Source organism: Agrobacterium sp. lyk4-40-TYG-31, from assembly GCF_030209855.1.
In the GTDB taxonomy this organism is placed as follows: Bacteria; Pseudomonadota; Alphaproteobacteria; order Rhizobiales; family Rhizobiaceae; genus Agrobacterium; species Agrobacterium vaccinii.
On the sequence record NZ_JARVRE010000008.1, the window covers coordinates 114183 to 214276 of the forward strand.

102 protein-coding genes and 1 riboswitch (1 of these 103 only partly in view) are annotated in these 100094 nt (G+C 57.2%); of the genes, 69 read left to right on the forward strand and 33 right to left on the reverse strand.

All coding sequences use genetic code 11. The annotated features are described in order from the left end of the window. Nucleotides 1-154: the end of a bifunctional adenosylcobinamide kinase/adenosylcobinamide-phosphate guanylyltransferase gene (gene cobU / locus QRN55_RS16310; RefSeq protein WP_284777500.1), read on the forward strand. The gene continues 371 nt to the left of window position 1, outside the view; only the last 154 of its 525 coding nucleotides appear in the window; the start codon falls outside the window, past its left edge; it ends in the stop codon at nucleotides 152-154. A gap of 104 nt (nucleotides 155-258) precedes the next feature. Further along, nucleotides 259-768, forward strand: a complete 510-nt coding sequence (locus tag QRN55_RS16315) for a GNAT family N-acetyltransferase (RefSeq protein WP_284777501.1) — start codon at nucleotides 259-261, stop codon at nucleotides 766-768. On the opposite strand, the gene QRN55_RS16320 is transcribed toward QRN55_RS16315, so the two are convergent. Beyond that, on the reverse strand, nucleotides 750-1178 hold the full coding sequence (locus QRN55_RS16320) for a DUF1294 domain-containing protein (RefSeq protein ID WP_502871338.1): 429 nt from the start codon (nucleotides 1176-1178) through the stop codon (nucleotides 750-752). The two genes, QRN55_RS16315 and QRN55_RS16320, sit on opposite strands and share 19 nt — an antisense overlap. A gap of 56 nt (nucleotides 1179-1234) precedes the next feature. Between QRN55_RS16320 and gatB the strand changes: the two genes are divergently transcribed. The 5 genes from gatB to QRN55_RS16345 all read left to right on the forward strand — a co-directional run bounded on the left by gatB (nucleotide 1235) and on the right by QRN55_RS16345 (nucleotide 4991). Continuing rightward, complete coding sequence (gene gatB, locus QRN55_RS16325) at nucleotides 1235-2737, forward strand: Asp-tRNA(Asn)/Glu-tRNA(Gln) amidotransferase subunit GatB (protein ID WP_284777502.1); 1503 nt, start codon at nucleotides 1235-1237, stop codon at nucleotides 2735-2737. Between the two features lie 213 nt (nucleotides 2738-2950). Then, complete coding sequence (locus QRN55_RS16330) at nucleotides 2951-3448, forward strand: GNAT family N-acetyltransferase (RefSeq protein ID WP_284777503.1); 498 nt, start codon at nucleotides 2951-2953, stop codon at nucleotides 3446-3448. A 5-nt stretch (nucleotides 3449-3453) separates the two neighbouring features. Next, on the forward strand, nucleotides 3454-3918 hold the full coding sequence (locus QRN55_RS16335) for a GNAT family N-acetyltransferase (protein WP_502871339.1): 465 nt from the start codon (nucleotides 3454-3456) through the stop codon (nucleotides 3916-3918). A gap of 109 nt (nucleotides 3919-4027) precedes the next feature. Continuing rightward, nucleotides 4028-4426 (forward strand): NADH:ubiquinone oxidoreductase subunit NDUFA12, encoded by a 399-nt coding sequence (locus QRN55_RS16340; RefSeq protein WP_112499905.1) that lies wholly within the window; start codon nucleotides 4028-4030, stop codon nucleotides 4424-4426. A gap of 127 nt (nucleotides 4427-4553) precedes the next feature. Beyond that, nucleotides 4554-4991, forward strand: a complete 438-nt coding sequence (locus QRN55_RS16345; RefSeq protein WP_284777505.1) for a DUF2155 domain-containing protein — start codon at nucleotides 4554-4556, stop codon at nucleotides 4989-4991. Nucleotides 4992-5173: 182 nt separating this feature from the next. Here QRN55_RS16345 and aat read toward each other — a convergent pair whose 3' ends face one another. The 7 genes from aat to QRN55_RS16380 form a co-directional block, all read right to left on the reverse strand. Then, nucleotides 5174-5785, reverse strand: a complete 612-nt coding sequence (aat, locus tag QRN55_RS16350; protein ID WP_111838268.1) for a leucyl/phenylalanyl-tRNA--protein transferase — start codon at nucleotides 5783-5785, stop codon at nucleotides 5174-5176. Nucleotides 5786-5788: 3 nt separating this feature from the next. Next, on the reverse strand, nucleotides 5789-7132 hold the full coding sequence (gene accC / locus QRN55_RS16355; protein ID WP_111838269.1) for an acetyl-CoA carboxylase biotin carboxylase subunit: 1344 nt from the start codon (nucleotides 7130-7132) through the stop codon (nucleotides 5789-5791). Nucleotides 7133-7143: 11 nt separating this feature from the next. Next, nucleotides 7144-7626, reverse strand: a complete 483-nt coding sequence (gene accB, locus QRN55_RS16360; RefSeq protein ID WP_111838270.1) for an acetyl-CoA carboxylase biotin carboxyl carrier protein — start codon at nucleotides 7624-7626, stop codon at nucleotides 7144-7146. A gap of 28 nt (nucleotides 7627-7654) precedes the next feature. Continuing rightward, a complete protein-coding gene (gene aroQ / locus QRN55_RS16365; RefSeq protein ID WP_284777506.1) occupies nucleotides 7655-8092 on the reverse strand; it encodes a type II 3-dehydroquinate dehydratase in 438 nt (145 codons plus the stop codon). Nucleotides 8093-8292: 200 nt separating this feature from the next. Continuing rightward, on the reverse strand, nucleotides 8293-9420 hold the full coding sequence (locus QRN55_RS16370) for an S-(hydroxymethyl)glutathione dehydrogenase/class III alcohol dehydrogenase (RefSeq protein ID WP_233123398.1): 1128 nt from the start codon (nucleotides 9418-9420) through the stop codon (nucleotides 8293-8295). Between the two features lie 85 nt (nucleotides 9421-9505). Then, nucleotides 9506-10405 carry a DMT family transporter gene (locus tag QRN55_RS16375; protein WP_284777566.1) on the reverse strand — a complete coding sequence of 300 codons (900 nt, stop codon included), beginning with the start codon at nucleotides 10403-10405 and terminating at the stop codon, nucleotides 9506-9508. 169 nt (nucleotides 10406-10574) lie between these two features. After that, a complete protein-coding gene (locus QRN55_RS16380) occupies nucleotides 10575-11762 on the reverse strand; it encodes a flagellar biosynthetic protein FliO (RefSeq protein WP_284777507.1) in 1188 nt (395 codons plus the stop codon). A 358-nt stretch (nucleotides 11763-12120) separates the two neighbouring features. Between QRN55_RS16380 and cckA the strand changes: the two genes are divergently transcribed. The 7 genes from cckA to QRN55_RS16415 all read left to right on the forward strand — a co-directional run bounded on the left by cckA (nucleotide 12121) and on the right by QRN55_RS16415 (nucleotide 20771). Further along, the gene (cckA, locus tag QRN55_RS16385) at nucleotides 12121-14721 is read left to right on the forward strand and encodes a cell cycle histidine kinase CckA (RefSeq protein ID WP_284777508.1); all 2601 of its coding nucleotides are present in this window, start codon (nucleotides 12121-12123) and stop codon (nucleotides 14719-14721) included. A gap of 96 nt (nucleotides 14722-14817) precedes the next feature. Then, nucleotides 14818-15534 carry a helix-turn-helix transcriptional regulator gene (locus QRN55_RS16390; RefSeq protein WP_284777509.1) on the forward strand — a complete coding sequence of 239 codons (717 nt, stop codon included), beginning with the start codon at nucleotides 14818-14820 and terminating at the stop codon, nucleotides 15532-15534. 187 nt (nucleotides 15535-15721) lie between these two features. After that, a complete protein-coding gene (gene clpS, locus QRN55_RS16395) occupies nucleotides 15722-16075 on the forward strand; it encodes an ATP-dependent Clp protease adapter ClpS (protein WP_111838275.1) in 354 nt (117 codons plus the stop codon). A gap of 10 nt (nucleotides 16076-16085) precedes the next feature. Continuing rightward, nucleotides 16086-18587 carry an ATP-dependent Clp protease ATP-binding subunit ClpA gene (clpA, locus tag QRN55_RS16400; RefSeq protein WP_284777510.1) on the forward strand — a complete coding sequence of 834 codons (2502 nt, stop codon included), beginning with the start codon at nucleotides 16086-16088 and terminating at the stop codon, nucleotides 18585-18587. 72 nt (nucleotides 18588-18659) lie between these two features. Continuing rightward, complete coding sequence (locus QRN55_RS16405) at nucleotides 18660-19415, forward strand: AzlC family ABC transporter permease (protein ID WP_284777511.1); 756 nt, start codon at nucleotides 18660-18662, stop codon at nucleotides 19413-19415. Further along, nucleotides 19412-19753: an AzlD domain-containing protein gene (locus tag QRN55_RS16410; RefSeq protein ID WP_284777512.1), complete on the forward strand. Its 342-nt coding sequence runs from the start codon at nucleotides 19412-19414 to the stop codon at nucleotides 19751-19753. The genes QRN55_RS16405 and QRN55_RS16410 overlap by 4 nt, the downstream gene beginning before the upstream one ends. A gap of 70 nt (nucleotides 19754-19823) precedes the next feature. Continuing rightward, nucleotides 19824-20771 (forward strand): phosphatase PAP2 family protein, encoded by a 948-nt coding sequence (locus QRN55_RS16415; protein ID WP_284777513.1) that lies wholly within the window; start codon nucleotides 19824-19826, stop codon nucleotides 20769-20771. A 9-nt stretch (nucleotides 20772-20780) separates the two neighbouring features. Here the strand turns inward: QRN55_RS16415 and QRN55_RS16420 are convergent, their stop codons facing one another. From QRN55_RS16420 to QRN55_RS16435, 4 genes are read right to left on the reverse strand one after another with little or no spacing between them, the layout of a single operon-like run. Further along, nucleotides 20781-21203, reverse strand: a complete 423-nt coding sequence (locus QRN55_RS16420) for an HIT family protein (RefSeq protein WP_284777514.1) — start codon at nucleotides 21201-21203, stop codon at nucleotides 20781-20783. 28 nt (nucleotides 21204-21231) lie between these two features. Beyond that, nucleotides 21232-22422 (reverse strand): GNAT family N-acetyltransferase, encoded by a 1191-nt coding sequence (locus QRN55_RS16425; RefSeq protein WP_284777515.1) that lies wholly within the window; start codon nucleotides 22420-22422, stop codon nucleotides 21232-21234. Beyond that, nucleotides 22419-23159, reverse strand: coding sequence for a glycerophosphodiester phosphodiesterase (locus QRN55_RS16430; protein ID WP_284777516.1), 741 nt, complete (start codon nucleotides 23157-23159; stop codon nucleotides 22419-22421). The genes QRN55_RS16425 and QRN55_RS16430 overlap by 4 nt, the downstream gene beginning before the upstream one ends. Further along, nucleotides 23156-23626: a RidA family protein gene (locus tag QRN55_RS16435; RefSeq protein ID WP_284777517.1), complete on the reverse strand. Its 471-nt coding sequence runs from the start codon at nucleotides 23624-23626 to the stop codon at nucleotides 23156-23158. Before QRN55_RS16435 ends, QRN55_RS16430 begins: the two co-directional genes overlap by 4 nt. 115 nt (nucleotides 23627-23741) lie before the next feature. On the opposite strand from QRN55_RS16435, the gene QRN55_RS16440 reads away from it, so the two are divergent. The 18 genes from QRN55_RS16440 (at nucleotide 23742) to QRN55_RS16525 (ending at nucleotide 41215) form a co-directional block, all read left to right on the forward strand. Next, nucleotides 23742-24584, forward strand: a complete 843-nt coding sequence (locus QRN55_RS16440; RefSeq protein ID WP_502871340.1) for a cell envelope integrity EipB family protein — start codon at nucleotides 23742-23744, stop codon at nucleotides 24582-24584. 193 nt (nucleotides 24585-24777) lie between these two features. Beyond that, complete coding sequence (rpsB, locus tag QRN55_RS16445; RefSeq protein WP_111838283.1) at nucleotides 24778-25545, forward strand: 30S ribosomal protein S2; 768 nt, start codon at nucleotides 24778-24780, stop codon at nucleotides 25543-25545. Nucleotides 25546-25796: 251 nt separating this feature from the next. Next, nucleotides 25797-26723 carry a translation elongation factor Ts gene (gene tsf, locus QRN55_RS16450; protein WP_112499919.1) on the forward strand — a complete coding sequence of 309 codons (927 nt, stop codon included), beginning with the start codon at nucleotides 25797-25799 and terminating at the stop codon, nucleotides 26721-26723. A gap of 298 nt (nucleotides 26724-27021) precedes the next feature. Continuing rightward, nucleotides 27022-27744: a UMP kinase gene (gene pyrH / locus QRN55_RS16455; protein ID WP_111838285.1), complete on the forward strand. Its 723-nt coding sequence runs from the start codon at nucleotides 27022-27024 to the stop codon at nucleotides 27742-27744. A gap of 65 nt (nucleotides 27745-27809) precedes the next feature. Then, the gene (frr, locus tag QRN55_RS16460; RefSeq protein ID WP_111838286.1) at nucleotides 27810-28367 is read left to right on the forward strand and encodes a ribosome recycling factor; all 558 of its coding nucleotides are present in this window, start codon (nucleotides 27810-27812) and stop codon (nucleotides 28365-28367) included. 62 nt (nucleotides 28368-28429) lie between these two features. Beyond that, complete coding sequence (locus QRN55_RS16465; RefSeq protein ID WP_112499921.1) at nucleotides 28430-29173, forward strand: isoprenyl transferase; 744 nt, start codon at nucleotides 28430-28432, stop codon at nucleotides 29171-29173. Beyond that, the gene (locus QRN55_RS16470) at nucleotides 29173-30006 is read left to right on the forward strand and encodes a phosphatidate cytidylyltransferase (RefSeq protein WP_284777518.1); all 834 of its coding nucleotides are present in this window, start codon (nucleotides 29173-29175) and stop codon (nucleotides 30004-30006) included. Before QRN55_RS16465 ends, QRN55_RS16470 begins: the two co-directional genes overlap by 1 nt. A 47-nt stretch (nucleotides 30007-30053) precedes the next feature. Continuing rightward, nucleotides 30054-31181 (forward strand): RIP metalloprotease RseP, encoded by a 1128-nt coding sequence (gene rseP / locus QRN55_RS16475; RefSeq protein WP_502871343.1) that lies wholly within the window; start codon nucleotides 30054-30056, stop codon nucleotides 31179-31181. A gap of 200 nt (nucleotides 31182-31381) precedes the next feature. Beyond that, on the forward strand, nucleotides 31382-33730 hold the full coding sequence (bamA, locus tag QRN55_RS16480) for an outer membrane protein assembly factor BamA (RefSeq protein ID WP_233123379.1): 2349 nt from the start codon (nucleotides 31382-31384) through the stop codon (nucleotides 33728-33730). A gap of 49 nt (nucleotides 33731-33779) precedes the next feature. Continuing rightward, the gene (gene lpxD / locus QRN55_RS16485) at nucleotides 33780-34844 is read left to right on the forward strand and encodes a UDP-3-O-(3-hydroxymyristoyl)glucosamine N-acyltransferase (RefSeq protein WP_233123377.1); all 1065 of its coding nucleotides are present in this window, start codon (nucleotides 33780-33782) and stop codon (nucleotides 34842-34844) included. Continuing rightward, entirely contained in the window at nucleotides 34837-35304 is a 468-nt protein-coding gene (gene fabZ / locus QRN55_RS16490) for a 3-hydroxyacyl-ACP dehydratase FabZ (RefSeq protein WP_062589693.1), read from the forward strand. The genes lpxD and fabZ overlap by 8 nt, the downstream gene beginning before the upstream one ends. Next, nucleotides 35301-36113, forward strand: coding sequence for an acyl-ACP--UDP-N-acetylglucosamine O-acyltransferase (gene lpxA / locus QRN55_RS16495; RefSeq protein ID WP_111838292.1), 813 nt, complete (start codon nucleotides 35301-35303; stop codon nucleotides 36111-36113). Before fabZ ends, lpxA begins: the two co-directional genes overlap by 4 nt. A gap of 3 nt (nucleotides 36114-36116) precedes the next feature. After that, nucleotides 36117-36983 (forward strand): LpxI family protein, encoded by an 867-nt coding sequence (locus tag QRN55_RS16500; RefSeq protein ID WP_284777520.1) that lies wholly within the window; start codon nucleotides 36117-36119, stop codon nucleotides 36981-36983. Further along, entirely contained in the window at nucleotides 36980-38167 is a 1188-nt protein-coding gene (gene lpxB, locus QRN55_RS16505; protein ID WP_111838294.1) for a lipid-A-disaccharide synthase, read from the forward strand. Before QRN55_RS16500 ends, lpxB begins: the two co-directional genes overlap by 4 nt. 164 nt (nucleotides 38168-38331) lie before the next feature. Next, nucleotides 38332-39111, forward strand: coding sequence for a transporter substrate-binding domain-containing protein (locus QRN55_RS16510; protein ID WP_111838295.1), 780 nt, complete (start codon nucleotides 38332-38334; stop codon nucleotides 39109-39111). Nucleotides 39112-39178: 67 nt separating this feature from the next. Further along, nucleotides 39179-39850: an amino acid ABC transporter permease gene (locus tag QRN55_RS16515; protein WP_111838296.1), complete on the forward strand. Its 672-nt coding sequence runs from the start codon at nucleotides 39179-39181 to the stop codon at nucleotides 39848-39850. Next, complete coding sequence (locus tag QRN55_RS16520; RefSeq protein ID WP_111838297.1) at nucleotides 39847-40506, forward strand: amino acid ABC transporter permease; 660 nt, start codon at nucleotides 39847-39849, stop codon at nucleotides 40504-40506. The genes QRN55_RS16515 and QRN55_RS16520 overlap by 4 nt, the downstream gene beginning before the upstream one ends. After that, the gene (locus tag QRN55_RS16525) at nucleotides 40484-41215 is read left to right on the forward strand and encodes an amino acid ABC transporter ATP-binding protein (RefSeq protein ID WP_111838298.1); all 732 of its coding nucleotides are present in this window, start codon (nucleotides 40484-40486) and stop codon (nucleotides 41213-41215) included. The genes QRN55_RS16520 and QRN55_RS16525 overlap by 23 nt, the downstream gene beginning before the upstream one ends. 10 nt (nucleotides 41216-41225) lie before the next feature. On the opposite strand, the gene QRN55_RS16530 is transcribed toward QRN55_RS16525, so the two are convergent. Both QRN55_RS16530 and gltA read right to left on the reverse strand, forming a co-directional pair. Further along, nucleotides 41226-41579 (reverse strand): cupin domain-containing protein, encoded by a 354-nt coding sequence (locus tag QRN55_RS16530; protein ID WP_284777568.1) that lies wholly within the window; start codon nucleotides 41577-41579, stop codon nucleotides 41226-41228. 114 nt (nucleotides 41580-41693) lie between these two features. Next, complete coding sequence (gene gltA / locus QRN55_RS16535) at nucleotides 41694-42983, reverse strand: citrate synthase (protein ID WP_111838299.1); 1290 nt, start codon at nucleotides 42981-42983, stop codon at nucleotides 41694-41696. 259 nt (nucleotides 42984-43242) lie between these two features. Between gltA and QRN55_RS16540 the strand changes: the two genes are divergently transcribed. After that, nucleotides 43243-45720 (forward strand): ComEC/Rec2 family competence protein, encoded by a 2478-nt coding sequence (locus QRN55_RS16540; RefSeq protein WP_502871341.1) that lies wholly within the window; start codon nucleotides 43243-43245, stop codon nucleotides 45718-45720. A gap of 116 nt (nucleotides 45721-45836) precedes the next feature. Here the strand turns inward: QRN55_RS16540 and QRN55_RS16545 are convergent, their stop codons facing one another. Then, entirely contained in the window at nucleotides 45837-46517 is a 681-nt protein-coding gene (locus QRN55_RS16545) for a glutathione S-transferase family protein (RefSeq protein WP_284777521.1), read from the reverse strand. A gap of 423 nt (nucleotides 46518-46940) precedes the next feature. Then, nucleotides 46941-47660: a transcriptional repressor LexA gene (gene lexA, locus QRN55_RS16550; protein ID WP_112500028.1), complete on the reverse strand. Its 720-nt coding sequence runs from the start codon at nucleotides 47658-47660 to the stop codon at nucleotides 46941-46943. Nucleotides 47661-47935: 275 nt separating this feature from the next. Here lexA and kdsA point away from each other — a divergent pair, with 275 nt between their 5' ends. From kdsA to lipA, 11 genes are all read left to right on the forward strand, one after another. After that, nucleotides 47936-48784, forward strand: coding sequence for a 3-deoxy-8-phosphooctulonate synthase (gene kdsA / locus QRN55_RS16555; RefSeq protein ID WP_284777522.1), 849 nt, complete (start codon nucleotides 47936-47938; stop codon nucleotides 48782-48784). A gap of 227 nt (nucleotides 48785-49011) precedes the next feature. Then, the gene (eno, locus tag QRN55_RS16560) at nucleotides 49012-50286 is read left to right on the forward strand and encodes a phosphopyruvate hydratase (RefSeq protein WP_284777523.1); all 1275 of its coding nucleotides are present in this window, start codon (nucleotides 49012-49014) and stop codon (nucleotides 50284-50286) included. Between the two features lie 144 nt (nucleotides 50287-50430). Next, entirely contained in the window at nucleotides 50431-50748 is a 318-nt protein-coding gene (locus QRN55_RS16565; RefSeq protein WP_111838302.1) for an FtsB family cell division protein, read from the forward strand. A 151-nt stretch (nucleotides 50749-50899) separates the two neighbouring features. After that, on the forward strand, nucleotides 50900-51946 hold the full coding sequence (gene pdhA, locus QRN55_RS16570) for a pyruvate dehydrogenase (acetyl-transferring) E1 component subunit alpha (protein WP_112499935.1): 1047 nt from the start codon (nucleotides 50900-50902) through the stop codon (nucleotides 51944-51946). An 18-nt stretch (nucleotides 51947-51964) separates the two neighbouring features. Then, nucleotides 51965-53392 (forward strand): pyruvate dehydrogenase complex E1 component subunit beta, encoded by a 1428-nt coding sequence (locus tag QRN55_RS16575; RefSeq protein ID WP_284777524.1) that lies wholly within the window; start codon nucleotides 51965-51967, stop codon nucleotides 53390-53392. Nucleotides 53393-53403: 11 nt separating this feature from the next. Beyond that, nucleotides 53404-53691, forward strand: a complete 288-nt coding sequence (locus QRN55_RS16580; protein WP_162694399.1) for a hypothetical protein — start codon at nucleotides 53404-53406, stop codon at nucleotides 53689-53691. 2 nt (nucleotides 53692-53693) lie between these two features. Continuing rightward, on the forward strand, nucleotides 53694-55073 hold the full coding sequence (locus QRN55_RS16585; protein WP_284777525.1) for a pyruvate dehydrogenase complex dihydrolipoamide acetyltransferase: 1380 nt from the start codon (nucleotides 53694-53696) through the stop codon (nucleotides 55071-55073). Nucleotides 55074-55133: 60 nt separating this feature from the next. Then, nucleotides 55134-55778 (forward strand): SGNH/GDSL hydrolase family protein, encoded by a 645-nt coding sequence (locus QRN55_RS16590; RefSeq protein ID WP_284777526.1) that lies wholly within the window; start codon nucleotides 55134-55136, stop codon nucleotides 55776-55778. Between the two features lie 62 nt (nucleotides 55779-55840). Further along, nucleotides 55841-57286 carry a dihydrolipoyl dehydrogenase gene (gene lpdA, locus QRN55_RS16595; RefSeq protein WP_112499938.1) on the forward strand — a complete coding sequence of 482 codons (1446 nt, stop codon included), beginning with the start codon at nucleotides 55841-55843 and terminating at the stop codon, nucleotides 57284-57286. A 79-nt stretch (nucleotides 57287-57365) separates the two neighbouring features. Next, complete coding sequence (locus QRN55_RS16600) at nucleotides 57366-57614, forward strand: GlsB/YeaQ/YmgE family stress response membrane protein (protein ID WP_042619429.1); 249 nt, start codon at nucleotides 57366-57368, stop codon at nucleotides 57612-57614. 30 nt (nucleotides 57615-57644) lie between these two features. Beyond that, entirely contained in the window at nucleotides 57645-58616 is a 972-nt protein-coding gene (lipA, locus tag QRN55_RS16605; RefSeq protein ID WP_077121025.1) for a lipoyl synthase, read from the forward strand. A 250-nt stretch (nucleotides 58617-58866) separates the two neighbouring features. Here the strand turns inward: lipA and QRN55_RS16610 are convergent, their stop codons facing one another. The 3 genes from QRN55_RS16610 to QRN55_RS16620 all read right to left on the reverse strand — a co-directional run bounded on the left by QRN55_RS16610 (nucleotide 58867) and on the right by QRN55_RS16620 (nucleotide 60884). Beyond that, complete coding sequence (locus QRN55_RS16610) at nucleotides 58867-59799, reverse strand: DMT family transporter (protein WP_284777527.1); 933 nt, start codon at nucleotides 59797-59799, stop codon at nucleotides 58867-58869. A gap of 62 nt (nucleotides 59800-59861) precedes the next feature. Continuing rightward, on the reverse strand, nucleotides 59862-60602 hold the full coding sequence (locus tag QRN55_RS16615) for an AraC family transcriptional regulator (RefSeq protein WP_284777528.1): 741 nt from the start codon (nucleotides 60600-60602) through the stop codon (nucleotides 59862-59864). Nucleotides 60603-60701: 99 nt separating this feature from the next. Continuing rightward, the gene (locus QRN55_RS16620) at nucleotides 60702-60884 is read right to left on the reverse strand and encodes a hypothetical protein (RefSeq protein WP_111838309.1); all 183 of its coding nucleotides are present in this window, start codon (nucleotides 60882-60884) and stop codon (nucleotides 60702-60704) included. Between the two features lie 137 nt (nucleotides 60885-61021). Here QRN55_RS16620 and QRN55_RS16625 point away from each other — a divergent pair, with 137 nt between their 5' ends. Both QRN55_RS16625 and QRN55_RS16630 read left to right on the forward strand, forming a co-directional pair. After that, the gene (locus QRN55_RS16625) at nucleotides 61022-61591 is read left to right on the forward strand and encodes a P-loop NTPase family protein (RefSeq protein ID WP_284777529.1); all 570 of its coding nucleotides are present in this window, start codon (nucleotides 61022-61024) and stop codon (nucleotides 61589-61591) included. 9 nt (nucleotides 61592-61600) lie between these two features. Then, nucleotides 61601-62050, forward strand: coding sequence for a type II toxin-antitoxin system RatA family toxin (locus tag QRN55_RS16630; RefSeq protein WP_284777530.1), 450 nt, complete (start codon nucleotides 61601-61603; stop codon nucleotides 62048-62050). On the opposite strand, the gene QRN55_RS16635 is transcribed toward QRN55_RS16630, so the two are convergent. Both QRN55_RS16635 and QRN55_RS16640 read right to left on the reverse strand, forming a co-directional pair. Beyond that, on the reverse strand, nucleotides 62038-62541 hold the full coding sequence (locus tag QRN55_RS16635; RefSeq protein ID WP_284777531.1) for a CinA family protein: 504 nt from the start codon (nucleotides 62539-62541) through the stop codon (nucleotides 62038-62040). The two genes, QRN55_RS16630 and QRN55_RS16635, sit on opposite strands and share 13 nt — an antisense overlap. Then, a complete protein-coding gene (locus QRN55_RS16640) occupies nucleotides 62538-63725 on the reverse strand; it encodes a bifunctional 2-C-methyl-D-erythritol 4-phosphate cytidylyltransferase/2-C-methyl-D-erythritol 2,4-cyclodiphosphate synthase (RefSeq protein ID WP_284777532.1) in 1188 nt (395 codons plus the stop codon). Before QRN55_RS16640 ends, QRN55_RS16635 begins: the two co-directional genes overlap by 4 nt. Nucleotides 63726-63966: 241 nt before the next feature. On the opposite strand from QRN55_RS16640, the gene dusB reads away from it, so the two are divergent. The 9 genes from dusB (at nucleotide 63967) to QRN55_RS16685 (ending at nucleotide 76120) form a co-directional block, all read left to right on the forward strand. After that, nucleotides 63967-64983 carry a tRNA dihydrouridine synthase DusB gene (gene dusB / locus QRN55_RS16645; protein WP_284777533.1) on the forward strand — a complete coding sequence of 339 codons (1017 nt, stop codon included), beginning with the start codon at nucleotides 63967-63969 and terminating at the stop codon, nucleotides 64981-64983. Beyond that, the gene (locus QRN55_RS16650) at nucleotides 64980-66128 is read left to right on the forward strand and encodes a two-component system sensor histidine kinase NtrB (protein WP_284777534.1); all 1149 of its coding nucleotides are present in this window, start codon (nucleotides 64980-64982) and stop codon (nucleotides 66126-66128) included. Before dusB ends, QRN55_RS16650 begins: the two co-directional genes overlap by 4 nt. After that, nucleotides 66125-67576, forward strand: coding sequence for a nitrogen regulation protein NR(I) (ntrC, locus tag QRN55_RS16655; RefSeq protein ID WP_111838314.1), 1452 nt, complete (start codon nucleotides 66125-66127; stop codon nucleotides 67574-67576). The genes QRN55_RS16650 and ntrC overlap by 4 nt, the downstream gene beginning before the upstream one ends. A 148-nt stretch (nucleotides 67577-67724) precedes the next feature. After that, nucleotides 67725-69995, forward strand: a complete 2271-nt coding sequence (locus QRN55_RS16660; protein ID WP_284777535.1) for a sensor histidine kinase NtrY-like — start codon at nucleotides 67725-67727, stop codon at nucleotides 69993-69995. Next, on the forward strand, nucleotides 69985-71349 hold the full coding sequence (gene ntrX / locus QRN55_RS16665; protein WP_111838316.1) for a nitrogen assimilation response regulator NtrX: 1365 nt from the start codon (nucleotides 69985-69987) through the stop codon (nucleotides 71347-71349). The genes QRN55_RS16660 and ntrX overlap by 11 nt, the downstream gene beginning before the upstream one ends. Nucleotides 71350-71387: 38 nt before the next feature. Beyond that, on the forward strand, nucleotides 71388-72764 hold the full coding sequence (trkA, locus tag QRN55_RS16670; RefSeq protein WP_112499946.1) for a Trk system potassium transporter TrkA: 1377 nt from the start codon (nucleotides 71388-71390) through the stop codon (nucleotides 72762-72764). A gap of 187 nt (nucleotides 72765-72951) precedes the next feature. Next, nucleotides 72952-73194 carry an RNA chaperone Hfq gene (gene hfq / locus QRN55_RS16675; RefSeq protein ID WP_003496145.1) on the forward strand — a complete coding sequence of 81 codons (243 nt, stop codon included), beginning with the start codon at nucleotides 72952-72954 and terminating at the stop codon, nucleotides 73192-73194. A 199-nt stretch (nucleotides 73195-73393) separates the two neighbouring features. Continuing rightward, on the forward strand, nucleotides 73394-74722 hold the full coding sequence (gene hflX / locus QRN55_RS16680) for a GTPase HflX (protein WP_284777536.1): 1329 nt from the start codon (nucleotides 73394-73396) through the stop codon (nucleotides 74720-74722). A 210-nt stretch (nucleotides 74723-74932) separates the two neighbouring features. Then, complete coding sequence (locus tag QRN55_RS16685) at nucleotides 74933-76120, forward strand: GGDEF domain-containing protein (RefSeq protein WP_284777537.1); 1188 nt, start codon at nucleotides 74933-74935, stop codon at nucleotides 76118-76120. Nucleotides 76121-76135: 15 nt separating this feature from the next. On the opposite strand, the gene mazG is transcribed toward QRN55_RS16685, so the two are convergent. Both mazG and QRN55_RS16695 read right to left on the reverse strand, forming a co-directional pair. Then, nucleotides 76136-76969 (reverse strand): nucleoside triphosphate pyrophosphohydrolase, encoded by an 834-nt coding sequence (gene mazG / locus QRN55_RS16690; RefSeq protein WP_284777538.1) that lies wholly within the window; start codon nucleotides 76967-76969, stop codon nucleotides 76136-76138. Between the two features lie 22 nt (nucleotides 76970-76991). Beyond that, the gene (locus QRN55_RS16695; RefSeq protein ID WP_284777539.1) at nucleotides 76992-77579 is read right to left on the reverse strand and encodes a deaminase; all 588 of its coding nucleotides are present in this window, start codon (nucleotides 77577-77579) and stop codon (nucleotides 76992-76994) included. Between the two features lie 233 nt (nucleotides 77580-77812). Between QRN55_RS16695 and cysG the strand changes: the two genes are divergently transcribed. The 5 genes from cysG (at nucleotide 77813) to QRN55_RS16720 (ending at nucleotide 82733) form a co-directional block, all read left to right on the forward strand. After that, the gene (cysG, locus tag QRN55_RS16700) at nucleotides 77813-79273 is read left to right on the forward strand and encodes a siroheme synthase CysG (RefSeq protein ID WP_284777570.1); all 1461 of its coding nucleotides are present in this window, start codon (nucleotides 77813-77815) and stop codon (nucleotides 79271-79273) included. Further along, a complete protein-coding gene (locus tag QRN55_RS16705) occupies nucleotides 79266-79580 on the forward strand; it encodes a DUF2849 domain-containing protein (RefSeq protein ID WP_111838322.1) in 315 nt (104 codons plus the stop codon). The genes cysG and QRN55_RS16705 overlap by 8 nt, the downstream gene beginning before the upstream one ends. An 8-nt stretch (nucleotides 79581-79588) precedes the next feature. Continuing rightward, complete coding sequence (locus QRN55_RS16710; RefSeq protein ID WP_284777540.1) at nucleotides 79589-81259, forward strand: nitrite/sulfite reductase; 1671 nt, start codon at nucleotides 79589-79591, stop codon at nucleotides 81257-81259. 11 nt (nucleotides 81260-81270) lie between these two features. Continuing rightward, nucleotides 81271-81777, forward strand: a complete 507-nt coding sequence (locus tag QRN55_RS16715; protein WP_284777541.1) for a DUF934 domain-containing protein — start codon at nucleotides 81271-81273, stop codon at nucleotides 81775-81777. Between the two features lie 143 nt (nucleotides 81778-81920). After that, the gene (locus tag QRN55_RS16720; RefSeq protein WP_284777542.1) at nucleotides 81921-82733 is read left to right on the forward strand and encodes a ferredoxin--NADP reductase; all 813 of its coding nucleotides are present in this window, start codon (nucleotides 81921-81923) and stop codon (nucleotides 82731-82733) included. A 51-nt stretch (nucleotides 82734-82784) separates the two neighbouring features. On the opposite strand, the gene QRN55_RS16725 is transcribed toward QRN55_RS16720, so the two are convergent. Beyond that, nucleotides 82785-84050 (reverse strand): MFS transporter, encoded by a 1266-nt coding sequence (locus QRN55_RS16725; RefSeq protein WP_173997172.1) that lies wholly within the window; start codon nucleotides 84048-84050, stop codon nucleotides 82785-82787. Nucleotides 84051-84191: 141 nt separating this feature from the next. Between QRN55_RS16725 and QRN55_RS16730 the strand changes: the two genes are divergently transcribed. Continuing rightward, the gene (locus tag QRN55_RS16730) at nucleotides 84192-84695 is read left to right on the forward strand and encodes a hypothetical protein (RefSeq protein ID WP_045230455.1); all 504 of its coding nucleotides are present in this window, start codon (nucleotides 84192-84194) and stop codon (nucleotides 84693-84695) included. 58 nt (nucleotides 84696-84753) lie between these two features. Here the strand turns inward: QRN55_RS16730 and gcvP are convergent, their stop codons facing one another. The 4 genes from gcvP to QRN55_RS16750 form a co-directional block, all read right to left on the reverse strand. Next, a complete protein-coding gene (gcvP, locus tag QRN55_RS16735) occupies nucleotides 84754-87618 on the reverse strand; it encodes an aminomethyl-transferring glycine dehydrogenase (RefSeq protein ID WP_284777543.1) in 2865 nt (954 codons plus the stop codon). After that, nucleotides 87618-87980, reverse strand: coding sequence for a glycine cleavage system protein GcvH (gcvH, locus tag QRN55_RS16740; protein WP_284777544.1), 363 nt, complete (start codon nucleotides 87978-87980; stop codon nucleotides 87618-87620). The genes gcvP and gcvH overlap by 1 nt, the downstream gene beginning before the upstream one ends. 15 nt (nucleotides 87981-87995) lie before the next feature. Next, a complete protein-coding gene (gcvT, locus tag QRN55_RS16745) occupies nucleotides 87996-89135 on the reverse strand; it encodes a glycine cleavage system aminomethyltransferase GcvT (protein ID WP_284777545.1) in 1140 nt (379 codons plus the stop codon). A 149-nt stretch (nucleotides 89136-89284) separates the two neighbouring features. Continuing rightward, nucleotides 89285-89372: riboswitch (glycine riboswitch) on the reverse strand. 116 nt (nucleotides 89373-89488) lie between these two features. Beyond that, complete coding sequence (locus QRN55_RS16750; protein WP_284777546.1) at nucleotides 89489-89674, reverse strand: DUF3008 family protein; 186 nt, start codon at nucleotides 89672-89674, stop codon at nucleotides 89489-89491. 130 nt (nucleotides 89675-89804) lie between these two features. Between QRN55_RS16750 and QRN55_RS16755 the strand changes: the two genes are divergently transcribed. Both QRN55_RS16755 and QRN55_RS16760 read left to right on the forward strand, forming a co-directional pair. Next, complete coding sequence (locus tag QRN55_RS16755) at nucleotides 89805-90209, forward strand: hypothetical protein (RefSeq protein ID WP_284777547.1); 405 nt, start codon at nucleotides 89805-89807, stop codon at nucleotides 90207-90209. A gap of 86 nt (nucleotides 90210-90295) precedes the next feature. Then, on the forward strand, nucleotides 90296-91282 hold the full coding sequence (locus tag QRN55_RS16760) for a copper chaperone PCu(A)C domain-containing protein (protein WP_284777548.1): 987 nt from the start codon (nucleotides 90296-90298) through the stop codon (nucleotides 91280-91282). 52 nt (nucleotides 91283-91334) lie between these two features. Here the strand turns inward: QRN55_RS16760 and QRN55_RS16765 are convergent, their stop codons facing one another. Continuing rightward, nucleotides 91335-91622, reverse strand: coding sequence for a hypothetical protein (locus QRN55_RS16765; protein WP_233123326.1), 288 nt, complete (start codon nucleotides 91620-91622; stop codon nucleotides 91335-91337). Nucleotides 91623-91836: 214 nt separating this feature from the next. On the opposite strand from QRN55_RS16765, the gene crcB reads away from it, so the two are divergent. The 6 genes from crcB (at nucleotide 91837) to QRN55_RS16795 (ending at nucleotide 96658) form a co-directional block, all read left to right on the forward strand. Beyond that, the gene (gene crcB, locus QRN55_RS16770; protein ID WP_284777549.1) at nucleotides 91837-92214 is read left to right on the forward strand and encodes a fluoride efflux transporter CrcB; all 378 of its coding nucleotides are present in this window, start codon (nucleotides 91837-91839) and stop codon (nucleotides 92212-92214) included. Nucleotides 92215-92276: 62 nt separating this feature from the next. Beyond that, complete coding sequence (locus tag QRN55_RS16775; RefSeq protein WP_111838333.1) at nucleotides 92277-93269, forward strand: RluA family pseudouridine synthase; 993 nt, start codon at nucleotides 92277-92279, stop codon at nucleotides 93267-93269. Further along, complete coding sequence (locus QRN55_RS16780; RefSeq protein WP_284777550.1) at nucleotides 93266-93922, forward strand: HAD-IA family hydrolase; 657 nt, start codon at nucleotides 93266-93268, stop codon at nucleotides 93920-93922. The genes QRN55_RS16775 and QRN55_RS16780 overlap by 4 nt, the downstream gene beginning before the upstream one ends. A 12-nt stretch (nucleotides 93923-93934) precedes the next feature. Further along, nucleotides 93935-94738: an ATP12 family chaperone protein gene (locus tag QRN55_RS16785; RefSeq protein ID WP_284777551.1), complete on the forward strand. Its 804-nt coding sequence runs from the start codon at nucleotides 93935-93937 to the stop codon at nucleotides 94736-94738. A 63-nt stretch (nucleotides 94739-94801) separates the two neighbouring features. Beyond that, nucleotides 94802-95293, forward strand: coding sequence for a hypothetical protein (locus tag QRN55_RS16790; protein ID WP_284777552.1), 492 nt, complete (start codon nucleotides 94802-94804; stop codon nucleotides 95291-95293). Between the two features lie 54 nt (nucleotides 95294-95347). Further along, entirely contained in the window at nucleotides 95348-96658 is a 1311-nt protein-coding gene (locus QRN55_RS16795; RefSeq protein ID WP_284777553.1) for an alpha/beta hydrolase family protein, read from the forward strand. 9 nt (nucleotides 96659-96667) lie between these two features. Here QRN55_RS16795 and fghA read toward each other — a convergent pair whose 3' ends face one another. The 4 genes from fghA to QRN55_RS16815 all read right to left on the reverse strand — a co-directional run bounded on the left by fghA (nucleotide 96668) and on the right by QRN55_RS16815 (nucleotide 99942). Continuing rightward, nucleotides 96668-97501 (reverse strand): S-formylglutathione hydrolase, encoded by an 834-nt coding sequence (gene fghA / locus QRN55_RS16800; protein WP_284777554.1) that lies wholly within the window; start codon nucleotides 97499-97501, stop codon nucleotides 96668-96670. Nucleotides 97502-97527: 26 nt separating this feature from the next. Continuing rightward, complete coding sequence (locus tag QRN55_RS16805; RefSeq protein ID WP_284777555.1) at nucleotides 97528-98187, reverse strand: DUF1345 domain-containing protein; 660 nt, start codon at nucleotides 98185-98187, stop codon at nucleotides 97528-97530. A gap of 18 nt (nucleotides 98188-98205) precedes the next feature. After that, a complete protein-coding gene (locus QRN55_RS16810) occupies nucleotides 98206-98652 on the reverse strand; it encodes a YaiI/YqxD family protein (protein ID WP_284777556.1) in 447 nt (148 codons plus the stop codon). Nucleotides 98653-98865: 213 nt separating this feature from the next. Then, nucleotides 98866-99942: a catalase family protein gene (locus QRN55_RS16815; protein WP_284777557.1), complete on the reverse strand. Its 1077-nt coding sequence runs from the start codon at nucleotides 99940-99942 to the stop codon at nucleotides 98866-98868. Between the last annotated feature and the right edge of the window lie 152 nt (nucleotides 99943-100094).

The window sequence follows — 100094 nt, forward strand, 5'->3', positions numbered from 1 at the left end:
CGTGTCCAACGAGGTTGGGCTTGGGATCGTGCCGGAGAACCGGATGGCCCGGGAGTTTCGCGACCATGCAGGGCGGTTGCATCAGCAGATCGCAGCTGTGGCTGGGGAGGTCTATTTTATTGCGGCAGGGCTGCCTTTGAGGATGAAGGGGTAGGAAGGACGCTGATACATCGCGCTACATTATGTAGCGGAATGTGCGGTCAGACCCAGTCATCGAACCCACACAACTCCGAATCATCCCCAAAACAGAGAAACCGCGTGATCCATATTCGCCCTGCGAGAGAGACGGATGCAGCAGTGCTGGCGGCCATTGGGTTGCGGGCTTGGGCGGAGGCGACTGCGGTGATTGGTGTGACGGAAGCGTTGCGGGAAAATGCGCGGTATGCTTTCGAGAATTTCACCCATGCATCATGGGCCGCGATCACGGTGGCCGAGGCAGGCGGGGGCATTGTCGGCTGGGCAGCGCGGGAGCATTTTGACGATACGATTTCCGATTTCTGGGTCGATCCACCGCACCAGCGTCAGGGTGTCGGCGCGGCGCTTCTGGTCGAGATCGAGCGGCAGATCGTGGCGCGCAATTTCCCCTCGGCAAAGCTGGAAAGCCACGCCCAGAACGAACGTGCCGTCCAGTTTTTCCGCAAGCACGGCTACTGCGTCAGCTGGTTTTCCATGAAATACTCCACCCGGCTCGATCGGGACGTGCAATCCATCGGCCTCGAAAAGCAGTTCGTCCACATCAGCGATGACAGTTACGGCTTCGATTTTTGAACCGCCTTCTCAGCCGCGATAAACAACCTCTCGGGCCATTGCGGCATGATGACGAGCGAAAGTGCGACGCCGACATGAAGGATTGCGATGGACAGTAGAATGCTGCGGAACGGTTCCTTGCGCGTCTTGTGGCGCAGCAGGCGTTGCGCCAAGATCGCCCCAGCCGTGCCGCCCAGAAAGGCCAGCCACAACAGCGTGCTTTCGCGCACGCGCCATTCGCCATTTCGCGCCGCTTCCTTATCCCACCAGAAGACCAGGAAAACGAAGAGGTTAAATGCAATATAAGTGCCGAGGAGCAAACCGAGAATCATCATGTGCGCGATTAAACCTTGAATTGTAAAAAAAATGGTATTCTCTCGCCTCGAAATCTCATGCCGATGATGCCTTTGGCGCGACAAGCCTTGCGCCAAGGTGCCAATTGCTCTACCTCACCAAAGACAGACATTCCGTATATTAAGAGCTTGATATGACCCTTGTAGACGTGCGCACACCAGACCCGAAACGCTTCATTCCCGGCGCGACCGGCGATTGGGAAATCGTCATCGGCATGGAGGTTCACGCTCAGGTTCTCTCCAATTCCAAGCTGTTTTCCGGCGCGTCCACCACATTTGGCAATGCGCCGAATTCCAACGTCTCGCTGGTCGATGCCGCCATGCCCGGCATGCTGCCCGTGATCAACGAGGAATGCGTGGCGCAGGCCGTGCGTACCGGTTTGGGCTTGAAGGCACAGATCAACAAGCGCTCGATCTTCGACCGCAAGAACTATTTCTACCCAGACCTTCCGCAGGGCTACCAGATTTCGCAGTTCAAGGACCCCATCGTCGGTGAGGGCCAGATCGTCATTTCGCTCGGGCCGGACCGTCAGGGCAATTTCGAGGATATCGAAATCGGCATCGAGCGTCTGCATCTGGAGCAGGATGCGGGCAAGTCGATGCACGACCAGCACCCGACGATGTCCTATGTGGACCTGAACCGTTCCGGCGTGGCGCTGATGGAAATCGTCTCCAAGCCCGATATGCGCTCGTCTGACGAAGCCAAGGCTTATATGACGAAGCTGCGCTCCATCGTACGCTATCTCGGCACCTGCGATGGCAACATGGACGAAGGCTCCATGCGCGCTGACGTCAATGTCTCCGTGCGCAAGCCGGGCGAGGACTTCGGCACGCGCTGTGAAATCAAGAACGTCAACTCCATCCGCTTCATCGGTCAGGCCATCGAGTACGAGGCCCGTCGCCAGATCGCCATTCTGGAAGATGGCGGCTCCATCGATCAGGAAACGCGTTTGTTCGATCCCGGCAAGGGCGAGACGCGCTCCATGCGCTCCAAGGAAGACGCGCATGATTATCGCTACTTCCCCGACCCGGACCTGCTGCCGCTGGAATTCGACGATGCCTATATCGAGGCTCTGAACAAGGATTTGCCGGAACTGCCCGATGACAAGAAGGCGCGCTTCGTCAGTTCGCTTGGCTTGTCGGTCTACGATGCGTCTATCCTCGTCTCGGAAAAGGCGATTGCCGATTATTACGAGCTCGTCGCCGAGGGGCGCGATGGCAAGATTGCCGCCAACTGGGTCATCAACGATCTGCTCGGCGCGCTGAACAAGGCGAGCAAGGGTATCGAGGAAACACCTGTTTCGGCCGATCAGCTGGGCGGTATCATCGATCTCATCAAGGCCAACACCATTTCCGGCAAGATCGCCAAGGACTTGTTCGAAATTGTTTGGAACGAGGGCGGCAACCCGGCGGAGATCGTGGAAAGCCGTGGCATGAAGCAGGTCACCGACACCGGCGCCATCGAAAAGGCCGTGGACGAGATCATTGCTGCCAACCCGGATCAGGTCGAGAAGGTCAAGGCCAAGCCGACGCTTGCTGGCTGGTTCGTCGGTCAGGTCATGAAGGCCACTGGTGGCAAAGCCAACCCGCAGGCTGTTCAGGAACTGGTCAAGGCGAAGTTGGGTATCGAGGAGTAAGGCCGCTGGCCGGGACCATCTCGGCGAGCAGTTGGAGACCGAAAACATCGCTTCCGTCATCCTCGGGCCTGTCCCGAAGATCTAACGAACCACAACATCAAACGTGGTCAGATCCTCGGGACAAGCCCGAGGATGACGTTGAGTGGAGTGAGAGGTCGAATACGATTAGGCCGGGATTGCTCCCGGCCTTTGCATTCTCAGACGGAGCAAGACGTGTTTTTCATTCGGACAGCCAATGAACGCGATGTCGAGGCCGTGAGGGCACTGCTGGCCCGCACGTGGCACGCCACCTACGATACGCTCTACGGTGCGGAAAAGACCGCAGCACTCATTGCCGACTGGCATTCGCCCGCCGCGATGAAGGAGCGTATCCAGAAAAAGGGTGGCGAGTTTCTGGTGGCGGATGACGGCAAGCGCATTGGCGGCATGGGCTATGCGGCCATGTCGACCAGGATGGTGAAAACGGCGCTGCTGCACCAGCTCTACGTCGATCCGCTGTTTCAGCGTCAGGGCGTCGGTCGCGATATGTTTGCCGAGCTTGAGACTTGCTTTCCCGATGCGGACATCATGCGCCTTGAAGTGGAGCCACGGAACAAAGCCGCGATTTCGTTCTATGAGGGCGTCGGTTTCGTTGAGGTCGATCGCGTCGAGCGCATGGCAGGTGTCGAGGGTTTGCCCGGCATCGTCATGGAGAAAACGCTATCCCGATGAACACCATGGTTGAGAATCTCACCATCCGCTTTGCTCGCGAGGACGACATCCCGGCGCTGGCCGCCATGTTCGCCGCCGATGATATCGGCGGTCACGGCGATACTGCTGATCGATCGGCCATGCCCGATTATCTCGCGGCGTTTCATGCCATCGAGGAATCCTCCAACGAGACGCTTTATGTCGCCGAACTGGACGGCGAGGTCGTCGGCACGTTTCAGACGGTGATTCTGACCAAGCTGGTCGGGCGCGGCGCGACGTCGATGAAGATCGAAGCGGTGCAGACGCGAGCGGATATGCGCGGTCGCGGCATCGGCGCGATCATGATCCGCCACTGCATCGAGGATGCGAGAGAGCGCGGCGTCAAGAACGTCCAGTTGATATCTAACAAGGCACGGGTGGATGCGCACCGCTTTTATCAACGGCTCGGCTTCCAGCAGCGCCATCTCGGCTTCAGCATGACGCTGAAATAGCGTTCGCAGCACGGGAAATACTGGACAATTGGCCCGTGGAGCGGCATAAGCTTTTGCTGTGCAGCGCACATCACGTCGTCGCGGTGCACTCAAGCCTGAGGAATGGATAATGAAGACTCTCCTGACGCAAATCTTCACTTGGTGGAACGGCCAGACAATCGGAACGCGCTTTCACACATGGCGTTTCGGCAAGAAGGTCGGCACGGACGAGTTGGGCAATACCTATTACGAAGGCGGCACCACATCATGGGGCATGCCACGTCGCTGGGTCATCTACAACGGCTACGCCGAAGCCTCTGCGATCACGCCCGGCTGGCATGGCTGGATGCATTATCGCACCGACGTTCCGCCGAGCCAGGAAAACTATGCCGCTCGCGAATGGGAAAAGCCGCATGTGCCAAACCTGACCGGCACATCGAAGGCCTACCGCCCGCAGGGTTCTCTGGCCGTTGCTGGCGAACGTCCACGCGTGACTGGCGACTACGACGCCTGGACGCCCGGCAACTGATCGCGGTGCGGGTCCGCTGTGATGTGCGCTCTTCGCATTGAAACGCCACCCGCTTTCGCCACATTCCGCCTGTAGGCGTTGAGCCCGCGCCCGATGGTGCGGGAAATCTTTCTGGAGACGGTTCGACATGGGAAAATTCACGCGGGAAACCTCTTTGCGTGCACTGGCTGTTTCATTGTTGACGCTCGTGCCCATGACCGCCGTGTTCAACCCAGCCTCCGCCGCCCGAATTGAAAACCGCGTCGCCGTCTTTTCCGGCATCGACAAGATCACCGGTCGTATCACGTCGTTTGATGTCTATTTGAACGAAACCGTCCAGTTCGGCGCGCTTCAGGTCACCCCGAAGGTCTGCTATTCGCGAGACGATACCGAAGCGCAGAAGATCGATGCCTTCATCGAGGTCGATGAAATCACTCTCGACCGCAAGATCAAGCGCATCTTCACAGGCTGGATGTTCGCCGACAGCCCAGGCCTCAACGCCGTCGAGCATCCGATCTATGACGTCTGGCTGACCGGCTGCAAGCAGGAATCGGATGTGCCTGCACCGTCTACTGCCAGCAAGTAACTCTATGTTTCCCCTCATTCCTGTGCTCGTCACAGGAATCTAGCTAGCCCAAGTCCTTGGGCTATGGGAGTCTTCCATCGCGCAGACGCGCGATGACTGGATTCCTATGACAATCACAGGAATGAGGGAAGCTGAGGTTCTTGCCGGGAACCGTGCCTGATTCTGGCGTCTTCTTGAATTCGCTAAAAATCCACGTTCTCAACTTCGACAGCCCGCTCCAGCATCTTTGCATACTCCGCCTTCGGCACATCGATGGCGCCAAAAGTCTTGAGATGTTCGGTGGTGAATTGCGTGTCGAGGAGTGTGAAGCCTTTGTTGCGCAGATGCTCGACCAGATGGACGAGGCAAATCTTCGAGGCATTGGTGCGTCGGGAGAACATGCTCTCGCCGAAGAAGGCTGAGCCCAAGGATACACCGTAAAGACCACCGACAAGTTCGTCGCCTTCCCATGCTTCGACGCTGTGGGCGTGGCCAATTTCGTGGAGTTCGACATAGAGCTTGCGGATCGTCTGATTGATCCATGTGCTGGGACGATCCGGCGCTTCTGCGGCGCAACCCGCCATCACGCCTTCGAAATTCGTGTCTAAGCGGATGTCAAAGGGGCATTTGCGGATAGCCTTGGCAAGGCTCTTGGAAACGTGGAAATCATTAAGCGGGATGATGCCCCGCATTTCCGGCTCGACCCAGAAGAGTTCTGGATCGTCAGCCGAATCGGCCATGGGGAACAGGCCGATGGAGTAGGCGCGCAGCAGAATATCGACATCGATGTCGTTGTTTCTGCCGCGCCGTCCCATGTCTTACTTCGCGTCACCGGCCAGATATTTTTCCAGCCAGTGAATGTCGTAATCGCCTTTCAGAATATCTTCGTTTTGCAGAAGGTCCTGAAACAGCGGCAGGGTGGTCTTGATACCGTCTACCACGAATTCGTCGAGCGCGCGGCGAAGGCGGCGAATGCATTCGTCACGGTTGCGACCATGTACGATGAGCTTGCCGATCATGCTGTCGTAATATGGCGGTATCTTGTAGCCCTGATAGGCACCGGAATCGACGCGAACGCCGAGACCGCCGGGTGTGTGGAAGTAGGTCAATGTGCCAGGAGATGGCACGAAGGTGCGCGGATCTTCGGCGTTGATGCGGCATTCGATGGCATGGCCACTGAATGTCACCTGATCCTGTGTTACGGAAAGGCCCTGACCGGAGGCGACGCGAATCTGCTCCTGCACGAGGTCCATGCCGGTGATAGCTTCCGTAACCGGATGCTCCACCTGAAGACGGGTGTTCATTTCGATGAAATAAAACTCGCCATTTTCGTACAGGAATTCGATCGTACCGGCGCCACGATACTTCAGCTTGCGCATGGCATCGGCGCAAATCTCGCCGATCTTCATGCGCTGCTCAACGGTGAGTGCTGGTGAGTTGGCCTCTTCCAGAACCTTCTGGTGACGGCGCTGCAACGAGCAATCGCGTTCACCCAAATGGATGGCCTTGCCTTCACCATCGCCGAACACCTGCACTTCGATGTGCCGTGGCTTGCCGAGGTATTTTTCCATGTAGACGGCGTCATTGCCGAAAGCGGCAAGCGCTTCGGAGCGGGCCGTGGAAACAGCTTCCTCGACTTCCGATTCGTCCTTGGCGACCTTCATGCCGCGTCCACCGCCGCCAGCGGTTGCCTTGATGAGAACAGGGAAGCCGATCTTGCGAGCGATCTCCAGCGCGTTCTCAGGCTTCACTTCGCCGTCAGAGCCGGGAACGACGGGAATGCCGAGTTCCTGCGCGGTCTGCTTGGCGGTGATCTTGTCACCCATGATGCGGATGTGATCTGCGGTCGGCCCGATGAAGGTAATGCCGTGCGCGTCGAGAATATCGGCGAACTTGGCGTTTTCAGAAAGGAAGCCGTAGCCGGGGTGAACGGCATCCGCACCGGTGATTTCGCAGGCAGCAACGATCTGGTGGATGTTGAGGTAGCTATCACGCGATGGTGGCGGTCCGATGCAAACGCTCTCATCGGCGAGGCGCACATGCATGGCATCCGCGTCAGCCGTGGAGTGGACGGCAACCGTTGGAATGCCGAGTTCCTTGGCGGCGCGCAACACGCGAAGGGCGATTTCGCCGCGATTGGCGATAAGGATCTTGGATACCATGAAATCAGCCCTTATTCGATGACCACGAGGGCTTCACCATACTCGACTGGCTGCGAGTCGTTGACGATGATTTCCGTGACCTTACCCGACTTCGGTGCAGGAATCTGGTTCATGGTCTTCATGGCTTCAACGATCAGAAGCGTCTGGCCTTCCTTGACGGTGGCGCCGACTTCAACGAAAGGACGCGCGCCGGGGGCGGACGACAGGTAAGCCGTGCCGACCATGGGCGATGTCACGGTGTTGGCCGGGTTGCGGGCAGGTGCGGCTGGCGCGGCATTGCCGGGCGCAACTGCGGGTGCGGCAGCAGGGGCTGCGGCGGGAGCAGGGGCATACTGCGCAGGTGCGGTTGCGTAAACAGGTGCGGGCGCGGCGCGCGAAACGCGGATGCGCAAATCGTCCTGCTCGACCTCGATCTCGGAAAGGTCGGTGTCGTTGAGAATGTTCGCGAGGTCGCGGATCAGTTCCTTGTCGATACCGTTTTTCTTTTCAGACATGACAAACCCTATTTCTGATTGTTTCTTTTTATGCCGTGAGATTTTTCAAGGCGTTGAGCGCCATGATGTAGCCATAAGGCCCGAAGCCGCAAATCATTCCCTTTGCAGCGGGCGCTATCATCGATTTATGGCGGAATTCCTCACGTGCGTGGATGTTGGAGATGTGAACTTCCACCACGGGCACGGAGATGGCTCTGATCGCATCATGCATGGCAATGGACGTATGGCCATAAGCACCGGGATTGATGACGACGCCGACGGCGCGTTCTCCAGCCTCATGCAGCAGATCGACGAGCGCGCCCTCGTGGTTGGACTGGTGGCACTCGACTGCAAAGCCCAGCTCTTCGCCAGCCTTGATGCAATCGTTCTCGATGTCTTTCAGCGTCTTGCCGCCATAAATGCCCGGCTCACGTTTTCCCAACATGTTGAGATTAGGTCCGTTGAGGACGAAGATCGTGTTGCTCATTTGTCGTTCCGCTAAAAAATCAGCGCCACCTATAGACCGCGCGACCGCGAAGGAAAAGCCCCGAAGCGCGTAAAGCGCTGGTTGTCCTTAATCTTCTGGCGTTTATGGGGTGTTTTGAAGTGGATGACGCAATGCACTGCGTTGTGACCGACACGGCAACGCCCTTCGACCGTCAAGGCCAAAGGGCGTTGGTTGATCGATCAATAGACGACGACGCCGCGAATGCTTTCGCCGGAATGCATCATTTCGAAGCCCTTGTTGATGTCTTCGAGCGGCATGGTGTGGGTGATCATCGGGTCGATCTGGATTTTGCCTTCCATGTACCAGTCGACGATCTTCGGCACATCCGTGCGACCGCGCGCGCCGCCAAAGGCGGTGCCCATCCATGTGCGGCCTGTGACGAGCTGGAAGGGACGCGTGGAAATCTCCTGACCAGCACCGGCCACCCCGATGACGACGGACTTGCCCCAGCCGCGATGCGAGGATTCCAGTGCTTGCCGCATGACTTTGGTATTGCCGGTGCAATCGAATGTGTAATCCGCGCCGCCGATCTGGTCTGCACCACGCTTCGTCAGATTGACGAGGTAAGGCACGATATCGTCGCCCGCATCCTTCGGATTGACGAAGTGCGTCATGCCGAAGCGCTCGCCCCATGCCTTCTTGTCATTGTTGAGATCGACACCTATGATCATGTCGGCGCCAGCGATCTTCAGGCCCTGAATGACGTTGAGACCGATACCGCCCAGACCGAACACGATCGCCGTGGAGCCGATTTCGACCTTGGCGGTGTTGATGACGGCGCCGATACCGGTGGTGACGCCGCAACCGATGTAGCAGACCTTGTCGAATGGAGCGTCCGGGTTGATTTTAGCGACCGCGATTTCCGGCAGAACCGTGTAATTCGCGAAGGTCGAGCAGCCCATATAGTGGTGGATTTTGTCTTTGCCGATGGAAAAGCGGCTGGTTCCGTCAGGCATGACGCCCTGGCCCTGGGTGGAGCGGATGGCGGTGCAGAGATTGGTTTTGCGCGACAGGCAGGACGGGCATTCGCGGCACTCGGGCGTGTAGAGCGGAATGACGTGGTCGCCCTTCTTGACCGAGGTGACGCCGGGGCCGACATCGACCACGATGCCTGCACCTTCATGACCGAGAATCGCCGGAAACAGGCCTTCTGGGTCAGCGCCCGAAAGCGTGAAATCGTCCGTGTGGCAAAGGCCGGTCGCCTTGACCTCGATCAAGACCTCGCCGGCGCGCGGGCCTTCAAGCTGTACCGTCATGATTTCGAGGGGCTTGCCTGCCTGAACAGCGACTGCGGCGCGAACGTCCATTTTCGTCTCCTGATATTATTCGTTTTATTCGAAAAGACTTTTGCCCGACCTCGGCGACAGGAACAAGGGCGGTGGGCGACATTCGTCACACTTCTGCGACATCCACGATGGTTGGCCTTGCGGCGCGCCGCTCTCTCCAGATGATGAACAGGCCTGACGCGACGATGATGAAAATGCCCACCCATTTCGACGCCGTGGGGAAATCGGCGAACAGCACATAGCCCAACACCGTTGCCGAAATGATCTCGAAATATTGAAAGGGTGCCAGAAGCGATACCGGCGCGAGACGGAAGGCCTTGACGACGAGGAGGTGCATGTAGCCGGAGATGGAGCCGAGCAACACCAGAAGCACGAGGCCATGGCCCCAACCGGGCAACGACATTTCGAAATTCACATCGCCAAACCCGTGGCCGATCAAAAGAGCCACGCCCATGAAAACCGTACCGGCGATACCCGCCATCGTTTGCATAACCAGCGGGCTATCGGCATCGCCCATTGCGCGGTTGAGGAAGAGGTAGAGTGTAAAGAGGAAGGCGCAGGCAACGGGTAGCAGCGAGGTCCAACCGAAAACCTCGAAGCTTGGCTGAATGACGATCATCGCGCCGATGAAACCGACGGCAATGGCGCTCCAGCGCATCCAGCCGACTTTTTCGCCCAGAAACAGCGCGGACATCATGGTCAGCAGGAAGGGTTCGACGAAATAGATGGCGAAGACATCGGCCAGCGGCATGTATTTGACCGCAGCGAAAAAGGCGAGGCTGGCGGCGGCATGCAACACTCCGCGCAACAGGTTGAGCCATGGCCGTTTGGCAGAAAGCAGCGCGCGGGGCGACATGATGAGCAGCAAGGGCAGGGTACAGACGAGCTGGAAGAAGAAACGATAGAACGTTACCTGCGCCGGTGACATGCCTTCGCTGGTGGCCATATATTTGGCAATGGCGTCCATGACTGGCAGCACGATCATGCATGCCGCCATGATGAGCATGCCTTTAAGCGCCGCAGAACCAGTTGCCGAATAGTTCACGTGATCACCCTTTGTTCCCCGTCGCGATCTTGATCAGAGTCGCGAGAGGATGGCAACCGACATCACATATGGAAAGGCCCGCCGAGAGGCGGGCCGAATGCGTAAGCGATCCATGAGTAAGAAGATGCCGTTACTTGTCGCGAGTAACGGCCATTTCACCGAAGATGCGGGCCATTTCCTTCTGAACATCGCTATCGGCAGCGCCATCCGATACGGGCGGCGAGACGGTCTGCTGCGGTTCTGTCGGCCATGTCGGCTCGATATTGATTTTGGGTCTGATGTCGGAGGTGATATCGGGCGTGGCAGCGGCGTTCTTGGCAATTTCGGCCTCGAGGAAGCTCTCGAAATCGCTGGTCAGCTGATCGCCGAAGACGGGACCGTCGTCGCCTGGTGCCAGCGGCTCTGGTTTGGCAATCGAGGCTGTGGCTGCGATGGGGGCGGCAGTGGTGAATGTGGGAAGGACGCGCTCGCGGGCGGCATCCAGAAAGTCTCCCGCATTGTTCTGGTCGATGACCGGCTCTCTGGAAGCGACCGGTTCCGGCGCGATGTCAGGTGCGACCGCAGCGGGCTGCGGTGGAGCGACCGGAGGGTGCTTTACGACTGGCTCGACGGCGAGCGATGCTGCGGTTACGGCTGGTACAATGGGTGCCGTCATTGCAGGTGCGATCGGCTCCTTGGCAACGACACGCGGGGCGGGAGCCACTGGCGGCGCCGGACGCTGAGGAGCGGCGACCGGCTGTGCTGCTGCCACAGGTGGGGCCGGTGGTGTAACTGGCCGAGGTGCTGGCGCTGGCGTGGGAGCAGGCCTTGGGCTTGGCGTTGGTGCGGGTGGTGGCTGGACGGCGGCAGGGGCTGGGCGCAATTCGGGCTGGGGTGCAGGGGCTGCCGCAGGAATGACGGGTGCAGGACGGCTTTCCTCTTCCTTAACGGTGGGAAGGGCACGCGTGCGGCTTGGCGGAATTGCTTTTTCGACTGGTGGCGCTGGCAGCATGTCATCCTGCGGGTCGCGCACGTCCTTCATGAAGGGAATGGCGCCAATGCCGCTTTCAATGACGATATCAGTCGGGCCGCCGATCATGACGAGATGTTCGACATTGTCGCGGCGCACCAGCACCAACCTGCGCCGGGCATCCACCGCTGCGGCATCCAGCACCTGCAAGCGCGGCTGACGGGTCTTGCCACCACGAATGAAAGGCGACGAGCCGCCGCGTCTGCGAATGAGCCACAGGATGATCGCCAGAGCCAGAAGTGCCACGCCGACACCGACAACAGCAACGATGAGGTTGTTGCCGTATGTGCCGATAAAATCTTCCATCATCGAGCCAGTCCCTCTTGCATTTTGTGGGGCAAATGATTGCCTTGTCTGAATTTTTCAAGCCGGTTGAAGCGAAAAGACGATTTTTTTCCGTCAAGTACAAGTTTTTATGCTGCGTACGCCACCAAATTGCGGTGCGTTTCAATCAGCGACAACGTTTTGACGTGGCAAAGGTGCCACGCAGATGGCCATATCGCATCCAAAACCTTGCATTCGCTGTGTATTGGCAAAGGTTTATGGTGATGCGGAGCTTTTTGACATTTCAGCGAATTGCTACAAGGGATAGACAAAAGCGATTCCATCAGGGGCATTTGTGTTCTGATGTGCGAGGATCGGCAAAACTGCAAGGGTTAGAGCCTCCATGACCAAGGTCAGCCAAGCCAGCGACAATGACTTTCCGTTGGTGGACAGGCGCGCCAGATCCGGCACCCTGTTGCGCATCCTGCTGTTGGCCCTCGTCCTCGTGGCTGCCGCTGTCGGTTTCGTCTATTTCAAGGACTCGCTGGAAAACGAAGTCGTACTCGGCATTCTCGGCGTGCTGGCCATGCTCGGCATCTTCTTTCTGGTATCGTCTGCCATCGGTTTCATCGAGGTCATGCCGCAATCGCAATCCGATGGCATGGCGCGCCGGTTTTTATCGTCCCATCCCGATGGCACGCTGATCACCGACCCCAAGGGGCGGCTGGTTTACGCCAATGCCACCTATTGCCAGATGACCGGCGCGACCAAGGCCACAGACATCCAGAGCCTCGAGACGCTGCTGTCGCGGGACCGGGAATCGACGGAAGCGCTCTATCGCCTCATCAACGGCTTGCGTGATGGTAACGACGGTTACGAGGAATTCCGGCTGCTGAAGCCGTTGAGTGCCAATACGTCGCAGGCCGGGCCGCATTGGTACCGGCTCAAAGCCCGGCTGTTGAGGGACACGAGCGACAAATCCCTCCACGTGTTTCAGATTGCCGACATCACCACCGAGCGGGAAGATCAGGAGCGGTTTTTCCGCGAGCTGCAGAATGCAATCGATTATCTCGATCATGCGCCTGCCGGGTTCTTCTCTGCGGGCAAGAAGGGCGAGATCGTTTATCTTAACGCCACGCTGTCCGAATGGCTGGGCATCGATCTGGCGCAGTTTTCGCCCGGTTCGCTGACGGTTTCAGATATCGTCGCGGGTGAGGGTATGGCGCTGATCGAATCCGTTCAGCCGCAGGCTGGATCGAACCGCACCGAAATGCTGGATCTGGATATGCGCCGGGTCAACGGCCAGAGCATGCCAGCCCGTCTCGTCCATCAGGTCACCGGCACGCGCGACGGTGCACCGGGCGAAAGTCGGACCATCGTGCTGATGCGCGCCAAGGGCAAGGCGAACGCCGAGTCGGCCTCGGCCATGCGGTTCACCCGCTTCTTCAACAACACGCCGATGGCCATTGCCTCGCTGGATGGCGATGGCCGAATTCTGCGCACCAATGCGCCGTTCCTGAAACTGTTTTCTGGCGTCGTCGGTCGTGACGATATCGACAATGGCGTGGTGCTGGATGCCGTGCTGCACGACAACGACAAGCCGAAGCTGTTGCAGGCCATCGATGCCGCTAAGGACCGCCAAGGCGATATTCCACCGTTCGATTCCCGCCATCCGACCGATGAGGCGCGGCATTTCCGCTTCTATGTTCACGCCGTGATCGACCAGGACGATGAGGCGCCGGAAGAGGTTGCCATTGTTTACGCCATTGAGGTGACCGAGCAGAAGGCGCTCGAAACGCAGATGGCGCAGACACAGAAGATGAATGCAGTGGGCACGCTGGCTGGCGGCATCGCGCATGACTTCAACAACGTGTTGACCGCCATTCTTCTGTCGTCCGACCATCTGCTGCTCCAGGCGCGGCCTGCCGATGCCAGCTTTGCCGACCTGATGGAAATCAAGCGGAACGCCAACCGCGCTGCCGTTCTCGTGCGCCAGTTGCTGGCGTTCTCGCGCAAGCAGACGATGCGCCCGGCCGTGCTGAACCTGACCGACGTCATCGGCGATCTGCGCATGCTGGTGGACCGGTTGATTTCCGGCACCAATGTCAAGCTGGAGGTGGATTACGGGCGCGATCTGTGGCCTGTGAAAACCGATCTGTCGCAGTTCGAGCAGGTGCTGATCAACCTCTGCGTCAACGCCCGTGATGCGATGCCGGATGGTGGCAAGATCAAGATAATGACCCGCAACATGTCTGCGGAAGAAGTCGTCGCGCTGGGACGTTCGGATATTCCGTCCGAAGACCTCGTGATGATCGAGGTTGCCGATACCGGCACCGGTATTCCGCCGGAGATCATGGACAAGATTTTCGAGCCGTTCTTCACCACCAAGGAAGTGGGCAAGGGCACGGGGCTTGGCCTTTCGATGGTATATGGCATCGTCAAGCAGTCCGGCGGCTACATCTACCCCGATTCGGAAGTGGGCAAGGGCACGGCCTTCCGCATCTTCCTGCCGCGCCACATCATCGAGGTGGTGCATCAGACGGAAGAGGAAATTGCGGCTCGCGGCATCGCCGATGCGGCGGCTGCCAAGGATGCGGCGGCCAAGGAAGAGCTTCTCGACCTGACCGGCAAATCCGCCGTCGTTCTCCTGGTCGAGGACGAAGAGGCGGTGCGCCGTGGTGGCAAGCGCATGCTGGAAACCCGTGGCTACACCGTCCACGAAGCCGGGTCCGGTACAGAGGCGTTGGAAGTTCTGGAAGAGCTGGACGGCAAGGTCGATATCGTTGTCTCCGACGTCGTGATGCCGGAAATGGACGGTCCGTCGCTGCTGCGGGAGCTTCGCAAGACCTATCCCGACATGAAGTTCATCTTCGTATCGGGGTATGCCGAGGATGCATTCGCGAAGAACCTGCCAGCCGACGCCAAGTTCGGTTTCCTGCCCAAGCCATTCTCGCTGAAGCAGTTGGCCGTGGCCGTGCGCGAGATGCTGGATGGCGAAAATTGACAGGCTGCAGCTGCCCGATTAGGCTTTCTGATAGAGCGCCGAACTGACCCATAGGTCGTTCGGCCAATCCCCATCCACCCGGATGGGGTTCTTTTGATGCAGAGGTATGAAATCAGCCAGGACCTTCTCATCAGACTGCAAAAAGCCGACACGATGGACGATGTCGCGCTGTTGCTGACCGAAATTCAGAACATGTTCGGCTTTCGTTATTATTGCGTGTTCGAAACGGCGCGTGTGGAGGAGGAAGAGCCGATATCCTTCCTCTTCCCATCCAACATGCCGGTTGACCTGTTCTACAAGATCGATGAGCGCGTGGCGGCCTTCGCTGAACGGCTTTTCAAGCATCTACCCGGTACTCTGGGTCCAACCCCCTGGGATTTGAGCGAGGATGAAGCCTGTGGCGAGATCGACCCGGATCACGCAGCATTTTATCGTTCCGTTGGTTTCACCGTGGGGATCAGCTTTTCCGCCCTTGGCGTTTCATCCCTGCCGCGCCTGATAGGCTTTGCAGGAGACCGACCACACCCTGATGTGGATGAGGTCGAGCGGATGAGCATGCTGATGTTTCACATGCATATGCGCCTCACCGCGATCGGGCGTGCGCGAACGGAGAAGAGGCAACCTCTTTCCGGTCTTGAAAAGCAGATTCTTTTTCTGGCCGCAGAAGGCGAAAGCTTTGAGATTATCGCTGCAGAAGTGGCTCTCTCCAGCATAACGATAGGCTATCTGATGGAGTCGATTTGCCGGAAGATGGAGGTATCGACCTTCGAACATGCGGTTGCTGTCACGCTGCGGCGCGGCCTGTCGCGATGAGGAGGGCTTGCGCGCGCCATTGCTTCGCGCTTCTCTTCACACTTTCGTCGCCTGTGAACGTATTAGTGATTGCAGTGCGGCAAAGGGGGCTTAAAATCACCATTGGACGACCTAAATATAGGTGAGCGAAATTCTGGCTCGTATCCCAAAAAGACCGGTGCGAGTGCGATCTGGAGAATGAAGTAAGATGATCGCTAAGCCGATCGACATGCAGGGCGACGGTGAAGGGGAAGATGGCGGTGCCAACCGCGGAACGTCTGTTATTACCCGCACCAAACCGAAGACAAAAAAGCCTAATCTCTACCGTGTTCTTTTACTGAACGACGACTATACTCCCATGGAATTCGTCATTCACATTCTGGAGCGTTTTTTCCAGAAGGACAGGGAAGGGGCTACCCGCATCATGTTGCATGTACACCAGCACGGTGTCGGCGAATGCGGGGTATTTACATATGAGGTCGCAGAGACAAAAGTAAGTCAGGTCATGGATTTCGCCCGACAGCACCAGCATCCGCTTCAGTGCGTCATGGAAAAGAAATGAGGATCGCAACGTGCCAACTTTTTCCCCGAGTCTAGAGAAGGCGCTGCATCAGGCACTGACCTTTGCAAATGAGCGTCATCATGAATATGCGACGCTCGAGCATTTGTTGCTGGCGTTGATAGAGGATGCGGATGCGGCAGCCGTAATGGGTGCCTGCAACGTTGATCTGGATGCGCTTCGTAAAACCGTGGTCGATTATGTCGACAACGAACTGTCCAATCTGGTGACGGGTTACGATGAGGATTCCAAACCCACTTCCGGGTTCCAGCGGGTTATCCAGCGTGCCGTCATTCACGTGCAGTCGTCCGGGCGTGAAGAGGTCACCGGCGCCAATGTGCTGGTCGCGATCTTTGCAGAGCGCGAAAGCCACGCCGCCTACTTCCTGCAGGAGCAGGAGATGACGCGCTACGACGCCGTCAACTACATCTCACACGGCATCGGCAAGCGCCCTGGGACCTCTCAGACCCGGTCGCCCCGTGGTGCCGAGGACACCGAGAACGAAGCAAAGCCTGCACGCAACGGTTCCGAAGAGGACAATGCCGCGCCGAAGAAGCAGCCGGATGCACTGAAAGCATACTGCGTGAACCTGAACGACAAGGCGCGTGGTGGCAAAATCGATCCGCTCATTGGTCGTCATGCCGAGGTCAACCGCACCATTCAGATCCTGTGCCGTCGCTCCAAGAACAATCCGCTTTATGTGGGTGATCCAGGCGTTGGCAAGACTGCCATCGCCGAAGGTCTCGCCAAGCGTATCGTTGAGGGCAAGGTGCCTGAAGCGCTGAAGAACGACACGATTTTCTCGCTCGATATGGGCACGCTTCTGGCGGGTACACGTTATCGCGGCGACTTCGAAGAGCGGTTGAAACAGGTCGTCAAGGAACTTGAAGAGTTTCCGGGTGCGGTGCTGTTCATCGATGAAATTCACACCGTAATCGGTGCCGGTGCGACATCGGGCGGCGCAATGGATGCGTCCAACCTGCTGAAGCCTGCGCTTTCATCCGGTGTGATCCGTTGCATCGGCTCGACGACCTACAAGGAATATCGCCAGTTCTTCGAAAAGGATCGCGCGCTCGTTCGTCGCTTCCAGAAGATCGATGTCAACGAGCCGTCCATCGAAGATGCGATCGAGATCATGAAGGGCCTGAAGCCCTATTTCGAAGATTACCATCACCTGCGCTACACCAACGACGCCATCAAGGCGGCTGTCGAGCTTTCGGCCCGCTATATCTCTGACCGTAAGCTGCCAGACAAGGCAATCGACGTGATCGATGAGACCGGTGCCGCGCAGATGCTGTTGCCTGCTTCCAAGCGTCGCAAGCTGATCACCGAAAAGGAGATCGAGGTTACGATTGCCACGATGGCGCGCATTCCGGCCAAGACCGTTTCCAAGGATGACGAGATGGTTCTCGCCAATCTTGAAAAGGAATTGCGCTCGGTCGTTTATGGTCAGGATATCGCGATCGAAGCACTGTCTACCGCAATCAAGCTCGCCCGCGCGGGTCTGCGCGAACCCAACAAGCCCATCGGCTCCTACGTCTTCTCGGGCCCAACGGGCGTGGGCAAGACGGAAGTCGCCAAGCAGCTTGCGGCGTCCCTCGGCGTGGAGATGCTGCGGTTCGATATGTCGGAGTATATGGAGCGTCACACCGTGTCGCGTCTCCTGGGTGCACCTCCCGGCTACGTCGGATTCGACCAGGGTGGACTGCTGACCGATGGTGTCGATCAGCATCCACATTGCGTGGTGTTGCTGGACGAAATCGAGAAGGCGCATCCTGACATCTACAACATCCTGTTGCAGGTCATGGACCATGGCTCTCTGACCGACCACAACGGCAAGAAGATCGACTTCCGCAACGTCATTCTGATCATGACGACCAATGCGGGTGCGTCCGAAATGGCGAAGTCGGCCATCGGCTTCGGCTCGTCCAAGCGTAGCGGTGAGGATGAAGAGGCGCTCAACCGCCTGTTCACGCCGGAATTCCGCAACCGTCTGGATGCGATCATTCCGTTCTCGCCGCTGCCGACTGCAGTTATTCACAAGGTGGTGCAGAAGTTCGTCATGCAGTTGGAAACGCAGCTTTCCGAACGCAACGTCACCTTCGACCTGCATGAGGATGCCATCGCTTGGCTGTCTGAAAAGGGCTACGATGAGAAGATGGGTGCGCGTCCGCTCGGTCGCGTCATTCAGGAACACATCAAGAAGCCGCTGGCCAACGAGATATTGTTCGGCAAGCTCAAGAAAGGCGGCGTTGTTAGCGTCAGCATAGGCAAGAAGGAAGACGGCACGGACGGTTTGAAGCTAGACGTGCTGCCTGAAACAGCACCGGTTAAGCCGAAGCCGGAAGCCGAGTTGAAGGCCGCGAAGTCTCCGGGCAAGGCCAAGAGCAAGGCGAAAGCCGCCAAGGTCGAGAAAGAGGACGAGGTGGTGGCCGCCGACACGGACAAGGCAGCGGAAGAGGCTAAGCCTCGCCGTAAGACCAACACCGTTCCCAAGGTGCCGAAAAAGAAGTAATCGGTACCATAAGACTGACAAGTGCCGGGCTTTATGCCCGGCACTTTATTTTTATCTATACCGGATAACGACATGCCTTTAGAACACCCTGCGGAGCCCATCTATCTCTGGTTTTTCAGAGGCATGAAGGGCATTTTCTCGCTGCCATCGCTCATTCTCATGACCTCGTTCGTTGGCTTCAGCGCTTTTGCTCTGGAGTCCGGGGTGCCGCGCGGTGAGGCCGTGTTCATGACGCTCACCATCTGGGCGCTTCCAGCCAAGATGATCCTGATCGGTGCGATGACCAGCGGCGCGGGGCTGGCGACCTGCTTTCTGGTGGTGACGCTGTCTTCCATCCGTATGATGCCGATGGTGGCCTCCATCGTGCCGGAAATGCGCACCGCAAAGACACCCACATGGGTGCTGCTATTTCTCTCCCATTTCGTCGCCATCACCGCTTGGGTCTTTGCCACGCAGAACCTGAGCAAGGTGCCGCGCGAAGCGCGGGTTGCCTGGTTCGCAGGGTTCGGCATGACCTTGACGCTGGTGAACGCCGTTATCGTCGCCGTTTGCTACGGTCTCGTCGCTGCCTTTCCGCCGCTGGTCGCGGGGATTCTGTTCTTTCTGACGCCCGTTTATTTCGTGTCATCCATCTGGGCATCCGCCCGACACACGGTGGTCAAAGTGGCCTTCATCATCGGCGTGATCGCTGGGCCGCTGTTTGCGGTCATCGAGCCGGAATTCGATATTCTCTATGCCGGTATCGGTGGCGGCACGCTGGCCTACCTGATCGACCGTTTCTGGTTTCGCCGCAAAATCGAGCACGTGACCGTGGAGGGCGAACCATGATCCCGGACGCATGGTGGGCACCCTACCTCTTCATCGCGATTGCTGGCTGGCTCGCCACCGATCTCTGGCGATGGCTGGGCGTGATCGCGGGCAATCGGCTGAAAGAGGGCTCCGAAGTCCTGAACTGGGTCCGCGCGGTCGCCACGGCCCTCGTCATGGCCGTTACCGCAAAGCTGATCGTGTTTCCCACCGGCGTACTGGAGCAGTCTCCGATGTGGCTGCGGATAGGGGCTGCTGGGCTGGGGTTTGCGGCTTTTCTAGCAAGCGGCCAGAAAGTGTTCGTTGGCGTCGTGGCGCCGTTAGTCGTTCTGGCGGCTGGAATGTTGTTTTTAATATAATGGTGATGAATTTCGGCGAATGATCGATTAGTTCATTTTCACTATTATTTTGAACAACAACGTGGCCCGAATGTTTCTTTTGCCGATTGAGCGTTTGTTATTTGCCGTCATTTTCTTACTGGCTTGTTTCGATGGGTTCTTCATCTATCGGAAATCCATCGACGTAGACGTTTTGGGCTACGCCGTCAGCCTGGCGACCGGCATTTTGCCGATTATCATAGGACAATATTACCGGTATCGTGGCAGGGACGCGCGGCTGGCAACCGTGCTGACCGCGTCGGGGCTCTACGTGCTTTTCACGATCTTCGCGTCGATGTTCAACTATGTCTTTCTGCCGATCTCATTTCAGCCGATCGATGAGGTGTTGATGCGCATCGACGCTGCTGTCGGCTACAGTTGGCCCGCCATCGTCACATGGGCTGCGACCTATCCCATAGTGGGGAAGGCGCTCTACGTCGTCTATATGACGACCCTCCCGCAACTGCTCGTCATCCTCATCATGCTGGGTTTTACGGGTAAGGAAAGGATGCTGTATTGTTTTCTTCTGACCGGCACGATTGGCGCCATTGTCAGCATCTGCTTCTGGGTGATCTTCCCCACCTTCGGCGCGAAAGCCTACCACACACTACCAGAGTGGGTGACGCTTGCCATTCCGCTGGCGGTCACCCCGGAGTATGGGCGTGAATTGATGCGGTTGGGTGCGGAAGGCGCTGGTTATCTCTCACCATCCAATATTCTTGGACTGATCGGCTTTCCGTCATTCCACATTTTCATGGCGCTGATGTCTGTCGTCTTCGTGCCAAGACATATCTTTTTCGTCGTCACGATCGGTATTTTAAACGTGCTGATGCTACCAGCCGTGCTGGTGCAGGGCGGGCATCATCTGGCGGATGTATGGGGCGGAATCGCTTGTTTCGCCGTAGTCTATCCGATCTCGCGTGGCATTGTTAACGCGCTCGCGAATACCGCAACATCCGGCCTGTCGCCTGAAAGAATGGTCGGTGTCACGGTTGATTGACCGTGGAGTTCAAAGCGCGGCCTTGATTTTCTCCGCGTGCTCTTTCAGCAAAGCGCCATCGGCCATTGCACCGCTATGGGGTTTGAGCGGTTCGTTTTCCTTGCGGGGGACGATGTGGAAATGCAGGTGGAAGACGGTCTGGCCTGCTGCGGGTTCGTTGAACTGCGCGATGTAGACACCATCCGCATCGAAGGCCTGTTTTGCGGCGACGGCGAGTTTTTGGACCACGGCGATGGTTTTCGCCAGCACTTGAGGGTCGGCATCCAGCATGTTGCGTGAAGCTGTCTTGGGGATGACGAGGAGATGGCCGGGTGCTTGCGGCATGACATCCATGAAAGCAAGCGTATCGTCGTCTTCGTGAACCTTTACGCAGGGAATTTCGCCGTGCAGGATTTTGGCGAAGATATTGTCGGTGTCGTAAGCTGCCGTCATGGGAATTCTCCTCGAAATGCTGTTGTCCTTAGTCGTCGGTTTCCAGACGCTCGCCTTTGCGGAATGGGCTGTGGTCGTCAAGATAGCCGCTGATCTCTTCCACTTCGCTACGCTCCCGCTCCAGATAATCGGCAATTGCGCGCCGCAGGCCCGGATGCGTGATGAAGTGGGCCGAATGGGTGGTGACGGGGGTGTAGCCGCGTGCCAGCTTATGCTCGCCCTGCGCGCCAGCCTCCACACGCTTCAGGCCCTTCGCCAGAGCGAAATCGATGGCCTGATGGTAGCAGACTTCGAAATGTAGGAAGGGGTGGTCTTCGATGCAGCCCCAATGGCGACCGTAAAGCGCGTCTCCACCGATGAAGTTGATGGCGCCTGCAATGTAACGGCCCTCGCGCCTGGCCATGATCAGCAGGACGTCCTCTGCCATGCGTTCGCCGATCAGCGAGTAGAACTGGCGGGTGAGGTACGGTCGGCCCCATTTACGGCTGCCAGTGTCCATGTAGAATTTGTAGAACTGGTCCCAGATGTCTTCGGTCAGATCGCTGCCGGTAAGCCAGTCGATTTCGATGCCGTTTTCGAGTGCTGCGCGGCGTTCTTTTTTCAGGCCCTTGCGCTTGCGAGACGCGAGCGCATCGAGAAAATCGGCGTGGTCGCGGTAGCCGTTGTTGATGAAATGAAATTGCTGGTCGGTGCGGGGAAGAAAGCCTTCGCCCAGCAAAGCGTCGATGTCACCATTCGGTGCGAATGTGACGTGTGCCGAGGATACGCCGATTTTCTCGGTGACCTGCCGCAGGCCTGACGCCAATACTTGCCGAAAGGCCGCGTCATCGATCCCGCTGGTCAAAAGCCGTGGTCCGGTTGCGGGCGTGAAGGGCACGGAGCATTGCAGCTTCGGATAATAATTGCCTCCAGCCCGCTCCAGCGCATCCGCCCAGCCATGATCGAAGACATATTCGCCCTGGCTGTGGCTTTTAAGGTAGGCCGGTATCGCGCCCACAAGTGTTCCATCACCCGTTTCAAGCAGCAGGTGATGGCCGCGCCAGCCGGTCTTGGCCGCCGCAGAACCCGATTGCTCTAACGATGATAGAAAGGCATGCGATATGAAGGGGTTGTAGGTATCCGTTCGCGTAGATTTCGACGTGCCTGAAAGCCCGCTCCAGCTTTCCGGGTCGATGTCCGCGAAGGACTGCTCTACGCGAATGGAATATTCTTGGCTCATGCGCTGGCCGTAGGTCCCTGTTTCGGATCGAAACCTTCGAACGTCATCTGGTCAGCATATTTATAGGTGGTCGCGCGGGCATTTTCATCCATGACCGTCCATGTAATCACAGGAAGCCCAAGTTTTCTCTGTGCCTCGATGAAGCTGTTGGGCAGATGGGCCCAGGCGTAGGAAATGAAATCGAGGCCGATCTGCATGGCTTCATCGTGCTTGAAGAAGTCTTCGGGCTTTGAGCCTTCGGCGGTCAGACCCAGCGGCCAAGGCGACCCGGCAGTCTTGAGGTCTTTCAGCAGATGGTGATCGAAGCTCATCAGCGCCACATGACCTTCATAGCCCTCCAGCACCTCCAGCACCGCCTCGGCAAAGCCGTCATCGACGCCAGCGCCTTGGCGGCCCTTGAGTTCCAGAACAAGCGGAACCTTTCCAGCACATAGCTTCAAGAGCTGCTTGAGCGTGGGAACGCGGTCCTTGGTCTGGCCGACCGAGAGGAGGCCGAGTTCACCGGAAGTGCGTTCCCGCACATCGCCCTTGATGCCGGTCAGGCGCGTCATTTCGTCATCGTGGAAGACAACAGGGACACTGTCGGATGCCAGTTGCAGATCGCATTCGATGGCGTAACCGGCTTCGATGGCACGCGAGAACGCTGTCAGTGTGTTTTCCCAGACCGTCTTGTTCTGGTCGTGATAGCCGCGATGGGCAACGGGCTGTGCCGTCAGCCAGGAAAGTTTCAGTGTCATACGTCGATTTCCACGATGGCGTCGATTTCTACGGAGGCGTTGAAGGGCAGGGAGGCCATGCCGACAGCAGCGCGTGCGTGCTTTCCGGCATCACCCAGCACATTGGCTATGAGATTGGACGCACCATTGATAACCAGATGCTGTTCGGTGAATTCGGGAACTGAAGCGACGAAACCGTTGAGCTTCAGCACGCGGCGGACTTTCGACAGATCGCCATTCAGAGCGGCCTTAACCTGTGCAAGAATGTTGACCGCGCAAAGTTCGGCTGCGCGCTGGGCGGTTGCAACATCGACATCGCGACCGACATGGCCCGTGACCGCAATCTTGCCGGATTCCATGGGCAACTGGCCTGAAATATACAGCAGATTGCCGCTGATGGTGAACGGCACATAGTTCGCAGCCGGTGCAGCGGCAGCGGGCAGGGTGTAGCCCAGTTCTTTAAGGCGAGCTTCGATTGCATCCGACATTTTCGTCTCCGCTTTTGTTGTAAATCTTTCAAAAATCCGGCAGACAGAGCATGATGTCCGAAAGCCGGGCGGTTGCTTGTACAATATGAGCGGCGAGTCCAACAGGAGATATTGAATGTTTGTCAGGAACCTCGTCATTGCCCTTGCTTCTGGCACCTTCCTGATGGTGCCCACGGTTGCCGGTGCTGTGCCTGCCGCGGTGCCAAACCTGATCTCACATCGTGCTGTCTACGATCTCGAACTGAAGGACGCGTCCGACCGCTCGGGCATCGAAGGCATGACCGGCAGAATGGTCTATGAGTTCACCGGCTCCTCCTGCAAAGGCTACAAGACCGACTTTCGCTTCGTCACCCAGATCAGCACAGGCGATACCGTGCGGATGACGGACCAGCAGACGACGACGTTCGAAGATCCGGGCTCCAAGAAGTTCACTTTCGAAACCAAATCCTTCACGGACGATAAGCTGGACAAGGAAGTCACCGGGTCCGCAGCCGATTCGAACGGCGCGATGACTATCGACCTGACCAAGCCAGACGCCCGCAAGATCGATCTGGTCGCTGGCGAGTTTCCGACCGAGCATATGTTTCAGGTCATCGAGAATGCTAAGCTTGGCAAACGCATCTTCGAGTCGCGCGTTTTCGATGGTTCCGATGATGGCGATGAAAGCCTGATCACCTCCACACTTGTGGGTAAGCAGCAGACGCCAGCTGATGGCGACGCGGATGCGGGCAAGGCAGGAGATTTTGCGAAAACTCCGTTCTGGCCGGTGACCATTGCCTATTACAACGACAAGAGCGGTACCGATTCGCTGCCGATCTATCGCATGTCCTTCAAACTCTACGAGAACGGGATTACCCGTGACCTGACGATGGACTATGGCGATTTCGTTTTGACGGGAAAACTCGCAAAACTCGATATTCTCCAGCCTGAAAGCTGCGAGAACAAGCCGATGCGTTGATCGACGCGCCGATCGATTTCGTCTTTTTCCGCATAATTGCTTGCTTTCTATCGAAACTGGCTGTATGCGGCACACCATTCCACACGCGAAGCTTGGGATGTTCCGGGAGAAATCCGGATCGTTCCGCCCGGTGGTGCCATCTTGATGGCGCTGTTTGCTTCGCGGGGGTTCAACCGGAAAAGGATAACTAGGCATGGCATTGCCCGATTTCTCTATGCGTCAGCTTCTGGAAGCTGGCGTTCACTTTGGTCACCAGACACATCGCTGGAACCCAAAGATGAAGCCGTACATCTTCGGCGACCGCAGCAACATTCACATCATCGACCTGGCGCAGACGGTTCCTTTGCTGTCGCGCGCCCTTCAGGTCGTGTCCGACACGGTTGCCCGTGGTGGTCGCGTTCTGTTCGTTGGCACGAAGCGTCAGGCTTCTGAAATCATCGCAGACAGCGCAAAGCGCTCCGCTCAGTACTACGTCAACTCGCGTTGGCTCGGCGGCATGATGACCAACTGGAAGACGATTTCGAACTCGATCCAGCGCCTGCGCAAGGTCGACGAAATCCTCAACTCCGACGCTTCCGGCTACTCCAAGAAAGAGCGCCTGAACCTTGAGCGCGAACGCGAAAAGCTTGAAAAGGCTCTCGGCGGTATCCGCGATATGGGCGGCGTTCCTGACCTGATGTTCATCATCGACACCAACAAGGAAAAGATCGCAATCGAAGAAGCCAAGCGTCTTGGCATTCCGGTCGTTGCAATCATCGACTCCAACTGCGACCCGGACCAGATCGATTTCCCGATCCCCGGTAACGACGACGCATCGCGCGCCATTTCGCTGTATTGCGATCTGATCGCTCGCGCTGCCATCGACGGTATCGCACGTCAGCAGGGCTCTTCCGGTCGCGACATCGGCGCTTCCGAAGAAGCTCCGATCGAGCCTGCGCTCGAAGACGAAGCTGGCGCCTGATAGTCGGCCTTTGGGCGGCATCTTGATGCCGCCTCACCAATCAGGATCTGACAAGGCCGTTCTGGACTAGAAAGTTCGACGGCCTTGTTCGTTTAAATCGCGCAGTCCTCCAGGGCATGGGCGCGGTTTTTTGAAGTTTCGTGGTGGCTGTTTCATCAGCCTGTCACAGTTCCGGGTACATTCGTTCCCAAAATCCGATTTCGGTCGGGCCGCAATCGCGCCGTGACCGACGAACCGACAAGAGGCACACAATGAGCGAAATCACAGCCGCAATGGTTAAGGAACTGCGCGAGAAGTCCGGCGCAGGCATGATGGATTGCAAAAAGGCGCTGGCCGAAACCGGTGGCGACATGGAAGCTGCAATCGACTGGCTGCGCGCCAAGGGTATCGCCAAGGCTGACAAGAAGTCTGGTCGTACGGCTGCTGAAGGTCTCGTCGGTATCGCATCTGCCGGCCACAAGGCTGTCGTTGTCGAAATCAACTCCGAAACCGACTTCGTTGCTCGTAACGACGCTTTCCAGGACATCGTCCGTGGCGTTGCTTCCGTTGCGCTGACGACAGACGGTACGGTTGATGCCGTTGCTGCTGCGACTTACCCAGCGACCGGCAAGACCGTTGCCGACACCATCAAGGACGCAATCGCCACCATCGGCGAAAACATGACGCTGCGCCGTTCGGCTCTGCTCGAAGTCGAGCACGGCGTTGTTGCGACCTACGTTCACAACGCTGCTGGCGACGGCATCGGCAAGCTCGGCGTTCTCGTCGCGCTGAAGTCCGAGGGTGACAAGGCTGTTCTGACATCCATCGGTCGTCAGGTTGCCATGCACATTGCTGCGACCAACCCGCTCGCCATTCGTGCTGAAGAAGTCGATGCTGCTGTTGCTGAACGCGAACGCAACGTTTTCATCGAGCAGGCTCGCGAATCCGGCAAGCCAGAAGCCATCATCGAAAAGATGGTCGATGGTCGTATGCGCAAGTTCTTCGAAGAAGTCGCTCTTCTGTCGCAGGCCTTCGTCATCAACCCTGACCTCACAGTTGGTGATGCCGTCAAGGAAGCTGAAAAGGAAGCTGGCGCGAAGATCGAAGTCGTCGGTATGGCTCGCCTGCTGCTCGGCGAAGGCATTGAAAAGGAAGAAAGCGACTTCGCTGCTGAAGTTGCTGCGGTCGCCAAGGGCTGATCTCTTTACCCTAGCGCATCGGCACAAAAATCGAAGTCGATTTTTGTAAAGCACGATGCGTAGATTCAAAGGGTTAGAGCGTCCTTTGTGCGTCCGAAAAGGACGCACGGCGCTCTAATACTGGAAAACTACGGGGCATCGCGTGACAACGCGGTGCCCTTCGTGTATCGGCGATGCGGTTATATCCTGCAGCACTTTGGGATCGTTCAGATTCGTCCGTGCTGTGGTTTCTCAAGTTTCCGCATGTCGTCACTGCAAACTGTGCATGGCCGTGCGCGACATGTTTGAAGGAGTCATGATGTCTTCCAAGCCGCTTTATAAACGTGTTCTTCTCAAGGCGTCGGGCGAAGCCCTCATGGGCAATCAGGGTTTCGGCATCGATGTTGCCGTCGCAGACCGCATTGCCTCCGACATTGCCGAGGCGAGAGCCATGGGCGTCGAAGTGGGTGTCGTCGTGGGTGGCGGTAATATTTTCCGCGGTGTGGCCGTTGCCTCCAAGGGCGGCGACCGCGTGACTGGCGACCACATGGGCATGCTGGGCACCGTCATCAACGCGTTGGCGCTCGCGACCTCTCTGCGCAAGCTGGATCTCGACACCGTCGTTCTCTCGGCCATCGCCATGCCGGAAATCTGCGAGAGCTTCTCGCAGCGCGCAGCCGTGCACCATCTGTCGCAGGGCCGCGTCGTGATTTTCGCAGGTGGCACAGGCAACCCGTTCTTCACCACCGATTCCGCCGCTGCGCTGCGCGCCGCCGAAATGGGTGCGGAAGCGATCTTCAAGGGTACGCAGGTGGACGGCATCTATTCCGCCGACCCGAAGAAAGACCCGACAGCGACCCGTTTCGAGGAACTGACGCATTCGGAAGTGCTGGGCAAGGGGCTTGCGGTCATGGATGTCGCGGCCGTTGCCCTGGCGCGCGAAAACCACATTCCGATCATCGTCTTCTCCATCCACGAGAAGGGCGGTTTTGCGCAAATATTGACGGGTGGCGGTCGCAAGACCATCGTGCACGACAAGTAACATACGGCGTTGATTCCGCGCTGTGACATTGAGGCCCTCTTGGCCAGAACTGATGGAGTATGAAAATGAGTGGTATTGACCTCAACGATATCAAGCGCCGCATGGACGGCGCCATCAACGCCTTCAAGAGCGATATCGCTTCGCTGCGCACGGGTCGCGCATCTGCCAACATCCTGGACCCGGTGACCGTTGACGCCTATGGCTCGCGCGTCCCGCTGTCGCAGGTGGCCAACATTACCGTGCCGGAAGCGCGCATGCTGGGCGTCAACATCTGGGACAAGTCGATGGTGGGTGCCGTCGACCGCGCAATCCGCGAGTCCAACCTCGGCCTCAACCCGATTGTGGATGGCCAGAACCTGCGCATTCCCCTGCCGGAGCTGAACGAGGAGCGCCGCAAGTCGCTCGTCAAGGTCGCGCATGATTACGCGGAAAAAGCAAAGGTTGCCATTCGCCACGTTCGGCGCGATGGTATGGACGGTCTGAAAAAAGCCGAAAAGGATGGTGACATCGGTCAGGATGAAAGCCGTGCACAATCCGACAAGGTTCAGAAGATGACGGATGACACGATTTTGGATATTGATCGCTTGCTTGGAGAGAAAGAAAGAGAAATCATGCAGGTATAGTCTGCCGTCAGGCCACTGCAGATTTTATCTTTTCATTCCGCGCTGCTTTACACTGGATCGAGATGTCGGACATTAAACGTTCCTCACACCCTGAGCATGTTGCCATCATTATGGATGGCAACGGGCGTTGGGCAAAGCAGCGCGGACTTCCGCGCATCATGGGCCACCGCCGTGGGGTGGAGGCTGTGCGCGAAACCGTGCGCGCCGCTGGCGAATGCGGGCTCAAATATCTGACGTTGTTCGCCTTCTCCTCGGAGAACTGGCGCCGGCCCGAATCGGAAGTCAGCGATCTGTTGGGGCTTCTCAAGGCCTTCATCCGTCGAGATCTGGCCGATCTGCACAAGGAAAATGTGCGGGTTCGCGTCATTGGCGACCGGGAAAGTCTGAAGGACGATATCCGCAACCTGCTGATCGAAGCCGAGCAGATGACGGCGGAAAATACGGCTCTGACGCTGATCATTGCCTTCAATTACGGGTCTCGCGATGAAATCGCCCGCGCTGCCGCCTCGCTTGCACGCGATGTTGCCGCCGGTCTCATCGATGCGTCCGATATCGATCCCGACGCCATTGCTGCGCGTCTCGATACCGCTGGGATGCCCGATCCCGATCTCATTATCCGCACCAGCGGTGAAGAGCGGCTCTCCAACTTCATGTTGTGGCAGGCTGCCTATTCGGAATTTCTGTTCATTCCCGACTTCTGGCCGGACTTCGACCGCAAGACGTTTTTCTCGGCCATCGACCAGTATATGACGCGTGACCGCAGGTTCGGCGGCCTGTCCGGTCAAGTCGCTCTGGCGGGTGCCTGATGAGCCGGGAACTAAGGCTGCGGATCATCTCCGCCATCGTGCTCGCAGCCGTTATTCTGACGGCCACGTGGTACGGCGGCATGATGTTCCGTCTCGTGGCGGGCCTTCTTGCGCTGCTGATCTATTACGAATGGAGCACCATCACCAAGCTGTCCGACACCAATCCGACTGGCTATGCCTGGGGCTGGTTTTCCGTGGCGGTGATGAGCGGCAATACGATCTTCGGGGAATCGTCGCTCGATTTGCCTCTGCTGTCAGGCTTTGCGCTGACGGCGGCGCTTTTTCCAGTGTTGCGAGGGAAGAACTGGTGGCTGGTGGGCGGCATCGTCTATGCGGGCCTTAGCGGTATTTCTCTAGCAGCCATACGGGGCGATGAGTTGACGGGCTTCGCAGCCATGGTCTTCGTCTTCGCGATTGTCTGGGCCACGGATATTCTGGCGTATTTCGTTGGGCGCGCCATTGGCGGCCCGAAGCTCGCACCGGCGATCTCTCCCGGCAAGACCTGGTCCGGTGCCATTGGCGGCACGGTATCCGGCGTGCTGGCGGGTGCGGCGGTGGCTGCGACCTATCACGGTCGCGTCAGCATGATCGTTTTAGGAATGGCGCTGGTGCTATCCGTATTCAGCCAGATCGGTGATCTCTTCGAATCATTCATCAAGCGCCGTTTCAAGGTCAAGGATTCCAGCAATCTCATACCCGGTCACGGCGGCTTTATGGACCGGGTTGACGGTCTTGTTTTTGCCTGCTTTACCGTATTCCTCATTGCTGTTGTTCACGCGGCGATAACCGGTGATGTGCCAGGGTCGGGCGGCGGAATTCTGCCGGGGTTCTGACGGTAGCGTTGAACAGGCAATAGCGAAAGGCTGGGTTGGGTATGGATATGATAACGGCGACGGTTGGGTTCTTGACCGGGTACATAGTGCCGTTCATTCTCGTCCTCTCTCTCCTCGTTTTCGTTCACGAGATGGGTCATTACCTCGTCGGGCGCTGGTGCGGCATTCGATCCACAGCTTTTTCGGTTGGTTTCGGGCCTGAACTGATCGGCTTTACCGACAAGCGCGGAACGCGGTGGAAGATTTCCGCCATTCCCCTCGGTGGCTATGTCAAATTCTTCGGAGACGAGGATGTTTCCAGCAAGCCGGACAGCGACAGCCTTTCCGGACTGACGCTGGAAGAGCGGGCGCAGACCTTGGCAGGCGCAAAGTTGTGGAAAAGAGCAGCGACGGTCGCTGCTGGCCCGATCGCGAATTTCATTTTGGCGATTCTCATATTCGCGGCGCTTTTCACCATCTATGGCCGCATGATCTCAGATCCTATCGTGTCCGAAGTACGCGAAAACAGTGCCGCGCAGACCGCTGGCGTTCTGCCAGGCGACCGGCTGGTGGCAATCGACGGTGAAAACGTCAAGACATTCGAGGATGTCCGCCGCTATGTGGCGGTCCGTCCGGCAACGCCGATCACGGTCACTGTGGAGCGCAACGGACAGCAGCTCAACCTGCCGATGGTGCCGACTCGCACCGAGACGACGGACCAGTTCGGCAACAAGATGGAACTGGGAATCATCGGCATTGTAACCGATCAGACCCGTGGAAACTTCAGGCATGTGACCTATTCGCCGGGCGAAGCGCTGGTTGAGGGTGTCCGCGAGACGGGTCATGTCGTAACCGGCACATTCGCCTATATTGGCAACCTCGTGACAGGCCGCATGAATGCCGACCAGTTGGGTGGACCGGTGCGTGTTGCGCAGGCGTCAGGACAGATGGCGTCGCTCGGTTTTGCCGCCGTTATCCAGCTTGCAGCCTTGCTTTCGGTTTCCATCGGCCTTCTCAACCTGATGCCTGTGCCGGTTCTGGACGGGGGGCATCTGGTGTTTTATGCTATCGAGGCGATCCGTGGCAGACCGCTAGGTACAGGTGCGCAGGAAGTCGCTTTCCGTATCGGTCTTGCCATGATTTTCAGTTTGATGGTATTTGCCACATGGAATGATATCAGCAGCTTGATCGGCTGAATCGGGCTTTTTAGTCTGTTTATTAAGGGGGCGTTTACCTTGTTTTGAAGCCAAAGTGGCGATTGAGCCACGGTTGCTTGCGAAGTAAACAGAAATTAACGGTCGGGCTTGCTTGTAGAGGAAAAGCAGGTAAAACGACGCAGATGGCCGGAGTCGGGTTCCGCCCGCTGAGGGACAACGGGAAAAGGTAAGAATTGAAAATGAAGGCTGGTTCAAGATTTTTGAACGCGGTGTCGGCGGTTGCGCTGTCTGCTGGTGTTTCTTCGGTCGCAGCTCTGGGAGTGCTTGCTTCTTCCGGTGTTGCAAATGCAGCAGTGATCCAGCGTGTGGATGTGCGGGGCGCTGAACGCTCTGGTGCGGATGCCGTGCGCTCCAACATCACAATTGCTCCCGGTCGGAACTTTTCCAACGCAGATATCGATGAGTCGGTGAAGCGTCTTTACGCGACCGGTTACTTCTCCAACGTCAGCATGAGCGTTTCCGGTAGCACGCTGGTCGTGACGGTGCGTGAAAACAATCTGGTCAATCAGGTCGTGTTCAACGGCAACCGCAAGATCAAGGACGACAAGCTTCAGGGCATCGTGCAGACACAGTCTCTCGGTCCATACGACCAGACACTGGTAACGGCTGATATCGCCCGCATCAAGGAAGCCTACGCTGCCATCGGCCGTAGCGACATCCAGGTCACGACACAGGTCGTTCCCGTTGGTCAGGGTCGCGTCAACCTCGCTTTCGTCATCAACGAAGGCGAGCGCACGAAGATTGCCCGCATCGACTTCGTCGGCAACAATGCCTACAGCGACGGTCGCCTTGCTGCGGTTCTCAACACCAAGAAATCTAACATGCTGTCATTCCTGACGCGTAAGGATGTCTACAATGAGGACAAGTTGCGCGCTGACGAAGAAGCGTTGCGCCAGTTCTATTACAACCGTGGTTACGCCGACTTCCGCGTAACGGGCTCTGATGCCGTTCTGGACGAAGCAAGCAACGAATACACAATCACCATCACGGTGGACGAAGGTCAGCGTTACGCATTCGGTAACGTCGGCGTCGAGTCGACCGTTCCAGGTGTCGATGGTTCGGAACTGCAGGGCCTCGTTGAGACACGCTCTGGCTCCAACTACAGCGCCAAGGAAGTTCAGCAGAGCATGGAAGCGATTTCCAAGCGCGTCTCTGCTGAAGGCTATCCATTTGCACGAGTAACACCACGCGGCGACCGCGACATGTCTGGCAACACCATAGGTGTTACCTACATCGTCGATCAGGGCGAACGCGCTTACGTCGAGCGTATCGAAATCCGCGGCAACACACGTACGCGTGACTATGTTATCCGCCGCGAATTCGACATCAGCGAAGGCGACGCCTTCAACCAGACCGTTGTGTCAGCCGCTAAGCGTCGTCTTGAAGCTCTCGGCTACTTCTCCAAGGTCAACATCAGCACGTCTCAGGGCAGCGCCCCGGACCGCGTTGTGATCGTGGTGGATGTCGAAGATCAGGCAACTGGCTCCTTCGGTATCGGTGCTGGCTACTCGCAGAATGACGGTGCGCTTCTCGAAGCGTCTATCGAAGAAAAGAACTTCCTCGGTCGCGGCCAGTACATCCGTATTGCCGCAGGTGCTGGTCAGGATGACGCGCGTAGCTACAACCTGTCCTTCACCGAGCCTTACTTCCTCGGCTACCGCCTTGCAGCAGGTTTCGACCTGTTCAAGAGCCAGAGCTCGAGCGAAGATTACTACGATTACGATGAGCAGGGCTTCGCACTTCGCGTAACAGCTCCGATCACCGAAAATCTGGCGACGACGTTCAAGTACACTTATAAGCAGATCAAGTATGATGGTCGTGGTGATTACGACGCAGTTGATGGCGCAGGTAATTACGTTAATCTAGCGAGCCCGTATGTTGACCTGATCAACGGTGGAAACTGGACCCAGTCCATTATCTCGAACACACTGGCCTATAACAGCCTGGACGATCGCAACATGCCGCGCGAAGGCTGGCAGGGTGCGTTGACCAATGAGTTTGCAGGACTTGGTGGTGACTCCGAGTACTACAAGATTTACGCCAAGGCTCGTTACTACCACACGCTGTCTGACGAATATGACATCATCGGCTCGCTGACAGGTCAGGCTGGTTATGTTGCGCCGACAGGTGACAACCTGCTTGTCTTCGATCAGTTCAAGATCGGTGGTCGTGTAATCCGCGGCTTCGAGAACGACGGTATCGGTCCGCGTATCGGTGACGATGCGATCGGTGGCACGACATACTTTGCTGCTTCTGCGGAAGTTACCGCGCCTATGCCGGGTGTTCCTGAGGACTTTGGTCTTCGTCTCGCAGGCTTCGTTGATGCCGGTACGCTTTACGGCAACAAGGTTCGTACCGCCGCCACGGAAAATGTTCAGGACGACAGCTCGATCCGTGCATCCGCTGGTATCGGTATCATGTGGGCTTCACCGTTCGGTCCTCTGCGTGTAGACTACGCAGTGCCGTTCATGAAGGAAGACTACGACGAAGTGCAGAATTTCCGGTTTGGCATGTCCAACACTTTCTGATATCGGCAGTCCAGAACTGCGAGTTTGAACGTTCTGGAGTATCTGGTTGATGGAATATAATGATTTTTTTCCGCCCCATGATGGCATGCGATTGAAAGATATCGCAGACCGTCTTGGGGCGGAACTGTCTGATGAGGCTGCTGGAGATCGCGTCGTGCGGTCCATATCGCCGGTGTATCGGGCAAAGTCCGACCAGCTTTGCTACATTCTTTCCCGCAAGAACCGAGACGAACTGCTGACGTGCGAAGCGGCTGCCGTTATATGCGATGAGGCGTTGCGAAAGCTCGTTCCAGACCACATTCCAGCGCTCATCTCGAAGAACCCCCATACGATTTTTGCCCAGGCCGGAGCTCTGTTGCATCCTTTGGCGATGAGGCCATCTCCTGTCGTTGGCAATCTCTCGGGAATATCGCCTGCGGCTCACATCGATCCCTCGGCGAAAATCGAAGGCGATGTTGTCATCGAACCTTTTGCGGTGATCGGTGCCAACGCCAATATCGGCACAGGTACGCGGATCGGGGCAGGGGCGATTATTGGTGCCGAGGTTCAGATCGGGCGTGATTGCACTATCGCTGCCGGTGCGAGCATTCTGTCCGCCCTGGTCGGCAATAGTGTCATCATTCACAATGGTGCGCGCATCGGGCAGGACGGATTTGGCTATGCGCCCGGTCCCCGCGGGATGTTGAAAATCGTGCAGATCGGTCGCGTCATCATTCAGGATCATGTAGAGATCGGTGCGAACACGACAATCGATCGCGGCACGATGGATGACACTGTGATTGGTGAAGGCACCAAGATCGATAATCAGGTGCAGATCGGACATAATGTTCGCATTGGGCGCCACTGCGGCATCGTCAGCAAGGTCGGTATTGCGGGCAGCACCCGGATTGGCGATGGCGTCATGATTGGTGGTGCAAGCGGCATCAATGGACATATCAACATTGGCGACGGCGCGCAGATTGCCGCCATGAGTGGTGTCGTTGCCGATGTGCCTGCTGGAGCGAAATACGGCGGTGTACCGGCGCGGCCTATCAAACATTTCCTTCGTGATATGGCAGAGTTGCTGGCGCGCGCCGAAGAGCGAGATAAGAAGACAGGAGACAAAAATGTCTGAAGAAACAAAGACGACGCTCGGCGCGGCTGACATCCTCGAAGTCATGAAGCTGCTGCCGCATCGTTACCCGTTTTTGCTGATCGACAAGATCATCGATATCGATGCCGACAATTCGGCAACGGGCATCAAGAACGTTACGGTCAACGAGCCCCATTTCACGGGACATTTCCCTGATCGTCCGATCATGCCGGGCGTTTTGATCGTGGAAGCCATGGCACAGACGGCGGGTGCGATCTGTGCGCGCAAGCAGGGCGATGGCGGCCATCTCGTCTACTTCATGACCATCGACAATGCGCGCTTCCGCAAGCCCGTCATTCCCGGCGACCGGCTGGAGATTTACGTGGTCAAGCAACGTCAGCGCGGCAATGTGTGGAAATTCCATTGCGACGCCAAGGTCGATGGCGTTCTCGTTGCGGAAGCCGATATCGGCGCGATGATGATCCCCGAGGATCAGCAATGAGCACAGTTGCGGCTTCGGCGCAAATTCATCCCATGTCATTTGTCGAAGACGGTGCGGTCATCGGCGAAAATGTCGTCATCGGGCCGTTCTGCCATGTCGGGCCGAAGGTGACGCTGCATGAGGGTGTGCAACTCGTCAGCCACGTTGTCGTGCTCGGCTGCACCACGGTCGGCAAGGGTACGACCATCTGGCCATCTGCCGTCATCGGCGGTGATTCCCAGAGCGCACATCACAGCGCCGTCGATACGACGCTGGTGATCGGTGAGAATTGCACCATTCGCGAGGGTGTGACGATGAACACCGGCACTGTGGAGCATGGTGGCACGACTGTCGTCGGCGACAATAATCTGTTTCTGGCCTACGCGCATGTGGCGCATGATTGCCGGCTGGGCAATAACATCATTCTGTCCAACAATGTCATGCTGGCGGGCCATGTGACCGTGGAAGACCGTGCCATTCTGGGCGGCGGTTCGGCCGTGCATCAGTTCACGCGCGTTGGACGTCAGGCCTTTATCGGTGGTCTCTCTGCCGTCAGCTATGATGTCATTCCCTATGGCATGCTGAACGGCAATCCCGGCATTCTCAGCGGTCTCAACATCGTTGGTATGACCCGGGCTGGCATCGAGCGCGCCGAGATTCACAAGGTGCGCCGCGCCTACAAGCAAATCTTCGAGAGCGAAGGCAACGTGCGCACCAATGCGGCGGCTGTTCGCGAAGACTATACGGATTGCCCGCAGGCGCTTGAGATCATCGACTTTATCGCTGCTGCAAACGACCGGGCCATTTCTTCGCCCAACCGCGGCAAATAATCCGTGTCTGCGGGTGCGGGGCGTCTCGCCATCATCGCCGGTAGCGGTTTCTTTCCCTATTATGTGGCGGAGGCCGCAGAACTGGCGGGGGAAACGCCCTTCATCATCCGCCTCAAAAACGAGGCTGATCTGGACTGGTCGCATTTCGACAATATCACGATCAGCGTCGGCGATGTTTCCAGCCTTGGCCGCGTGCTGTCAGAGCGGAAGATAGACCGTGTGGTTTTATCCGGCGGGGTTTCGCGCAGGCCGGAATGGCGCGAAATCAGACCAAATCTGAAAATGGTCGCGAAAATGCCCTCCATCATTCGCACACTGTTATCCGGCGGCGATGATACCGTTCTGCAAATGGTGATCGGCTTGATCGAAGCGCAGGGCGCGCGAGTGATCGGTGCCCATGAAATAGCGCCGGGATTGCTGGCAACCACCGGTTCTCTTGGCAAGATCACACCCAGCGACGATGATCGGCGTGACATTGCAAAAGCTGCAAAAGCGGCCCTTGCGCTGGGTGCGTTGGATGTGGGGCAGGGCGCGGTTTCCGTGGGCGGACGTCTGGTGGCGCTTGAGGGCGTCGAAGGCACGGATGGCATGCTGGCGCGCGTTGCGTCGCTGCGCGCAGAAGGGCGTATTTCCAGCCGCAGAAAAGGCGTTCTCGTCAAGCTGTGCAAGCCACAACAGGATATCCGCGCAGATCTACCCACCATCGGCCCTTCGACCGTTCAGAACGCCGCGAAGGCGGGGCTTGCCGGGATTGCTGTGGAGGCGGGCAGGGCATTCGTGCTGGATCGTGACGCGATGCTGGAGGCGGCGGATGCCGCAGGTCTGTTCGTCTGTGGGATCGATACGGGTATTTCAGGAGACATGATGTGACGGAAGCTGTGTTGAAACTTGGCGTCATCGCAGGCGAAGTTTCCGGCGACTTGCTGGGTGCCGATCTCATCCGGTCGCTGAAGGCGCAATATGCCGGACGAGTCGAGCTGGTTGGCGTGGGTGGCGAGGGGCTGGCGGGCGAGGGCCTTGTTTCGCTGTTCGACTATTCCGAATTGTCGATCATGGGTTTTACCCAAGTGCTGAAAAAGCTGCCGCAACTGATATCACGCATCAAGGAAACGGCCAACGCCATTGTCGCCGCGCGCCCGGATGTGTTGCTGATCATCGATAGCCCCGATTTTACCCACCGGGTGGCCAAGCGCGTCCGCAAGGCTATACCGGATATGCCGGTTGTCAATTATGTGTGCCCGAGTGTGTGGGCGTGGAAAGAGCAGCGCGCCACTGCGATGCTGTCCTATGTCGATCACGTTCTGGCGCTGCTGCCATTCGAGCCTGAGACAATGCGGCGTCTGGGTGGCCCGCCGACGACCTTTGTCGGTCATCGCCTGAGTGTGGACGCAGATCTGCTGCGTGTCAGGGCTCTGCGTGCCGAGCGAAACGTCCCACAGGCGACTGAGCCGAGAACGATTCTTTTGCTGCCCGGTTCACGGTCTACGGAGACCACGCGTCTGATGGAGCCTTTCAAGGATGCGGCAAGTGCATTTGTGGAGCGCAACGGTCCAACGCGGTTCGTGTTGCCGACTGTGACGCGGCAGGAAAGCCGCATTTGCGAACTGGCAGCATCATGGCCTGATCATACGCGCCCCGAGATAGGCGTCGGCTCGGACTTCAAATGGCAGGCGTTTGCGCAGGCGGATGCGGCCATTGCAGCGTCCGGCACTGTCATTCTGGAGCTTGCGCTTGCGAATGTGCCTGTGGTGTCCGTCTACAAAACCGACTGGATTTTCACGATGCTGAGTCGGCGCATCAAGACATGGACGGGTGCCTTGCCGAACCTGATCGCGGATTACGCGGTGGTGCCGGAATATATCAACGAGGTCGTGCGGGCTGGCTCCATGCTGCGCTGGGCCGAGCGCCTTTCATCAGACACGTTGCAGCGACGCGCCATGCTGGAAGGTTTTGCGCTGGTGCAGGACCGTCTGCATACGGAGCGACCGCCGGGTGAGGTAGGAGCCGAAATCCTGCTCTCGATCTTTGAAAAAACGCAAACTAGACATGTGTGATCTCAAACAGTGCGATCAACACGGTTGAGTTGACTAAAAAATAGTCAAATGACCATTTCGGCATCCCTTGAGTGTCCGAGTTTCCTGAGAAAACCTGAGTGGCACGGGCATTGCTTACTTAAAGCATAGGCAATGTGCCCTCAAACTCTCAAGGGAATTTCAGAATGTTTAATAGACGGGCTTTTCTGGTCGCTATCGCCGCTATCGCAAGTTTCACGACGCCCGTTCTGGCCGATGCGCTCGGTGATATCGCATCGCGCGGCACGATCCGTGTCGCCGTGCCCCAGGATTTTCCGCCATTCGGCAGTGTCGGCATCGATATGGCGCCGCGCGGTTATGACATCGACGTGGCAAATCTGATCGCGGAGAAGATGGGTGTGAAGGTCGAACTCGTGCCCGTGACCAGCGCAAACCGCATCCCCTATTTGCAGACCAACAAGGTCGATCTGGTTGTTTCCAGCCTCGGCAAGAATCCTGACCGGGAGAAGGTCATCGATTTCTCCGTTGCATATGCGCCATTCTTCAACGGCGTTTTTGCACCTGGCAGCGTTAAAATCGAAAAGGCGGAAGACCTTGCGGGCAAGACAATCGGCGTGACGCGTGGTGCGGTGGAAGATCTGGAGCTGACGAAAATTGCGCCTGCCGATGCCACCATCAAGCGTTACGAGGACAATAACGGCACGATTTCCGCCTTCTTGTCCGGTCAGGTCGAGACCGTTGCGACCGGCAACGTCGTCGCCGCCGCTATTCTGGAAAAGAACCCGCCGAAGCGGCCAGAGCTGAAATTCCTGATCAAAAATTCCCCTTGCTTCATCGGCCTGAACAAAGAACAGCCAGCGCTTCTGGGAAAGATCGACGCCATTATCACTGCTGCGAAGGCGGACGGAAGCCTCAATGCAATTGCCCAGAAATGGTTGAAGACCGATCTGCCGAAAGACCTTTGAGGCTTTCGAGTGCGCGCCCTGTAACTGACGGGGCGCGCTTGTCTTCTTTACACCGAAAGGAACACTCGTGCATTACGCATTCGAGTTCGGGTGGCTGTTCGAATATTACCCCGTGATCGTGAAAGGCGTGCTTATTACGCTCCAACTGATTGCGATCGGTGGTGTTCTAGGCATTGCGCTCGGTATTTTCTGCGCCTGGGTTCGGGCACTGGGTCCGACATGGCTGCGACCGCCCATCGCGCTTTATGTGGAGTTGATCCGCAATACGCCATTTCTGATCCAGCTTTTCTTTATCTTTTTCGGCCTTCCGTCGCTGGGATTGCAACTGACCGAATTGACGGCTGCCAACATAGCCATGGTCGTCAATCTGGGTGCTTATAGCTGCGAAATCATTCGCGCTGGCATTCAGGCAACGCCGAAGGGACAGTTCGAAGCGGGCGCAAGCCTTGCCATGACGCGGTTCGAGACGTTCCGGCATGTGGTGCTGGTGCCTTCGCTGCAACGCATCTGGCCAGCGCTTTCGTCGCAGGTCGTCATCGTCATGCTCGGCTCTTCGGTGGTATCTCAGATTGCTGCCGAAGACCTGACCTTTGCGGCCAACTTCATCCAGTCCCGTACGTTCCGAGCTTTTGAAGCCTATATGGTTTCAACGGTCATCTATCTCGCACTGGCAATTCTTCTGCGGCAGATATTGCTTGTCGTGGGCGGGTTTATTTTTCCCAGAAGGAGCGCCCGATGATAGAGTTTTCGACCTGGGATATTTTGCGAAACCTGCTTCTAGCCGCGCGCTGGACGATATTGCTGTCGCTCGTTTCCTTCATCGGCGGTGCCTTTGTCGGGCTCTTGCTTCTCTTCATGCGCATTTCAAAAAAGAAATCGCTGCGGGTTTTCTCCAAATATTACGTAGAGCTTTTTCAGGGCACACCGTTGCTGATGCAGCTCTTCATCGCCTTCTTTGGGCTAGGCCTGGTGGGTATCGATGTTCCGGCCTGGCTTGCCGCAGGCATCACACTCATTCTCTGGGCGGCAGCGTTTTTGACGGAAATCTGGCGCGGTTGCGTTGAGTCGGTTCAGAAGGGGCAGTGGGAGGCGTCTGCCAGCCTTGGCATGGGGCGCCTGCAGCAGATGCGTTACGTCATTTTGCCTCAGGCAATGCGCGTGGCGATACCGCCGACCGTTGGTTTTGCCGTGCAGGTCATCAAGGGAACGGCTGTCACATCGATCATCGGTTTCGTGGAGCTTTCCAAGGCCGGAACGGTCGTGACCAACGCCACCTTCCAGCCCTTCACCGTCTATGGCCTCGTCGCCCTCATTTATTTCGCGCTGTGCTGGCCTTTGTCGAAAAGCAGCCAGATCCTCGAAAGGAAGCTCAATGTCGCTCATCGAAATCACTGAAGTCCGCAAGAGCTACGGCACGAATGAAGTCTTGAAGGGCATCAATCTCGATATCGAGCCGGGCGAAGTCATCGCCATCATCGGCAAAAGCGGGTCGGGAAAATCCACATTGCTCCGCTGCATCAACGGTCTGGAAGCCCTTTCTTCCGGTGCTATCTCTGTCGCGGGCGCGCAGTTTCTGGATGACGAAATTCACCTGAAAGCGCTGCGTCTGAAAGTCGGGATGATCTTCCAGCAGTTCAACCTGTTTCCGCACCTGACCGTCGGCGGTAACGTCATGCTGTCACAGACCGTCGTCAAGAAAACGCGCAAGGCGGAAGCGGAAACAATCGCGCGCAAGATGCTGGAACGGGTTGGTCTGGCGCATAAATTCGACGCCTACCCGGATGAGCTTTCCGGCGGGCAACAGCAACGCGTGGCCATTGCCCGGGCCCTTGCCATGCAGCCGACAGCGTTACTGTGTGACGAGATCACCTCGGCGCTCGACCCCGAACTTGTCGCGGAAGTTCTGGCCGTGGTGCGGGAACTGGCGGCGGAAGGTATGACGCTGGTCATGGTCACCCACGAAATGAAATTCGCCCGCGATGTGTGCTCGCGCGTGGTCTTCATGCACGAAGGCCGCGTTCATGAAATTGGCCCACCCGAGGAGGTGTTTACGGCACCCAAGACGCCGGAGCTGAAACAGTTTCTGGGCGTAACGGCGCATTGATTTTGGATGTTCAGTCCAGGTCTTCCTGAATGAAAACATCTGCGACATGGATGTCGGTCGTTTCCAAAGGGCCGGGTCCAAGATTGATGTATTTGTGGGGAATATTGGCGGGTCCGAACAGGACCTGCCCTTCAGAGGCGCGGATTTCCTGATCACCGATTGTGAAAAGCGCGTTGCCCTTCCGCATGATGAAGATTTCATCATAGGGGTGTTTGTGAAGGCACGTGCCTTTGCCCACTTCGTTCACGGTGTAGAACATGACGGAGGCGTTGGTTCCGAAAGTGCGGCCTTCAAACTCGCCCTGCCAGAAGTCCTCACCATCGCTCCAGTCAGATCGATTCAATATCTGCGGTCGTTTTTCCATCATGACTGGCCTTTGCTGATGTCTTCGTACGACTTTGACAAAGGACGCGGGTATCGGCAAACAAAAAAAGCCGGGCGTGAGCCCGGCTTCTTTTTTCGTAATGGATATCCGCGCTTAGCGCTTGGACACAGGCGTGTAGTCGCGCTTTGCTTCGCCGGTGTAGAGCTGGCGAGGGCGACCGATGCGCTGCTGTGGATCTTCGATCATTTCGTTCCACTGAGCAATCCAGCCCACGGTGCGGGCGAGAGCAAAGAGAACGGTGAACATGGTCGTGGGGAATCCAAGCGCCTTCAGCGTGATGCCGGAGTAGAAATCGACGTTTGGATAGAGCTTCTTTTCGACGAAGTAAGGGTCGGAAAGGGCGATCTTTTCCAGCTCGAGCGCGACCTGCATGATCGGATCATCCTGGTTGCCCGTGGCTTCCAGCACTTCGTACATGGTCTTCTGCATGATCTTGGCGCGCGGATCGTAGTTCTTGTAAACGCGGTGGCCAAAGCCCATCAGGCGGAATGGATCGTTCTTATCCTTGGCGCGGGCGATGTATTCAGGAATACGATCGACCGAACCGATTTCGTTCAGCATGTTGAGCGCTGCTTCGTTTGCACCGCCGTGGGCAGGGCCCCAGAGGCAGGCGATACCGGCAGCAATACAGGCGAACGGGTTTGCACCAGAAGAACCGGCCAAACGAACGGTCGAGGTGGACGCGTTCTGCTCGTGATCGGCGTGGAGAATGAAGATGCGGTCCATGGCGCGGGCCAGGACAGGGTCAACCTTGTAGTCTTCGCAAGGCACAGCAAAGCACATGTTAAGGAAGTTGGATGCGTAATCCAGATCGTTCTTTGGATACACGAACGGCTGACCGATGTGGTACTTGTAGGCCATTGCCGCAATCGTCGGCATCTTCGCGATCATACGCAGCGAAGCGACCATGCGCTGGTGCGGATCGGTAATATCTGTGGAGTCGTGATAGAACGCGGAGAGCGCGCCGACCGTGCCGCACATGACAGCCATCGGGTGCGCGTCGCGACGGAAGCCGGTGAAGAAGCGGCTCATCTGCTCATGCACCATTGTGTGGCGCGTTACGCGTGTGTCGAAGTCTTTCTTCTGTGCAGTTGTCGGCAGTTCGCCGTAAAGCAACAGATAGCAGGTTTCGAGGAAGTCGCCCTGTTCGGCCAGTTGCTCGATAGGGTAACCGCGGTGCAGGAGCACGCCTTCGTCGCCATCGATATACGTGATCTTGGATTCGCAAGAGGCGGTCGACGTAAAGCCGGGGTCGTAGGTGAAGGTGCCGGTGTTCTTATACAGCGTTCCGATATCTACGACCTTGGGTCCGATCGTGCCTTCTCGTACAGGGAGATCGACCTTATTATCGCCGAGTGTCACTGTTGCGCTAGTTTCCGTCATACCATACCTCCGAAATATGCAGGCGATGCGGGGTGACGCATCAGCCAGTTAAGCGTCAGCGATTTAGCTATATGATCCGAGCCATAAAGCCAAGCTATCCAACGGCCAAATTGTGCATTGCGACACGCCAATATCCCGAAATGGAGCATTTCTACGGCATAGTGTTTCATTCTAGGTCAATGCTTTCTTAACTCAGCAACAGGTTGCAATCTTTTCTTGGGGGTTGCAAACTAAGGGCTGCGGCAAGGGGCGCCGGGCTTTGAACACACAGGACGAAAAACAGCATTTCCGCCTGGCGGAAACGAGCTCCGTTGCGCATGCGGACCTCGATGATTTGCTGTTGCCGCTTCACACGTCGCGTCGTGAAGTGGCCTTGGAAACGGGGCAGGGAGCTGCCCGGGGTTGGTCGGTTCGTGCTCTCAAACAATGGATCATCACCTGTGCCGAGCAGGAGGTGATGCACCGCCAAGACTTTCTGTTCGTGCCCGTCTTCATCGCGTTGGGGGCTGCGCTATGGTTCGGTCTGCCCGCGACACCATCACGCTGGTTTTTGATGTTTCTCGCGGTTGGCATCGGTGCATTGGCCGCAGCCATGTTGCACCGCCCGGGCACTGCCTCTGCAATTTTAAAAGCCACTACTCTCGTTGCTGTTGGCATGCTGCTGGCTGATCTTGAAGCGCGGCGCTTGGGCACCATCATTCTCGACACACCAGTGACCACGACGATTACCGGGACCGTGGAGCGGCGTGAATTGGATGCGAGGGGTAACTGGCGATATGTCGTGGTTCTGGACGCGACATCAGGCCCGAAACTTTCCCGCCCACCGCAGAAAGTCTCGCTGGCATCACGCAGCCGTCATGAGGCGGTGGCCATTGGTGGTGTGATCACCGGAAAGGCGCGGCTATCGCCGCCCTCGGGCCCGGCGCTGCCGGGGCTCAACGACTTCGCCTTCGCTTCATATTTCAATGGAATAGGCGCGACGGGTTTCTTCTACGGTGTGCCGAAGACATTGCCTGACAAGCAAAAGTCCACAACGTGGACGGGGGCAGCGGATGCGTGGCTCTACAAGCTCAGAAGCGATATTGCGCAACGCATTCGTGACCTGATCGGCGGCGACGCTGGCGCGTTCGCTGCATCGATCATCACCGACGAAAGGCGCGCGATTTCCAATGAGACGATGGAAGCGCTGCGCGTTTCCGGGTTGGCGCATATAGTTGCCATTTCAGGGCTGAACATGGCGCTGGCCGCCGGTATCTTTTTTGTCGGCATGCGAACCGCATTCAGCCTTTTTCCCGCTTTTTCGCAGCGCTGGCCCGTGAAGAAAATCTCCGCATTTGCGGCGCTGTTGATGACGCTCGCCTACTATCTCATCTCTGGGTTTGCCGTATCGGCAGAGCGGGCGTGGTTGATGATGTCAGTCATGCTGATCGCGGTGCTGGTGGACAAGCCCTCGATCAGTCTCAGAAACATCGCGCTTTCCGCCATCGTCATCATCGTTCTGTCACCGCATGAGGTGATGGGTCCGAGTTTCCAGATGTCGTTTGCGGCGACGCTGGCACTGGTGTCCGGCTACGCCTTCTGGAGCAGGTGGCGAGGCGACCTCGAGCAGCGGATACTATCCCGTCCACCATGGTGGCTGTCATTGGCGGCCAAGGCTGGTACGATCATAGGCGGTGTCGTGGCGACGTCACTGATCGGTGGCATCTCGACTGCTGTCTACTCCATCGAGCATTTTCACCGGATCACGACATATGGGCTGGCGGCCAATCTGGCGGCTACGCCTGTCATGTCGTTGATCGTCATGCCGTTTGCGCTGATCGGCATGCTGTTGATGCCGTTTGGGCTCGACGCTCCCTTTCTGAAGGTCATGGGCTACGGCATGGCACTGGTGATCGATATCGCAATGACTGTCTCCAGTTGGGGTGGCGATGCGACGATCGGGCGCCAGAATGGCTGGTTTCTCGCCGTATCCACGACAGGTTTTTTGCTGTTGGCACTTCTACGCACTCGTCTGGCACTTATAGGCTTGCCGTTCATTGCCGCCGGGTTTGGATTGTTGGTCGTAGAGCAATGGCGAGCAAGGCCAGATTTGCTGATCTATGAGGACGGTTCGCTGGTCGCGCTACTGACTGAGGATTCGGTCGCGACGACAAAGCAGCGGGCCTCGGGTTTCATCTATGATCAATGGGTGAGGGCGCTGCCCCTATCGCAGCGGTATGACCCGCCCGACATGCTGGAAACCGCAAAGTCACCTGATGGTGACGAGGCTGATGCCGACGAGCGACCTGCTACACACCGCGCTGGTTTGAGCGAGAAAGACAAGGCGAAAGCAGCAGAGGAGATGCGAAATGCGCTTTCCAAACCAGAGCGCTTCACCTGCCAGAAGGATAGCTGGTGCGTTGCCAAATCCCGAACCGGCGTTGCTATAGCCGTGATCTTCGACTCTGCACTGAATGGAACTGCCTGCGAAATCGCCGACCTGATCGTAACGACACGACGCGTCTCTTTTAGCGAATGCTATTCCGGCGCCATACTCATCAGCCAAGACACATTGCGCCGAACCGGCTCGCTGGAAATCTGGCTTGGCGACAAGAGTGACCCCGTCGTGAAAGCGCAGGCCGCAATGCAGGGTGTAGATCGGTTCTGGACCATGCACCGGAGCTATGACTGGCGCGAACGAGATTTCGACACGTTCCTTCCGCCGCATATCAAGACGATGTTGTCGACTTCGCGGTGATTACGCTTGGCTCGAAAGGTGCAGGTTTAAATGCTTCGGCTAAATCCTTCAAATCCTCGTTTCCTCTGGAAAACTAAGCCGCAGCGTGCGCTCGTGATAGGAGGTTTATCCAGAGATCACGGCTTGGAGCGCAAATCCGCGAGCCATTCTCCGGTGGCCTTGGCTTCCGCCTCGTGTTCCGCATCGCGCCACGGTTCCAGCAAAGCGGCATCTTGCCATTCCTGCATCGCTGGCAGGGCGAGAAGCCGGTTCTTGTAAGCCTCTGACTCGGGAGACAAGGCTGTTGCATAGGTCTGAAAGCGGAAGGCGACGGGACAGAAAAACGCGTCGACCGCCGTAAATGCTTCTCCTGCCAGGAATGGCCCACCAAAGGATGTCAGACCTTCCTGCCAAAGTGCGTCGATACGAGAGATGTCTTTTCGCAAAGCTTCACCGATCGCGGTTGGCTGTATGCGAAGACCGACATGCATCGGATGCTCGTTGCGCAATGTCTGGAAGCCGGAATGCATTTCTGCCGCTGCAGAACGGGACCATGCCCGCGACCTCGCATCACCAGCCCAAACGCCAATGTGCTGTTCGGCCAGATATTCTGTTATCGACAACGTATCCCATACGACAAACTCGTTTTCGACGAGGCAGGGTACTTTGGCCGTTGGCGAAAACACTGCGAAATCCTGTGCTGAATTGCCGAAGGGCGTGAGTTTCTCGCTGAAGGGAATATCGAGTGTTCGCATCAACACCCATGGCCGCAGTGACCAGGATGAATAGTTCTTGTTGGCTATGTAAAGATCGTACATCTCAAAATCCCTCGTTGCGCATACCGTGTTAGCGTGGGAAAATTCTCCAATACAGACGATCTACGCGATGGCGATCTTCAAATTATTTGATGTTTTGTCATTTGCTCAAGCGAGTGCCTTTCCAGCATCGCGCTGAGATCGGAAAACCTTATATTCCGCTGCTCAACCGCATTCATCACCACTAAAAACGTCATGCTCAACTCGTCATAGACTATCGAAAATGGCGCAAGATTCAAAAGATGATGATCCGGCTAATGATTTCCGGTTTTTGAAAACCGTCCTGAGCGAGTTATCCGTCTAAAACACGCATAATATGCCGGTCCGACCTCAAGCGAACCTCGACCACTAAGCATCAAGCGTCGCAAACACCGAAAATTGGAAACACCAAGGCGGGGCAGATAATCAAATCTGCCCCGGCAGATCTCAGTGATAGCGGCGGATCAGGCCAACGAGTTTGCCCTGAATTTTCACCCTATCAGGTCCGAAAATACGGGTTTCATAGGCAGGGTTCGCGGCCTCGAGCGCAATCGACGCGCCTTTGCGACGGAAGCGTTTCAGGGTCGCTTCTTCCTCATCCACCAGTGCGACAATGATATCGCCCGGATTTGCCGTGCTCGTATCGCGGATGATAACCGTATCGCCATCGAAGATGCCTGCTTCGATCATCGAATCACCTTTGACTTCAAGCGCGTAATGCTCGCCCGCACCCAGCATATCCATGGGCACGACGACATCATGCGTGTTGTTCTGGATTGCCGAAATCGGTACGCCCGCAGCAATCCGTCCCATAACCGGTACACTCACCGAATCGGGGTTGCGATCGTTTGCGGCAGCGGGAGGCGGCGGCTGCACGGGCTGCGGTTTGCCGAGGCTGCCTTCGATGACGCTGGGTGAAAAGCCTCGCTGCGGCTTGTTCTGCGGTGAATATGATTCGGGAAGCTTGATGACTTCGAGCGCGCGGGCGCGATTCGGTAGCCGGCGAATGAATCCGCGTTCCTCTAGCGCTGTAATCAGCCTGTGGATGCCGGACTTGGAGGCAAGATCGAGCGCATCCTTCATTTCATCGAAGGACGGCGGCACGCCGGACTCTTTCATTCGCTCATGAATGAAGAGAAGCAGTTCCTGCTGTTTGCGCGTGAGCATGGAGTAAACACCCTTGGAGCTTTGAGGCTTAGATTCGTGAAACAAATACAGAACGAACACTATATGTTCCACATGTGTTCTGCAATCCCCAATAGTCATCCCAAATCATTTAAGAGATCGTTGACAGATGTCCTGTGGGTGTTCTGCCACGCCTGCCACGTCATGCCGTGACTTCGCTGCTGCTTGCTGCTAAGTGCGTGGCGAGTTTTGAGAGATTGCAGGATGGTTCGGCGGCGTTTGCTGCGAAGCGTCGCTTTTGTATCAGGGGAATCATCATGAGTGTGACGAATAATCTGAAAGTGGTTTCCGGCGAGGGTGCTGGCGCAGTCTCTTTTTCCAACACCGAGCGTTTCTCGCTGATCGCTGGCCCGTGCCAGATGGAAAGCCGCGATCACGCCTTCATGATTGCAGACACGCTGGCTGAGCTTTGCAGCAAGCTGGGTATCGGTCTGGTCTACAAATCCTCTTTCGACAAGGCGAATCGCACGTCGCTCTCCGGTCAGCGCGGTATCGGCATCGATAAGGCGCTTGAGATTTTTTCGGAGCTGAAAAGCCAGTTCGGATTTCCGGTTCTCACGGATATTCACAACGAGGAACAGTGCGGCATCGTCGCGCCTGTCGTGGATATCCTTCAGATTCCGGCATTTCTCAGCCGCCAGACTGACTTGCTGGTGGCGGCTGCAAAGACCGGTCGCGTCATCAACGTCAAGAAGGGTCAGTTTTTGGCCCCTTGGGACATGAAGAATGTGCTGGCGAAGCTGAACGATAGCGGCAATCCGAACGTACTGCTCTGCGAGCGCGGGGCCTCGTTCGGCTACAATACGCTGGTTTCCGATATGCGTTCGCTTCCCATCATGGCATCGCTAGGTGCGCCCGTGGTGTTCGATGCCACGCACTCCGTGCAGCAGCCTGGCGGGCAGGGTGGTTCCAGCGGCGGTCAGCGGGAGTTTGTTGAAACGCTGTCTCGTGCTGCCGTGGCCGTGGGCGTTGCTGGTCTTTTCGTGGAGACGCATGAGGACCCTGATAATGCGCCGTCCGACGGGCCGAACATGGTGCACCTCAAGGATATGCCGAAGCTTCTGGAAAAACTGCTGGCCTTTGACAATATCGCCAAGGCTGCGTGACGGCTTTTGGCCTTAATCGATTTTTATGAGAAGGAAGGCGTCTGGAAGAGGGTGCCGTCATTGTAAATTCTTGTACGTCGTCTACAGCGGCGGAAGAAACTCAAATCGAGTCGCCATTTCCGTCGCCCTGTTTATCGCGCCGCTCAACCGAAAAGCGCTTCACAGGTTTCGGGATGCACTCTAAAACAGGCATCTGAAATTCCTGTTCCAGTCCCAAGGGAGAGATCATGACAGCCATTACCGATATCATCGCACGCGAAATCCTCGACAGCCGTGGCAACCCCACCGTTGAAGTCGATGTCTATCTGGAAGACGGTTCTTTCGGTCGTGCGGCGGTTCCATCGGGCGCATCGACAGGCGCACACGAAGCCGTTGAACTGCGTGATGGTGGCAAGCGCTACCTGGGTAAGGGCGTCGAGAAAGCTGTCGAAGCCGTCAACACCGAGATTTTCGACGCTCTGGGCGGTTTCGATGCCGAGAGCCAGATCCATGTCGACCAGACGCTGATCGAGCTCGATGGCACGCCGAACAAGTCACGCCTCGGCGCCAACGCGATCCTCGGCGTCTCCCTGGCTGTCGCCAAGGCTGCGGCCGAAACGACCGGCCTGCCGCTTTACCGCTATGTTGGCGGCCCGAACGCGCATCTGTTGCCCGTGCCGATGATGAACATCATCAATGGTGGCGCGCATGCCGACAATCCAATCGACTTCCAGGAGTTCATGATCATGCCGGTTGGCGCGGAAAGCATCCGTGACGCCGTGCGCATCGGCGCGGAAATCTTCCACGTTCTGAAAAAGGAACTGTCGGCACAGGGCTTCAATACCAACGTTGGTGACGAAGGCGGTTTTGCGCCGGGCCTGAAGAGTGCGCCTGAAGCTCTCGACTTCATCATGAAGTCAGTCGAAAAGGCTGGTTACAAGCCAGGCGACGACGTTGCTCTGGCGCTCGATTGCGCCTCGACCGAGTTCTTCAAGAACGGCAAGTACGAGATGCAAGGCGAGGGCCGTACGCTCGAGCCGGAAGCCATGGCCGACTACCTTGCAGAACTAGCCGCAAAGTATCCGATCATTTCCATCGAAGACGGCATGGCTGAAGACGACTGGGACGGCTGGAAGTATCTGACCGACAAGATCGGCTCCAAGGTGCAGTTGGTCGGCGACGATCTTTTCGTCACAAACTCCGCGCGCCTTCGTGACGGTATCAAGATGGGCGTTGCCAACTCCATCCTCGTCAAGGTCAACCAGATTGGTTCGCTGACGGAAACGCTCGACGCGGTCGAAACCGCGCACAAGGCTGGCTACACCGCCGTCATGTCGCACCGCTCAGGCGAAACGGAAGATTCGACGATTGCCGATCTTTCGGTTGCGACCAACTGCGGACAGATCAAGACCGGTTCGCTTTCGCGCTCCGACCGTCTGGCCAAGTACAACCAGCTGATCCGCATTGAAGAAATGCTCGGCCCACAGGCAGCTTACGCTGGCCGTTCGATCCTGCGTGGCTAAGGCTTTCTATACAGATTTAAAAAAGGCTCGCTTCGGCGGGCCTTTTTTGTGCGCTGCGGTGGGCGACGGAGTTAAGGTCAACGGATGGTTAAACAAATGCGGCTATGGTGATGGCAGTAACGCGTTTGAAGGCTGTTCAAGAGTATGTGGACCAAGCATCACAAGAAGAGACGTTTTGGCCGTCTGGTCGTTCCGGCAATCACCGTCGCATTTCTTTCCTATTTCGGATATCATTGTGTCCATGGCGACTTTGGTCTTCAGGCCACGGAACGTCTGGAGCGTCAGCGTCTGGCGCGCACCGTCGAGCTTGCGAAGCTGACCAAGGCACGCGTCTCGTTAGAGCGCCAGGTCGAGCTGATGAGCGATGGTTCGCTGGAGCGCGACATGATCGATGAAATCTCGCGTTATCAGTTGAATATGTCACGCAGCGACGAAATCGTGATCATGAATACATATTTCTGATTAACTTGATATCGGTTAATCCAGTTTTTTAATTTATTCACAGCAACTTACCAGAATATGAGCCATGCGTTTATGGCATTGCTGGTTCGCTTTTTCTTGCATATGGTGCGTCCCAATCCAACCATTCTAATGGCAACTCAGGGAGGGATGAATGGCGCCGCGAAAAACCGCGACCGTATCCGGCCGCAAGACTACGGCAAAGACCGCCACCAAGGAATTCACCGGCAAGAATACGCCGGACTTTGGTAAAGACGAAGAGTTGCACGCCTATCGTGAAATGCTTCTGATCCGCCGATTCGAAGAAAAGGCCGGCCAGCTTTACGGCATGGGCTTCATCGGTGGTTTCTGTCACCTCTACATAGGGCAGGAAGCTGTCGTCGTCGGCATGAACATGTCGCAAAAGGAAGGCGATCAGGTCATCACCGCTTACCGTGATCACGGCCATATGCTGGCTGCTGGCATGAGCGCACGCGGTGTTATGGCCGAGTTGACCGGACGTAGCGGCGGCTTGTCCAAGGGCAAGGGCGGCTCCATGCACATGTTCTCCAAGGAAAAGCATTTCTACGGCGGCCATGGCATCGTGGGAGCTCAGGTTTCTCTGGGAACCGGTCTCGCCTTCGCAAACAAGTACCGCGGCAATGACAGTGTTTCCGTTGCGTACTTCGGTGATGGTGCTGCCAACCAGGGCCAGGTCTATGAGAGCTTCAACATGGCTGCTCTCTGGAAGCTGCCGATCATCTATATCGTCGAAAACAACCACTATGCGATGGGTACGTCCACGGCTCGCGCCACGGCGCAGTCCAACTACTCGCTGCGTGGCTCCGGCTTCGGCATTCCCGGCGTACAGGTCGATGGCATGGACGTTCGTGCTGTTAAAGCTGCTGCTGATGAGGCGCTTGAGCACTGCCGTTCCGGTAAGGGTCCGATCATTCTGGAAATGCTGACCTATCGTTATCGTGGTCACTCCATGTCTGACCCGGCAAAGTACCGTTCCAAGGACGAAGTGCAGAAAATGCGCGCGGAACATGACCCAATCGAGCAGGTCAAGGCGCGGCTCCTTCAACAGGGCTGGGCCACTGAGGATGAACTCAAGGCAATCGACAAGGATGTTCGTGACATCGTGGCTGACAGCGCCGAGTTCGCCCAGAACGACCCGGAGCCGGATGTTTCCGAGCTCTACACCGACATTCTGCTCTGATTTGGGAAGGGAGATAACATGCCTATAGAAATTCTCATGCCCGCCCTTTCCCCAACCATGGAGGAAGGCACGCTTTCCAAGTGGCTGAAGAAAGAAGGTGACAACGTTTCCTCCGGCGACGCGATTGCTGAAATCGAAACCGACAAGGCAACGATGGAAGTCGAAGCCGTGGATGAAGGCGTCATCGGCAAGCTGTTGATCGAAGCTGGGACCGAAGGCGTCAAGGTCAACACGGCCATTGCCGTGCTGCTTCAGGACGGCGAAAGCGCTGACGATCTTTCTGCGTCTTCCGCACCGAAGAAGGAAGAGCCGAAGGCAGACGCTGCCAATTCCGGTTCTGACGCTGCTGGCGGCAAAACCCGCGAAGCCAGCGAAGAGCCTTCTGCCGACAAGGAAGCTGCGAAGGTTCCGGCAGCACCAAAGATCGAAGTTGCTGCCGACCCGGATATCCCTGAGGGCACCGAGTTCGTAACACAGACGGTGCGCGAAGCACTGCGTGATGCGATGGCTGAAGAAATGCGTTCCGACGAGAACGTTTTCGTCATGGGTGAAGAAGTCGCCGAATACCAGGGCGCCTACAAGATCACTCAGGGTCTTCTGCAGGAATTCGGCGCCAAGCGCGTTATCGACACTCCGATCACCGAACACGGCTTTGCCGGTATCGGCGTCGGTGCAGCGATGACGGGTCTGCGCCCGATCGTCGAGTTCATGACGTTCAACTTCGCCATGCAGGCGATCGACCAGATCGTCAATTCTGCTGCCAAGACGCTCTACATGTCTGGTGGTCAGATGGGTGCGCCGATGGTGTTCCGTGGTCCGTCGGGCGCTGCTGCCCGCGTGGCTGCCCAGCACTCGCAGTGCTATGCCGCATGGTACAGCCATATTCCGGGCCTCAAGGTCATTATGCCCTATACGGCTGCTGACGCGAAGGGTCTCTTGAAGGCTGCGATCCGCGATCCGAACCCGATCATCTTCCTCGAAAACGAAATTCTGTATGGTCAGAGCTTCGAAGTTCCGAAGATGGATGATTTCGTTCTGCCAATCGGCAAGGCGCGCATTCACCGCAAGGGCAAGGATGCGACCATCGTTTCCTTCGGTATCGGCATGACCTATGCCATCAAGGCTGTTGCGGAACTCGAAAAGCTCGGCATCGATGTCGAACTGATCGACCTGCGCACCATCCGCCCGATGGATCTGCCAACGGTGATCGAATCCGTCAAGAAGACCGGTCGTCTGGTGACGGTGGAAGAAGGCTTCCCGCAGTCATCTGTCGGTGACTTCATTTCCAACAGCGTGCAGCGCGCCGCATTCGATTACCTCGATGCGCCGATCCTGACGATTGCTGGCAAGGACGTTCCGATGCCTTATGCTGCGAACCTTGAAAAGCTGGCTCTGCCGAATGTTGACGAAGTCATTCAGGCCGTCAAAACCGTCTGCTACAAATGAAGGAGGAGAATTTGGGTAAAATCAAACACATCCTCCCGGCCGGTGAAAACTGGTATCGTGTTGTAGGGTCCAAGGATGCGCCTCAGTTCGAGCGCATCGTTTTTTGGGCTGTGATCAATGACGGTGAGGGCGATGTCGTCGCCGGTGTCCCGCGTGAGGATATCGGCGTCATCGGCGCCGTGAGCGACTGGCTGAGTGATGTTGCGGGATATATCGAAGTCTCGCCGTCGCAGCTAAGTTCGCTGGCAGAAAAACCTGAAGAATTGGAACAGTACAATCTCGTTTGGGGGGAGGGCTAGTCATGCCTATCAACATCACAATGCCTGCCCTTTCGCCAACCATGGAAGAGGGAAATCTCACCAAGTGGCTGGTCAAGGAAGGCGATAAAGTTGGTCCCGGCGACGTGATTGCCGAGATCGAAACCGACAAGGCGACCATGGAAGTGGAAGCCGTGGATGAGGGCATCGTTGCTAAGCTGGTCGTTCCGGCAGGCTCGGAAGCCGTCAAGGTCAATGCTGTGATCGCAATCCTTGCTGCAGAAGGCGAAGATGTGGCTGACGCTGCCAAGGGCGGTGGCGCTGCACCTGCAAAGGCCGAAGCTCCGAAGCAGGAAGCTGCGAAGGCTGACGCGCCGAAGGAGACAAAGACCGAGGCCGCTCCTGCCAAGGCTGAAAAGCCTGTGGCTGATCAGGGCCCGGCGCCATCGACGCCAGCACCAGTCTCCAAGGATGGCGAACGCATCTTCGCTTCGCCTCTGGCACGTCGTCTGGCCAAGGAAGCCGGTCTTGATCTGTCTGCTGTCTCCGGTTCCGGCCCGCACGGTCGTATCGTCAAGACCGACGTTGAAAAGGCGGCTGCTTCCGGCGGTGCGAAGGCTGCTCCGGCTCCTGCACCATCCGCTGGCACTGCTGCTCCGGCTCCTGCCAAGGGTCCTTCGGACGAAAACGTGCTGAAGCTGTTTGCGGAAGGCTCCTACGAGCTTCTTCCACACGACGGTATGCGCAAGACGATTGCCTCGCGCCTGACCGAGTCGACGCAGACCGTTCCGTCCTACACGGTCTCGATGGAATGCGAACTCGATGCGATGCTGAAGCTGCGCGCCGAGATCAATGCGTCCGCACCGGTGAAGAAGACGGAAAAAGGCGAGGTTCCGGCCTTCAAGCTTTCCGTCAACGACTTCATCATCAAAGCGATGGCGCTTGCTCTGCGTGACGTCCCGATGGCGAATGCATCGTGGACATCGACGGCCCGCGTTCTGCACAAGCATGCAGACGTTGGCGTTGCCGTGTCGATCCCCGATGGTCTGATCACGCCAATCGTGCGCAATGCCGAGACGAAGACGCTGTCTGCGATCTCCAACGAGGTCAAGGATCTCGCCAAGCGTGCGCGTGACAAGAAGCTGAAGCCGGAAGAATACCAGGGCGGCACCACATCCGTGTCCAACCTCGGCATGTTCGGCGTCTCATCCTTCACCTCGATCGTCAATCTGCCGCAGGCATCCATCGTGTCTATTGGTGCTGGCGTCGAAAAGCCGGTTGTGCGTGGTGGCAAGATCGAAGTGGGTACGGTCATGACCGCCACCTTCGCCTTCGACCACCGCGTCATCGATGGCGCGCTGGGCGCAGAACTCGCATCTGCCTTCAAGCGCTACATTGAAAACCCGATGGGCATGCTGGTGTAAAAAAACGCTGAGCCGGAAGCCGGGTAACGGTTTTCGGCTCGCTCCATTCGCGAGGCTGACATGACGAAAACCGTTCTTTGCTATGGCGACAGTCTGACCTGGGGTTTCGACGCCGAAAATCTTGGTCGTCATGCCTTTGAAGACCGCTGGCCGAGCGTTTTGCAAAAAGCGCTGGGAACGGATGTCAATGTCATTGCCGAAGGGCTGAACGGTCGGACCACGGCTTACGACGATCATCTGGCGGATTGCGACCGCAATGGCGCGCGCATCTTGCCGACGCTGCTGCACAGTCATGCCCCGCTCGATCTCGTCATCATCATGCTGGGCACGAATGATCTGAAGCGCGGTATCGGCAGCGGTAACGCTGTTGGTGCGGTGAAAGGTGTCGAGCGGCTTATCAATCTCGTGCGCAGCCACGTCTGGTCGTTCGATGACGAGCAGCCGGAAATCCTGATCGTGTCTGCTCCGCATATTTGCGAAACAGGCAATGAGATGTTTGCGGCCATGTATGCCGGTGCCATCGAGCAATCGCAGATGATGGGCTCGCTCTATCGCGATCTGGCGGATGAGAAGGGCTGCGGGTTCTTCGATGCTGCCTCCGTTGCGGTGACGACGCCCGTTGATGGCGTTCATTTGGATGCAGAAAACACACGTGCGATTGGAAGAGGCCTCGAGCCCGTCGTTCGCATGATGCTTGGACTTTAAAAGAAATCGACTGAGGCTGCGGCATGGTTTCGCCCTCGGGAAGACAAAGGCAGGAAACAGACATGGCTCAGTCTTATGACGTCATCATTATCGGTTCGGGTCCGGGCGGTTACGTCACGGCCATCCGCGCTGCGCAATTGGGCCTCAAGACGGCGATTGTCGAGCGCGAGCATCTGGGCGGCATCTGCCTGAATTGGGGCTGCATTCCCACCAAGGCGCTGCTTCGCTCTGCCGAAGTTCTGGATAATTCCAACCATGCCAAGAATTACGGCCTAAAGCTGGAAGGCACGATTACCGCCGACGTCAAGGAAGTCGTCGCCCGTTCGCGTGGCGTGTCTGCGCGCCTCAATGGCGGCGTGGCGTATCTCATGAAGAAGAACAAGATCGACGTCATCTGGGGCGAGGCAAAGTTGACCAAGGCGAACGAGATTGTCGTTGGCAAGATTTCCAAGCCTATCGTCCAGCCGCAGAACCCTGTTCCGAAGGGCGTTCTCGGCGAGGGCACCTATACCGCCAAGCACATCATCGTCGCCACGGGCGCCCGTCCACGCGCATTGCCCGGCATCGAGCCGGATGGAAAGCTGATCTGGACCTATTTCGAAGCGATGAAGCCGGATTTCATGCCGAAATCCATCGTCGTCATGGGCTCCGGTGCCATCGGCATCGAGTTCGCTTCGTTCTACCGCTCCATGGGCGTGGATGTGACCGTGGTGGAACTGATGGCCAATGTCATGCCGGTGGAAGACGCTGAGATTTCGGCCTTTGCCCGCAAGCAGCTTGAAAAGCGCGGCCTGAAGATTATCACCGAAGCCAAGGTCTCCAAGGTCGAGAAGGGTTCCGACTCGATTACGGCGCATGTGGAAACCAAGGATGGCAAGGTGCAGAAGATCACGGCTGATCGCCTGATTTCGGCTGTTGGTGTACAAGGCAACATCGAGAACCTTGGTCTGGAAGCGCTCGGCGTCAAGACGGATCGCGGCTGCGTGGTCATCGACGGTTACGGCAAGACCAATGTTCCCGGTCTTTATGCCATCGGCGACGTTGCTGGCCCACCGATGCTGGCTCACAAGGCCGAGCATGAGGGTGTGATCTGCATCGAAAAGATTGCTGGTCTGCCGAATGTTCACGCCATGGACAAGCTGAAAATCCCTGGCTGCACCTATTGCAACCCGCAGGTCGCGTCGGTCGGTCTGACGGAAGCCAAGGCGAAGGAGCAGGGCCGCGAAATCCGTGTCGGTCGTTATTCCTTCGCAGCCAACGGCAAGGCGATTGCACTGGGTGAGGATCAGGGCATGGTCAAGACCATCTTCGACAAGAAGACCGGCGAGTTGATCGGCGCGCATATGGTTGGCGCGGAAGTGACCGAACTCATTCAGGGCTTCGTCGTTGCCATGAACCTGGAGACGACGGAAGAAGAACTGATGCACACGATCTTCCCGCATCCGACGCTGTCGGAAATGATGAAGGAAAGCGTGCTGGACGCCTATGGACGTGTGCTGAACGCATAACTACCAGGCGATACCCGGCATTGCCTTGGCAAACCGGGTATACCATATGTCGTTGAAGGATGGTTGACGGGAGCTCGAAATGGAAAGTGTAGGGTGGATAGCAGCCATCATCATCGGCGGTCTGGCCGGTTGGCTGGCAGGCAAGCTCATGGATATGCGTTTCGGCATTTTCATGAATATCGTGCTGGGCATTGTCGGTTCGGTCGTGGCGGTTGCCGTGCTGCGTACATTTGACGTGTTTGTGCAGGACAGCAGGCTCGGCTATTTCGTCACATCTTTCTTGGGCGCAAGCCTTCTGTTATTCCTCGCCAAGCTGGTCAGGCGTTAAACCGTTCAAAACGGTAGAAGCAGGTTTATAATGGTCACTATTCTCGACAGGACAGCGTTGGACGAAAAGCGCATCCGCCACCCGGAAAAGGCGCATCGTCCCGACACCGAAGTCATGCGTAAGCCGGAATGGATTCGCGTGAAAGCGCCGACGTCCAAGGGCTATCACGAGACGCGTGAGCTGGTGCGCTCTCACAAGCTGGTGACGGTGTGTGAGGAAGCTGGCTGTCCGAATATCGGCGAATGCTGGGAAAAGAAGCACGCGACCTTCATGATCATGGGTGAAATCTGCACCCGCGCCTGCGCCTTCTGCAACGTCTCGACCGGCAAGCCGAATGCGCTGGATATGTTTGAGCCAGAAAACGTTGCCAAGGCCGTCAAGCAGATGGGCCTCTCCCACGTCGTCATCACATCTGTTGACCGTGACGATCTGGCCGACGGTGGTGCGGAGCATTTCGAGAAGGTGATTTGGGCGATCCGCGCATCTTCGCCGAACACGACCATCGAAATCCTGACACCGGACTTCCTGAAGAAGCCTGGTGCGTTGGAACGTGTGGTGGCCGCCAAGCCCGATGTGTTCAACCACAATATGGAAACAGTGCCTGGCAACTATCTCACGGTTCGTCCCGGCGCGCGTTACTTCCACTCCGTGCGGCTGTTGCAGCGCGTGAAGGAACTGGACCCCACCATGTTCACAAAGTCAGGCATCATGGTCGGCCTGGGTGAAGAGCGCAACGAAGTGCTTCAGCTTATGGACGATCTGCGCACCGCAGACGTGGATTTCCTGACCATTGGCCAGTACCTCCAGCCAACCCGCAAGCACCACAAGGTCGAAGCCTATGTGACGCCGGAAGAGTTCAAGTCCTATGAGACGATTGCCTATACAAAGGGCTTCCTGATGGTGTCTTCCAGCCCACTGACACGCTCGTCGCACCATGCGGGCGATGACTTTGAGCGGCTGCGGGCGAACCGTGAGCGGAAGTTGTTGGCTGCGGCTGAGTGAGGCAACAGTGGCCCCAAGGTGCATGCTAGCAGCCTTTTAGGTGAAGGGGCTTCGGCGCAACGCAGCAACCCTCATCCTGAGGTGCCCCAAAGGGGCCTCGAAGGACGTGGGTTGCGGGCCGCATGGTTGAGTTCTTGGTCGGGATGCTTCGAGGCTTAGGCCTGCGGCCAAAGCACCTCAGCATGAAGAAGGAATATGCCACGCGCTCAGCAGAAGTAATTGCTGACAACTAGCTGGTACTCTCGCCACATCACCCATGCACCTTCGCCGGTCGATGCGCCTGCATGCACAGCAACACACTCACCACAACGGACACAATCGCCGCGCTCTCGATCAGCGTCGGCCCGCGCTGTTCCCATATGAAGCCATAGAGCAACGCAAACAGCGTCTCGAACAGAATCATCTGCCCCACCATCGTCAGCGGAAGCAGGCGGCTCATACGGTTCCACAGTGCGTTGCCGAAGATGGACGCGGAGATGCCCAGGCCGATGGCGACGGCGGTGAATTGCAGCCAGTCCGAACCGCTGTGGACATCTGCGCTGAAGCCGAAGGCAGGGATGGCGAGGGTCAAGGCCAGTCCACCGGTAACCACGCCGGTCATCAGATTCCATTCGTCGGCGCTGACATCATGCAGGCGCGTCAGCCACCGGGCATTGCCGACAGCGAAGGCCGTCCAGGATGCCAGCGCGCCGAGAGCGCAGGCGAGACCGATGATCTTGGTAAGATCGAAACCACCTTGCCCCTCTGAGAGGGACTGCCAGGATATCCCGAAGATGCCGATTGCTCCGAAAAGAAGCGACGGCCATAGGCGTTTCAGGGATACTGCTCCGTGATCGCGACTTCCGATGATGGTGACGGCTACGGGCAGAAAGCCGATGATGATCGAGGTGAAGGCCACGCCGCTGAGCTGCACCGCGGTCGAGATGAAGACGTAATAGACGATGTTGCCGATGAGGCTCAGCCACCCCAACGCGATCCATTCCGCCTTGCCGAAACGCGACGCGACACGACGGATTTTCGGGGCGATCAGGATCAAGGCTATGACGCCGTAGGTCAGGTATCGCGCGGTCGAAAGCTGCAAGGGCGTGAAGCCATCAGGGATCAGCTTGGGAGCCAGAAATATTCCACCCCAGAGCGCACCCGCCAGCATGCCAAAAAATACGCCGAGACCAGTCTTGTTCATGCCATGCCCATTCGTTGCCAGGCGTTATCTGCCACGGCGTTGAGGGGCTGTCTTGACATAAACTACTGCGGCTGCGCCGAAAATTCGCGACGATAGGCGGCGGGCGTGGTGCCCATCGCTTTCTTCATGGCGCGGGTGAGGGCGGTTTGATCGGCAAAACCGGCCCTGTCGGCAATTTCGGCAATCGGCAGCGACGAGTTCGCCAAAAGTTCGCGAATTTTCGTCATGCGGATATCGGCCAGCCAGAGATGCGGCGTTTCATCGAACTGCTCACGGAAGACGGCGTGCAAACGGCTGACGCTGATATCCGCTTGGTCTGCCATGCGCTCCAGGCTCCACGGCATGAAGGGGTCGATTTCCACGAGCGCCTTCAGCACTGAGAGCCGATATTTGAGATCGGGGCTTTCGTCCGAAAGGCTCGCAATCAGGATCGGCGCCCATGCTAGAGCAGCCCTTGCATCCCCTTCGCCCTTTTGCAGCATGTTGTGCATGTACTGCGTCAGCTTGGTCGTTCGCAGACTGAGATCGATAAAGGGCTTTGAGGAAAATTTGTCGAGCATATCGGCGCCCACCGCCTGCTCGTCCATGTCTACCACCAGCGAACGGTTGGACACTGTACTGGTCTGGGTGTGGGACGTGTTCTTGTGAACCAGCACACCTCGAGAGGGCGACAATCTTTCCTGCTGCCCACAGACATCGATCTCCAACTGTCCGGCAACGGGCAGAACGATCTGCACAAAGGCATGGCGTTCGCTAGGGGTCTCGCCGCGATAGGAGCGCATATCGACAGATACGGTTTGCATTCTATCCTTATCCGGTTCCCCAAAACGAAAGATGGCCGCGTCGCGGCCACTCATTATCTTGACGATCTCATGTCGGATGGCAAGCCGCCAGCCAGTGTCTCAGACTTCGGCTTCCTGCTTGATCGTCGATTCGCCACGCTTGCGCTTGCGTAGAACCGGCTTGTTTTCCCGTGCTTCGCATTTTGCGACGTCGATGAGATAGGCAAGCATCGGCATGCTGTTCATCGAAGCAAGCTGTTTCGCGGATTCTAGTAAGTTGATAATGTTGGAAAAATCATCCATCGTGTCGCTCGCAAGGCATTTTAGCCTGGTTGTTGGGCTGCATCCCATGGGTGCAACTCTCTTGCACCTAAATAGCAACCCGCCCAGTATGGTTGCAATAGTCAATTTTCATAAACTGCTATGCAAAGGTGAAGTGGATGGCAGTCGTCAATGACATCGAACACGCGGCCTCTCTGGCATCGAAAGCAGCCCGGATTATGGTGGTTGGCTGCTCTGGTGGCGGCAAGACCACAATCTCACGCGGGCTATCTGACCATCTAGGGCTCGAGTATTTCTCGATAGACCGCGACGTGCGGTGGCTGGATGGCTGGTCACAGCGTGAGAGCGGGGCGCAACGACGCATCTTGCAAGAGATCGTCACCCGCGACCGCTGGCTGCTCGACGGTTCCAACCCATCGACATTTCAGCTTCGATTGCCCCGAACCGACGTGGTGATCTGGATGCGCATTCCACGCCTGACGTGTCTGATGGGGGTAGCAAAGCGGGTGGCTGCCAATTACGGCACAGTGCGGCCCGATATGGCTGACGGGTGCCAGGAGCCTTTGCCCAATCGGGAGTTTTTGAGCTACATCTGGCATTTCGAGAAGCGCCATGCGCCAGTCTTTATCAGGAATTTCGAACTTTACGGTCCGCATGTGCCGATATTTCAGGTGAAATCCAGAGCGCAGGCCCGCCAGCTTCTTGATCTTGTTCGCGCCGCGCATTAATTGCCGCTTATGCCGCAATTTGAAACCCGCCGCCCTGTCAAACACTCTCCCGAACGGATGTATGCTCTCGTCGCCGATGTGGAGAAGTATCCCGAATTCCTGCCGCTCTGCGAAGGTCTAACCGTTCGTTCCAGAAAGGACCGGGATGGAAAGACGTTGCTGGTGGCGGATATGACCGTTGGGTACAAGGCATTTCGCGAGACGTTTACGACGCAGGTTCTGCTGAAGCCGGACGAGAATGCCATCGATGTGAAATATCTGGATGGCCCATTCAAATATCTCGATAACCGCTGGCGTTTTGAGCCGACAGAAAATGGCGGCTGCTCGGTGTATTTCTTTATCGATTACGAGTTCAAAAGCCGCATTCTGGGTGCCGTCATGGGCTCCATGTTCGACCGTGCCTTCCGCATGTTTGCCGAAGCCTTCGAGACGCGGGCAGACAAGATTTATGTGGACTGAGTAAGCGCCAGCACCATTTCCAGCGCGGTTCTGACTGTCGCCAACCTCACATCGGTGCGGCCAATATCGCCATACCGCATTTCGCGGTGAATGAACTGGCCGTCACGTCGCTTTGCAACGAGATGCACGAGACCGACCGGCTTTGCGTCCGAGCCACCACCTGGGCCCGCGATGCCCGTGACCGCGACGGAAAGTTCGGCGCGGGAGCGAAACAGCGCACCATGGGCCATCTGCAACGCGGTTTCGCGCGAGACTGCGCCGAATGAGTTCAGCGTGACGGCGCTGACGCCCAGCATCTGCATCTTGGCTTCATTGGTGTAGGTCACGAAGCCACGGTCTACGACCGCCGACGAACCCGGAATATCGGTCAGGGCGCCGGCGATCAGTCCGCCGGTGCAGCTTTCCGCTGTCGACAGCATCTGTCCCTGCGCGCCAAAATCCTTGACGACTGTTTGCGCAAGGCCCTCGATATCGGCAGGAAAGAGACTCATGGCTGATGCCCGCGATAAACCACCGTCGCCGTTGCGATGGCGGCGATGCCCTCGCGGCGACCGACAAAGCCGATCGTCTCGTTGGTCGTTGCCTTGACCGAGCATCGGTCGAGCGAAATACCGAGAATATCGGCGAGATTTTTCCGCATGGCCTGACGGTGCGGCCCAACCCGGGGGGCCTCGGCGATGAGCGAAACGTCGGCATTCATGATGGTGCCACCCGCGTCCCGCACCACTTTCGCGGCATGTTTCAAAAATATGCTGGAGGCGGCGCCTTTCCATTGCATGTCGGATGGCGGGAAGTGATCGCCAATATCGCCTGCGCCACAGGTGGCAAGCAGGGCGTCCGTCAAGGCGTGAAGGGCGACATCGGCATCCGAATGACCCATCAGTTTCTGATCATGCGGAATGAAAATGCCGCAGAGCGTAACGCCGTCGCCGTCGCCTAGCTGGTGAACATCGTAACCATTGCCGGTGCGCACGTCTGGCAGGGTGGCGGAAAGCTTCTCATCGGCCATTGCAATATCTCGTTTCAAAGTCAGCTTCACGTTTTCGACAAGCCCATCCACCAGCTTAACCGGAATTCCGGCCCACTCGGCGATGGCGGCGTCATCGGTGAAATCATTACGGTCGGCAGCGGCGGCATTGCGGTGCGCGGACAAAATTGCCGGGTAATCGAAGGATTGTGGCGTCTGGGCGGCATAAAGCTGCTCTCTCGACACCGTATCGGTGACAAAACCTGCGGCTCCGCGCTTCAGAGTATCGGCAACCGGCACTGCGGGCAGCACGGCTTTTTCTCCGGCAGAAAGCGTATCGGCAATCCGTTGCAGCACATCCGCGTCGATGAAGGGCCTGACGGCATCATGGACCATGATGTGGGTCACGCCGCTCTGTGACAGCGCCTCAAGACCTGCCAGCACGGACTGCTGACGCGTCTGGCCGCCAATGACGCTGTTAATACGGTCGTTCGCATTCAGACGTGTTCGGACAGCGTCAAACAGCGCCACATCATCTGCGTGGATGACCACGACGACCGGGGCTGTCTCATGCCATGCCATAAAACGCTCAAGCGTATGCTGTATGACGGATTTGCCGCCGATCAGCCGATATTGCTTGGGGCCTTCCTCTGGCGCACCAGCGCGTTCTCCCCGCCCGGCTGCGACAACGACGATTCCGATTTTCATAGTCGATTCCTGCATTGAACCTATGCCGTTTGTGCATCTCTTCAAAGGTTTACAGAGCTGCTGTAGCGTTTTAGAACCCCGTTTGCCAGCGAGAGCACAGAGAATCCTCCCAAACCATGTGCCGCTTTTCTAATCTTTTGTGCATCGAATATAAAAATTCATCAAAACATATGGATATGCGCGTGAAAGTGCTTGGCAAGACCATAAAGGCTGTCTAAAAATAATGCATATTTTAAACTGCATGAAAGATCACCATTTGCCGCTTCCGCTTTTGTCAGACCCTTTCAACATCGGACCCGTTACCGTTCGTAACCGCGCGGTACTGGCACCTATGTCTGGCGTTACGGATCTGCCGTTTCGGCGGCTGGCATGGCGGTATGGCGCAGGCCTCGTGGTGACCGAAATGGTCGCGAGCCGTGAACTGGTTGCCAATCGCGGCGAGTCCTGGGCGCGGCTGAGGAATGCAGGCATGGTGCCGCACATGGTGCAGCTTGCCGGCCGCGAAGCCTACTGGATGGCAGAAGCGGCGAAGATTTCGGCGGATAACGGCGCTGGTATCATCGACATCAATATGGGTTGCCCCGCGAAAAAGGTGACCGGCGGTTATTCCGGTTCCGCGCTGATGCGCGAGCCCGACCACGCTCTGAGCCTGATCTTGGCCACTGTTAAGGCCGTCGACGTGCCGGTGACTTTGAAAATGCGTCTTGGCTGGGACGACCAGTCCATCAACGCGCCTGAAATCGCGGCGCGTGCGCAAGCCGCAGGCGTTCAGCTCATCACCATTCACGGCCGCACACGCATGCAGTTTTATGAGGGGCGTGCGGACTGGGATGCGATCAAGGCCGTGCGGGACGTGATTTCCGTGCCGCTGATTGCCAATGGCGATGTCGAAACACCTGATGATGCTGTGGAGATTTTACGTCGGTCTGGCGCAGACGCTGTCATGGTGGGGCGAGGGGCGCAGGGTCAACCGTGGCTGCCTGCGGTTCTGGCCGGTCATGCGCCGCCGGAGGCCGCCGAGATCGCCGATATCGCTGTCGAGCATTACGAATTGATGCTGGAATTCTACGGCATCGAAGCCGGGCTTCGCCATGCGCGCAAACATCTTGGATGGTATCTGGACCGTTTTGCCGCTGGCATGAAGACAGATGACAAGGTTGACATCATGACATCGAAAAACACGGGGCAGGTGACCGCGCTGCTGCGCTCGGCGCTGCAACAAGGCGCGGAACTGTCCGCCGCGAGGAAGGCCGCATGAGCGCCGACAAAGCAACGCCAGGTGCCAACAATACGCTAGCCATGGCTGTTCTCAACGCCGTGCAGAACCCGGTCATTCTGGTGGATGGCGAAGGTTTCGTAGCCTTTGCGAACTGGGAGGCTGAGGCTTTTTTCGGTGCCAGCGCCACGCATCTCGCCCGCTATCGCATTTCCACCTTCATTCCGTTCGGAAGTCCGCTTCTGGCCTTGATCGATCAGGTGCGTGAACGTCGTGCGCCGGTCAACGAATACCGTGTCGATCTGTCGTCGCCGCGTTTGGGGCAGGACAAGCTGGTTGACCTCTATGTCGCGCCTGTGGTCAGCGAGCCGGGCTCGGTCGTCGTGGTGTTTCAGGAACGCTCGATGGCCGACAAGATCGACCGTCAGTTGACACATCGTGCCGCTGCCCGTTCTGTCACGGGCCTTGCTTCCATGTTGGCGCATGAAATCAAGAACCCGCTTTCGGGTATTCGTGGCGCGGCACAGCTGCTGGAAACCTCGGTTCCTGACGAAGACCGGGCGCTGACACGTTTGATCTGCGATGAAACAGACCGCATCGTGTCACTGGTGGATCGTATGGAGATATTCTCCGACGAGCGCCCCGTAGACCGTATGCCGATCAATATCCACTCGGTGCTGGACCACGTGAAAGCAGTGGCGAAAGCCGGTTTTGCCCGCAACATCAAGATCAGCGAGAATTACGATCCTTCGCTGCCTGCTGTTTACGCCAACCGTGATCAGCTGGTGCAGGTTTTCCTCAATCTGGTCAAGAATGCCGCCGAGGCCGTGGGTAACCAACCGGATGGCGAGGTCGTTCTCACGACTGCCTACCGCCCGGGCATTCGCCTATCGGTGGCGGGCACACGCGAGCGCATCTCGTTGCCACTAGAGTTTTGCGTGGTCGATAACGGCCCCGGCGTGCCCTCGGATTTGCTGCCGCATCTCTTCGACCCCTTCATTACCACCAAGACCAATGGTTCCGGTCTTGGGCTTGCACTCGTCGCCAAACTCATCGGTGCCCATGGCGGCATCGTGGAGTGCGATAGCCAGAACCATCGCACGACTTTCCGCGTATTGATGCCCGTTTCCCCCGAATTGGCGGCGGACGACAGCATTTTGCCGAACCCGACAGGACTTAATCGATGACAGCAACGATTCTCGTGGCCGATGACGACGCGGCTATCCGTACGGTCCTCAACCAGGCACTTAGCCGTGCGGGGTACGACGTGCGGATAACATCCAACGCTGCGACCCTGTGGCGCTGGGTTTCTGCGGGGGAAGGCGACCTTGTCGTCACCGACGTGGTGATGCCGGATGAAAACGCATTCGACCTTCTGCCGCGCATCAAAAAAGCGCGCCCTGATTTGCCGGTGCTGGTCATGAGCGCGCAAAACACGTTCATGACGGCTATCAAGGCCTCTGAAAAAGGTGCCTATGACTATCTGCCCAAGCCCTTCGATCTGACAGAGCTCATCGCCATCATCGGTCGCGCTCTGTCCGAGCCCAAGCGTAAGCCTGCCAAGCTTGATGACGATATGCAGGACGGCATGCCGTTGGTCGGTCGTTCTGCTGCCATGCAAGAAATCTACCGCGTGCTGGCCCGGTTGATGCAGACCGATCTGACTCTGATGATCACAGGTGAATCCGGCACCGGCAAGGAACTGGTCGCCCGCGCTCTTCACGACTACGGCAAGCGCCGCAACGGGCCATTCGTCGCCATCAACATGGCCGCCATTCCGCGTGACCTGATCGAATCCGAACTCTTCGGCCATGAGAAAGGTGCCTTTACCGGAGCACAGAACCGTTCTACGGGCCGGTTCGAGCAGGCCGAGGGCGGTACGCTGTTTCTGGATGAAATCGGCGACATGCCGATGGATGCGCAGACGCGGCTTTTGCGGGTGCTTCAGCAGGGCGAATACACGACCGTCGGCGGGCGCACGCCGATCCGCACCGATGTTCGCATCGTGGCTGCGACAAACAAGGATTTGAAGACCTCGATCAATCAGGGTCTGTTCCGCGAGGACCTTTATTATCGCCTCAACGTCGTGCCATTGCGCCTGCCGCCTCTGCGTGATCGCGCCGAGGATATTCCAGACCTCGTTCGTCACTTCATCCAGACGGGTGAAAAAGAGGGGCTGGAAGGCAAACGTTTCGAGACCGAGGCGCTGGAGCTTATGAAGGCCTATGCGTGGCCAGGCAACGTGCGGGAGTTGGAGAACCTCATTCGCCGCCTGATGGCGCTTTATCCACAGGAAGTCATCACCCGCGAAATCATCGAGCAGGAACTTCAGTCGGATGTTCCCGATAGCCCGATTGACCGCACCGCAACCCGCAATGGCTCGCTGACGATTTCGCAGGCCGTGGAAGAAAACATGCGAGATTACTTCTCCAGTTTTGGCGAAAATCTGCCGCCAGCAGGGCTTTATGATCGCGTTCTGCGCGAAATGGAGTATCCGCTGATTCTCGCAGCGCTGACGGCAACACGTGGCAACCAGATCAAAGCCGCCGATCTTCTTGGACTGAACCGCAATACGTTGCGCAAAAAGATTCGCGAGCTTGGCGTATCTGTGTATCGCAGTTCGCGAACCGCCTGACACGGTTGACAAGTGATGGGCGTCGTTGCATTTTCGCCACAATGTGTTGCTTGAAAATCACGGGAAAGCTGGATTCGTTTTGATCGCAATCCGCTTCGTCATTTTTCAAGGTTGTGGTGCCGCAAAGCGCGGCGCGGGAAAATAATCGATGCGCAAGCCTGTCACCGATAGGATTTCCGACCGTCCGTCGGGCGATATAGTGATTGCCGACAGGCGCATGTCATTTGCGTTTCCGGGACTTGTGCTTGCGGGTGTGGCGCTTGTCTGCGCCACGCTCACCCTGTTCGTGCTGCTGGGGCTGACACCGATTGCGCCGACCACCAACGTGGTCGTTGCTTCCGTCATCATCAACTCGCTGTTCATCATCGGGCTGATGTACCTGATTGGTCGGGAGATCAACCGACTGATGAAAGCGCGCAGGCGGGGAAGGGCGGCGGCGCGGTTGCACGTGCGCATCGTGGCGCTGTTTTCCATCGTCGCCATCACACCTGCGGTGCTCGTCGCGATTTTTGCGAGTATCACCCTGAATGTCGGACTCGACCGTTGGTTTGCCATTCGCACCCAGGCCATCGTGGATTCGTCCAGCAATATCGCGCAGGCCTATATGCTGGAAAATGCCGGTTATCTGCAGGGCCAGACGCTGTCCATGGCGACCGATCTCGATCGCAACCGGGCACTCTTCTACCTCGACCGGACAGGTTTCAAGGAGTTGATGACCCGGCAGGCGAAGGGACGCGGTTTTCTTGGCGCGTTTCTCGTGCAGGAAGATGGCGATGCGGTGGTTCAGGCCGATATCCAGACCGAGAAACCTTTGCCCGCCATCCCCCAGGATGCGCTTGAAAAGGCGGCAGCTGGTCAACCGACACTCATTCCGCCCGGTGTGACAAACCTCGTCGGCGCCATCATCAAGCTGGAGGGTATCGGCGGAACGTTCCTCTACACCGTGCGTGCTGTCGACCCCAAGGTCATGGGTGCGATGCGGCAGATGGAAGAGAACCGCGCGGAATACAAGGCCATGGAGGCGGGGCGCGCGCCGCTGCAAATCGCCTTTGCCATCCTCTATCTCGGTTTTGCGCTGATCGTTCTTCTCGCGGCCATCTGGACTGCGATTGCCGTGGCGGATCGCATTGTGCGACCTATCCGCCTGCTGATCAGCGCTGCCGACAGCGTCGCGATGGGCAATATGCATGTGCTGGTGCCGGTGCGTGCTGTTGATGGGGACGTTGGCCGTCTGGCACGAACCTTCAACAAGATGATCTCGGAAATTCGCAGTCAACAGGACGAGATCATCGAGGCGAAAGACGACATTGACAACCGTCGTCGCTTCATCGAGGCGGTTCTGTCTGGTGTGACTGCCGCTGTGATCGGCGTCGACGAACATCGCAACATCACGATTGCCAACCCTTCCGCCGAGGAGTTCCTGGCCGTATCATCCGACAGCCTTGTCGGATTACCGCTGGTAGAAGTGGCGCCTGAAATCGAGCATGTTGTGACCGAGGCCGCCGCATCGGCCCGCATGGACTTCCGCCATCAGATCAATATCGTCAGGCGCGGTAAAGAGCGCACGCTCAACGTTCAGGTCACCCGTGAGGATGCGCGCGACGGACACGAATCCTACGTCATCACGCTGGATGACATCACTGATCTCCTGATAGCGCAGCGCTCTACCGCTTGGTCGGAGGTCGCGCGGCGTATCGCCCATGAAATCAAGAACCCGCTGACACCGATCCAGCTTTCCGCCGAACGCATCAAGCGCCGTTTTGGCAAGCAAATTCACGACGAAACCGACCGCGCCGTGTTCGATCAGTGTACGGACACCATCGTGCGCCAGGTGGGCGACATTGGCCGCATGGTCGATGAGTTCTCGGCTTTCGCCCGTATGCCGAAGCCGACCAAGGAAATGTCGGATCTGCGTACGGTTCTCAAGGATGCCACATTCCTGCGGGAAATGGGCGCTGCGCATATCGAATTCGCAACAGAGTTGGGTGATGAGCCACTGGAAGGCATGTTCGACTCGCGCATGCTGGGGCAGGCTTTCGGTAACCTCATTAAGAATGCGACAGAGGCCATCGAGTCGGTCGAGACGAGTGACGCGCCGCGCAAGGGTAAGATCGTCGTTCGCGCATCCTTTGACGAGCACAACAATCGCTTCATCGCTGACGTCATCGACAATGGCCGCGGCCTTCCGGTCGAAAACCGTCACCGCATTCTGGAGCCCTATATGACGATGCGAGAGAAGGGCACGGGCCTCGGTCTCGCCATCGTCAAGAAAATCATTGAAGAACACGGCGGTCATCTTGAGTTGCATGATGCACCCGCCGATTTCGATCACGGCCACGGCGCCATGATCAGAGTGCTGCTACCGCATATCGAAGCGGTGGGCAGTGAAATGGATAAGGAAATTGCATATGGCGTCTGATATTCTGGTCGTAGACGATGAAGCCGATATCCGTGAAATCGTTGCCGGTATTCTGTCCGATGAAGGACATGAAACGCGCATGGCTTTTGACAGCGACAGCGCACTGGCCGCGATTTCCGAGCGCGTTCCCCGGCTGATTTTCCTCGATATCTGGATGCAGGGCAGCAAGCTGGATGGTCTGGCGCTGCTAGATGAGATCAAGAGCCGTCACCCGGATTTGCCGGTGGTGATGATCTCCGGCCATGGCAACATCGAAACGGCGGTCAATGCCATCAAGCGTGGCGCGTTCGATTTCATCGAAAAACCCTTCAAGGCTGACCGGCTCATTCTCATCGCCGAACGTGCCTTGGAAAACTCCAAGCTCAAGCGCGAGGTATCCGAGCTAAAAAAGCGTACGGGCGATGCGGTTGAACTGATCGGCGCATCGCTTGCCGTGTCGCAGCTACGCCAGACGATCGATCGTGTATCGCCCACCAATAGCCGCATCATGATCCTCGGCCCCTCCGGTTCCGGCAAGGAATTGGTGGCACGCATGATCCACAAAAAGTCGTCGCGCGCGACGGGACCGTTCGTGGCGCTCAACGCCGCAACGATCACCCCCGACCGCATGGAAATTGCACTGTTCGGCACTGAAGGTCTGCCCGGCCAGCCCCGCAAGGTCGGTGCGCTTGAAGAGGCGCATCGCGGCGTTCTCTACCTCGACGAGGTCGGCGAAATGCCGCGCGAAACGCAGAACAAGATTTTGCGTGTTCTTGTCGACCAGCAGTTCGAACGCGTCGGTGGCGGCAAGCGGGTCAAGGTGGACGTCCGCATCATTTCTTCGACAGCCCATAATCTCGAAGGGCTGATTGCCGACGGGCTGTTCCGCGAAGACCTCTATCACCGTCTGGCCGTCGTTCCCGTGAAGGTTCCGGCCTTGTCCGAGCGTCGGGAGGACATCCCGTTTCTGGTCGATATGTTCATGCGACAGATTTCCGAGCAGGCGGGCATTCGTCCGCGCAAGATCGGCGATGACGCCATGGCGGTTCTCCAGACACATGACTGGCCCGGCAACATCCGCCAGCTTCGCAACAACATCGAGCGCTTGATGATTCTGGCGCGTCCAGAAGGCGGCGATACGCCGATTTCAGCGGACATGCTGCCAGCCGATATCGGCGATATGCTGCCGAAAATCGCGGCGCAGGGCGACCAGCACATTATGACGCTGCCTTTGCGCGAAGCGCGTGAAATGTTTGAGCGGGATTATCTTGTGGCCCAGATCAACCGTTTTGGCGGCAATATTTCCCGCACGGCGGAGTTTGTCGGCATGGAACGGTCGGCCCTGCATCGCAAATTGAAATCGCTCGGCGTATAACGATCATCAGTTGCCGTTAACGTCCCTAGAGAGAGCGTATGAAAGTCATCATTTGCGGCGCAGGCCAGGTGGGTTACGGCATTGCGGAGCAATTGTCGCGTGAGGACAACGAAGTCTCCGTGATCGACACTTCTGCGGCGCTGATCGCGGCGATCACTGAAACGCTCGACGTGCGCGGCTATGTGGGGCACGGCGCGCATCCCGACATGCTGGCCAAGGCTGGTGCCGATCAGGCCGACATGATCATTGCGGTGACGCTCTACGACGAGATCAATATTGTTGCCTGCGAGGTGGCGCACGCGCTGTTCAGCGTACCCACCAAGGTCGCCCGCATCCGCGACCAGAGCTACCTTCAGCCTGAGTATGGCGACCTCTTCAGCCGCGAGAACATGTCCATCGATGTCACGATTTCGCCTGAGATAGAGGTCGGCAAGATGGTGCTGCGCCGTATCGCGTTTCCCGGCGCGACGGATGTCGTGCGGTTCGCCGACGACAACGTTTTCATGCTGGCGATCGAGTGCATGGAGAATTGCCCTGTGGTCAACACGCCGCTGCAACAGCTCAGCCAACTCTTCCCGGATCTAGTCGCGACCGTGGTCGGCGTTTACCGCAATGGCCATCTGAAGGCCATCGACTCCTCGGAGCAACTTCGCACCGGCGACTTGGCCTATGTCATCTGCCAGCACCAGCACGCGCGCCGCACTCTCGGTCTGTTCGGCCACGAGGAAAAAGAAGCTGGCCGCATCGTGATCGCGGGCGGTGGCAATATCGGTCAATATGTGGCCCGCTCCATCGAGGAACTCCAGCCCAAAACGCGGGTCAAGATCATCGAGGCTGACCGGGAACGCGCGATCGCCGCGTCCGAAAAGTTGAACTCCACGATCGTGCTGAACGGCTCGGTGCTCGATCAGAAAATACTGCATCAGGCCGATATTCAGGATGCGGATTTGATCGTGACGCTGACCAACAACGACCAGACGAACATTCTGGGCGCAGTCATGGCCAAGCAGTTGGGCTGCAAATCGAACCTTGCGCTGCTGAATGGTCCGTCTTTTCACGATGTTGCCAAGTCTCTGGCGCTTGACGCTTACATCAATCCGCGCGCGGTTACGATTTCGCGTGTGCTGCAACATGTCCGCAAAGGTCGCATTCGCTCCGTTTACGCTGTCCAGCGGGGCAATGGCGAAATCATCGAGGCGGAAGCATTGGATACCTCGCCTTTGGTCGGACAGGCGTTACGGGATGTCGACTTGCCGGAAGGGATTCGAATCGGCGTCATATATCGCGACAAAAAAGTTTTGCGACCGGATGGCAACACCAAGATCAAGGCGAAGGATCGCGTCATCCTGTTCGCGTCATCTGATGCTGTCCGTGAGGTGGAACAGCTATTCCGCGTGTCTATACAATATTTCTAATGCATTGGCTTTGAAACAAAAAAGCGTATCTCAGGAAATCCGGGTAAGTTTTTCCACATTGCGGAACAGATCGTGATTTGATACCAGAGTTGCTGATCGGCTGACGGGGGACAAAGTTCAACCGATCCCATTATTGATTGTTTAATTCCCGGTCTCCCATCCGGGCAAAAAAGAAAGAATCGGCGCCATGGCGGAACGTTCTCAAAACCTGCAAGATCTTTTTCTCAATACCGTTCGCAAACAAAAGATTTCGTTGACGATTTTCTTGATCAACGGCGTGAAGCTGACGGGCGTTGTTACATCCTTCGACAATTTCTGCGTTCTTCTTCGTCGTGACGGTCATTCCCAGCTTGTTTACAAGCACGCGATTTCCACGATCATGCCGGGCCAGCCGATGCAGATGTTCGAATCGGAAGAGGGTGCCGCTTAATCGGCGCCTGTCTTTTAGCCATCATTCCCATCTAGATGTGGCAGACAACGGAACCGTATGCCGGGACCGTTGTTTTGCATTCTCCATGCCATGAGATTTTCTGGCTGTTCCACTGATACTCGAAAGGTGCGGGCTCATTTCTACACGCGACACATCGAACGAATCCATCATTCCCGAGCAGGAAAAGCACCGGGACGATATGCGCGCGGTGGTTATCATCCCGGTCCTGAAACAGGGGCGGCAACCGAAGGAAGCCTCGGCAACGACAGCGCCACGCTCTATGGAAGCCAAGCTTGAGGAAGCCAAAGGGCTTGCTTTCGCCATCGACCTTCATGTGTCCGAAGGATTGATCGTTCCCGTCAATCAGCCCCGACCCGCCACCCTTTTCGGGAGTGGCAAGATCGAGGAAATCAAGCATCTGCTGAATGAAACCGATTCCGGACTGGTGATCATTGATCACCCGCTGACACCGGTGCAGCAGCGTAACCTTGAAAAAGAGTGGAATGCCAAAGTCATAGACCGAACGGGCCTTATTCTCGAAATTTTTGGCCGCCGTGCCTCGACCAAGGAAGGTACGTTGCAGGTCGATCTCGCGCACCTCAACTATCAAAAAGGCCGCCTCGTCAGAAGCTGGACCCACCTTGAACGCCAGCGCGGTGGCGCGGGCTTTATGGGTGGTCCTGGTGAAACGCAGATCGAAGCCGACCGTCGCCTTTTGCAGGACCGCATCGTCAAGCTGGAACGCGAACTGGAACAAGTCGTCCGCACGCGTCAGCTTCACCGGGCAAAGCGCCGCAAGGTGCCGCACCCCATCGTAGCACTCGTCGGTTACACCAATGCCGGTAAATCCACCCTGTTCAACCGCATTACCGGTGCGGGCGTTCTTGCCGAAGACATGCTGTTCGCTACACTGGACCCAACGCTGCGCCGTATGAAGCTGCCGCATGGCCGCACGGTTATTCTGTCGGACACGGTCGGTTTCATTTCCGACCTGCCGACCCATCTGGTTGCTGCCTTTCGCGCCACGCTGGAAGAGGTGCTGGAAGCGGACCTCATTCTCCATGTTCGCGATATGGCGGATCCTGATAATGGCGCCCAGTCTTCGGATGTTCTTCGTATTCTGAGCGACCTCGGTATCGATGAAAAAGTCGCCGATGAGAAAATCATCGAGGTTTGGAACAAGGTGGACAGGCTGGATCTGGAAAGCCATGACGCCATTCTGCATAAGGCCGAGGGACGCGCCAATGTCCGCGCTGTGTCCGCCATCACGGGCGAGGGCGTCGATCAGCTGATGGAAGAGATTTCCCGGCGGCTTTCCGGCGTTCTGACGGAGAACACGATAGTCCTGAATGTCGAGCAATTGCAGTTTCTTCCGTGGGTCTACAACAACGCGATAGTCGATGCGCGCGAAGACAACGAAGATGGTTCGGTGACGCTCGAAGTCCGTCTTTCAGAAGCGCAGGCTTTGGAATTGGAAAGCCGCTTGGGCAAAGTTCAGAAGCAAGATGTGGAAGACTGGGAGCGTTAAGCGCTCTCGGTTATCGAAATCACTTTCGCCCTCGCAAAAGCCAATCTATCCGTTTATTTTCCAACTGGTTGAAAAATGAAAATGCTTTTCTAATCGAAAAGCTGATGGTGCATATCTGTTATGCGTTAGATGCAACCGCTAGTCTGTTTTTTGTTAGGGTTTCGTAATCAGCGCCGTGTGATACTGTCGCTCAATTCATACGAGCTGATAATGATGCAACCTTTAGACCTGCCTACAGTCCTGCTGCTGCACAAGCTGTCTTTTTTCGTGGCGGCGCTGTGCTTTCTGTATGTTCGCTCGCAATCGCGCGAGAGCGTCGGGCTTGGATTTCTGGCGATTGGTTTCTTTCTTGTCGCGATGGCATCGACGCTTGTCAGCATCGGCAAGCTTTTGAATGGACTTGAAAACCTTCTGTCCCTTTCAGGCAGTTTTGCTGGTCTCGTCGGCTATTCGATTTTCTGGATCGGCATGTGTCGTATCAGTACGCAACGGCGCAGGCGTCGGGAATGGCTGGTTCTGTGCCTGCCGTTTTTCGTTTGTACTGCTTTGTTTTTATCCGGTTCCTATGTCTTCACCGAAGCCAGAACCAGTGCGTTTCAGGCTACTGCGGCGTTACTTCTGTTTGCCGCCGCTTTTACGGTGTTCACCGACCGTCTGATCGAGCCGCTTCCCGTTCGCAAGGCATTGGCGTCCACCATCGCTTTTGCAGCGTTTCTCAGTGCTCTCGTCGTCGTCGGCATTGTATTTCCAAAGATCGCGGTTGTTTCGCCAAGAAACGCCTTCTTCGTCTCCATCGTCTGCCATTTCGCAATCGCCGTTTTTGTTCTGGCCTTGGTGAAGGAGCGGGCGGAGGAGGGGCTGAAACGATTGGCTGATCTGGACGTGCTGACCGGCGTGCCCAACCGGCGCTCCTTCTCTCTGCGTCTTCCAGAACAGATGCGTCAGGGCGATGTCATCGTGATGACCGATATCGATCATTTCAAGCGCATCAACGACGGTTTCGGGCACTTTGCGGGTGATGAGGTTCTGGTGCGTGTGGCGAGAGAACTGTCCGCACGTATTCGGCCCAATGACAGTTTCGCCCGGTTCGGCGGTGAGGAGTTCATTCTGTTTCTGCCAGCAACGGGAGAACAGGAGGCATCGACATTGGTCGAAAGTGTTCGCCAGCTCGTCAGCTCCATCAAACACACGATCGACGATCAAAAAGTCGTCGCCACATTGAGCATGGGGCTGGCGGTGTGTGAGGAGAAATATTGCACCCCACACGCTTTGATGAAAATGGCGGATACTGCGCTCTATGCGTCAAAGTCGCGCGGCCGTGATCGCCTGACGGTTTATCGCGCAGACGAATTCGCCGAAGACGCCGCTTTATCGCACACTGCGCGTCACGCTGGCTGAGCTAGCACCAGTCTGTCACTCAAGCTGACGCTCGATGGCCTTGGCGGATTGCCAAAGTTCTTCCATCCGTTCCAAAGTCGCCGCTTCGAGGGTGTCGCCATTGTCGCTCAATGACGTTTCGATGTGGTGGAAACGGCGGCGAAACTTGGTGTTGGTGCCTCGCAATGCGTTCTCCGGGTCTGTCTTTACATGGCGGCCTATGTTGACGAGGGCGAAAATCAGATCGCCCAGTTCATCCGCCACTTTTTCCGGTTTGCCCTCGGCAAGCGCTTCACGCAACTCTCTTACTTCTTCCTCGATTTTGTCGAGGATGGGTTCAGGAGCCGACCAGTCGAAGCCCACTCGCGCCGCCTGTTCTTGAAGCTTCAGCGCTTCCGTCAGTGCCGGTTGCGTGCGCGGAATGGAGCCGAGATAGCCCGCTTTGAAATCGTCGCCGATGCCCCGCCGCAAACGCCGCTCGGCGCGTTCCCGCTTTTCCTGCGCCTTGATGACATCCCACTGGATCTTTACCGTTTCAGCCGTATCGGCATCTGAAACGGCGAAGACATGCGGGTGGCGTCGGATCATCTTGGATGTTACCGCGTGGACGACATCGCCGAAGGAGAACGCGCCCATTTCCTCGCCAATTCGGGAGTGAAACACCACTTGCAACAGCAGATCGCCAAGCTCATCACAGAGGTCGTCCGTATCGTTGCGTTCGATGGCGTCGGCAACTTCATAGGCCTCCTCGATCGTGTACGGCTTGATCGTCTCGAACGTCTGGACGATGTCCCACGGGCAACCCGTATCGGGCTGGCGCAGGGCTTCCATGATCTCGATGAGACGCGAAATATCCTTCGAGGCTTCCATATGCTGCTGCTTTCTGCTGCGATCAGTTCAGGGGAATGTTGTTGTCGCCCTTGGACGACTGATAGTTAACCGACAGGTCGTTATAGGCGGCTTTGATACGCGCCGTCTGTTCCTTGAGCTTGGACTTGAGCGGATCGTCCAGATTCTCAACGAGATCGGAAATGAAGTAGGAATTCCAAAACGCGTTGCTGCGCCTGTAACCACCGGGCTCCAGTCCGAAAACCTCTTTCAGTATTTTCAGATCATGCGGAATGGCAAAAGCGTCGCGCGAATCTTCGTGACTGAAGAAGGAATAGAAATTGTCGAAACCAGCCCAGGTGATTGCCGACATGCACATGGTGCAGGGTTCATGGGTCGAGAGAAAGATCAAATCCTTCGTGTCAGGCTTCTCGCCCAATTCGTAGAAACGTTTCAGTGTGTGAACCTCACCGTGCCAAAGCGGATTTTCTAGCTCGTTGTTCGTTTCCGCGATGACGAGGGAAAGGTCCGATTTGCGCAGGATGGCCGCGCCGAAGACCTTGTTGCCCAGCGACACACCTTGAGTCGTGAGGGGTAGAATATCCTTCTCGATGACATCGAGCAGGCGGGATGCGAGTGTAAGTTCCGTCAAGGTATTTTCCTGTTTCTGGTGCTGCCTAATCATTGGACATTGTCGCTCGGGATTTGCCGAAAAAATGTACATAATTGGTAGAAAATGTGTGGAATTACAACAGCGTGCCGTTTTCGTCGCCGTGGTTGCTTTTCCTCCAAAACAGCGCTTGCCGAGAAATAAAAATCTACGGCAATATAGCAAGCGAATTTCTGTACCTTCAATCTCGGCGACGGATCGGACATATTATGAGCATGCTTAAAACCGCTTCAGATAAGGCTGACCATCGGCTTACGACTTTTCCTGCTTTTTTCAAAGTGGACAAGCGGCCCGTTGCGGTTTTTGGAAATGGCGATGAGGCCTTCGCAAAAGTTCGACTTCTTCTCAACACCAGTGCCGATATTCAAGCCTTCGCGGACGCGCCGCAGGATGACTATGCGGCGTTGTTGGCAAGCGGGCAGGTGACACATCATCTGCTTCCATTTTCGCCAGAGCTGGTCGATGGCATGGTTCTCGTCTTCGCGGCCACCGGTGAGGAGGCGCTTGATCGTCAAATTGTAGACGTTGCGCGTGCCAAGTCCATTCCAGCCAACGCGGTCGATCAGCCTAGCTATTGTGATTTCTACACGCCCGGCCTCGTGTCGCGCGCGCCCGTCGCCGTGGCGATTTGTACCGAAGGGGCAGGGCCAGTTCTTGGACAGATGATCCGCGCGCGCATCGACCAAATGCTGTCGCCTTCGCTAGGTCGTTTGGCGCGTCTGGCAGTCGAGTATCGCGATGCTGCGGAGAAGAACGTGCCGAAGGGTGCCCTGCGCCGCAACTTTTGGCGTCGCTTCTTTTCCGGTGGTGTTGCCGATGCTGTTGCGCTGGCAGATATCGACAGTGCGCACCGCGCCGTAGAGCAATTGCTTGCCTCGCCTGAGCGTCCCGAAGGCTATGTTTGGCTGGTGGGTGCCGGTCCTGGTGCCGAGGATTTGCTGACATTGCGCGCGCAGCGCGTGCTGATGCAGGCCGATGTCATTGTTTACGATGCGCTCGTGCCGCAGGAAATTGTCAATATGGGACGCCGGGATGCCGAACGTCTTTCGGTTGGCAAGCGCAAGGGCTGTCACTCCAAGTCCCAGTCGGACATCAACAAGCTGCTGGTATCGCTGGGAGAAGAGGGCAAACGGGTCGTGCGCCTGAAGTCCGGTGACCCCCTGATTTACGGTCGCGCTGCCGAAGAGATGGCGGCGTTGAGGGAAGCGGGCATTGCTTACGAGATCGTGCCAGGCATCACCTCCGCCTTTGCAGCCGCCGCCGATTTCGAACTGCCGCTGACACTGCGTGGTGTCGCCTCTTCGCTGATCTTCACGACGGGTCACGATCTGGCTGGCGACGTCCTGCCGGACTGGGCGCGTCTGGCCGTTTCAGGTGCAACGATCGCGGTCTACATGGGCCGTTCCGTGGCTGCATCCGTTGCCACGCGTCTGATGAATGCCGGTCTCGATGCCAATACGACCGTCGCGGTCATCGAAAATGCCAGCCGCTCCTATCGCCGCCTGATGCATGGCACGCTGAAAGATTTGCCGGAGCTAGAACATCGCGACGAACTGGCGGGGCCGGTCATGGTCATCATCGGTGATGCGGTCGCGGGCGCTAATTTCGAAAGATCGGAAGCACTGTCGCTTGCTGGCACGTCGTCCGATCTGAAGCAGGAGTATGCAAATGGTTGATAAGGTTCTGACAGCCAATCGGCTCGACGACGGTATCGCCGTATGGCTCGATGCCAGCGGCGCATGGAATGAGGATCTCCAGTCTGCTCTTGTTGCGCGCCATGCTGATGCCGAGGCCTCGCTGGAAGAGATAGGCAAACGCGATTTTTCTGCCAACAAGGTGGTAGACGTCAACATCGTCGATGTTACCGAACAAGATGGCCGCCTATGGCCGACACGCCTGCGCGAACGAATTCGTGCCGCAGGACCAACCATGCATTACGCCAACGGCTTTGAGCCAGCGGACGCAGCCTTTATCGCAGTCTGAGGAATACCATGTATCGCTACGATGAGTTCGACCACGCATTTGTTCAAGGTCGCTTGGAGCAATTCCGCGATCAGGTGGAAAGACGCCTTTCTGGCGAACTTGCCGAGGATGCATTCAAGCCGCTGCGTCTGATGAACGGCGTTTATCTCCAGCTTCACGCCTATATGCTGCGCGTGGCCATTCCATACGGCACGTTGAACGCAAAACAGATGCGAATGCTGGCCCACATCGCCCGCAAATATGACCGCGGTTATGGCCACTTCACGACGCGCCAGAACATTCAGTACAACTGGCCGCGCCTTGCTGATACACCGGATATCTTGGCGGAACTGGCAAGTGTGGAAATGCATGCGCTACAGACCTCTGGCAACTGCATTCGCAATGTCACAGCTGACCATTTTGCTGGTGCTGCCGCAGACGAAGTCGCCGACCCACGCCCCTACGCTGAAATTCTGCGCCAATGGTCGTCCGTTCACCCGGAGTTCTCCTTCCTGCCGCGCAAGTTCAAGATTGCTGTGACGGGTGCGGAGAAGGATCGCGCGGCCATTCAGGTGCACGATATCGGCTTGCACCTGAAGAAAAACGACAAGGGCGAAATCGGCTTTGCCGTCTACGTCGGTGGCGGGCAGGGCAGAACGCCGATGATCGCCAAGAAGATCAACGACTTCCTGCCCGAAGAGGACTTGCTGTCCTACACCACGGCCATTATGCGCGTTTACAATCTGCATGGTCGCCGCGACAACAAGTACAAGGCACGCATCAAGATTCTCGTCCACGAGACGGGTGCTGAAGAACTAGCGCGTCAGGTGGAAGCGGAATTCGCTGAGCTGAAAAACGGCGAATTGAAACTGCCGGATGCCGATATCGCTGCCATCACCTCGTACTTCGCGCTGCCGGATTTGGAGGCACGCCCTGAAGGATGGGAAAGCCTCGCACGCTGGAAGAAGGCCGACGCCGATTTCGCGCGCTGGGTGGACCAGAACGTGCAGCCGCACACCAACCCGGATTACGGCATGGTGACGGTGTCATTGAAGCCAATCGGCGGCATTCCGGGCGACGCATCCGACGAGCAAATGGATCTCGTTGCCGATATCGCTGAAGAATATGCGCTGGATGAAATCCGCATCAGCCACGAGCAGAATATCATTCTGCCGCATGTGGCCCTTGCTGATCTTGAGCCGGTTTATCGCGCGCTTCTGGGTGCTGGTCTTGCAACGGCGAATGCCGGGCTGATCACGGATATCATTGCCTGTCCCGGGCTGGATTATTGCGCGCTTGCCAATGCACGCTCTATTCCAGTGTCGCAGGAAATTTCCAACCGCTTCGGTTCGCCGGAGCGTCAGGCCGAAATCGGTGAGCTGAAGATCAAGATTTCGGGCTGCATCAATGCCTGTGGCCATCACCATGTCGGCCATATCGGTCTGCTGGGTGTGGAAAAGAAGGGTGCCGAACTCTACCAGATCACGCTGGGCGGGTCGGGTGACGAGAACTCGTCCATCGGTGAGATCATCGGTCGCGGTTTCGAGCCTGAAAAGGTGACCGACGCGGTGGAAACAATCGTCGATACCTATCTCGGTCTGCGTCTATCGAAGGAAGAGACCTTCCTCGATGCCTATCGCCGTGTCGGCGCGCAGCCTTTCAAGGACGCGCTCTATCCGGCAAGCGCCGCAGCCGCATAAGGAACCGCATCATGACAAAAATCTGGAATGAGAGCGGTTTCGTAGAGAACGATCCGTGGGTCATCGAGACCGAAGAGTTGAAGGCGCAGGATGGCCAGCAGGCCGTTCTTGGGCTCGACGCGTTTATCGCGCGCGCCGAGGAAAGCAACGATATCGGCCTTGGTGTTTTCGTGACACCGGCGGATGACGTCGAAAAGCTTCGTCCCTTCATCGATCGCATCGGGCTGGTAGCGGTCAGCTTCCCGGCGTTTAGCGATGGTCGTGGTTTCAGCCATGCATCGCTGTTGCGGACGCGCCTGAACTATCAGGGCGAGTTGCGGGCGGTGGGTGATGTGCTGATCGACCAGGTGCCGCTGATGCTGCGCACCGGCTTCACCAGCTTTGCAGTGACGAACGAAACGGCGATCCGTCGCCTGTCGGAAAACCGATTGCCGGGCATCAATGTCTATTACCAGCCGACGGCCAAGCCCGCGCCGGGGGAACAGTCCTACAGCTGGCGACGCCGTGCGGCGATATGAACTCTTGCGTAGAAATATGAGTTTTAGATACATATTTCTACTCGCATAGCACCAATGACATTCCTGTACCTTCAAAAGCAGGGCCGGATGGTATATTGCCCCATCTGAAAATGTCGCACACCATGAAGATGGACGGATAGAGAATGAACGCTCCAGCCAAGACGGAAGAATTTGCGGTGAAAATCCCTGACGGCGTTTATGCTGAGACGGTGCTTTCGGTCGAGCATTACACGGATCACCTGTTCCGCTTCCGCATGACGCGTCCCGCTGGCTTCCGTTTCCGTTCGGGTGAGTTTGCCATGATCGGACTGATGGTGGGTGAAAAGCCTATCTACCGTGCCTATTCCATCGCCAGCCCCGCCTGGGATGAAGAGCTGGAATTCTTCTCGATCAAGGTGCCGGATGGTCCGCTGACATCGCATCTCCAGCAGATCAAGCCGGGCGATACCGTGTTGATGCGCAAGAAGCCAACAGGTACGCTGGTGCTCGATGCGCTAACGCCCGGCAAGCGTCTCTACATGTTCTCGACCGGAACCGGCATCGCACCCTTCGCAAGTCTTATTCGCGACCCGGAAACCTATGAGAAGTTCGAGGAGGTCATCCTCACCCATACATGCCGTGATGTGGCGGAGCTGAAATACGGCTTCGATCTGGTCGAGGAGATCAAGAACCATGAGTTCCTGAGCGAGTTGGTTGGTGACAATCTGAAGCACTACGCGACCGTCACGCGCCAGGATTACGCCTTTACAGGACGCATCACCGACCTGATCGAAAACGGCAAGATGTTTGCGGATCTCGGCGTGCCAGCGTTCGACCCTGCCGTGGACCGTGGTATGATTTGCGGCTCTACCGCGATGCTGAAGGATACCAAGGCACTTCTGGAGCAGGCTGGCTTGAACGAGGGTGCAAACAACAAACCAGCCGAGTTCGTGATCGAACGGGCATTTGTGGGCTGATCATAATTTTGCGTATTAAAAAAGGAGGCCGTTTGGCCTCCTTTTTTCGTTTCAGCCATCTGTTTCCTGTGCCGGGGCAATATCGTGTCGGAACATCAGGAACAGCACGATTGCGATGGCTGCAATACCGCCGCCGACCAGATGCGACAGCGCATAGCCGCCCTCAGTGGTCAGCCAACCAGCCACGCCGTTGCTGAGAGACGCGCCGATGCCCTGAACGGTCATCACGCTGGCAAGGCCGACGTTGAAGCGTCCGGTGCCCTTCAGAATTCTCTCAACGGCGACCGGCGTTGCAATGCCGAGCAGGCCCGCGCCGATACCATCCAGCAACTGGACGGGGTAGATCACCCAGAACTCGTGGAACGATGCCGCCAGCACGCCGCGAATGGGGAGGGCTGCGAGTGCGATCAGGAACACCGCCGACAGACCGAAGCGGCGGATGAGCCACGGCGCGAGGGCTGCGACGAAGATCATGGCGAACTGCGCGACGCCAGTGATGATAGCGGTGGTGCGGAAGGGCGTGTTCAATTCGATTGCGAAGTTCTGGGCGATCAATCTACCCATGGGCGCATTGCCGAAGTGGAAGATCAACAGAATGATGGAAAGGAAAATCAGGCCTCGCTCTTTAAAGAGAACTTTGAAGCCGGAAGGACCGGGCTCGCCTTCATCGTGTCCTAGCCCGCGTGCGACTTTGTGGTCGATCCTTTTGGGATCGATGGCGACGACCGCTGCGAGCGCACCAATCGCCGTTGCGACCATGAGGCCGATGACACCGGAAATGCCGAAGGCCGTCACGGCGAAATAGGTGGCGAACAGCGAGACGAAATTGCCGCCGTGGTTCCAGAACTCGTTGCGGGAGATTTGTTGCGAGAACAGCTTTTCTCCAACGAGACCCAGCGTCAAACCGGCAAGGGCAGGGCCAACGACGGCCCCGACGACGGCCGTCATGATCTGGCCCGTCCAGACCACCGCCTCGTTGGTGAAGAGCAGTGTAATCAGCGCGCCGATCGTTACAAGAACGACGGGTATTGCAATCAGGGTGCGCTTCCATGTGGTGCCATCGACCAACGCGCCGCAAAGCGGCGTCGCGGCAAGACCGACGAGCCCGCCAACGGTGGCGATAACGCCGAGCTGCATGGCCGACCAGCCGTTGGTGGCCAAAAATGCATCTAGAAACGGACCAAGCCCGTCACGCGCGTCAGCCAGAAAGAAATTGAGGACGGCGAGGGCAAAAATCGAGCGATCTGACAGGCCTGTCCCCGGGGATTTCCCGAGAGAGCGAGCGCTGGCATCAATAGGCGGTGTTAGCGTTGTCATTGAAGGCTCTCCGGGAGGGGCGAGGTGAAGCTGGCGAGAAACGCGCCTGATAGATTTAGGTTGCTTTAGCGCATAACAATCTGTGCGAAGGAACAATCAGGATAGCCGGGCGTTCGGTCTGCACACACAAGGAACACGCGGATGACCGGCAAACTGATTTCCATGATAGCACTCGCGACTGCCCTGATGGCGCCACCGGCAATGGCCGATGAAAGCCAGTTTCTTTCCACTCTAAAAGGCAGCTGGAAGGGGTCCGGCACCGTCACCACCAAGATCGGCTCCAAGCCCATCAAGGTGAACTGCACGTTCGACTCGACCTCGTCTGGTCCATCATTGCGGATGAACGGTACATGCCGCGGACTGCTCGTTATCCGCCGCGCCATCTCCGCCGATTTAAGTGCGTCCGGCACGCGCTACCGCGGAAACTATGTCGGCCCATCCGGCATACCTTCTGCACTCGCGGGCAGCCGCAACGGCAATTCCATCAATCTGTCGATTACGTGGAAACGCGTCATCAATGGTGACAAGGTCGCCGCCATGACCATCACCAAGGTTGGTAATAATGGCCTGCGTCTGCGCACGACCGACAAGGATGGTGCCGGTGGACCAACGGTAACGACGGCCGATATTCAGCTGACGCGCTAACGACACCAATTCCTCGTTTCAAATGAAAAGGCCCGGATCGCTCCGGGCCTTATAACTTTTACTCAGCCGCTTCCGCATATTCGCTCATCGGCGGGCATGTGCAGATGAGGTTGCGGTCGCCATAGACGTTATCGACGCGGTTGACCGGGGACCAGTATTTGTCGACGCGGAATGCACCGGGTGGATAGCAGGCTTGTTCGCGGGAGTAGGGACGATCCCAGTTCCCGACGAGGTCTTCCACAGTGTGGGGTGCGTTCTTCAGCGGGTTGTTGGCTTTGTCGGAACGACCTTCTTCGATATCGCGAGCTTCCTGACGGATGGCCAGCATGGCATCGCAGAAGCGATCGAGTTCGGCCTTGGGCTCGGATTCGGTCGGCTCGATCATTAGGGTTCCCGCAACTGGCCAGCTCATGGTCGGGGCGTGGAAGCCGCAGTCGATCAGGCGTTTGGCGACATCGTCCACCGTCACGCCGCAGCTGTCATTCAGCGGACGGGTGTCGATGATGCACTCATGCGCCACGCGTCCGGCTTCGGACTTGTAGAGCACGTCGTAAGCGCCCTTCAGCCGTGCTGCGATGTAGTTGGCGTTGAGGATCGCGACCTTGGTTGCCTGCGTCAGACCTTCGCCACCCATCATCAGGCAGTAGCTCCAGGAGATCGGCAGGATCGACGGCGAGCCGAAAGGTGCTGCCGAAACCGCACCGGTGCGGCCGTCGCTGACAGGGTGGCCGGGCAGGTATGGGGCCAGATGCGCCTTGACGCCGATTGGACCCATGCCGGGACCACCGCCGCCATGCGGAATGCAGAACGTCTTGTGCAGGTTGAGGTGCGACACATCGGAGCCGATATCGCCGGGACGGGACAGACCGACCATGGCGTTCATGTTGGCGCCGTCAAGATAGACCTGACCACCATGCTCGTGGGTGATGTCGCAAATCTCGCGAACAGTCTCTTCAAACACGCCGTGGGTCGACGGATAAGTGATCATGCAGCACGATAGGTTTTCCGCATATTGCGTTGCTTTCGCACGGAAATCTTCGATATCGATGTCACCGTTTTCTCTGACCTTCACCGGCACCACGCGCATACCGACCATTTGCGCGGAGGCAGGGTTGGTGCCGTGCGCAGACGTTGGAATGAGGCAAACGTCGCGATGTGCATCGCCCCGTGCGAGGTGATAGTTGCGGATGGTCAACAGGCCCGCATATTCGCCCTGCGCACCGGAATTCGGCTGCATGGAGAAGGCATCGTAGCCGGTGACCTGGCACAGCTTGGTGGAAAGATCGTCGATCATCTCCTTGTAGCCCAGTGCCTGATCGGCTGGCACGAAGGGGTGGATATCGGAAAATTCCGGCCATGTGATCGGCAGCATTTCGGCTGTCGCGTTCAGCTTCATGGTGCAGGAACCGAGCGGGATCATGGAACGGTCGAGTGCCAGATCGCGGTCCGAAAGACGGCGGATGTAGCGGGTCATCTCGCTTTCGGCGCGGTTCATGTGGAATATCGGGTGCGTCATGTATTGCGTTGTGCGCAATAGGTTTTTGGGCAATCGATAATCCGGTTCGAAGTCCGAAATCGAGGAGTTGCCCCCGAAGGCACGCCACACGGATTCCAGCGTTGCCGGGCGTGTACGCTCGTCCAGGCTCATGCCGATCTTTGTGGAGCCGACCTTGCGCAGGTTGACGCCTTCGGCGACCGCTGCGCGCAGAATGAGTGCCTGCATGTGGCCGACATCGACGGTGATGGTGTCGAAGAAGGTTTCGGGTTCGATGACGAAGCCAAGCTTCTCCAGACCCTTTGCCATCAGCACAGCCTTTTGGTGGGTCTGCTGGGCGATGGCCTTGATGCCTTGCGGGCCGTGGAAGACGCCATACATGGACGCCATGACGGCCAGCAGCACCTGTGCGGTGCAGATGTTGGACGTGGCTTTTTCACGGCGGATATGCTGCTCGCGTGTCTGCAGCGACAGGCGGTAGGCGCGGTTACCGCGCGCATCGACTGAGACGCCGACGAGACGGCCGGGCATGGAACGCTTGATCGCGTCCTTCACGGCCATGAAGGCCGCATGCGGGCCGCCGTAACCAACAGGAACGCCGAAACGCTGTGACGAGCCGATGGCGATGTCGGCACTCATTTCGCCGGGGGATTTCAAAAGCGTCAGCGCCAGCAGGTCTGTGGCAACAGCCGCGATTGCGCCGGTCTGGTGCAGGCGGGAAATCAGGCCTGTGAAATCATTCACATGGCCATGGGTGCCGGGATACTGGAACAGCGCACCAAAGACATCGACGGGATCGAGATCGGTAAAGGGATTGCCGACGATGACATTCCAGCCTAGCGGTGCTGCACGGGTTTCGATCAGTGCAATCGTCTGCGGATGGCAATTGGCATCCACAAAGAAGGCCGTCGCCTTGGACTTCGCCACACGCTGGCACATGGCCATGGCTTCGGCGGCAGCCGTTGCTTCGTCCAACAACGAGGCGTTGGCGACATCGAGACCGGTCAGATCGGAAATCATGGTCTGGAAGTTCAGCAGCGCTTCGAGGCGACCCTGCGATATCTCAGGCTGATAAGGCGTGTAGGCTGTGTACCAGGCCGGATTTTCCAGAATGTTGCGCTGGATGACCGGCGGCGTGATGGTGCCGTAATAGCCCTGACCGATGAGCGAGGTCAGAACCTTGTTCTTGTTGGCGGTTTCGCGAAGACGATCCAGCGCTTCGCGCTCCGTCAGCGCCGCACCCCAGGCAAGCGGTGCCTTCTGGCGTATGGAAGACGGCACGGTCGCGTCGATGAGGGCATCGAGGCTGTTGTAACCGATGACCTTCAACATATCCGTCATTTCCGACGGCGACGGGCCGATATGACGGCGGTTGGCAAAGTCATAGGGCTGATAGTCGGTGAAATGGAACTCTGTGGGAGTCGTCATTACGCAATAAGCTCCTTATAGGCCGCTTCATCCAGCAGCGCATCGGCGTCGGACGCGTTGGTGAGCTTCAGCTTGAAGAACCAACCAGCGCCCTGCGGATCGGAGTTGACCAGAGATGGGTCGTCCACGATGGCCTGGTTGATTTCAGTGATCTCGCCATCCAGCGGACAATAGACGTCAGAAGCAGCCTTCACGCTTTCAACGGTTGCTGCATCGCCATCCTTGGAGAAGGTCGCGCCCACTTCCGGCAGTTCCACGAAAACGAGATCGCCCAGCTGCTCGGCAGCATGCGTCGTGATGCCGACGGTGGCGACATCGCCTTCGATCTTCAGCCACTCGTGTTCTTGAGTAAATTTCAGCATTGGTCTCTCCGGAAATTAGCGTTTGTAAGTGGGTGTAATGAAGGGCAGGGCAGACACGGTGACGGGCAGGTACTTGCCACGCACTTCCGCAAATATGGCCGTGCCGGGTGTTGCGAAATCTTTCGGTACGTAACCCATGGCTACGGGGCCTTCGACGGACGGTCCGAAGCCGCCCGAGGTGACTTCACCAATCTCGCTTTTGCCATCTGCATCGGCGAACAGTTTGACGTGACCGCGAACAGGGGCCTTGCCTTCGGGCTTCAAGCCAACGCGGCGACGAGTCGTACCGTTGGCAAGCTCACCGAGAATGCGCTCGGCACCCGGAAAGCCGCCTTCGCGATCACTGCCGGTGCGGCGGGCTTTCTGGATGGCCCACTCGAGGGAGGCTTCGATGGGGGAGGTCGTGGTGTCGATGTCATTGCCGTAGAGGCAGAGGCCAGCCTCAAGGCGAAGGCTGTCGCGTGCACCAAGGCCGATGGCTTCGCAGTCAGGATGTTCCAGCAACGCCTTGGCAATGAACGCTGCCTTGTCTGAGGGAATGGAAATTTCAAAACCGTCTTCGCCGGAATATCCAGATCGAGACACGATGCAGGGCACGTCGAGAAGCGGAATTTCGCGGACATCCATGAATTTCATACCGGATACGCCAGCCCACAATTCGGCCAACACGGCCTCGGCACGTGGTCCCTGAAGCGCAATGAGAGCACGGTCGTCCAGCAGAGTGATGTCGCATGTGTCGGAAAGATGCGCCTGCATATGCGCAACGTCGGCATCCTTGCAGGCGGCGTTGACGACGACAAAGAGGTGATCGCCCATATTGGTGATCATCAGATCATCGAGGATGTTGCCCTCTGCATCGGTAAAAAACCCGTATCGCTGGCGACCCTCCTTGAGGCCAAGAATATCGACCGGCACAAGCTTTTCGAGAGCCAGCGCTGCATCTTCGACCTTGCCGGACTTCGCCTTCACGATCACCTGTCCCATATGGGAAACGTCGAACAGGCCAGCCGACGCGCGCGTGTGCAGATGTTCCTTAAGGACGCCTGCAGGGTACTGAACCGGCATGTCGTATCCTGCAAAGGGTACCATGCGGGCACCGAGGGACACGTGCAGAGAATGAAGTGGGGTGACTTGTAGCGCGGCAGTATCGGCCAAGAAAGCCTCCGAGGTTGCGCGATGTCGCGCGGGCTCATGTCATGGCACGCAACGTGCCGGGTTCAAGAGCCCCCTCTGTCCTTGTCGCCTGAGATTGTTATCCCTTCGGCGAGCCGTCCTTGTGCAGGTGGCTTCTCTCCAGAGTTCCGTCCTCGCCGCTGGTCCTTTTGCCTGAGAGTTTCCGGGGCGGTTGCTCCTTCGGCCCCGCCGTGAGGCGGTGTCTCCCAGCGGGATAGATCGTCATTATCTGGTATGCGCGTTTCTTGGCAAGGACCAAATGACGCAGCCAAACAGTTTTTTGTTCCGCCTGCGTCACGAGACTGTTTTCATTGAGCTGACGATAGCCGCCTCAATCACGTATCTCTCTTTTCAGGCAGCTTCTTGTGCTTGGTAGATGCCAAGTCTTCAAGTTCTTTTTCTGTCATGGACTTAGCCATGGTTTTTGAAGCGCCTTGTAAACGTGACGTCGGCATATCGCCGCGTTTTGCGGCAAGCGCTGCACCGGCAGCTTTCTGTTGTGCTTTGGATTTTGCAGGCATCGGACCATTCTCCTCACCGGTTTTCTACATCGGGCAAACGACGGTTTGGAGTGGACGGTTCCCGTGCGCGTCAATTCCACTTTGATTTCAAACAAAAAGCGCGATATCGCTTCGTGTCATGACAGCGTCCATGAGTAAGCACCGCACAGACTGGACACGGCTCCTGCGCATTTTCTGCGCGGCGCTGATGCTGTCGCTTGGCTTTGCGCATAAACCGGTGGCTGCCTTTGTCGCGCCGTCCGCTGCTCTGGACGAGGCCTACAGGTTGCCGGATGGCAGCTTTGCCGAGATTTGCGAAGGACACGCGGGTGCGGCGGCTCCTCATGTGCCGGGTAGATCAGATCACTCCACTATATCGCTGTTTTGCGAAGCATGCCTTCTGTCATCTTCGGTCCTGATACCGACGCCTGATGCGAACTCCTGGGCAAAGGCTGAGTTCACCTGGCTCGATAATGTCCCCGTCATTCAACCTGTTCAGGTCTACGACGTTGATTATCAGCGCCCCAAGGCGAGAGCGCCACCTGTTGTTCTCTGATCGCTGAACCGAGAAAACAGAATAGTCGCAAGTTGCGGCAAACGGGACTGGCGATGCTCGAAGAGCCACAGTCGGAAGGGTATCAAATGAACATTCACACACTTGCAGCCGGTACAGCGCTGATCGCAGCCATGGCGGCGTCTCCAGCCCTCGCGCATTCGACATTCGTCAACCAGACTGCCGAGCAGGAAAGCACCATCGTTGCGGCACTTCAGGTTCCCCATGGATGTGACGGTGGCCTTCCAACCACAGAGGTGCGGATGAAGCTGCCGGAAGGCTTCATTTCAGCAAAGCCACAGCCCAAGGCGGGCTGGGAGCTTGAGATCATCACGGGTGATTATCAAAAGAGCTACAAAAACCATGGTGTCGACGTCAAATCCGGTCCGGTGGAGATCCGCTGGAAGGATGGGGATTTGCCTGATGCATTCTATGATACCTTCAATGTGCAGGGCAAAGTGACTGGCGTGGACGCCGGGGTCGATCTGCCGTTCAAGGTCATCCAGATTTGCGGAGACAAGGGTAGGGCGAAGTGGGATCAGGTTGCCGAGAAGGGACAGGACCCTCACTCGCTAGAGAACCCCGCGCCCACCATTAAGATCGTGGCCAAGCAGGCGATGGCTGGCGGGCATGAACACGATCATGGGGCATCACAACACGCGGCTGACGTCGTGAAAGTCGGCGAACTCGAGCTTTCGGGTGCAGCATCCAAGGCAATGCTGCCGGGCCAGCCAGTGGGTGGTGGCTTCATCACCATCAAGAATGATGGTTCGTCCGACGACCGTCTTGTGTCCATCGCATCACCGAATGCCGGTCGCGCCGAAATCCACGAGATGGCGATGGTCAATGATGTGATGAAAATGCGCAAGCTCGATGCCGGGATCGTCATTCCCGGTGGCAAGACCGTGGAGCTGACGCCGGGCGGCCTGCATTTCATGTTCTTCAATGTCACGAAGCCATTCGCAGAAGGTGACAAAGTGCCGGTTACGCTGACCTTCGAAAAGGCGGGCAAGGTAGACGTCATGCTTGACGTGGGGTCTGCCAAGGGCGGGGCCGAGAAGCACGACCACAACTGAATCAAAAAGCTGCCGGGGCAATCAGTCCCGGCAGCTTTCTTCTGTCGTTGAATTAGATTTCAGAGCGGCCCTTGTTTTCCTCGTAGGCTTCTATGACCTCTTCAAGGGTGGCCTGCGGATTGTGCTGCTGTCCAGCCGTCATGAAGTGCAGTGAGAGGGCAGGCTGTGTGACGGCAGTCGAAAGGGAACTGACCTGAGTGTCCTGAACCTGGCTGGTCTTTCGCACGAGTTCGCGCTTGGCTTGCTCGATTTCCGTTTTTCGCGACGCACGCTGGGTGGCCTTGATGCTATCTGCAACATAGCCAGCGGTGGTCGCCGAAACTGACAAAATTTGCACCATGCGAACACCCTCCTGCTGTTTAATCGAATGATTGTATCATCGGCGACTTTCTTCCCGATTAAACCCAAAGGTTGCATTTGATCGGTATTTTAACGATTTCTAAAATCTCTTTTTTACGCTTATAGTTCCCGTCGGGAATTTCGCTTTCGACCAGTTTGTCGTAGAGATCGAACACGCTGCGCCCAGCGGCCGTATCATGACCGGAGATTTCCCCATGCTCAATATCGCTCTCGTTGCCGTTGGCGGCGCAATCGGTTCCGTGGCACGCTATCTGGTCGGCGTCTGGGGCGTGAAGCTGGCGGGTCCGAACTTTCCGTGGGGCACGATCACCGTCAACGTTGTCGGGGCATTTTTCATTGGTTTGATGGTCGAGATGATAGCGCGCAGGTTCGATGCGTCTTCGGAAGTGCGGGTGTTCATCGTCACCGGCATTCTCGGCGGCTTTACCACATGGTCTTCTTTCACGCTGGACGCCGTCGTATTGTTCGAGCGCGGAGATTTGGGGTTGGCGGCGGTCTATCTGCTGGCCAGTCTCGTCGTTTCTTTCGCTGCAATCTTCGCCGGGCTGGCCTTGGGCCGCGCTTTGTTCTAAAGGCAACGGAAAATACCGCACACCAAGGATGCGGAGTTGAGAAAAGAAAGAATGGAATTGCCATGGCAGGTATCGAGCACATCAAGGTTGAGCCTGAAGAAGCCGGAATGCGCCTCGACCGCTGGTTCAAGATCCACTATCCGGGCTTAGGCTTTGGTCCGCTGCAAAAACTGATGCGCTCCGGGCAGGTGCGTGTCGATGGTGGCCGCGTCAAGACCGATGCGCGTGTGGAAGCCGGACAGACGGTTCGCGTGCCGCCGCTCGATGTCGATGCGAAGGTCAAGGGTGGACCGATCAGCTCCAGCGACCTCAAGAATTCCGACGATGTCGATCTGTTGAAGCGCATGCTGCTGCATGAAGACGAAAAAGTTTTCGTGTTCAACAAGCCTGCTGGCATTGCCGTGCAGGGCGGCTCCGGCATCAACCGTCATATCGATGGGCTGCTGGAAGCATGGACGAGTTCGAAGGGTGAAAAGCCGCGTTTGGTCCACCGCATCGACCGCGATACATCAGGCGTGCTGGTCGTTGCCCGCACCCGAGGGGCAGCGCAAAAGCTGACAGCTGCGTTTCGTGAGCGCGACACCAAAAAGACCTACTGGTCGCTGGTCAAGGGCGTGCCGCGCAAGCATCAGGACAAAATTTCAAGCTGGCTGGTGAAGGAGCAGACACCGGATGGCGATCGCATGCGCATTGCCAAGCACGGTGAGGAGGGCGCCGATCACGCCATCTCTTATTACCGCGTTATCGATACGGCAGCGCAAAATCTGGCGTGGCTGGAAATGGAGCCCTATACGGGCCGTACCCACCAGCTGCGTGTTCACGCGCTGCATATGGGCCATCCAATCATCGGCGATCCCAAATATTACATCGAGGACGTCAACTGGGATTTCCCCGGCGGCGTTCAGAAGCGCCTGCACCTGCATGCGCGCAAGATCGACATTCCGCATCCATCCGGTGGGCGCCTGCGTGTTACGGCACCTTTGCCACCGCACATGGTACAGACCTGGAATCTGCTGGGTCTTGACGTGGCCGATGGTGACAGGGACGACGAATGAAACTGGTTCTCTTTGATTGCGATGGCACGCTTGTGGACAGCGTCGGCCTTATTCATGAGGTCATGGCGCGCACCTTCGTACATTTCGGCTATGATCGCCCAGATGTCTCGCTGACGAAATCGATCATCGGGCTAACATTGGACATCGCCATCGCCCGCATGCAGGGAAAACCGCATGTGGATGACGAAGCGCTTGCCATGACGGCGCATTACAAGGCCATCTTTCCCGCAACGAGGGCTGAGCCGGGCTTCGAAGAGCCGATGTTCGCCGGCATCCACGCCATGATCGATACGTTGGCCAAGCGCCAGGAACTGCTGATAGGTGCTGTCACCGGCAAGTCTCGCCGAGGTCTCAACCTGATAATGGATACGCATGGTTTCCGCCAGCATTTCATCGTATCGCGCACGGCCGATGACTGCCCTTCCAAGCCGCATCCGGCCATGGTGACGGAATGCTGCAGCGAGACCGGCATGGTGCCAGCCGATACGATCGTTATCGGCGATACCATCTATGATATGCAGATGGCAAAAGCGGCGGGCGCAAAAGCCATTGGCGTCGCTTGGGGCTACGCTTCCGTTGATGATCTCTGGAACGCCGGAGCAGACGCCATCGTCAACCATCCCAGCGAAATTCCCGGCCACATACCGGGTTGATGAGGACGTATCATGCGTGACCTTTTGAACGATCTGACCGAAGGGCTAAGCCATCCCGACCCCATTCGCCGTTCGCAAATCCAGATGCAGAAGCCGTTGCCAAAGCGGTTCTACAAGGATGTGTCGGTTGGCGAAACGGAGGAAGGTGCCTTCACCGTTCTTCTCGATGGCAAGACCATGCGGACACCTGCGAAACACGCGCTGACGGTGCCGACACGTGCCCTTGCGCATTTGCTACGAGACGAGTGGGATGCACAGATCGACGTCGTAAATCCCGCCATCATGCCGATTTCGCGGCACGTCAACACGGCCATCGATGGCATCGCAGCCGATACGCAGGCTGTGTTCGAAGACATCCTGCGGTTTTCCTCAAGCGATCTCTTGTGTTACCGCGCCGCAGAACCCGCTGCGCTGGTGGAGCGCCAGACGGACCAGTGGGATCCGATCATCGACTGGGCCGCACAGACGCTTGGCGCACGCTTCATTCTGGTCGAAGGCGTCATTCATCAGGAGCAGCCGCGCGAAGCCGTCGCCGCCTTTGCCGTGACCCTGCGCAAGTATGATACGGCGATAGAGCTTGCGGCATTGCACACCATGACGGCGCTGACCGGCTCTGCCATTCTGGCCCTTGCGCTGGCCGAAGGCGTGCGCAGTCTTGAGGAAATCTGGGCACTTGCGCATCTTGACGAAGACTGGACATCCGAGCAGTGGGGCGAAGACGAGGAAGCGCAGATAAGGCGGGCTGCAAGGCTTGTTGACATGCGCGCGGCATTGGCCGTGCTGGTCGCGGCACGCGATGGTGCCATCAGGGCTTAACGCTTTTCTAACCGTAAAAGATGATGATGGACGCCTAACCTGACGTAGGGGGAAGCGTCTATCATGCACCACTCGCTGCAGCGTCTCGGCATCATCATGCTTGCGTCTCTTGCGCTGATGTCTTTCAGGCTGGAGCCGAAATCAGGCGAGGGTGAGAGGCTGCTTTATGATGTGCGCGGTGCATTCGTGGCGGCACGGCCGGATATCTCCGCTGAGCTGATGCAATCCATACAGTATCATATGTCGAACGCGATCAAGGCCACCACGCGTGACAGAACGCGTCCGCGCGTGGTGCTGACCATTCGCGTCATCTCTGTCACCAAAGGTCCATTCATCTTCGGTGAACGCGCCTCGGCCCGTGTCGTGGTACGCGCTGCTGCCGTGCAGACGGGAGAGGTGATTGCAGAATCGGCCTTTACCGCCAACATTCTTGGGATCGAAAAATCGGCCATAGAGCAGGAACTCGCCTTCGGCATTGCCGAACGCGTCATCGCCGAGTTTCACCTCAACCGTCCGGCATCGCTGGCAACGGCCTTGTTTCCGGGCCGGTTTTAATTCACCGTCATATGCTTGGGTTAGGGGAGCGTGTCGTGACCGCAGGAGCATACGATGAAATTGAGTGGCGTCGTTGGTTTAGCAATTCTGGTTCTCATGCCTGTGCATGCTTCATCCGCTGAAAACCGGGTGGATCGTATCAGGCCCGATGCGCCTGAGCTGGCGCCCTATGGCAGCTATCCGGTCGGTGTGCGAACGATCACGGCTGTTAATTCCGACCAGATCGACGTCGTCAATATCGAGCCTGGCAAGCCGCTCCCCCGTTACGACCGCAAGCTGGTTCTGGAGGTCTGGTATCCCGCCAAAAATGCAGGTCAGGGTTCGGATTATCGCGTCTTCCTGCGTGATGGGAAAACCGAGGTTGCCATTGCAGGGCAGGCCCAGAGAGATGCCGAACCGCGCAAGCAAGACGGCAAGACATTCCCGCTCATCATCATCTCCCACGGCTATCCCGGCAACCGCTACCTAATGAATCCTCTTGCCGAAAATCTGTCGAGCAAGGGGTATGTCGTCGCCTCCATCGACCACACCGACAGCACCTATAACGACCAGCGCGCTTTCGGCAGCACATTGGTCAACCGCCCGCTGGACCAGCGTTTTGCCTTGCATGAGATGGCGCGGCTGAGTGAGGCGAAGAATGGTTTCCTATCCGGCCTTGTGGATGTTTCGCAAACCGGCCTGATCGGCTATTCGATGGGAGGATATGGCGCGGTCGTCACGGCTGGTGCTGGCGTCTCGGCAACAGCGGTTACGGCGGACTGGAGCGCAAAGGGAGGCGCGCTCGCCATCCACAAGGCTGGATCGAAAGAGCATGCTGATCTCCTCGATTCGCGCTTCAAGGCCATCATCGCCATCGCTCCGTGGGGTATGCAGCGCGACATGTGGGATGAGCAGGGCCTTTCGGAAATCAAGGTTCCGATCCTTTTCATGGCTGGTAGTGCCGATGACGTTTCGGATTACCAGAAAGGCATACGCCGGATTTTCGAAGGCAAGATGCCGGTTGACCGTTATCTGCTGACCTTCGCCGATGCCAACCACAATGCGGCGGCACCCATGCCAGCCCCGGTAGAGAGCTGGGCCTTCAACAAGGAATTAGGTTTCGCGCCTTTCGAACATTACGCCGATCCGGTCTGGGATACGGTGCGCATGAACAACATCTCCCAGCATTTTGCGACAGCGTGGTTCGATCTCAAGCTGAAGAACGATCAGGCCAAGGCGCCATATCTCGATCTGGTCGAGGATTCCGATAGGGGCGTCTGGGCTGCCAACAAGGATGGCAGTCTGAAACCGGAACACAGCTATTGGAAAGGCTTTGCCAACCGCACCGCCAAGGGCCTGCGGCTGGAACACCGCAAGCCGGACTGACGAGGCCTATCAGCCCAGACGTTCCGCATGCCATTTCAGGTGATCGTCCATGAAGGTCGAAATGAAGAAGTACGAGTGATCGTAACGGTCATGCATGCGCAGCGTCAGGTCGATATCCGTGCCTTTGATAGCCTCTTCGAACAGCCACGGACGAAGGCCGTTTTCGAGAAAATTGTCTGCCTTGCCCTGATCGATCAGGAAAGCGGGGAAGCGCGCACCGTCTTCGACCAGTGCACAAGCGTCGTACTTGCGCCACGCTGACTCGTTTTCGCCGAGATATTTTTCGAGGGCAGGGCGCGACCAATCGGCGGACGAGGGCGCGACGATGGGGGCAAATGCCGAGCAGCTTTTGAAGCGATCCGGATTTTTAAGAGCAATCGTCATGGCGCCATGGCCACCCATGGAATGGCCGAAAATCCCCTGCCGATTCATGTCTGAGCGAAACTGCTGTGCGATGAGCGCAGGCAGTTCCTCTGTGACGTAGCTGTACATCTGGTAGTTCTCAGCCCACGGCGTCTCGGTCGCATCGAGATAGAAGCCAGCGCCTTTGCCCATCTGCCAGTTGGTTAACTCATCGGGCACATCGCTGCCGCGGGGGCTGGTATCGGGGCAGACGACGATCAAGCCAAGCTCTGACGCCATACGCCTGTATTCGCCCTTGTCCATGACATTCGCGTGGGTGCAGGTCAGACCTGAAAGATACCAGACAACCGGGCAAGGCTCATGAATAGCCTTTGGCGGAACATAGACCGCAAATGTCATCTCGCAATTGGTAACGTTGGACTCATGCGTAAAAACGCCCTGCATGCCGCCGAAAGCGGTGTTTTGAGAGATGATTTTCATAGGTATTCCTTGGATTTGGGCAGATCTCAGCCTGCAAGCGACACGGCAGCATTGACGGCTGCTGCAACGAGCACGGTGTTGAAAAAGAATGAGACGATGGAATGCAGAAGCACCACCTTGCGCATTGGTGTGGTGGTGACCGCGACATCGGACGTCTGGGCGGTCATGCCGATCACGGCGGCGAAGTACAGGAACTCGTAGACACCGGGCTCGTCCGTATCTGGGAAATCCATGCCACCGCGTGGCTGCTTCTTTCCAGTCGCTTTCGCGGGGCGCCAGAAGAGGTGGGCATAATGCATCGCCGTCATGGTGTGGATGGTCAACCAGCCAAGCAACACCGACAGAAAAGCTAAGGTAAGCGACCAGACGGTTTCGCCCGTGGTGTGATTGAGCGCCAGAAACAGCGATGCGACCGCAACGCCGACAGCCAGAAACGTGATGGCGATGATGACCATCGCTGGCAAGTCGTCACTATCTGCATGCGCCTTCAGATGCGCAGCCGTGAGGCGAGGGAGGCGCAAACCGACAATGACCAGATAGGTCAGAAAAAACACGACAGCTGCGCATTCGACAGCCAGCGATGGCTTCACGATAATCGTGCCCACCAACACCAATGCGCTGAGAATAAAAGCGACGAGGAACGGTTTATGCCTGGCAAATTGACTGTGTTGCTGCGCCGTTTGCATGGGGTTCTCCAACAGGGCCTATTTTTTGACGCGGCGACAAAGGCGGTCAAGCGTTTCAAGAAACTGAGACCTGTCGCGCGGCGAAAACGCGGCGTTGTAGCCTTTGCTTTCGCCGGTTTCCCGCAAGTGCGCGCCGAGATCCCGCATGGCCGTCGCCATACCGATATTGGCCTTGTCGAAAACGCGCCCAGTAGGCCCGGTCACCTGCGCACCGTTGGCCACACAACGGCCCGCGAGCGGCACATCGGCGGTGACGACGATATCGCCCTCGATGGCACGCTCCGCAATCCAGTCATCGGCTGCATCGAACGACGCGGAGACGATGACGTTCTTGACCATAGGATCCCGCGAAGGCCGCAAACCGGAATTCGCAACGAACGTCACCTCAAGCCCGTGTCTTTCGGCAACCTTCAATATCTCCGGCTTCACCGGGCACGCGTCAGCATCGACATAAATATGCGGCATCAACACTTCTTCTTCAACTGAACTCCAACGTCTTTTAGAATTGCCGTCGAAAATACCCAAGTGTTATTTCTGGGTTGAGCGAAATGGGATGGATGTCAGGTGAAAAGCGACCGCCGGACAGGGCCGGGGGCTTCAACAGGGTCTGTAACGAAGCTGGTGCGGAGAAACTCATCCCCACACACCCATCGCCACACAACCCACCTACGTATGCGTCTATTGTTGCGGTTCGTGAATAGGACAGCCATTGAAACGCTCCCGGAACTTTGCGGAGTGTTCATAAGGTTCTTTTCGCGCGCGATTGATATTTCCAAGCGGCTGATGCGCTGCCAATCCGGTCCAGATACTGAATCGCATCTCTTCATCCACCCGCTTAACCTGCTCTTCGCTCCAACTGTCCTGTGGAGCCGCAGTTATGGTCGCAACAGTTATGAAGGGAGCCTCCGCTTGGTCCCACTCGACCGTTGGATCTTCGATGGGTTGAGCCTTGATGTCGCGACAGAGCTGAACCTGAAATTCCCATTGCCCTGAAATCGTCCTCATTTCCGCCTGCACGGTATCGCGAATAGCGTCTTCGCCAGTGCTGGTATCGATCTCTCTACCGCTGAGTTCGATTAAATCGTGAGAAATGGGCTTGAGACTGAATTTCGCGACGTAGTCGCCATACCGGAAAGGCGTAACGCTGAAATAGGTTTCTCCCAGCGGATCAACATTCGGAGCGCCACCCATCGATTGAACCGTGGAGCTGGATAGACCGACGGCCTCCATCGCGCTGTTGACCACCTGAAGCACGCTCGACATCGCTTTTTTCGTGCCCTCCATTTTGTCGGTGGTCTTGGCGAGCATTTTCAGACTGCCGAGAAATTTGTCAGCGGTTTTGGCTTGAAACACGGGACCGTTGACCATGACAAAATCCTGGCTGCGGCCTTCCGCATCGGCAAGCCGTTCACCATCCACTCCCACGACTTTTATGGCCATGCCACGGGGCAGGGAAATCGCATCGGGGAGAATATCGCCAGCGTTCGTCGATATACGCATGAACACGGTGTAACTGCCGGGTTTTGCGAATAAGCCTTGGGCAAGTTCAGGTGGGAGACCGTCTTTGACGTCGAGCTTGCCCTGAAGAATGCCATGGGACTTGGCGTGAACCGACCTGACAGCGTGACCGTAATCGCTGGCGGTCTTTTGAAGGATCGTGTCGAAGGTTTCATTGAGACCTTTGATCGTTTCCTGTTCATCAGGCTTGATCTCTTCAAGATCGGGAGAAAAGCGGACTGGCTGCGATATCGGCATGTGAGGCTCCTCTGATTTCCCAGAAAACCCTGCGAGTTTGAGTTTGTTCCAAAACTGAAGGGGTCGGTCCGCCGTCATCGCCCAGACAGGCATACATAATGTGGCAGAGGAATTGAAATGTCCGCCGCTGTGCAAACTAGAAATGTCCAATT

Excerpts from the sequence above, each read along its gene's own strand:
- gatB (WP_284777502.1), top strand. The coding sequence starts at position 1,235 with ATGACCCTTGTAGACGTGCGCACACCAGACCCGAAACGCTTCATTCCC.
- QRN55_RS16335 (WP_502871339.1), top strand. The coding sequence starts at position 3,454 with ATGGTTGAGAATCTCACCATCCGCTTTGCTCGCGAGGACGACATCCCG.
- QRN55_RS16340 (WP_112499905.1), top strand. The coding sequence starts at position 4,028 with ATGAAGACTCTCCTGACGCAAATCTTCACTTGGTGGAACGGCCAGACA.
- QRN55_RS16345 (WP_284777505.1), top strand. The coding sequence starts at position 4,554 with ATGGGAAAATTCACGCGGGAAACCTCTTTGCGTGCACTGGCTGTTTCA.
- aat (WP_111838268.1), bottom strand. The coding sequence starts at position 5,785 with ATGGGACGGCGCGGCAGAAACAACGACATCGATGTCGATATTCTGCTG.
- accC (WP_111838269.1), bottom strand. The coding sequence starts at position 7,132 with ATGGTATCCAAGATCCTTATCGCCAATCGCGGCGAAATCGCCCTTCGC.
- accB (WP_111838270.1), bottom strand. The coding sequence starts at position 7,626 with ATGTCTGAAAAGAAAAACGGTATCGACAAGGAACTGATCCGCGACCTC.
- aroQ (WP_284777506.1), bottom strand. The coding sequence starts at position 8,092 with ATGAGCAACACGATCTTCGTCCTCAACGGACCTAATCTCAACATGTTG.
- QRN55_RS16370 (WP_233123398.1), bottom strand. The coding sequence starts at position 9,420 with ATGGACGTTCGCGCCGCAGTCGCTGTTCAGGCAGGCAAGCCCCTCGAA.
- QRN55_RS16375 (WP_284777566.1), bottom strand. The coding sequence starts at position 10,405 with ATGCTCATCATGGCGGCATGCATGATCGTGCTGCCAGTCATGGACGCC.
- QRN55_RS16380 (WP_284777507.1), bottom strand. The coding sequence starts at position 11,762 with ATGATGGAAGATTTTATCGGCACATACGGCAACAACCTCATCGTTGCT.
- cckA (WP_284777508.1), top strand. The coding sequence starts at position 12,121 with ATGACCAAGGTCAGCCAAGCCAGCGACAATGACTTTCCGTTGGTGGAC.
- QRN55_RS16390 (WP_284777509.1), top strand. The coding sequence starts at position 14,818 with ATGCAGAGGTATGAAATCAGCCAGGACCTTCTCATCAGACTGCAAAAA.
- clpS (WP_111838275.1), top strand. The coding sequence starts at position 15,722 with ATGATCGCTAAGCCGATCGACATGCAGGGCGACGGTGAAGGGGAAGAT.
- QRN55_RS16405 (WP_284777511.1), top strand. The coding sequence starts at position 18,660 with ATGCCTTTAGAACACCCTGCGGAGCCCATCTATCTCTGGTTTTTCAGA.
- QRN55_RS16410 (WP_284777512.1), top strand. The coding sequence starts at position 19,412 with ATGATCCCGGACGCATGGTGGGCACCCTACCTCTTCATCGCGATTGCT.
- QRN55_RS16415 (WP_284777513.1), top strand. The coding sequence starts at position 19,824 with ATGTTTCTTTTGCCGATTGAGCGTTTGTTATTTGCCGTCATTTTCTTA.
- QRN55_RS16420 (WP_284777514.1), bottom strand. The coding sequence starts at position 21,203 with ATGACGGCAGCTTACGACACCGACAATATCTTCGCCAAAATCCTGCAC.
- QRN55_RS16425 (WP_284777515.1), bottom strand. The coding sequence starts at position 22,422 with ATGAGCCAAGAATATTCCATTCGCGTAGAGCAGTCCTTCGCGGACATC.
- QRN55_RS16430 (WP_284777516.1), bottom strand. The coding sequence starts at position 23,159 with ATGACACTGAAACTTTCCTGGCTGACGGCACAGCCCGTTGCCCATCGC.
- QRN55_RS16435 (WP_284777517.1), bottom strand. The coding sequence starts at position 23,626 with ATGTCGGATGCAATCGAAGCTCGCCTTAAAGAACTGGGCTACACCCTG.
- QRN55_RS16440 (WP_502871340.1), top strand. The coding sequence starts at position 23,742 with ATGTTTGTCAGGAACCTCGTCATTGCCCTTGCTTCTGGCACCTTCCTG.
- rpsB (WP_111838283.1), top strand. The coding sequence starts at position 24,778 with ATGGCATTGCCCGATTTCTCTATGCGTCAGCTTCTGGAAGCTGGCGTT.
- tsf (WP_112499919.1), top strand. The coding sequence starts at position 25,797 with ATGAGCGAAATCACAGCCGCAATGGTTAAGGAACTGCGCGAGAAGTCC.
- pyrH (WP_111838285.1), top strand. The coding sequence starts at position 27,022 with ATGTCTTCCAAGCCGCTTTATAAACGTGTTCTTCTCAAGGCGTCGGGC.
- frr (WP_111838286.1), top strand. The coding sequence starts at position 27,810 with ATGAGTGGTATTGACCTCAACGATATCAAGCGCCGCATGGACGGCGCC.
- QRN55_RS16465 (WP_112499921.1), top strand. The coding sequence starts at position 28,430 with ATGTCGGACATTAAACGTTCCTCACACCCTGAGCATGTTGCCATCATT.
- QRN55_RS16470 (WP_284777518.1), top strand. The coding sequence starts at position 29,173 with ATGAGCCGGGAACTAAGGCTGCGGATCATCTCCGCCATCGTGCTCGCA.
- rseP (WP_502871343.1), top strand. The coding sequence starts at position 30,054 with ATGATAACGGCGACGGTTGGGTTCTTGACCGGGTACATAGTGCCGTTC.
- bamA (WP_233123379.1), top strand. The coding sequence starts at position 31,382 with ATGAAGGCTGGTTCAAGATTTTTGAACGCGGTGTCGGCGGTTGCGCTG.
- lpxD (WP_233123377.1), top strand. The coding sequence starts at position 33,780 with ATGGAATATAATGATTTTTTTCCGCCCCATGATGGCATGCGATTGAAA.
- fabZ (WP_062589693.1), top strand. The coding sequence starts at position 34,837 with ATGTCTGAAGAAACAAAGACGACGCTCGGCGCGGCTGACATCCTCGAA.
- lpxA (WP_111838292.1), top strand. The coding sequence starts at position 35,301 with ATGAGCACAGTTGCGGCTTCGGCGCAAATTCATCCCATGTCATTTGTC.
- QRN55_RS16510 (WP_111838295.1), top strand. The coding sequence starts at position 38,332 with ATGTTTAATAGACGGGCTTTTCTGGTCGCTATCGCCGCTATCGCAAGT.
- QRN55_RS16520 (WP_111838297.1), top strand. The coding sequence starts at position 39,847 with ATGATAGAGTTTTCGACCTGGGATATTTTGCGAAACCTGCTTCTAGCC.
- QRN55_RS16525 (WP_111838298.1), top strand. The coding sequence starts at position 40,484 with ATGTCGCTCATCGAAATCACTGAAGTCCGCAAGAGCTACGGCACGAAT.
- QRN55_RS16530 (WP_284777568.1), bottom strand. The coding sequence starts at position 41,579 with ATGGAAAAACGACCGCAGATATTGAATCGATCTGACTGGAGCGATGGT.
- gltA (WP_111838299.1), bottom strand. The coding sequence starts at position 42,983 with ATGACGGAAACTAGCGCAACAGTGACACTCGGCGATAATAAGGTCGAT.
- QRN55_RS16545 (WP_284777521.1), bottom strand. The coding sequence starts at position 46,517 with ATGTACGATCTTTACATAGCCAACAAGAACTATTCATCCTGGTCACTG.
- lexA (WP_112500028.1), bottom strand. The coding sequence starts at position 47,660 with ATGCTCACGCGCAAACAGCAGGAACTGCTTCTCTTCATTCATGAGCGA.
- kdsA (WP_284777522.1), top strand. The coding sequence starts at position 47,936 with ATGAGTGTGACGAATAATCTGAAAGTGGTTTCCGGCGAGGGTGCTGGC.
- eno (WP_284777523.1), top strand. The coding sequence starts at position 49,012 with ATGACAGCCATTACCGATATCATCGCACGCGAAATCCTCGACAGCCGT.
- QRN55_RS16565 (WP_111838302.1), top strand. The coding sequence starts at position 50,431 with ATGTGGACCAAGCATCACAAGAAGAGACGTTTTGGCCGTCTGGTCGTT.
- pdhA (WP_112499935.1), top strand. The coding sequence starts at position 50,900 with ATGGCGCCGCGAAAAACCGCGACCGTATCCGGCCGCAAGACTACGGCA.
- QRN55_RS16575 (WP_284777524.1), top strand. The coding sequence starts at position 51,965 with ATGCCTATAGAAATTCTCATGCCCGCCCTTTCCCCAACCATGGAGGAA.
- QRN55_RS16585 (WP_284777525.1), top strand. The coding sequence starts at position 53,694 with ATGCCTATCAACATCACAATGCCTGCCCTTTCGCCAACCATGGAAGAG.
- QRN55_RS16590 (WP_284777526.1), top strand. The coding sequence starts at position 55,134 with ATGACGAAAACCGTTCTTTGCTATGGCGACAGTCTGACCTGGGGTTTC.
- lpdA (WP_112499938.1), top strand. The coding sequence starts at position 55,841 with ATGGCTCAGTCTTATGACGTCATCATTATCGGTTCGGGTCCGGGCGGT.
- QRN55_RS16600 (WP_042619429.1), top strand. The coding sequence starts at position 57,366 with ATGGAAAGTGTAGGGTGGATAGCAGCCATCATCATCGGCGGTCTGGCC.
- lipA (WP_077121025.1), top strand. The coding sequence starts at position 57,645 with ATGGTCACTATTCTCGACAGGACAGCGTTGGACGAAAAGCGCATCCGC.
- QRN55_RS16610 (WP_284777527.1), bottom strand. The coding sequence starts at position 59,799 with ATGAACAAGACTGGTCTCGGCGTATTTTTTGGCATGCTGGCGGGTGCG.
- QRN55_RS16615 (WP_284777528.1), bottom strand. The coding sequence starts at position 60,602 with ATGCAAACCGTATCTGTCGATATGCGCTCCTATCGCGGCGAGACCCCT.
- QRN55_RS16620 (WP_111838309.1), bottom strand. The coding sequence starts at position 60,884 with ATGGATGATTTTTCCAACATTATCAACTTACTAGAATCCGCGAAACAG.
- QRN55_RS16625 (WP_284777529.1), top strand. The coding sequence starts at position 61,022 with ATGGCAGTCGTCAATGACATCGAACACGCGGCCTCTCTGGCATCGAAA.
- QRN55_RS16630 (WP_284777530.1), top strand. The coding sequence starts at position 61,601 with ATGCCGCAATTTGAAACCCGCCGCCCTGTCAAACACTCTCCCGAACGG.
- QRN55_RS16635 (WP_284777531.1), bottom strand. The coding sequence starts at position 62,541 with ATGAGTCTCTTTCCTGCCGATATCGAGGGCCTTGCGCAAACAGTCGTC.
- QRN55_RS16640 (WP_284777532.1), bottom strand. The coding sequence starts at position 63,725 with ATGAAAATCGGAATCGTCGTTGTCGCAGCCGGGCGGGGAGAACGCGCT.
- dusB (WP_284777533.1), top strand. The coding sequence starts at position 63,967 with ATGAAAGATCACCATTTGCCGCTTCCGCTTTTGTCAGACCCTTTCAAC.
- QRN55_RS16650 (WP_284777534.1), top strand. The coding sequence starts at position 64,980 with ATGAGCGCCGACAAAGCAACGCCAGGTGCCAACAATACGCTAGCCATG.
- ntrC (WP_111838314.1), top strand. The coding sequence starts at position 66,125 with ATGACAGCAACGATTCTCGTGGCCGATGACGACGCGGCTATCCGTACG.
- QRN55_RS16660 (WP_284777535.1), top strand. The coding sequence starts at position 67,725 with ATGCGCAAGCCTGTCACCGATAGGATTTCCGACCGTCCGTCGGGCGAT.
- ntrX (WP_111838316.1), top strand. The coding sequence starts at position 69,985 with ATGGCGTCTGATATTCTGGTCGTAGACGATGAAGCCGATATCCGTGAA.
- trkA (WP_112499946.1), top strand. The coding sequence starts at position 71,388 with ATGAAAGTCATCATTTGCGGCGCAGGCCAGGTGGGTTACGGCATTGCG.
- hfq (WP_003496145.1), top strand. The coding sequence starts at position 72,952 with ATGGCGGAACGTTCTCAAAACCTGCAAGATCTTTTTCTCAATACCGTT.
- hflX (WP_284777536.1), top strand. The coding sequence starts at position 73,394 with ATGCGCGCGGTGGTTATCATCCCGGTCCTGAAACAGGGGCGGCAACCG.
- QRN55_RS16685 (WP_284777537.1), top strand. The coding sequence starts at position 74,933 with ATGATGCAACCTTTAGACCTGCCTACAGTCCTGCTGCTGCACAAGCTG.
- mazG (WP_284777538.1), bottom strand. The coding sequence starts at position 76,969 with ATGGAAGCCTCGAAGGATATTTCGCGTCTCATCGAGATCATGGAAGCC.
- cysG (WP_284777570.1), top strand. The coding sequence starts at position 77,813 with ATGCTTAAAACCGCTTCAGATAAGGCTGACCATCGGCTTACGACTTTT.
- QRN55_RS16705 (WP_111838322.1), top strand. The coding sequence starts at position 79,266 with ATGGTTGATAAGGTTCTGACAGCCAATCGGCTCGACGACGGTATCGCC.
- QRN55_RS16710 (WP_284777540.1), top strand. The coding sequence starts at position 79,589 with ATGTATCGCTACGATGAGTTCGACCACGCATTTGTTCAAGGTCGCTTG.
- QRN55_RS16715 (WP_284777541.1), top strand. The coding sequence starts at position 81,271 with ATGACAAAAATCTGGAATGAGAGCGGTTTCGTAGAGAACGATCCGTGG.
- QRN55_RS16720 (WP_284777542.1), top strand. The coding sequence starts at position 81,921 with ATGAACGCTCCAGCCAAGACGGAAGAATTTGCGGTGAAAATCCCTGAC.
- QRN55_RS16725 (WP_173997172.1), bottom strand. The coding sequence starts at position 84,050 with ATGACAACGCTAACACCGCCTATTGATGCCAGCGCTCGCTCTCTCGGG.
- QRN55_RS16730 (WP_045230455.1), top strand. The coding sequence starts at position 84,192 with ATGACCGGCAAACTGATTTCCATGATAGCACTCGCGACTGCCCTGATG.
- gcvP (WP_284777543.1), bottom strand. The coding sequence starts at position 87,618 with ATGACGACTCCCACAGAGTTCCATTTCACCGACTATCAGCCCTATGAC.
- gcvH (WP_284777544.1), bottom strand. The coding sequence starts at position 87,980 with ATGCTGAAATTTACTCAAGAACACGAGTGGCTGAAGATCGAAGGCGAT.
- QRN55_RS16750 (WP_284777546.1), bottom strand. The coding sequence starts at position 89,674 with ATGCCTGCAAAATCCAAAGCACAACAGAAAGCTGCCGGTGCAGCGCTT.
- QRN55_RS16755 (WP_284777547.1), top strand. The coding sequence starts at position 89,805 with ATGAGTAAGCACCGCACAGACTGGACACGGCTCCTGCGCATTTTCTGC.
- QRN55_RS16760 (WP_284777548.1), top strand. The coding sequence starts at position 90,296 with ATGAACATTCACACACTTGCAGCCGGTACAGCGCTGATCGCAGCCATG.
- QRN55_RS16765 (WP_233123326.1), bottom strand. The coding sequence starts at position 91,622 with ATGGTGCAAATTTTGTCAGTTTCGGCGACCACCGCTGGCTATGTTGCA.
- crcB (WP_284777549.1), top strand. The coding sequence starts at position 91,837 with ATGCTCAATATCGCTCTCGTTGCCGTTGGCGGCGCAATCGGTTCCGTG.
- QRN55_RS16775 (WP_111838333.1), top strand. The coding sequence starts at position 92,277 with ATGGCAGGTATCGAGCACATCAAGGTTGAGCCTGAAGAAGCCGGAATG.
- QRN55_RS16780 (WP_284777550.1), top strand. The coding sequence starts at position 93,266 with ATGAAACTGGTTCTCTTTGATTGCGATGGCACGCTTGTGGACAGCGTC.
- QRN55_RS16785 (WP_284777551.1), top strand. The coding sequence starts at position 93,935 with ATGCGTGACCTTTTGAACGATCTGACCGAAGGGCTAAGCCATCCCGAC.
- QRN55_RS16790 (WP_284777552.1), top strand. The coding sequence starts at position 94,802 with ATGCACCACTCGCTGCAGCGTCTCGGCATCATCATGCTTGCGTCTCTT.
- QRN55_RS16795 (WP_284777553.1), top strand. The coding sequence starts at position 95,348 with ATGAAATTGAGTGGCGTCGTTGGTTTAGCAATTCTGGTTCTCATGCCT.
- fghA (WP_284777554.1), bottom strand. The coding sequence starts at position 97,501 with ATGAAAATCATCTCTCAAAACACCGCTTTCGGCGGCATGCAGGGCGTT.
- QRN55_RS16805 (WP_284777555.1), bottom strand. The coding sequence starts at position 98,187 with ATGCAAACGGCGCAGCAACACAGTCAATTTGCCAGGCATAAACCGTTC.
- QRN55_RS16810 (WP_284777556.1), bottom strand. The coding sequence starts at position 98,652 with ATGCCGCATATTTATGTCGATGCTGACGCGTGCCCGGTGAAGCCGGAG.
- QRN55_RS16815 (WP_284777557.1), bottom strand. The coding sequence starts at position 99,942 with ATGCCGATATCGCAGCCAGTCCGCTTTTCTCCCGATCTTGAAGAGATC.